The 103,970-nt window shown below is 43.4% G+C and carries 94 protein-coding genes and 5 riboswitches; of the genes, 31 read left to right on the top strand and 63 right to left on the bottom strand.

Annotation, left to right across the window (positions count from 1 at the left end):
* The first annotated feature begins 701 nt into the window (after window positions 1–701).
* Window positions 702–2,090, top strand: a complete 1,389-nt coding sequence (locus KCX82_RS08875; protein WP_227018097.1) for a GntP family permease — start codon at window positions 702–704, stop codon at window positions 2,088–2,090.
* 555 nt (window positions 2,091–2,645) lie between these two features.
* Window positions 2,646–3,218: a cyclase family protein gene (locus KCX82_RS08870; protein ID WP_227018096.1), complete on the top strand. Its 573-nt coding sequence runs from the start codon at window positions 2,646–2,648 to the stop codon at window positions 3,216–3,218.
* A gap of 123 nt (window positions 3,219–3,341) precedes the next feature.
* On the opposite strand, the gene KCX82_RS08865 is transcribed toward KCX82_RS08870, so the two are convergent.
* From KCX82_RS08865 to KCX82_RS08855, 3 genes are all read right to left on the bottom strand, one after another.
* Window positions 3,342–4,199, bottom strand: coding sequence for a VanW family protein (locus KCX82_RS08865; RefSeq protein WP_227018095.1), 858 nt, complete (start codon window positions 4,197–4,199; stop codon window positions 3,342–3,344).
* Between the two features lie 27 nt (window positions 4,200–4,226).
* Window positions 4,227–4,685 (bottom strand): GNAT family N-acetyltransferase, encoded by a 459-nt coding sequence (locus tag KCX82_RS08860; RefSeq protein ID WP_227018094.1) that lies wholly within the window; start codon window positions 4,683–4,685, stop codon window positions 4,227–4,229.
* Window positions 4,686–4,748: 63 nt separating this feature from the next.
* Complete coding sequence (locus KCX82_RS08855; protein WP_227018093.1) at window positions 4,749–5,270, bottom strand: shikimate kinase; 522 nt, start codon at window positions 5,268–5,270, stop codon at window positions 4,749–4,751.
* Between the two features lie 139 nt (window positions 5,271–5,409).
* Here KCX82_RS08855 and KCX82_RS08850 point away from each other — a divergent pair, with 139 nt between their 5' ends.
* Window positions 5,410–6,411 carry a nucleoid-associated protein gene (locus KCX82_RS08850; protein ID WP_227018092.1) on the top strand — a complete coding sequence of 334 codons (1,002 nt, stop codon included), beginning with the start codon at window positions 5,410–5,412 and terminating at the stop codon, window positions 6,409–6,411.
* A gap of 282 nt (window positions 6,412–6,693) precedes the next feature.
* Here KCX82_RS08850 and KCX82_RS08845 read toward each other — a convergent pair whose 3' ends face one another.
* From KCX82_RS08845 to KCX82_RS08825, 5 genes are all read right to left on the bottom strand, one after another.
* The gene (locus KCX82_RS08845; RefSeq protein ID WP_227018091.1) at window positions 6,694–6,957 is read right to left on the bottom strand and encodes a sodium ion-translocating decarboxylase subunit beta; all 264 of its coding nucleotides are present in this window, start codon (window positions 6,955–6,957) and stop codon (window positions 6,694–6,696) included.
* Window positions 6,958–7,016: 59 nt separating this feature from the next.
* Window positions 7,017–7,787, bottom strand: coding sequence for a DUF1801 domain-containing protein (locus tag KCX82_RS23355; protein ID WP_465250641.1), 771 nt, complete (start codon window positions 7,785–7,787; stop codon window positions 7,017–7,019).
* 63 nt (window positions 7,788–7,850) lie between these two features.
* Entirely contained in the window at window positions 7,851–8,729 is an 879-nt protein-coding gene (locus tag KCX82_RS08835; protein ID WP_227018090.1) for an AAA family ATPase, read from the bottom strand.
* Entirely contained in the window at window positions 8,726–10,657 is a 1,932-nt protein-coding gene (locus tag KCX82_RS08830; RefSeq protein ID WP_227018089.1) for a DNA topoisomerase 3, read from the bottom strand. Before KCX82_RS08830 ends, KCX82_RS08835 begins: the two co-directional genes overlap by 4 nt.
* Window positions 10,658–10,758: 101 nt before the next feature.
* Window positions 10,759–11,715: a LysO family transporter gene (locus tag KCX82_RS08825; protein ID WP_227018088.1), complete on the bottom strand. Its 957-nt coding sequence runs from the start codon at window positions 11,713–11,715 to the stop codon at window positions 10,759–10,761.
* A 231-nt stretch (window positions 11,716–11,946) separates the two neighbouring features.
* Here KCX82_RS08825 and KCX82_RS08820 point away from each other — a divergent pair, with 231 nt between their 5' ends.
* From KCX82_RS08820 to KCX82_RS08810, 3 genes are all read left to right on the top strand, one after another.
* Window positions 11,947–12,729, top strand: a complete 783-nt coding sequence (locus tag KCX82_RS08820) for a LytTR family DNA-binding domain-containing protein (RefSeq protein ID WP_227018087.1) — start codon at window positions 11,947–11,949, stop codon at window positions 12,727–12,729.
* Window positions 12,730–12,841: 112 nt separating this feature from the next.
* Window positions 12,842–14,443, top strand: coding sequence for an oligosaccharide flippase family protein (locus KCX82_RS08815; protein WP_227018086.1), 1,602 nt, complete (start codon window positions 12,842–12,844; stop codon window positions 14,441–14,443).
* A gap of 121 nt (window positions 14,444–14,564) precedes the next feature.
* Complete coding sequence (locus KCX82_RS08810) at window positions 14,565–15,476, top strand: DMT family transporter (protein ID WP_227018085.1); 912 nt, start codon at window positions 14,565–14,567, stop codon at window positions 15,474–15,476.
* A gap of 16 nt (window positions 15,477–15,492) precedes the next feature.
* Here the strand turns inward: KCX82_RS08810 and KCX82_RS08805 are convergent, their stop codons facing one another.
* From KCX82_RS08805 to surE, 5 genes are all read right to left on the bottom strand, one after another.
* A complete protein-coding gene (locus KCX82_RS08805) occupies window positions 15,493–16,182 on the bottom strand; it encodes an aspartate/glutamate racemase family protein (protein ID WP_227018084.1) in 690 nt (229 codons plus the stop codon).
* Window positions 16,183–16,411: 229 nt separating this feature from the next.
* Window positions 16,412–17,590: an acetyl-CoA C-acetyltransferase gene (locus tag KCX82_RS08800; protein WP_227018083.1), complete on the bottom strand. Its 1,179-nt coding sequence runs from the start codon at window positions 17,588–17,590 to the stop codon at window positions 16,412–16,414.
* Between the two features lie 325 nt (window positions 17,591–17,915).
* On the bottom strand, window positions 17,916–18,866 hold the full coding sequence (locus KCX82_RS08795; RefSeq protein WP_227018082.1) for a DUF2156 domain-containing protein: 951 nt from the start codon (window positions 18,864–18,866) through the stop codon (window positions 17,916–17,918).
* Window positions 18,867–18,887: 21 nt separating this feature from the next.
* Window positions 18,888–19,475 (bottom strand): hydrolase, encoded by a 588-nt coding sequence (locus KCX82_RS08790; RefSeq protein WP_227018081.1) that lies wholly within the window; start codon window positions 19,473–19,475, stop codon window positions 18,888–18,890.
* Window positions 19,460–20,221 carry a 5'/3'-nucleotidase SurE gene (gene surE, locus KCX82_RS08785; RefSeq protein WP_227018080.1) on the bottom strand — a complete coding sequence of 254 codons (762 nt, stop codon included), beginning with the start codon at window positions 20,219–20,221 and terminating at the stop codon, window positions 19,460–19,462. The genes KCX82_RS08790 and surE overlap by 16 nt, the downstream gene beginning before the upstream one ends.
* A gap of 189 nt (window positions 20,222–20,410) precedes the next feature.
* On the opposite strand from surE, the gene KCX82_RS08780 reads away from it, so the two are divergent.
* The 3 genes from KCX82_RS08780 to KCX82_RS08770 are packed head-to-tail and all read left to right on the top strand — an operon-like array spanning window position 20,411 to window position 22,901.
* On the top strand, window positions 20,411–22,174 hold the full coding sequence (locus tag KCX82_RS08780) for a DUF1538 domain-containing protein (RefSeq protein ID WP_227018079.1): 1,764 nt from the start codon (window positions 20,411–20,413) through the stop codon (window positions 22,172–22,174).
* Window positions 22,167–22,526, top strand: a complete 360-nt coding sequence (locus KCX82_RS08775) for a P-II family nitrogen regulator (RefSeq protein ID WP_227018078.1) — start codon at window positions 22,167–22,169, stop codon at window positions 22,524–22,526. The genes KCX82_RS08780 and KCX82_RS08775 overlap by 8 nt, the downstream gene beginning before the upstream one ends.
* Window positions 22,527–22,544: 18 nt before the next feature.
* On the top strand, window positions 22,545–22,901 hold the full coding sequence (locus KCX82_RS08770) for a P-II family nitrogen regulator (protein ID WP_227018077.1): 357 nt from the start codon (window positions 22,545–22,547) through the stop codon (window positions 22,899–22,901).
* Window positions 22,902–23,072: 171 nt separating this feature from the next.
* On the opposite strand, the gene KCX82_RS08765 is transcribed toward KCX82_RS08770, so the two are convergent.
* The 5 genes from KCX82_RS08765 to KCX82_RS08745 all read right to left on the bottom strand — a co-directional run bounded on the left by KCX82_RS08765 (window position 23,073) and on the right by KCX82_RS08745 (window position 28,043).
* Window positions 23,073–23,999 (bottom strand): fumarylacetoacetate hydrolase family protein, encoded by a 927-nt coding sequence (locus KCX82_RS08765; RefSeq protein ID WP_227018076.1) that lies wholly within the window; start codon window positions 23,997–23,999, stop codon window positions 23,073–23,075.
* A gap of 15 nt (window positions 24,000–24,014) precedes the next feature.
* Complete coding sequence (locus tag KCX82_RS08760) at window positions 24,015–24,758, bottom strand: NAD-dependent protein deacylase (protein ID WP_227018075.1); 744 nt, start codon at window positions 24,756–24,758, stop codon at window positions 24,015–24,017.
* 20 nt (window positions 24,759–24,778) lie between these two features.
* Window positions 24,779–25,735 carry a D-2-hydroxyacid dehydrogenase gene (locus KCX82_RS08755; protein WP_227018074.1) on the bottom strand — a complete coding sequence of 319 codons (957 nt, stop codon included), beginning with the start codon at window positions 25,733–25,735 and terminating at the stop codon, window positions 24,779–24,781.
* A 96-nt stretch (window positions 25,736–25,831) separates the two neighbouring features.
* Window positions 25,832–26,593 carry a TIGR03915 family putative DNA repair protein gene (locus KCX82_RS08750; protein WP_227018073.1) on the bottom strand — a complete coding sequence of 254 codons (762 nt, stop codon included), beginning with the start codon at window positions 26,591–26,593 and terminating at the stop codon, window positions 25,832–25,834.
* Window positions 26,586–28,043 (bottom strand): putative DNA modification/repair radical SAM protein, encoded by a 1,458-nt coding sequence (locus KCX82_RS08745; protein WP_227018072.1) that lies wholly within the window; start codon window positions 28,041–28,043, stop codon window positions 26,586–26,588. Before KCX82_RS08745 ends, KCX82_RS08750 begins: the two co-directional genes overlap by 8 nt.
* A 190-nt stretch (window positions 28,044–28,233) precedes the next feature.
* Between KCX82_RS08745 and KCX82_RS08740 the strand changes: the two genes are divergently transcribed.
* Window positions 28,234–29,313, top strand: a complete 1,080-nt coding sequence (locus KCX82_RS08740; protein ID WP_227018071.1) for a calcium/sodium antiporter — start codon at window positions 28,234–28,236, stop codon at window positions 29,311–29,313.
* A 35-nt stretch (window positions 29,314–29,348) separates the two neighbouring features.
* Window positions 29,349–30,476: a patatin-like phospholipase family protein gene (locus KCX82_RS08735; protein WP_227018070.1), complete on the top strand. Its 1,128-nt coding sequence runs from the start codon at window positions 29,349–29,351 to the stop codon at window positions 30,474–30,476.
* Between the two features lie 98 nt (window positions 30,477–30,574).
* On the opposite strand, the gene KCX82_RS08730 is transcribed toward KCX82_RS08735, so the two are convergent.
* Window positions 30,575–31,729 carry an MGDG synthase family glycosyltransferase gene (locus KCX82_RS08730; RefSeq protein ID WP_227018069.1) on the bottom strand — a complete coding sequence of 385 codons (1,155 nt, stop codon included), beginning with the start codon at window positions 31,727–31,729 and terminating at the stop codon, window positions 30,575–30,577.
* Window positions 31,730–31,893: 164 nt separating this feature from the next.
* Window positions 31,894–32,457 carry an ECF transporter S component gene (locus KCX82_RS08725; protein ID WP_227018068.1) on the bottom strand — a complete coding sequence of 188 codons (564 nt, stop codon included), beginning with the start codon at window positions 32,455–32,457 and terminating at the stop codon, window positions 31,894–31,896.
* A 258-nt stretch (window positions 32,458–32,715) separates the two neighbouring features.
* Here KCX82_RS08725 and pdxR point away from each other — a divergent pair, with 258 nt between their 5' ends.
* Complete coding sequence (gene pdxR / locus KCX82_RS08720) at window positions 32,716–34,158, top strand: MocR-like pyridoxine biosynthesis transcription factor PdxR (protein WP_227018067.1); 1,443 nt, start codon at window positions 32,716–32,718, stop codon at window positions 34,156–34,158.
* A gap of 28 nt (window positions 34,159–34,186) precedes the next feature.
* Here pdxR and KCX82_RS22955 read toward each other — a convergent pair whose 3' ends face one another.
* The 10 genes from KCX82_RS22955 to modA form a co-directional block, all read right to left on the bottom strand.
* A complete protein-coding gene (locus KCX82_RS22955) occupies window positions 34,187–34,315 on the bottom strand; it encodes a hypothetical protein (RefSeq protein WP_264373234.1) in 129 nt (42 codons plus the stop codon).
* A 177-nt stretch (window positions 34,316–34,492) separates the two neighbouring features.
* Window positions 34,493–35,683 carry a M20 family metallopeptidase gene (locus KCX82_RS08715; protein ID WP_227018066.1) on the bottom strand — a complete coding sequence of 397 codons (1,191 nt, stop codon included), beginning with the start codon at window positions 35,681–35,683 and terminating at the stop codon, window positions 34,493–34,495.
* 11 nt (window positions 35,684–35,694) lie between these two features.
* Entirely contained in the window at window positions 35,695–37,074 is a 1,380-nt protein-coding gene (locus tag KCX82_RS08710; RefSeq protein ID WP_227018065.1) for an N-acyl-D-amino-acid deacylase family protein, read from the bottom strand.
* 11 nt (window positions 37,075–37,085) lie between these two features.
* Window positions 37,086–38,507, bottom strand: coding sequence for a YfcC family protein (locus KCX82_RS08705; protein WP_227018064.1), 1,422 nt, complete (start codon window positions 38,505–38,507; stop codon window positions 37,086–37,088).
* A gap of 311 nt (window positions 38,508–38,818) precedes the next feature.
* The gene (locus KCX82_RS08700; protein ID WP_227018063.1) at window positions 38,819–39,574 is read right to left on the bottom strand and encodes an IclR family transcriptional regulator; all 756 of its coding nucleotides are present in this window, start codon (window positions 39,572–39,574) and stop codon (window positions 38,819–38,821) included.
* A gap of 39 nt (window positions 39,575–39,613) precedes the next feature.
* Window positions 39,614–40,636, bottom strand: coding sequence for a molybdopterin-binding protein (locus KCX82_RS08695; RefSeq protein ID WP_227018062.1), 1,023 nt, complete (start codon window positions 40,634–40,636; stop codon window positions 39,614–39,616).
* Window positions 40,637–40,695: 59 nt separating this feature from the next.
* On the bottom strand, window positions 40,696–41,922 hold the full coding sequence (locus tag KCX82_RS08690; protein ID WP_227018061.1) for a histidine phosphatase family protein: 1,227 nt from the start codon (window positions 41,920–41,922) through the stop codon (window positions 40,696–40,698).
* A 206-nt stretch (window positions 41,923–42,128) separates the two neighbouring features.
* The gene (locus KCX82_RS08685; protein ID WP_227018060.1) at window positions 42,129–42,800 is read right to left on the bottom strand and encodes an ATP-binding cassette domain-containing protein; all 672 of its coding nucleotides are present in this window, start codon (window positions 42,798–42,800) and stop codon (window positions 42,129–42,131) included.
* Window positions 42,801–42,805: 5 nt separating this feature from the next.
* A complete protein-coding gene (modB, locus tag KCX82_RS08680) occupies window positions 42,806–43,477 on the bottom strand; it encodes a molybdate ABC transporter permease subunit (RefSeq protein ID WP_227018059.1) in 672 nt (223 codons plus the stop codon).
* A gap of 109 nt (window positions 43,478–43,586) precedes the next feature.
* Entirely contained in the window at window positions 43,587–44,387 is an 801-nt protein-coding gene (modA, locus tag KCX82_RS08675) for a molybdate ABC transporter substrate-binding protein (RefSeq protein WP_319633338.1), read from the bottom strand.
* A gap of 169 nt (window positions 44,388–44,556) precedes the next feature.
* Between modA and KCX82_RS08670 the strand changes: the two genes are divergently transcribed.
* Window positions 44,557–45,078, top strand: a complete 522-nt coding sequence (locus KCX82_RS08670; RefSeq protein WP_227018058.1) for a helix-turn-helix domain-containing protein — start codon at window positions 44,557–44,559, stop codon at window positions 45,076–45,078.
* Between the two features lie 122 nt (window positions 45,079–45,200).
* On the opposite strand, the gene KCX82_RS08665 is transcribed toward KCX82_RS08670, so the two are convergent.
* The 11 genes from KCX82_RS08665 to KCX82_RS08615 form a co-directional block, all read right to left on the bottom strand.
* Window positions 45,201–45,575 carry a C-GCAxxG-C-C family protein gene (locus KCX82_RS08665; RefSeq protein ID WP_227018057.1) on the bottom strand — a complete coding sequence of 125 codons (375 nt, stop codon included), beginning with the start codon at window positions 45,573–45,575 and terminating at the stop codon, window positions 45,201–45,203.
* Between the two features lie 21 nt (window positions 45,576–45,596).
* A complete protein-coding gene (gene trsM, locus KCX82_RS08660; RefSeq protein WP_227018056.1) occupies window positions 45,597–46,328 on the bottom strand; it encodes a DVU_1556 family methyltransferase in 732 nt (243 codons plus the stop codon).
* 2 nt (window positions 46,329–46,330) lie between these two features.
* The gene (locus KCX82_RS08655; protein WP_227018055.1) at window positions 46,331–47,836 is read right to left on the bottom strand and encodes a radical SAM protein; all 1,506 of its coding nucleotides are present in this window, start codon (window positions 47,834–47,836) and stop codon (window positions 46,331–46,333) included.
* Window positions 47,837–47,867: 31 nt separating this feature from the next.
* Complete coding sequence (locus tag KCX82_RS08650) at window positions 47,868–48,062, bottom strand: DVU_1557 family redox protein (protein ID WP_227018054.1); 195 nt, start codon at window positions 48,060–48,062, stop codon at window positions 47,868–47,870.
* Window positions 48,034–50,367 carry a pyridine nucleotide-disulfide oxidoreductase/dicluster-binding protein gene (locus KCX82_RS08645; protein WP_227018053.1) on the bottom strand — a complete coding sequence of 778 codons (2,334 nt, stop codon included), beginning with the start codon at window positions 50,365–50,367 and terminating at the stop codon, window positions 48,034–48,036. Before KCX82_RS08645 ends, KCX82_RS08650 begins: the two co-directional genes overlap by 29 nt.
* Before the next feature lie 83 nt (window positions 50,368–50,450).
* On the bottom strand, window positions 50,451–53,294 hold the full coding sequence (locus KCX82_RS08640; protein ID WP_227018052.1) for a molybdopterin-dependent oxidoreductase: 2,844 nt from the start codon (window positions 53,292–53,294) through the stop codon (window positions 50,451–50,453).
* A gap of 317 nt (window positions 53,295–53,611) precedes the next feature.
* A riboswitch (molybdenum cofactor riboswitch) is annotated at window positions 53,612–53,730 on the bottom strand.
* 120 nt (window positions 53,731–53,850) lie between these two features.
* Window positions 53,851–54,531: a HesA/MoeB/ThiF family protein gene (locus tag KCX82_RS08635; RefSeq protein ID WP_465250640.1), complete on the bottom strand. Its 681-nt coding sequence runs from the start codon at window positions 54,529–54,531 to the stop codon at window positions 53,851–53,853.
* A 17-nt stretch (window positions 54,532–54,548) separates the two neighbouring features.
* On the bottom strand, window positions 54,549–56,429 hold the full coding sequence (locus tag KCX82_RS08630; protein ID WP_227018051.1) for a molybdopterin biosynthesis protein: 1,881 nt from the start codon (window positions 56,427–56,429) through the stop codon (window positions 54,549–54,551).
* A 30-nt stretch (window positions 56,430–56,459) separates the two neighbouring features.
* On the bottom strand, window positions 56,460–57,740 hold the full coding sequence (locus KCX82_RS08625; RefSeq protein WP_227018050.1) for a molybdopterin-binding protein: 1,281 nt from the start codon (window positions 57,738–57,740) through the stop codon (window positions 56,460–56,462).
* Window positions 57,737–58,447, bottom strand: coding sequence for an ABC transporter ATP-binding protein (locus KCX82_RS08620; protein WP_227018049.1), 711 nt, complete (start codon window positions 58,445–58,447; stop codon window positions 57,737–57,739). Before KCX82_RS08620 ends, KCX82_RS08625 begins: the two co-directional genes overlap by 4 nt.
* A gap of 1 nt (window position 58,448) precedes the next feature.
* Window positions 58,449–59,144 carry an ABC transporter permease gene (locus tag KCX82_RS08615; RefSeq protein WP_227018048.1) on the bottom strand — a complete coding sequence of 232 codons (696 nt, stop codon included), beginning with the start codon at window positions 59,142–59,144 and terminating at the stop codon, window positions 58,449–58,451.
* Between the two features lie 156 nt (window positions 59,145–59,300).
* On the opposite strand from KCX82_RS08615, the gene KCX82_RS08610 reads away from it, so the two are divergent.
* A complete protein-coding gene (locus KCX82_RS08610) occupies window positions 59,301–59,873 on the top strand; it encodes a 5-formyltetrahydrofolate cyclo-ligase (protein ID WP_227018047.1) in 573 nt (190 codons plus the stop codon).
* 79 nt (window positions 59,874–59,952) lie between these two features.
* Here the strand turns inward: KCX82_RS08610 and KCX82_RS08605 are convergent, their stop codons facing one another.
* Complete coding sequence (locus tag KCX82_RS08605; RefSeq protein WP_227018046.1) at window positions 59,953–60,828, bottom strand: ABC transporter substrate-binding protein; 876 nt, start codon at window positions 60,826–60,828, stop codon at window positions 59,953–59,955.
* A gap of 146 nt (window positions 60,829–60,974) precedes the next feature.
* Window positions 60,975–61,091: riboswitch (molybdenum cofactor riboswitch) on the bottom strand.
* Window positions 61,092–61,281: 190 nt separating this feature from the next.
* Between KCX82_RS08605 and KCX82_RS08600 the strand changes: the two genes are divergently transcribed.
* The 10 genes from KCX82_RS08600 (at window position 61,282) to KCX82_RS08555 (ending at window position 72,367) form a co-directional block, all read left to right on the top strand.
* Window positions 61,282–62,184 (top strand): LysR family transcriptional regulator, encoded by a 903-nt coding sequence (locus KCX82_RS08600; protein ID WP_227018045.1) that lies wholly within the window; start codon window positions 61,282–61,284, stop codon window positions 62,182–62,184.
* Between the two features lie 212 nt (window positions 62,185–62,396).
* On the top strand, window positions 62,397–63,677 hold the full coding sequence (locus KCX82_RS08595; RefSeq protein ID WP_227018044.1) for an NAD(P)/FAD-dependent oxidoreductase: 1,281 nt from the start codon (window positions 62,397–62,399) through the stop codon (window positions 63,675–63,677).
* A gap of 13 nt (window positions 63,678–63,690) precedes the next feature.
* Window positions 63,691–66,375, top strand: coding sequence for a molybdopterin-dependent oxidoreductase (locus tag KCX82_RS08590; RefSeq protein ID WP_227018043.1), 2,685 nt, complete (start codon window positions 63,691–63,693; stop codon window positions 66,373–66,375).
* Entirely contained in the window at window positions 66,372–66,977 is a 606-nt protein-coding gene (locus tag KCX82_RS08585; RefSeq protein ID WP_227018042.1) for a 4Fe-4S dicluster domain-containing protein, read from the top strand. Before KCX82_RS08590 ends, KCX82_RS08585 begins: the two co-directional genes overlap by 4 nt.
* A 10-nt stretch (window positions 66,978–66,987) precedes the next feature.
* The gene (locus tag KCX82_RS08580; RefSeq protein WP_227018041.1) at window positions 66,988–68,037 is read left to right on the top strand and encodes a hypothetical protein; all 1,050 of its coding nucleotides are present in this window, start codon (window positions 66,988–66,990) and stop codon (window positions 68,035–68,037) included.
* On the top strand, window positions 68,034–68,726 hold the full coding sequence (locus KCX82_RS08575; RefSeq protein ID WP_227018040.1) for a TorD/DmsD family molecular chaperone: 693 nt from the start codon (window positions 68,034–68,036) through the stop codon (window positions 68,724–68,726). The genes KCX82_RS08580 and KCX82_RS08575 overlap by 4 nt, the downstream gene beginning before the upstream one ends.
* 55 nt (window positions 68,727–68,781) lie before the next feature.
* Window positions 68,782–69,408, top strand: a complete 627-nt coding sequence (mobA, locus tag KCX82_RS08570) for a molybdenum cofactor guanylyltransferase (RefSeq protein ID WP_227018039.1) — start codon at window positions 68,782–68,784, stop codon at window positions 69,406–69,408.
* A 38-nt stretch (window positions 69,409–69,446) separates the two neighbouring features.
* Window positions 69,447–70,346: an SDR family oxidoreductase gene (locus KCX82_RS08565; protein ID WP_227018038.1), complete on the top strand. Its 900-nt coding sequence runs from the start codon at window positions 69,447–69,449 to the stop codon at window positions 70,344–70,346.
* 132 nt (window positions 70,347–70,478) lie between these two features.
* Window positions 70,479–70,652: a DUF1540 domain-containing protein gene (locus tag KCX82_RS08560; protein ID WP_227018037.1), complete on the top strand. Its 174-nt coding sequence runs from the start codon at window positions 70,479–70,481 to the stop codon at window positions 70,650–70,652.
* A gap of 185 nt (window positions 70,653–70,837) precedes the next feature.
* The gene (locus KCX82_RS08555) at window positions 70,838–72,367 is read left to right on the top strand and encodes a sensor domain-containing diguanylate cyclase (RefSeq protein ID WP_227018036.1); all 1,530 of its coding nucleotides are present in this window, start codon (window positions 70,838–70,840) and stop codon (window positions 72,365–72,367) included.
* 192 nt (window positions 72,368–72,559) lie between these two features.
* On the opposite strand, the gene KCX82_RS08550 is transcribed toward KCX82_RS08555, so the two are convergent.
* The 17 genes from KCX82_RS08550 to KCX82_RS08465 all read right to left on the bottom strand — a co-directional run bounded on the left by KCX82_RS08550 (window position 72,560) and on the right by KCX82_RS08465 (window position 91,764).
* Window positions 72,560–74,071, bottom strand: a complete 1,512-nt coding sequence (locus KCX82_RS08550) for a nitronate monooxygenase (RefSeq protein ID WP_319633337.1) — start codon at window positions 74,069–74,071, stop codon at window positions 72,560–72,562.
* Between the two features lie 17 nt (window positions 74,072–74,088).
* Entirely contained in the window at window positions 74,089–74,511 is a 423-nt protein-coding gene (fabZ, locus tag KCX82_RS08540) for a 3-hydroxyacyl-ACP dehydratase FabZ (RefSeq protein ID WP_227018105.1), read from the bottom strand.
* A complete protein-coding gene (gene fabF / locus KCX82_RS08535; RefSeq protein WP_227018035.1) occupies window positions 74,511–75,743 on the bottom strand; it encodes a beta-ketoacyl-ACP synthase II in 1,233 nt (410 codons plus the stop codon). Before fabF ends, fabZ begins: the two co-directional genes overlap by 1 nt.
* A 34-nt stretch (window positions 75,744–75,777) precedes the next feature.
* Window positions 75,778–76,521 (bottom strand): 3-oxoacyl-[acyl-carrier-protein] reductase, encoded by a 744-nt coding sequence (fabG, locus tag KCX82_RS08530; RefSeq protein ID WP_227018034.1) that lies wholly within the window; start codon window positions 76,519–76,521, stop codon window positions 75,778–75,780.
* On the bottom strand, window positions 76,518–77,561 hold the full coding sequence (locus tag KCX82_RS08525; protein WP_227018033.1) for an ACP S-malonyltransferase: 1,044 nt from the start codon (window positions 77,559–77,561) through the stop codon (window positions 76,518–76,520). The genes fabG and KCX82_RS08525 overlap by 4 nt, the downstream gene beginning before the upstream one ends.
* Complete coding sequence (fabK, locus tag KCX82_RS08520) at window positions 77,506–78,471, bottom strand: enoyl-[acyl-carrier-protein] reductase FabK (protein ID WP_227018032.1); 966 nt, start codon at window positions 78,469–78,471, stop codon at window positions 77,506–77,508. The genes KCX82_RS08525 and fabK overlap by 56 nt, the downstream gene beginning before the upstream one ends.
* 14 nt (window positions 78,472–78,485) lie before the next feature.
* Window positions 78,486–79,475 carry a 3-oxoacyl-ACP synthase III family protein gene (locus KCX82_RS08515; protein WP_227018031.1) on the bottom strand — a complete coding sequence of 330 codons (990 nt, stop codon included), beginning with the start codon at window positions 79,473–79,475 and terminating at the stop codon, window positions 78,486–78,488.
* A gap of 277 nt (window positions 79,476–79,752) precedes the next feature.
* Entirely contained in the window at window positions 79,753–79,980 is a 228-nt protein-coding gene (thiS, locus tag KCX82_RS08510; RefSeq protein WP_227018030.1) for a sulfur carrier protein ThiS, read from the bottom strand.
* Window positions 79,981–79,998: 18 nt separating this feature from the next.
* On the bottom strand, window positions 79,999–81,882 hold the full coding sequence (locus KCX82_RS08505; RefSeq protein WP_227018029.1) for an aldehyde ferredoxin oxidoreductase family protein: 1,884 nt from the start codon (window positions 81,880–81,882) through the stop codon (window positions 79,999–80,001).
* A 97-nt stretch (window positions 81,883–81,979) separates the two neighbouring features.
* A riboswitch (molybdenum cofactor riboswitch) is annotated at window positions 81,980–82,091 on the bottom strand.
* Window positions 82,092–82,174: 83 nt separating this feature from the next.
* Window positions 82,175–82,834 (bottom strand): DUF3156 family protein, encoded by a 660-nt coding sequence (locus tag KCX82_RS08500; protein WP_227018028.1) that lies wholly within the window; start codon window positions 82,832–82,834, stop codon window positions 82,175–82,177.
* A gap of 82 nt (window positions 82,835–82,916) precedes the next feature.
* The gene (locus tag KCX82_RS08495; RefSeq protein WP_227018027.1) at window positions 82,917–84,353 is read right to left on the bottom strand and encodes an APC family permease; all 1,437 of its coding nucleotides are present in this window, start codon (window positions 84,351–84,353) and stop codon (window positions 82,917–82,919) included.
* A gap of 48 nt (window positions 84,354–84,401) precedes the next feature.
* Window positions 84,402–85,562: an iron-containing alcohol dehydrogenase gene (locus KCX82_RS08490; RefSeq protein ID WP_227018026.1), complete on the bottom strand. Its 1,161-nt coding sequence runs from the start codon at window positions 85,560–85,562 to the stop codon at window positions 84,402–84,404.
* A gap of 267 nt (window positions 85,563–85,829) precedes the next feature.
* Window positions 85,830–87,212, bottom strand: coding sequence for an amidohydrolase family protein (locus tag KCX82_RS08485; RefSeq protein ID WP_227018025.1), 1,383 nt, complete (start codon window positions 87,210–87,212; stop codon window positions 85,830–85,832).
* An 11-nt stretch (window positions 87,213–87,223) separates the two neighbouring features.
* Window positions 87,224–89,209, bottom strand: a complete 1,986-nt coding sequence (locus tag KCX82_RS08480; protein WP_227018024.1) for a sigma-54-dependent Fis family transcriptional regulator — start codon at window positions 89,207–89,209, stop codon at window positions 87,224–87,226.
* Window positions 89,210–89,257: 48 nt separating this feature from the next.
* Window positions 89,258–89,497, bottom strand: a complete 240-nt coding sequence (locus tag KCX82_RS08475; RefSeq protein WP_227018023.1) for a MoaD/ThiS family protein — start codon at window positions 89,495–89,497, stop codon at window positions 89,258–89,260.
* Window positions 89,498–89,582: 85 nt separating this feature from the next.
* Window positions 89,583–91,349, bottom strand: coding sequence for an aldehyde ferredoxin oxidoreductase family protein (locus tag KCX82_RS08470; protein WP_227018022.1), 1,767 nt, complete (start codon window positions 91,347–91,349; stop codon window positions 89,583–89,585).
* Window positions 91,350–91,374: 25 nt separating this feature from the next.
* The gene (locus tag KCX82_RS08465) at window positions 91,375–91,764 is read right to left on the bottom strand and encodes a 4Fe-4S binding protein (RefSeq protein WP_227018021.1); all 390 of its coding nucleotides are present in this window, start codon (window positions 91,762–91,764) and stop codon (window positions 91,375–91,377) included.
* A gap of 63 nt (window positions 91,765–91,827) precedes the next feature.
* Window positions 91,828–91,940: riboswitch (molybdenum cofactor riboswitch) on the bottom strand.
* Between the two features lie 477 nt (window positions 91,941–92,417).
* Here KCX82_RS08465 and KCX82_RS08460 point away from each other — a divergent pair.
* Genes KCX82_RS08460 through KCX82_RS08435 form a run of 6 tightly spaced genes read left to right on the top strand, consistent with a single transcriptional unit; the run spans window position 92,418 to window position 97,983 of the window.
* Entirely contained in the window at window positions 92,418–92,876 is a 459-nt protein-coding gene (locus KCX82_RS08460) for a 4Fe-4S dicluster domain-containing protein (RefSeq protein WP_227018020.1), read from the top strand.
* A 3-nt stretch (window positions 92,877–92,879) separates the two neighbouring features.
* Window positions 92,880–94,682: an aldehyde ferredoxin oxidoreductase family protein gene (locus KCX82_RS08455; RefSeq protein ID WP_227018019.1), complete on the top strand. Its 1,803-nt coding sequence runs from the start codon at window positions 92,880–92,882 to the stop codon at window positions 94,680–94,682.
* Between the two features lie 2 nt (window positions 94,683–94,684).
* Window positions 94,685–94,963 carry a MoaD/ThiS family protein gene (locus tag KCX82_RS08450; RefSeq protein ID WP_227018018.1) on the top strand — a complete coding sequence of 93 codons (279 nt, stop codon included), beginning with the start codon at window positions 94,685–94,687 and terminating at the stop codon, window positions 94,961–94,963.
* Entirely contained in the window at window positions 94,960–95,478 is a 519-nt protein-coding gene (locus KCX82_RS08445) for an NADH-quinone oxidoreductase subunit NuoE family protein (protein WP_227018017.1), read from the top strand. Before KCX82_RS08450 ends, KCX82_RS08445 begins: the two co-directional genes overlap by 4 nt.
* A complete protein-coding gene (locus KCX82_RS08440) occupies window positions 95,471–97,243 on the top strand; it encodes an NADH-ubiquinone oxidoreductase-F iron-sulfur binding region domain-containing protein (protein ID WP_227018016.1) in 1,773 nt (590 codons plus the stop codon). Before KCX82_RS08445 ends, KCX82_RS08440 begins: the two co-directional genes overlap by 8 nt.
* A 14-nt stretch (window positions 97,244–97,257) precedes the next feature.
* The gene (locus tag KCX82_RS08435; RefSeq protein WP_227018015.1) at window positions 97,258–97,983 is read left to right on the top strand and encodes a 2Fe-2S iron-sulfur cluster-binding protein; all 726 of its coding nucleotides are present in this window, start codon (window positions 97,258–97,260) and stop codon (window positions 97,981–97,983) included.
* Window positions 97,984–98,066: 83 nt separating this feature from the next.
* Here KCX82_RS08435 and mgtE read toward each other — a convergent pair whose 3' ends face one another.
* The 3 genes from mgtE to KCX82_RS08420 all read right to left on the bottom strand — a co-directional run bounded on the left by mgtE (window position 98,067) and on the right by KCX82_RS08420 (window position 101,243).
* On the bottom strand, window positions 98,067–99,410 hold the full coding sequence (mgtE, locus tag KCX82_RS08430; RefSeq protein ID WP_227018014.1) for a magnesium transporter: 1,344 nt from the start codon (window positions 99,408–99,410) through the stop codon (window positions 98,067–98,069).
* A gap of 442 nt (window positions 99,411–99,852) precedes the next feature.
* Window positions 99,853–100,009, bottom strand: a riboswitch (M-box (ykoK) riboswitch).
* A 191-nt stretch (window positions 100,010–100,200) separates the two neighbouring features.
* Window positions 100,201–100,809: a hypothetical protein gene (locus KCX82_RS08425; protein ID WP_227018013.1), complete on the bottom strand. Its 609-nt coding sequence runs from the start codon at window positions 100,807–100,809 to the stop codon at window positions 100,201–100,203.
* A 233-nt stretch (window positions 100,810–101,042) separates the two neighbouring features.
* On the bottom strand, window positions 101,043–101,243 hold the full coding sequence (locus KCX82_RS08420) for a hypothetical protein (protein WP_227018012.1): 201 nt from the start codon (window positions 101,241–101,243) through the stop codon (window positions 101,043–101,045).
* Between the two features lie 786 nt (window positions 101,244–102,029).
* On the opposite strand from KCX82_RS08420, the gene KCX82_RS08415 reads away from it, so the two are divergent.
* Complete coding sequence (locus KCX82_RS08415) at window positions 102,030–103,499, top strand: aminotransferase class I/II-fold pyridoxal phosphate-dependent enzyme (RefSeq protein WP_227018011.1); 1,470 nt, start codon at window positions 102,030–102,032, stop codon at window positions 103,497–103,499.
* 150 nt (window positions 103,500–103,649) lie between these two features.
* On the opposite strand, the gene KCX82_RS08410 is transcribed toward KCX82_RS08415, so the two are convergent.
* Window positions 103,650–103,970 (bottom strand): isocitrate/isopropylmalate family dehydrogenase (locus KCX82_RS08410; protein ID WP_264373233.1); only part of this gene is annotated, 321 nt, incomplete at its 5' end.

The raw sequence follows: 103,970 nt of genomic DNA, 5'->3' as shown, positions 1-103,970 counted from the left end.
GTATCGTTGGTGACGTAAAAGTTATCATTCCCAAATTAACAGAAGCATTAAAGAAATACAAGGCATCAAACGAATAAAGAAACACGGCTTGGAAAACGCCGGCTAGGGCTTACTGAACAATTTAGAAAAAGCCGATTCCCTAACTTTTCAGCTTTTTCTGAATTCATAAAGTGCAAGGTTTTCAGGCATAAAGTCCAAGGTTTTCAGCATCGGGTGAAAACCTCTGCACTTTATGCAAAGGTGAAAATTTTTCCTATGCTCACCTTTGGTTCAGTACGCTGTTATAAACATCATAGGCCGGAAAGATGCTGCGAATCCCAAATGTGGGTGCAGATGCAGAGGTACGGTGATGTCTTTGCATTAAACTATATTTTTATACAAGCACCATAAACAGGGCAGGCGTATTATATTTTTTTTGACATTTTCTTTCATATAGCACGTCTGCCCTAAACAACTTAACTGAGTGGAGCAAGATCGGGCAATGATTTGTAAATACCGGATAATTTTAAAAGAGAGAGAAGGATTGGTTAATTATATAGGGCTGTAACAGGAGCAGCGAGCTCTGTCTGCTCAGCCTGAGTGGTAACGCTCTGGTAGACGGTCAAATTGAGGCCCGAACCAAAACCTTGGTATCACGAAAGAAGAAGTAATTTTTAGAAGTATGTTAAAAATCAAAAAATTATTTGAGGAGAATATTTTATATGTTTGGAGTAATTGGTATTGTACTTTCTTTAGGACTACTAATATTTTTAGCTTATAAAGGGTGGTCGGTAATTCTTATCGCACCTATACTAGCATTATTTGCCGCTTCCTTTACTCTCTTGGACGGTGGCAGCGTTCATCTGCTGGCAACCTACACAGAAGGCTTCATGGTGAATGCAGCCAACTATGTAAAGAACTACTACCCTGTATTTTTATTGGGCGCTCTGTTCGGTAAAGTGATGGATGACTCGGGAACCGCGAAGTCTATTGCTATGTTTGTATCCAACAAAATCGGGCATGGTAAAGAAATCTGGGCGATTGCTATTGCAGGCGGAATTATTACATACGGCGGTGTTTCCATGTTCGTAGCCGCATTTGCTCTTTACCCAATCGGAGCTGCATTATTTAAGGAAGCAGACATTCCCAAAAGATTACTACCGGCCTCTATTGCGATTGGAACCTTCACTTTTTCAATGACAGGCTTGCCTGGATCACCACAGATCCAAAATGCTATTCCAATGAAATTTTTAGGAACAGACTTATTTGCCGCACCGATTTTAGGTTTGGTTGCAGCAACAATCATGTTCTTCGGCGCATGTATCTGGGTTTCAAGAAGAGCTGCAAAAGCGAAGAAAGCCGGAGAAGGTTACGGAAAGCATGCTGATGAGCATATTCACGCAATAAACAGCGACGGCCTTCCCTCCTTTGTTTCCTCCATTACCCCTATTTTAATTGTACTGGTTGGTAATTTCGTATTATCAAAATTTGTATTACCAAATATGGACACCAGCTATCTCGAAACAGATTACAATACGACTGCAGCTGCTGTAATGGGAAGCTGGAGCTTGATTATATCTCTGATTATCGGCATACTGGTAGCTATCCTTATAAATTATAAACGTTTTGACAGTGTAATGAAGAGTTTGAAAGACGGCGTTCAAGGATCCTTCCTGGCCATTATGAATACAGCGTCTGAGGTTGGTTACGGAAATGTAATTAAAACATTAGCAGCCTTTGGAATTGTAGGCGGAGCTTTGATGGGAATATCCAACAATGTATTGATTAATGAAGCAATTGCTTCTTCCGTTCTCGCAGGTATTACCGGTTCCGCTTCCGGAGGCGTGAGTATCGCACTTGATGCCTTTGGACAAACATTCTTAGCACAGGCAGCAGCAGCCGGCATTGATCCTCAGGTACTGCACAGAGTTGCAGCGGTTGCCTGCGGCGGACTTGACAGTTTACCTCACAACGGTGCAATTATTACCCTTCTAGGTATTACAGGCATGACCCATAAGGAAAGTTATCTTGACATCGGTATGTGTACTGTAGTAATCCCAACTGTTGCAGCCGTTGTGGTTGTTACCTTGGGATCTTTTGGAGTGGTATAGGTCAGTCGGACGTATCCCTCTAATTGTTAATATAGAAACGGGCTGCCGAACCAAAGGTGAACAGGGAACAGCGTTCCACCTTTGCCTGAAGCGCAAAGTTTTTTATTAGCCTCTGAAACTTTGCACTTCATCGATTCAGAAAAAGCCATAACGGTTCGCACTGCTTTTTCTGAATTGTTCGGCAGCCATAAGTAACAGAAAACCGCTGATTTCTTCAAGAAGAATCAAGCGGTTTTTTTCATTGAAAACAGCATTCTGTTGTTCGGGAATCCCCTAAAAACAAAGTGTTTGCCTATATTGAAAATTTTTATTTATTTTTATCTGAATATAATGAATATTCTGCTTTACCTGGTGCTTGTTTGACTGTATAATTCACAGTATAAGCAGTCTTTTTGTATACGGTATACAGTTACCATATTTACATAAATATTCAAATTATGCACAAAAACCCCTTTATTCTAGCCATTTTCTATCTGTGTATAGGGAAATAAATTGTTCAATCAATTTGAAAATATATGGTTAAATCATTTACAAGTATAAAAGGGAGATAAGAATATGTTAAGAGATTTAAGTATCAAAATTACGACTGAACTAAATAAAACAGCTGCCGATAACGAGCCGAAGGTTACATATGGTCACCTTGGGACTCACTTTGATGTGATGGATAAGGAATTCCCGCTCGAATTGGTACGTCGAAACGGAATCGTTTTTAACGTCAGCGATATACGTGACCGTGATATTGATGTAAATGATATCAATTTAAGTTTTGTAAGCAAGGGAATGTTTGTTGCATTTTACACCGGCTTTATTGAGCAGGAGCCTTATGGAACAAAGGCCTATTTTACAGAGCATCCCCAGCTGGCCAATGAATTGGTAGATGCACTTCTCGACAAAGAGATTTCCATTATCGGAGTAGACTGCCCCGGGGTCAGACGAGGACGAGAGCATACGACCATCGATCAGTATTGTGCGGACAAAAATGTATTTATCATAGAAAATCTTTGCAACCTGTCCTCCGTATTGAATGGCCGCAAAGCGAACACCTTTATAGCCAACACGTATCCTCTGAATTATACCGGTGTTTCCGGACTGCCCTGCAGAGTGGTTGCAGAAATATCTGATTATTAAACGATACTGAAATTATCGCTTATCTTATCGTACCGGATGATACCGAATACGTTCCCTTTCAGTTGAGCTGCTGTATGAACAGCAGCTCCTTGTTTTTCCTTGTTTTCTTTAAATACGGAAATTTTATGATTCGCCTTCCTTTTTCTCTTCAGAAACTGACGATAAAAAAGGTACATACATCATCAGGGCATGATTCTCGGTGATATATTCCTCTTCAACCAACTCTCCGTCAAGTGTGAACTTCTTACGGTAGAGTTCATTATGTCTGCTGAAGCCTCCCCAGTATTCCCCTTTAAAAAGATGGTTCTTTTCTGCTACTTCATATCGAAATTCCGGCGGTTTTGCAGACAGCCATGCCCCCTCCAAATATTTTTCACCCACTTGAACACGAAGCTGAAACGCGGTATCGGTTTCGTTTTTTATCATCAAGTCCCTGTAAGGATAAACGCAGGTGGCTCCACTGCCGAAGGGCTGGGTTCGATTGGAATCAGGAAAAACATCATAAGAATGGCGGTACCGTTCCACCACCGTTAAAGGAGTATGTAGTGTCATCCAGTAAATCAGATTGGATAGCTGGCATAATCCGCCGCCCATGCCCATACGATAACTTCCACAGAATAAAACCATTCCGGGAACGTATCCCTTACGTTTTGCAGGCTTCCCGATCCATTTCCAATAACTGAAATGCTCTCCCGGTTTCAGGATGATACCATTCAGCTGTTTTACCGCCGTTTTCAGATTAATGATTTTATTATGATGATAAATCTCCTCCACATCCTTTAAGTCCCGAAGCAGAGGCGTTTTATGGGACACGTAAATATACTGCAAAGGGCATTCAGAGGTTCTCCTCTCTGCAAATTTTATTCTCCCGGAATACCATAGTGCATAACGGCAAAGGGTATAATACAGCTTACCTGCCAATAGCCTGGCTTTACTTCTTTGAATCGGCTCTAAAGTTTGTCTTTTCTTAAAGTATTTCATTCTAACCCCTTTTAAGCTAGATTTTCTTCATTCAAAATATTCCATGGGTGTAAACCGAATTCCATTCACAGTCTGTTCTTTATCGGTCGCGGAAAATCCTAGCCGTCTATAAATTTGAACCGCATAGGGTGAAGAGTTTACAGTAATCTTTGCGGCAGGACTCTCTATTTCACAGATTTCTTTCATTTTCTGAAAGAGCCCCTTTGCAATTCCTTGCTTATGCAACTCTTTCCTGACGAAAAGCAGACAGATATGGGTCTTATCCCTAATTCCCAAAACTCCTGCAAGCGTTCCTTCAAGAAAGCATCCCCATAAGATTACTTGATTTGCTTTTACCTTTTCAAGGATAGAATTAAAGTCAATAGTCTTTTTAAACTCATTGATCCCCTCCTCGGTATATTCGGGACCTTCAAATTCCAGGAAAACCGACCAGATCAAGTCAAGCGCTTCTTCTAATGTCTCTTCGGATATGATTTTGATCTCCATACCATTCCCTCCTGCTTTAAAAATTCCCCTTATTTTCTTTAGAGGAAAAAACATAACGCTTTTTTATAACAAATTTGGTTGTTCTACATACTGCTCATATTTCTCTTTGATCAACTTTACGGAATCTCTGATTTCCAGACCTTGCGTATTAATCATAATATGGGCCTGTTCTTCATATAAAGGACAACGCTCTTGATAAAGATCTCTCAGAGTTTGCCCCTCCTGAATTGTAATTCCCCTTTCCACCAGATCACCAAGTCGGGACTCGATTTCTTCATAAGGCAGGCTGATATAGACCACAACGCCGATATCCCGCAGATGTTTCGTGGCTTCTTTGCCGTAGATGACGCTGCCGCCGGTGGCTATCACGGCCTTCTTTGCCCGGATCGATGCATTGACTTTATTCTCGATTTCATTAAAACCTTCTATTCCTTCCTGCTGTATGATCTCACTCAGCAGCCTGTTTTCCTGCTCCTGAATCAGCAAATCAGAATCTATAAATTGATAGCCCATTACTTTTGCAAGAACCACCCCAATGGTGCTCTTGCCGCAGCCCGGCATTCCTATTAGTACAATATTTTTCATAATTCTCCTTCTGTATCATTGATATTAATAATCCGTATTAATATATTACTATATCAATACCCATTTTTTATTATATAAAGAGAAAAGGGTTTCGTGTTTTTTTATTTCATACTATAATAGTCCGTGAGGTGATGACAAATTGAATGAAATATCAATAAAAAAAGGAATTTTACATATTCTTGATACCAGCGTGGGTGCCCCTATCCTCTCCGATAAAGTGATGGAACTTGCAGAACCGATGGAATATCTGGAAAAGCATATAACCCGGCTCCTGGGTGACAGTGAGATCAAAGAATGTGTTTTTGAGCAAATAGATCATCCGATCAAAGATCTGATCTTGAATACCAACGAGGATAATTTTCTTTCCCATACGCGTCAAATGGCGGATTCTTTGTACCAGATCATGATTTCAAATCCTGATATTCCATCTGCCGATGTTTTCTTCTGCACTTTTATAAAGGACGGGCATCGATATTTAGGAATCATTAAATTTAATTACAAAGAAGCCTATACCCATAGAATACAAAATGCTGACAGCGGCACCGAGATCGGAATGTTAAAATACAGAACGCTCTTTCCCAGTGAATCACAAAAGGTGGATGAGTGTATTATGATCAATCTGCAGGACTTTACGATTCAGATCAAAGAGAAAAAATACGAAATCGACGGACAGCGTGATTTCTATCTCTCCTCTCTTTTTATGAAAACCCAGCCGGCACGTTCCTACAAGGAGCAGGTGAAGATCGTTGAAAAGTCTGCGGAGCAAATCGTCAAGAAATATTATAGCGGTGATTCCCTGAAGAGTGCGGAAATCAAGGCCGCCATCCTAAATAATACCGATGAAAATATGGAGGTTCACATCGACAGTCTTGCGAAGGAAGTCTTTTCAGACAGCCCGGATATGCAGGATCAGTATAAAAGTGAGTTGTCAAAAAAGGGCTTTTCCGAGGACAAGATCAAGATCAACCAGCAAATCTATACAAAATTGGAAAGAAGCCACAAGATTATTACCGATATCGGGATTAAGATGGATATCCCCACCGAACTGCTGAATGATACGAGAAAGGTAGAATTCATCGTCAATCAGGACGGCACTATGTCCATTTTAATTAAAAACATCAACGAAATGCGAAGCCGGTAAAGTGCCTTGAAAAACCGCCTTCTTATTTGTTTGATTCTCTATTGACTGAATTGGCAGAATTCCGCTGCCAATTCAGATGTTTCATTCACACTTGGGACTTCATTCTCTTTGTCTTTTCTTTCCTTTTTCTCTTGCAGAAAGGTTCATATCTCTTGGTTTTATGATGCTCAATGCATGCTTCGCATTTCCCGTGCCGTTCGCAATTTACTCTCTTGCAGGTGCAGGTATCCAACCCATTTTCAAGTATATGGTCCCTCCTGTCTAATTCCTTTTCATCCAAGATCATTTACGCTCCCTATTTTTCTTTTCGCTTCTTACCTTCAGGCAGAAAAAAACCGCGGCTGCAGCGAGAGCTGCTAACACTATGTAACTTCCCACAGACGGCCAGATCTTGCCGGAAACATAAATAGCCGTAGGTCCGTCAGCCCCTCCGATAATTCCGATAGATGCGGCTTCTTGTTGTCTTCCTTCCATAAACAGCACGATGCCTGTCAGTACAATGATCCCACCAAATACTGCCCATAATTTCTTTCCTGTATGTTTCATAAGTCTACCCCCAATACTATCTGAATTGTACCTGAAAAGAGAAAGTACTGCAAGAAAACTTATTTTTTAGATTTTTTCATATTCTCTTCCACTCTGAATTTTATGATTTTGACGATCAGCTCCAGGGGGAGCGGTTGATCCAGAGGGAATTGAACGGAACCCTTTGCACTTTTATAGGATTTCAGTTCATTCTTAAACGCTTCAATACCGCTTGGCGCCGGATAAAATCCGATATGGTTCATATGTGCGGCAAAATGAACTAAATTACCGTTTAAATAAAACGTCGGCATCTGATAACTGATTTTCTCCTTTGCATCCGGAGCATTGTTTTTAATGGTAATCCGCAGCTCCTCCAGCATTTTTTGAACTTCAATGGGAAAATCTTTTATATACTCATCTATGGAATGAATCATAGGTCCCGCTTCCTCCTTGCAATTTATACAATATCCTCTATGTACACAAATGATGCCGCTGCAGGTTTTGCATGTCCACTTTATTTTCTCTGTTTCCAAAAACTGATCCATTCCGTGGTTTTTTATCCCCAATAAATTCTCAATGATGCTCATTCCATAGCTTGTCCGGTATCTCTTATCCATCTGACGCATCCGCAGACAAGGAAACTTTGCACATTCGCAGCACAATTTTGTTTTGCTTTCTTTGATAACTTCACAGTTCTTTATTCTGCAAGTAGTACAATGTGGAGGCTTCTCCACATCAGTGCTGTTGCACCCGGAACACTTTCTCTTGTCCCGGAGATGGGCCATACAGATACGGCAGTTTATCCCGCAGGGTGCAATGAATGACAAATCCAAAGATGACAGGTTTTCCATAAAATCATCTCCTTACCATTAATACTATTTCCCTAAACTTTCTTCCGTCTTTATCATCCTTTATTATTCTTTGTCGTTCTGCTGAAAATCATGCTGAAAGGAATGAAACAGATCATAGTATATTTTCATGTTTTCCAATTGATGCCACTCTTTTACCCTTGCCGGTACCGAGTCAAGATCATAGACCTGTGCATCCTCCAAAGACAGGATGAAAGGAGAATGGGATGCTATTATAAACTGGCAGCCTAAATAATGTGCACACTGGGTGATTAATTGTGCAAGCTGCAGCTGAAACTTGGGAGACAGGCTGTTTTCAGGCTCGTCCAATAAATATAGCCTGCCTGATTCAAAAGTTCTGTCAAAATAAGCCAAAGCAGTTTCTCCATTAGAGAATTGATCGATATTTTTACCGGCCCGGTCGGTTACAAAGTACGTCATCGTCTGTCTTCTGGCTGCATTTTGTTTCTTCAGGTCTTCATAATCATCCAAAGATCCAAACCGAACATGTCCATACCTCGCTTCCAGGTATTCTTTTTCCTGTTGTATTTTTCGTTTGTCAATCTTCTGGTTTTCATCCCTGACCGTTAATATGCTGTCAAATATATCTTCACTGGTTATGATTTTACTGCCCAGAGGAATGTCCATATGCAGACCGTCCTCATCGGTTTCCGTTACAAAGCTGCAGAATTTATCCACGTATCCGTCAAATTTGGAATTGGTATTAAATAAGGTATTTCTAGGAAGCTTAAGCTTTTCTGCGATGAGATTAAGCAAAGTGGATTTACCTGATCCGTTGCCCCCGTAAAAAATGGTGACAGGCCGAAACCGAATTTGCTGCAGGTCTTTATAAGGAAAAATCCCGTAAGGATACGCATGGGGCGTCGGATTGTCCAGTTCTTCCTCATCCAGTGATGGCAGATAAAAGCTTTTTAGATAAATCATTGTTTGGTACCGTATCCTGTTCTTTTTACCCTTTCGATGGTTCTGGTAATATATTGGGTCAGTTTTTCCTCAAAAATTTCCGTTGTGATCTCCTGATTTTCAATCATGAACAGACCCTTTTCCCAGCTGGCAGTGAGGGTGGGATTCAGCAATTCCTTTGCGGTCTGCCGCACCAGTGATACAATCGCTTCTCCTTTTGGCTCGGGGGTCACGATCTGAGTCTTTCCATTTATTTTAATATGCCCAATATCAACCAGCTTTTTAATAATACCTGCCCGAGTAGCTGATGTGCCGATGCCACAGGTTTTGATCTGCTCTCTCAGTTCTTCATTCTCTATGTACTTTCCTGCTTTTTCCATGGTTATGATCAGAGAACCGTCAGTAAAACGAGACGGCGGTCTGGTTTCCTTCTCCTCCAGATCAAATCCAATTACTTCACAGGCTTCTTTTTTGACTAAATTTTGAATGGGAGATTCAGATAATTCTTCTTCTTTTTTTGAAGATAGATCATAAACCTCTTTCCAACCCGGGACATTCAGCGTTTTTGAATTCGTTACAAAGATTTCTTGCGCAATACCGGTTTCAACCTTCACCGTATTATACTCCGCGGGAGGATAGAAAATGGCAAGAAACCGTTTTACGATCAAACTATACACATTTCTGGCATCGGGTGTCATCTTTGATAAATCTGTCGTCACATAGGTTGGAATAATGGCGTAATGGTCTGTTACTTTGCTGTCATCAACATACCTTTTTGAGGTCTTGTCAATGGCCAGTTTGCCGAATTCCTTGATTCTGAGAACTGATTCCTTAAAATCCGCGTTGGTATACAGGCCATTCAGAATCTTGGGCAGTTCCGGAAGCACGTCCGTAGATAACACTCTGCTGTCGGTTCTTGGATAGGAAATCATCTTTTTCTCGTAGAGATCTTGCGCAATTTCCAACGTACGATTAACAGACAGCTTAAATTTCTTGTTGGCTTCCGACTGCAATTCAGCAAGGTTAAAAAGAAGTGGAGCCTGTTCTTTTTTCACCTTTACTTCAACTTTTTTAACGACAGCCTCATGACCTTCCAGTTTTTTTATTACTTCCTCAGCTTCTTCCTTGCTGATATATTTATCTTCATTTTCCGGATCGTCCGTCTGATTTTTATCACCTTTTTTCTTCTGCTGCCATCTGCCTTTATAAGAGATGCCGCTGTCTTTTGACAGAAAATTAGCGGTAACTCCATAATATGGCTTCGGTACAAAGTTCCGGATTTCCAATTCCCGGTCTACAATCAGTCCCAGAACACAGGTCATGACTCTTCCGACAGGAATCACAGCTGATTTTTCTTCGGAAAGAGCAGCCGCCAGCTTACGCCCGTATCGACAGGTGTACAGCCTGCTGAAATTCATGCCGAAGAGCCAATCCTCTTTCGCCCTGCAGTAAGCCGCTTTGCCCAGAGAATCATAATCGCTGAGACTCTTTGCCTCTTCGATTCCCTTTTTTATCGCATCCTCTGTCTGTGAAGAAATCCATACCCTCTTTGCCGGCTTATCCGAACCACTCTCCTGGTAAACCAGCCGGAAAATATACTCACCTTCCCGCCCACTATCGGTGCAGGCATAGATAAAGTCCACATCCTGTCTGCACAGTAAGGTCTTAATAACCTCAAATTGTTTTGCAGTACCCTTGTTATCGATTAAAACATATTTATATTCTTTTGGGATGATAGGAAGATGCTCTACCCTCCAGGACTTGTACTCCGGATTGTAGGCATCGGGATACGCCATCGTCACAAGGTGTCCAAAGCACCATGTTATGATGGAATGTTCAGATTCAGCATAACCCTTGCTTCGATCCGCCGAGGATATTTGTACGCCCAGCACGCCTGCAAAGCTGGCTGCCACGGACGGTTTTTCTGTTATGTATAATTGTTTTGCCAATGTTTCACCTTTATTAAATAGAAAAATCTTCTGTTATTATGATAACAGAAGGATGTTGTTTAATCAATATTGAGGAATTGCTGAAGCAATCCCCTTTTATTTTATATAAAGATTAAATGCAAAACGGGAAGAAGCAGCGGAACCGCAAGGGTAAGTATCGTCCCAGTTATCAGCGCCGCCAGCCCAAGCTCGGCTCCTGCGAATTTTGTGATCGGCATCAGCATCGTATCCATATTACCGGCAGCACCTCCTGCAATGGGGCTTCCTTTACTTATTTTGATCAAAACCGGCATGAATAAAATGGTAAAAAACTCCCGCATCACATTGACGAGAAAGCCATAGGTCCCTGTTTCAATCCCATAGGCGCTGGTCATATACGCGCCGGTTATACTGTAATAGCTCATTCCAGCGGCTGACAAAATTGATATTTGAGGCGTTATCTTTAGAATGATTCCGGACAGCGCCCCGCCTGTCAGACTGCCTATCAGGATGGCCAACGGCAGGAGAATTATTTTCATACCCAGCTGCCTGACATAATGAAATACTTTTTTATTATGGCCGATTCCGATACCAACTCCGGTATAGAGAATCATGAGGGATCCTATCAGGGCTATATTCAACATTCCTGACATTTCTTCCCCTATAACACAGGAGCCCAGAACAACACCGAAAAGAATACCGGCCGGCATAATAAAAATCAGGGAACTTCCATCTTTGCCGTCATTTGCGTTTACTTGATGTTCAGAATTAGTGCTTAATTCATGAAAGGCGAGTTCTTTCTGCAGTTTTTCCAGCGGCAAAACCGTTTTTTCCAGAATCAGAACACATAAAATACTGCAGAGAATTGCGTTTACAGCGATTACTACACAATGGATTCCGATCTTGCCCAGATTGGACATAACTAAGGGATTCATGCCAATATTGGCCCCTATCGTAATCATTAACACAACTAACGTAACGTTGATCACAGTATCGACTTTTTTTAGAAACCGTTCAGGAAGGTTACGGACTCCCGTATAAAAGCCAATGGCTAGAAATAGAAATGGTATAAATGTCATTCTCGTTTTTCCTCCGGAAGATAGGTATTTCTATCTCATATATTATAAAAATCAGGGAAAAAATCAATATTCTGTGCTCCAAATATACCTATAAGTCTTTAAATGTACTATTTTAATCATCAGAGATCCGTTTGCAGGAATTTCATGATTTTATATTGCTTGAAGTGAATCCGGCATATTATAATGAGTCTACCGAACCTAGCAGGAAATATCTGTAACAGGAGAGAACTCATGATCACGGTGTTAATCATATGCAATGACCGACGGAATATTGATAAAATCGCGCGCAGTGTAATACGAATCAACGATTTGACCACTTGTATCCTATCCACTACGGAACCCGAAGAAGCATTAAGTTTGATCTATAATAACAAACAGGTTATCGATCTGTTCATCATTGAAGTTCAATTAAAATCCATAAGCGGTTATAAGCTGGAAGAAGCCATCAGAACAAAGCGTGCCTATAAAGAAACGCCCGTCTTATTCATCACAAAACAGAGCTACGACCTGGTGGGATCCTCTTATTTAGCCACCTATCAGAACTATAAGAGACAGAATTATATCTCATTGCCGCTGAATACGATCGACGTTCAGGGGAAAATCGGTTTATACCTGGATAAGATACTTTTGAGACAAAAGAGTAACATACAAAAAAATAAGGTTCTCTATTTGCATCAATCGGCGGGGGCTGTAAAAATTATCCTAAGGAATGTCATTTATCTGGAAATACAAAATAAGATCTGTAAGATCCGCATGCAAACCGGAGATGTATATGAAATAAAAAGAAAAAGTCTATCGGAAATACTTCTAATGCTGAATCATCAGAATATCGTCAGATGTCACAAATGCTTTGCCTTAAATGTGGATCAATTGCAATCCATAGCGAGGATCGATAAAAGAAACTGGACTGCGTCTTTTCAAAAAACATATCTGGCTTGTCCCATCAGTAAAACCTATTTGAATCAGGTAATAGAGACTTTGAAACATGCTGATACAGAAAACTCGATATTATAAGTTGAAGTTCACTTGCATATATTTCAGTAATTCAAAGAAAAAATCCGGGACTGCGGAACAAGCCAGCAAGCCCTGATTTCATCTCACTGAAACGAATGCAAGGAGCAGTCTCTTGAAAAAAGCGTTACTGATTAATGCACTGATTATAACCGGCACTTCATTCCTTTTTAATACCGTCGGAATTTCTTTTCGAGTTTTTGTATCAAATAAAATCGGCGCAGAAGGGATGGGGTTATTTCAGCTAATCGTTTCCATCTACATGATGGCTACCATCTTCGTGGTGAGTGGTATTCATATTGCGGTCACTCGCCTTGTGGCGGAAGAAGGAGGCAGGAATTCCTTTTCCGTATCGGATGTTTTACTGAAAAAGGCTTTTATTATCAGCTTATTTTTCAGCATCACTGCATCTTTTATCCTGTTTTTAGGAGCAGATTTTATCGGCTCAGATTTACTCCAGGATGAAAGAACCATCTATTCCTTGAAGATTCTTTCGTTAAGCCTTCCTTTCATCGGAATCGCCTCTTGCATAAAAGGTTATTTTTATGCAGTAAGCAAAGTGCTTAGGCCAGCCATATCTCAGGCTATTGAACTTGTGGTGCAGGTTTTTATCATTATTAACATCATTGATAATTTTGCCGCCAGGGGTTTAGAGTATGCCTGTGCCTCCATTGTTTTAGGAACTACCGTATCCGAATTTGCTTCCTGCTTTTACATGGTCATGCTGTACCGGTTTGAGCAAAAAAGAAATGGGGCCTTATTGCAAAGGAAATATTTTCATAATGACTTTTTCTCAAAGCTTTTCAGGATATCTCTCCCGATTTCTATCAGCTCTCTTTTACGAAGCGGTTTAAAAGCTCTGGAAAATATCATGATTCCAATAGGCTTTGAAAAATACGGATATTCCGAAAAAATATCTCTGGAAAAGTACGGGATGGTGCATGGTATGGCAATTCCCATATTGCTGTTTCCCGCTTCTATCCTTTCCGCTTTTTCCACATTGCTGATTCCGGAAATCTCGGAGGCCAATGCGCTTCATCAGAAGAAAAGGATTCATTATACGGTGAACAGGGTGTTGCAGCTGACATCCATCATGTCCATTCTCGTAACCGGTATCTTTATCATTTTCTCCAACCAGTTAGGACTCGCTATTTACGATAATATGGAAATTGGATTTATGATGAAGATCCTGGCACCGCTGATTCCTATCATGTATTTGGATATGGTGGTGGATGCCTTGTTAAAGGGGTTAAACCAACAGGTAAGCACGTTAAAGTATAACCTGGTAGATTCTGTCATCCGGATCCTGCTGATCTATTATCTCATTCCGGCCAACGGTGTTTTGGGGTTGATTCTGGTAATGTATATAAGCAATTTACTGAACACTGCCTTGAGCATCAGCAGGCTTCTTACGGTATCAGAAATTAAGATGAAAGTGATGGATTGGATCTTAAAGCCAATTTTATCGGTTACAGCATCCGGCTTTATCGTACTATTCATATTACATAATATGGACCTTGGTTTTTTTTCAGTTGGTATTTATGTTACAATCGGCGTCATATTGGTAAGCATCCTATACGTGACTTTTTTAATGCAGCTGGATTGTCTCACGAAAGAGGATATTAAATGGTTTAAAGGTATTTTCAGATACTCCAAGGAAGTGCCCATCAGTTCAGGCTTACTGAATTCCAATCCGAATTCCGTTCAAAAGATTTAATTCCGTTGCTGTCTATTATACAGAATGACAGGTTTTCGCTGCCCTTTCATTTGCTGCATTGCTACAGAATGAAATTAGTGCTAGTATAGTATTATACTGGTATCAAAGAAACGGAAACAATATGAAAAAGAAAAGTACAGTTTTATATGGCTCGCTTCTATTATTGGAGTGCCTCTTATGGGGCGTCGGCAATCCCGTAACAAAGATCGGACTTGAGGTTGTCCCACCCCTTTATTGTCTTACGATACGATATGCACTCGCTTTCTTCCTCTTCATGCTGGTTTTGGGGAAGCGTGTTGTGAAAACAATGACCAGGGCTCATATTGTACCTTACCTGATCATATCTGCATTTACGGCTGGTTCCTTTATTACGTCCACCTTGGCTATGCTTTATACAACAGCTACCAATACAGGGTTTTTAATGTCAACAGGGGTAATCTTTACACCCTTTTTCTCCTATTTTATACTAAAAACGAAGATTGACAAAAAGCATATGCTTCCCATTGTCATCGTGACCATTGGCCTTTATCTTCTTTGCAGCGGCGGAGTTGGTTTCGGTCTGGGACTGGGTGAAGTATTGGCTTTGCTCTGTGCCGTCTCGGGAGCATGCATGCTGGTTTTCAGCTCCAAATATCTTGTCGATCTGGACCCTTTTGTTACCACGACCATGCAAACCGGATTTACAGGATTGTTCTGCCTATTCTTTGCATTAATATTCGAGGATTTTCCAGGTTTTTCAGGAATCCCTCCGCTGGGATGGGGTGTAATTATCTACCTGGCCATTGGCTGCACTTGCATCGCCTATATATTCCAGAATCTATCGTTAAAACATGTACCTGCCACCTACGTTGCACTGGCTTTTTGCTCTGAGCCGATCTTTACGGCGGCGGCCTCCTATTTTATGCTGGGAGAAGTTTTATCCACCAGAGGAGTTTTTGGTGGTGCTTTGATCCTAGCCAGCATTGTCATCGCGTCACTACTTCCGGAGGAGATGCCGAAACCTGAAGAAATCGGCGGAAATCCTGAAACCTGAAGAAATCGCAGATCTCTTACTCCAGAGCTCTCATGGCTGCCGTCTTTGCATGAATCTCCGTGGTATCAAAGAGCGAAATGTTCGTATCCTCTTTTTTTACTAACAGTCCAATCTCCGTACAGCCGAGAATGACCCCTTGGGCACCTTTTTCTGCTAGCTCCTCCATGATCCTGAGGAACTCAGCTCTGGATGCATCAGAAATAACGCCAAGGCAGAGTTCCTGATAGATGGTATCATTGACCAGTTTACGGTCTGCCTCCTCTGGGATCAGCACCTTTAGGTTCTTTTCGATCAGTTTATTTTTATAGAAATCCTGCTCCATGGTATATTTGGTTCCGAGCAAAGCAACGGTTGAAATTTGATTTTTTAGCAATGCTTCCGCTGTAACTTCTGCAATATGCAGAATGGGAATGTAAATTCTGCTTTGTATCTGATCTGCCACCTTATGCATGGTATTGGTGCAAATCAGCAGAAAATCAGCTCCAGCCCGTTCCAAGCCCTGCGCAGCTGCGGTGAGAATCTCCGCGCTTTTATCCCAGTCTCCTTGAGCCTGACATTCTTCAATTTCACTGAAATCAACACTGTACAGGATGCATTTGGCTGAGTGGAAGCCGCCAAGCTGCTCTTGTATGGTTTTATTTATGATTTGATAATAGCCCACCGAGCTTTCCCAACTCATTCCCCCAATTAGTCCGATAGTTTTCATGTCTTTCTCCCTTTTCTGTAATTTCTTATCTGGTTTACTCATTTAAGCAGGAATACCAAATTCTCTGAATCTAGATTCCGCTTGCAAGACTTGTTATGAAATATTTTACCACAAAAGAAGCATAAAGAAGCCTCCTAAGGTTATTTTTTCACCAAAGGAGGCTTTCTCTATTTTTATGGGGGTTTGCTTTCGTTTAAAACATTATTGCCGGTTTAACGGCACATATATTTTATCTTTCAACAATCAGTGAAGTTCCCATTCCACCGCCGATGCAAAGAGTAGCCAAACCATATTTGGAATCTCTTTTCTGCATTTCATGAATCAGTGTTATCAGGATTCTGGCTCCGGATGCTCCGATTGGATGGCCCAATGCAATAGCTCCACCGTTTACGTTTAGTTTTGCAGGGTCAATTCCCAGATCTTTTCCAACAGCAACAGACTGTGCGGCAAAAGCTTCGTTCGCTTCGATCAGATCAATGTCTTCCATTTTCAAGCCGGCTTTATCCAAAGCTTTTTGAGATGCGGGAACAGGTCCGATACCCATAATAGTAGGATCAACTCCTGCTGATGCATACGCCTTTACTTTGCAAAGATAGCTGAGTCCAAGTTCGTCAGCCTTTTCCTTAGACATTACGATTAAAGCAGCTCCGCTGTCGTTGATACCTGATGCATTGGCAGCTGTTACCGCGCCATCCTTTTTGAATGCCGGTTTCAGTTTAGCCAAACCTTCTGCTGCCACACCGAACTTAGGATATTCGTCAGTGTCAAATACAATAGGATCGCCCTTCTTCTGAGGAATTTCCACAGGAACGATCTCGTCCTTAAATCTGCCTGATTTCACTGCAGCTTCTGACTTATTCTGGGATGCTGCCGCGAACTGATCCAATTCTTCTCTTGTGAGTCCCCACTGTTCAACAATGTTCTCAGCAGTGATACCCATGTGATAGTTATTATAAGCATCGGTAAGACCATCATGTACCATGATATCAACCATCTTTGCGTCGCCCATTCTGGCGCCCCATCTGGCTGCAGGCATGATGTAACCGGACTGGCTCATGCTTTCTGTTCCGCCTGCAAGAATGCAATCTGCATCTCCTGCCTTGATAATCTGTGCTGCAAGACCAACGGTTCTCAGTCCTGATCCACAAACTTTATTTACTGTTAAAGCAGGTACTTCCTTTGGAACGCCTGCTGCCATTGCAACCTGTCTTGCAACGTTTTGTCCCAGACCGCCCTGCAGAACATTGCCCAGGATTACTTCATCGATAATAGCAGGATCAATTCCTGCTCTTTTAATTGCCTCCTTGGCTGCAATTGAACCAAGTGTAACTGCGGAAGTGTCTTTCAGTGTTCCGCCAAAGCTGCCGATAGGGGTTCTGACAGCACTTACGATTACGACCTCTCTCATTTCAATCCTCCTTATTCATTGAAAAGCCTCAGGGCTTTTCTAATTGCGTATCAAATATACAGTATACATTGGAATTTTGCATACTCTCCGCCTATTTTTTTACCTATTCTATTATATGATAACATGAATTTATCAAAAAACAATACCTTAACAAAAAGTCGAAAAATTCAAATTTAAGCAATTAATTTATGCCAAACTCCTTTTTGAGGCAAAATATTTCATAAAAATGAGGTTTTTTCACTGTTTTATAGTTATTTTTTTCACAAGGAATATGCAAAAAATAGAAATGCCCCAAGCGATTATGGGGCATATTTGACTCATCCTTTTAGTTTATCCCGCCATCCTTCAAGTCTGCCTTAAAAATTGCGATATGGCTTTCTACTAGTTTAACAGGTTTATAGGATAATTTTGCCTTTCTTAATCCTGGAATTCCCATGTCTTCTTCCCGGTTAATAAATTCTACCGTGGACGCCACGTGCTTGCAAAATTCATTATTGATTGCCTGATAGAGGCCTCTGTATTGCGTATTCGCTTTTTCCACGTGGACAGTTATCGTATTGTCGTTTAAACGGCCGCCGATGCTTAATGCTTCGATCTTTCCATCTATGATAATTGCCCCTGCATGATATCCCAATATTTCAATATTATGAAATACATCCGACATGGCCCGTTCTTCCATTTTCAGCAGCTTCATTTCATGCTCAGGAAGATTTTTCCGCAGGTTAAATTCCCGGATAAACTGCATCGCATCTTCTGCCATGGCAGAGGTAAGGGGGATATATTCATATTTATAATGATTTAAAAAATAATTAAGATGGTTCTTCTTGCTGTGATAGTCTCTCCCCTTAAGATCTATCAAGTCACGGGTCCGATAAAGATAATCATAATTCGGACGATCATCAAAATATTGAAGTTGGCCGGGGAAGGCAGATTCAATGATATCAATCAAATGAACGGGCATCAGTCTGATACTGAATATGTAGCCCTTGGCTTCAAATATTTTCTTTGCTTCTTCTATTGTACGGTGTAAGCTTTCCGGATCGTACTGACCCGTCTTCGTTAAAGGCGGGAAGAGGAACGGCTCCTCAGTTTCCAATTCAAGATGGCTTAGCCCTGCAATGCATAAATAATCACCAATGATCTGCCAACTGAAGTCATTAATGTTTCTCCACATATAGAGAGAAGAAAACGACAGTCCGGATGTCCCATACAGGAATCCTCCCAGATATTCCTCCAGAATCGGCCTTGATTCAATGGTGATTCTGTTTTCCAGCATAAACATATATTGTGCCTTTCTTTATTTTACCAGCGCTGAAATTTGTTTAAATCCAGGTTCTTTTGCACCCCCGCATAGTTCAAACAAAATGGACTCCATAGTCGTGCCGACGGCACCTGCATCTCCCATTCTGCGCTGTGAATATTTTTTATCAGTATTGTTTCTTGATGAAATACAATCATTTGCAACAAAAACATGATACCCTTTTTCCAGCAGATCAATCACAGTTTGTTGAACACAAACATGAGCCTCGATACCGGATATGATAACGGTTTTTTTTCTCAGTTTTTCCAAGGCTTCCACAAAAGCAGGTTCCCCCATGGCGCTGAAGCTGGTTTTTTCGATATGTTCGAAAACAGTTTCCGGTATATCATCTCCCAGAGAAGCCGTAATCGCCTCTGCAATAGCCGGAACCGTCGATCCCAGGCCTTTGGTATATTGCTGTGTCATGAGAATGGGAACCCCTAAAATCCTACATCCTTTTACCAATTTTACAGCTGTGGCTTCTAATTCTTCATTGCCTTTCATTGCCGGCATCAGCCTCTCCTGAAAGTCGATTCCAACTAATATCGCATCCTCTTTTTTTATTTTTATTATACGATTCCCCATGTTTTTACCTCCTCTATTAGTTTGTAGCTCGTTAAATCGTAATGCAGCGGCGTTATACTTGCATAACCGTCCTGCATGGCTATTACGTCGATGTCTTCCGGAAGATCCTTATAAATAACAGGTGTACCGGAATACCAATATGCCAGTTCTCCTTTTTCATCTTCTTTTGGTTCAAACCATTCTTCGTATTCTCTTGCCCCAAGTCTGGTTATTTTCACGCCTTTTACTTCCTCTGCGGATACGTTGGGTACATTGATGTTCAGTACTGTATTGGAATCGATTTTTTCGATGGAAGACTTTACTGTTTTTAAAGCCAGATCGCAGGCAACATCAAAATATTTAGGCTTATGACTGTTTACGGACACGGCAATAGCAGGCAATCCGCAAATGCAGCCCTCAATAGCTGCAGAAACCGTACCTGAATATAAGGTATCCGTTCCCAGATTTCCGCCGTGATTGATGCCCGAACATACCATATTGATTTTGATTCCCTGATCAGACAGCATACGTAACCCAAGCTTCACGCAATCTGCAGGTGTACCGGAAATTTCCCATGCTCTTTTCGCATTGGGGAATTCCACTTCGTTCATGGTAATGGGTTTTCCGATGGTAATTCCATGGCCGCAGGCACTTCTTTGCGTATGCGGTGCACAAACATATATATTCGCTATTTGTGAAAGAACTCTTGCAAGTTCCATAATTCCTTTCGCTCCGATTCCGTCGTCGTTTGCTACTAAAATATTCATACAAACCTCCATTTATTTTTTCAATGTTTATTATACCACCGGTTATTGTTTTTTAAAAGTAAATGTCATGATTATCCTGTTAAACCTCTAATTTATAGGGTATAATAAAATGGTATATATGTAGACAGCAATTGCCCCGCATATATATCTTAAACGTTGTTACAAACAATAAGGAAAGGGGGATTTTTATTGAACAAACTGAATAAAAAATTACTTCAAAAAACAAAAGAATCGTTATCTTCTGTCTTACCTATCACCTTGATTGTTCTGCTTCTGAATTTTACAATGACACCAATGCCTTTTATGATCCGGGGAGTGTTTCTCATCGGTGCCTTTTTGCTGATTATCGGAATGGGCTTGTTTACTCTGGGCGCAGACATCGCTATGATGCCCATGGGGGAGCAGATTGGCGCGCAGCTTACCAAATCACGTAAGCTTGGCTTACTGATTGGAATCTCCATGATTATGGGCGTTATGATCACAATCGCGGAGCCTGATTTGCAGGTGCTGGCGGAGCAGGTTCCTTCAGTGCCAAATATTGTCATCGTCCTGTGGGTTGCTGCGGGAGTGGGCATATTTCTAGTCATCTCACTACTGCGTATACTATTCCAGTGGAAACTGTCCTATATGCTACTCGGGCTCTATATGGCCGTTTTTGCTTTGGGTACCTTTACTTCGGAAGACTTTCTTGCCGTCGCCTTTGATTCCGGAGGCGTTACCACCGGCCCCATTACCGTTCCCTTTATTCTTGCGTTGGGTATCGGTATTTCATCCGTCCGAGGCGGGAAAAGTTCCCACGACGACAGCTTCGGACTCATTGCTTTCTGTTCCATAGGCCCCATTATGGCTGTTATGATTATGGGGATGTTTTTCAGCACATCCTTTGATAGTCAGGCTGGAGAGTCTGCTCTCCACGCATCAAATATCAGAGAACTGTTTCTTATTTTCGGAAAAAGCTTTCCGGAATACTTTAAAGAGGTTGCCTTAGCCTTGGCTCCGGTAGTTGTTTCTTTTATTTTATTTCAGATATTCGCATTAAAACTGCCGAAAAGTCAGTTAATTAAAATGTCTATAGGAATTATTTACACCTACATAGGTCTGGTTCTGTTTCTAACAGGCGTGAATGTCGGATTTCTACCCGTAGGTTCTTTTATCGGCGAGTACATCGGAAGTCTTTCATACAATTGGATATTAATCCCGCTGGGAATGATCATGGGGTTCTTTATTGTAGCGGCAGAACCTGCCGTACATGTTCTTAACGACGAAGTAGAAGTCCTTACCGGAGGCGCCATATCAAAAAGCGCCATGCTCTGGAGCCTGTCCATCGGCGTATCCATCTCCATCGCCCTTGCCATGATCCGGATCTTATTCGGGATCAGCATTTGGTATATCCTCGTTCCGGGTTACGCTCTGGCTCTTGGGTTAACATTTTTTGCTCCTAAAATATTTACGGCTATTGCCTTCGACTCCGGCGGCGTTGCATCCGGCCCGATGACCGCAACCTTTTTACTTCCTTTTGCGATGGGTGCTTGTGAGGCAGTAGGCGGAAATATGCTGCTGGATGCCTTCGGAATCGTTGCCATGGTAGCCATGACACCGCTCATCACAATACAGGTTATGGGTGTAATCTACAGTATCAAGGTAAAGAATATGGAAGAAGAAGAAGCAGATGTCATGGAAGAATTTGCAGAAGAGATGGAGGAAGAACAAATCTTCGAATGGGTCGGTCAAAGCTGCGATGTTTCCGAACGGTATGACTGGTTCGAAGATACTGAATTTATTGAGAATCTTGAATGGGCCAGCAATCTAAGAGAGCGGGAGATTCATAACAATATCACAGCGGACAATGAATATATTGACTTTGAAGAACTAGAAAGGCTTGTAATTCCGGAGGATTTCGATTATCCTCTAAGAGATGCAGCAAATCCGGAGGGAGGAACAAATGATGGATGAATGTAAACATTCTGGTATTAAGAAAATCAAATTATTGGTAGCGATACTGGAAAGAGGTTTGGGAGAGGATCTGGCGGAAATTCTTCGCGAAAGCGGTGTCACTTTTAATATGATTTCTCCAGCCTACCGTGCATCGGGTTCGGCACTCATGGACTGTTTCGGATTTTCCAATCCGGAAAGGGATCTCGTTTTAAGCGTTGTTACGGAGGATAAGGTGGATTCTATTATGAAAAAAATCATGTATAAATTTGATTTAGACGAACCTGGAAACGGAATTGCATTTACCATCCCGATCAGCGGTGTCAGCGGTCCTTTAGCGCTGCGATATATTTCCGGGATGTCGGAAGGTTAAAGGAGAGGAGGAAAGGACATGGATAACCAAAGAAAGTACGACTTAATATTAACCATCGTCAACAGGGGCTTTGCCGATCAAGTGGTAGATGCAGCCAGATCAGCAGGAGCACACGGCGGGACTGTCTTTTACGCCAGAGGTACAGGCATTCATGAAGTTGAAAAGTTCTTTGCGATTTCCATTCAGCCGGAAAAGGAGATCGTATTGAACATTGTCAAGCATGAAAATACCCAGGCAATCATGCATTCCATCGTAGAAAAAGCAGGCTTAAAAACCGAAGGCCGAGGTCTTTCCTTTGCACTGCCGGTAGCTGATGTTGCAGGAATTGTTCATTCTCTGGAAGAACTGGAAGGAATTAAAAAGTCAAAGGAATAAAATAAATAAATAAACATCTGTAGAAAATCTCTTCAGTCGCTGGTGGCAGCGCGTCATAGACGATACTTTCGCATAGGATGCGGCCAATGCTTCCTTCAGAGATTTTCTCACAGATGCCTTTTTTATCTAACGCCTTTCCTTTTGATTTTTTATAATACTTAAAAATCAGTATTATTTAACCTTATTCACGATTGACCCTACCCCTTCGATCATACAGCAGACTTCATCTCCTGACTTCAGAAAGCGGGGCGGATCAAAGCCCATTCCTACTCCTGCGGGAGTTCCGGTCAGTATGATATCTCCGGGGCGCAGCTCATATCCTCTGGACAGGTCGCTGATTATAGATGGCACATCAAAGATCAGCTCTCCGGTATTGGCACTTTGCCTCAGCTCTTCATTGACGTAGCACTTGATATCCAGTGTCAGAGGCAGCGGCAGTACGCTTTTGTGTACGATCCATGGGCCTATCGGACAGTGAGTAGTCAGGCTCTTTCCCTTAAACCATTGCACATGCCCGGTTTGAAGATCCCTTGCAGAGACATCATTTGCTACCGCATATCCGAATATATACTCTTCTGCTTTTTCTTTGGGGATATCAATCCCTTTTCTCCCAATCACCACTGCAAGTTCAGCCTCATAGTCCAGTTTTTTCGTGATATTTTCATGAGACAGGATTTCCTCTTTCGTTCCGATCACCGTATGAATCGCCTTTGTAAAATAGATGGGATGCGTCGGAATTTCACTTGGTCCGCCAGTCATTCCGTGGATTTCTTCAGCATGAGCCGCATAGTTCTTGCCCAAACAGGTGATATTCCGCTTTAGCTCCGGAATGGGCGCCAGCAGCCTTACCTCATCCAGGGAAATACCCATCTCGGGATGGCTTCCGAAAAACAAAGCCAAATCATCAATCCAGCCATCACAATAACCTTCAATAAATTCATTCATTGTCAAAGGGATTTTTTTCACCTGGTTGCTGTCGATTGCAAGCTCTGAGAGATCCTGCCTGAAAAATGGCTCTATAAGGAATGCTCTCTTCCCCACTTGATCTACACAGCAGATCTGCTGTCCGCCTTCATATTCTATGGTTGCAAATATCATACTGTCTTTCCTCTCTTAAAAACCTAAAACATTACCGATGGAATCATGAATAACCAAATCAGCACGAGAATCGTAGGCTGTCTCCGATTTGTTAATCAGCACCAGCTTCTTTCCCTGGAAATAGTTGAGCAATCCGGCTGCAGGGTACACCACCAGGGAAGTACCCCCTACAATTAACGTATCTGCGTCTGCAATGGCCTCCACAGCCTGATTCACGACATCGTCATTTAAAGCTTCCTCATATAGGACAACATCCGGCTTTACGATACCGCCGCATTGATCACAGATAGGAGTGCTGCCCTGTTTGCCCTCCTTTGTAATGCAGTGGGCAGGATCCAAAATATAATCCAGATCATAAAAGGCTCCGCAGCTCTTACAATAATTTCTTAGTACTGAGCCATGGAGTTCGTATACTTTTTTGCTGCCGGCCAGCTGATGAAGACCGTCGATATTCTGGGTAACCACAGCCTTTAGCTTTCCCTGTTCCTCCAGTTTGGCCAGAGATTTATGGGCCTCATTGGGAAGCACATCCCTGTAGATGAGATTGTTCTTATAATAATCATAAAACGTTTCGGTATGACTGATGAAAAAGCTGTGACTCAACATCTCCTCAGGAGACCTGCCATAATTCTTCCGGGCTTGATACAGTCCGTTCTCCGATCGAAAATCAGGAATTCCACTTTCCGTAGAAACCCCGGCGCCGCCGAAAAAAACAATGTTTTGACTCTCGTCAATGATTTTCTTCAAATCCTGATTCATCCTTACACCCCTTACTTCTATCAGACGATTCTGTTTCTGTTTTCCTGTTTAAAAAAGCCTTCAATATTATCGCATATGGTTTTCATGAGACGCTCTCGTGCTTCCACGCTTGCATAGGCAATATGAGGAGTCATGTAAAGCCTGTCCTTGTCAGGAATCTTCAGTAAAGGACTCTCAGGATCGATGGGCTCCTGTTCAAACACATCCAGACCGGCTCCGGCAATGATGCCGCTCGATAACGCATCCGAAAGGTCCGCTTCACGGATAATCCCGCCTCTGCCAAGATTTAATAGGTATGCCGTACTTTTCATCTGCTGCAGTTCTTTCATCCCAATAAGATTGCGGGTTTGATCGTTCAGCGGAGCATGAACGGATAAAATATCCGAGAGCCGAAGCATATCTTCTAAAGAAACCCTTTGAAAATCACTTTGCAGGTTCTTCCCCGAGGTGGAATAATAAACAATATTGCATCCAAAGCCCCGTGCATATTGTGCTACTTTCTTTCCGATCTCCCCCATGCCGATAATGCCCCAGGTCTTTCCTTCCAGTTCAAAGAATTCCCTTCCCTGGTGCTGAGTTTGCAGACTCCCGGAGTAACTCCCGAATTTCGTAAATTGATCATAATAACTTGAGTGGGAAATCAGATAGAAAAGCATGGCAAAGGTATGCTGAGCTACGCTGTTTGCTGCATAGCCCGGAACATTGGTGACAGCAATTCCCCGGCTTTTACAGTATGCGATGTCGATATTATTGTATCCGGTACCTGCTTCGCAAATCAGCTTTAATTGCTCAGCCTTCTTCAGATTGTCTTCATTGAGGTTATTTTGATTGGTAATGACAATGTCAGCATCACCGATTGCTTCACCGGCATCCGCATCGGCTGCATGATCATACAGGATAACTTCTCCGAATTGGTATAAACCGGATACATTCATCGGATACCCCAAAGTTTTCAGGTCAAGGAAAACAACTTTCATAGATCCCACCTCATTATTCATATTCATATGTCACTTTCTGCTATGCATCTTTACAAAATCTCTATGATAGATATTGTACCATATTCAGGAGAACATTCAATGAAACTCAGTCAAGTTCTTCCAATATCTTACCGGCATGCAGCGTTTCTGACATCTCGGATTGATCCGCTCCTTGATGGCCATGGTTTCAAAATACTCCTTCCAGAGATTTCGAAAATCCTTTTCATCATCCGATAATTCCGGTAGATCAGACTCTTGAAAATCAGAGAGATACCAGCTTCCGCCCTGAGCAAAAACAGCTTTCTTTCTCGTCTTGTCATAAATAATAAACGGGTCATTTTTCAATCGGTCTGAAAAGTGATCTGCAATCAGTTCCAACACATCGTGATCCGGTTCCAAAATACAGTACAGGATCTCTCTTTTGAAGTCGAACAGCTCGTCCGGATACTTCAAAACGGAAAAACGAACGAGTCCCAAGAGTCTGTGTACTTCAAAGGAGACCTTCTGTTCGCACTGCTGGGCCTGAAAGACAATTGGGTTGCTGTGAAGCGAGCTGATGCAGGAGCCTTCTTTAAATCCAAGCCTTACATAATTTAAAATTTTGTTTTCCTTTTCCCCGTCATTGGAAAGAAAGACACGATAAATCCTTCTCAGATCAAAATTGGAAATTTTCCTTTCAATGGCTTCATAAACACGGGCAGCCTTTTTAGCATCTGTTTCTATGGTTTTGAATCCTGCAAGAAGCGATGCCTGATAATGCTCTTTCGGATAGATTCCCGAAGCCTTTTCTTCATAGTAATGATAATAAATACAGGTCAGAAGTCCTTCAAAGGATCCATCATACAAATAATCAATCATGAAGTAGTCCTCCCTGGTGCATGGTGTTTGCCAGCCGAAAGCCTTCGGGCTGAAACATAGAAAGCTGGACCTGAGGCTCCGGAGGAAGCAGCTTATTCCGGATGGCACTATCAGAAAGCGAAATCTCCTTTTTGATCCATTCAGGTGCGATATCGTTCCCCCCGTAATAGCGGCCGCAGCAGGTTATAAAATATCTTGCTCTTTTGGTGACAACACCGATTTTTTTAAGATCATCAAATTTTACTGCGGCCATCTTTCGCTGTCTTACGATACGCATGGCTGAGGTGGCGCCGATTCCCGGTATACGCAGCAAATCATCTGCAGAGACTTTATTGATCTCCATGGGAAATTTTTCGATATTTCGCAGGGCCCATGCAATTTTAGGATCCATCTCAAGATCCAGAAAAGGGGTCTTCTCATCCAGGATCTCATCTGCAGTAAACCCATAAAAACGCAAGAGCCAATCTGCCTGATATAACCGGTGCTCTCTGACCAGAGGCGGTGCGGTAAAAGGGGTCGGGAGCAAAGGAGAATTGGAAACCGGAATGTAAGCCGAAAAGTACACCCTTTTCATCTTAAAGGTGCGATATAAGCTCTCAGAGATTTTTACGATCTGCCGGTCGCTCTCCGGGCTGGCACCAATGATCATCTGAGTAGTCTGGCCCGCTGGTACAAATCTTTCCTTCCCTTTTTTACGTACCTCTTTTTTTATGGGTAAGTTACCGTTCAAATCCATAAGACCGCCGTCACCCGCCGTGACATTTTCACCTTCCGGGCTTAGGTAATTTAAATCTGTCATCTGATAAATATCCTGATTTTTAAACATGGTGCCGGCACCCTTCAGCTGTCTGCGCTCGGTGAGTGTCTGGGTGATCTGCTTCATCGGGGTAAAGATCCCTTTCGGCTTTTTTTGAGGCGCCAGAAGGTTCAGGCTTTCCTTGGTCGGCAGTTCGATATTGACACTGACACGATCAGCCAGTAAGCCGATCTGGTGGAGGATTTCAGGTGAAACTCCGGGGATGATCTTTGCGTGAACATAACCTGAAAAACCATATTCGTCTCTAAGCAATTTCAGGCACTTCATAATTCGTTCCGCCGTATGGTCCGGAGAAACTTCTACGGCAGAGCTTAAGAACAGCCCTTCGATATAATTTCTTCTATAAAATTCTATGGTGAGCTTTGCCAGTTCATCCGGCTCAAAGGAAGCTCTTGCAACGTCGGCAGAGCGTCTGTTTACACAATACTCACAATCATAAACACAATTATTGGTGAAAAGGATCTTTAGTAAGGATATGCAGCGTCCGTCTGCGGACCAGGAATGACAGATGCCGGCAGCGGCAGAGCTGCCGATTTTGCCGTTATTGCTTCTCTCCACTCCGCTGGATGAGCAAGACACATCATACTTTGCACCATCGGCTAATATTTTCAGCTTATCAAAAGTGTTATTCATGGAACTGCTCTTCCTTTCCATACTGATGAATTGTTAAGTAATAAAATCCGTTTCGGCATTACACAGTGGCCCGAAAAGAACTCTTGTTCTTATTATTATGCCCCAAGCGAAACAAATGTTCAAGCATATTTCTTTACGAAATGGATTTTTTTATGGTATAATCACATACTACAAGAGTGAGGTATTTTTTATGGTTTTATTTTTTCACGGAATGTTATTTGCAGTAGGTTTAGTTATGATTATCAAGGGGAGCGACTGGTTCATTGACTCTGCTGTCTGGACGGCAGAGGTTTTTCGCATTCCTCCCATCATAATCGGAGTGACGATTATCAGCATCTGTACCACCCTGCCGGAAACCTTTGTATCGATCACTGCGGCGTGGAGAGGCGAAACCGATATGGCCATCGGTAACTCTTTGGGATCTATCGGCGTCAATACCGGGTTTATTATGGCTCTTCTGCTGATTTTTGCGACGCCGGTTATTGATAATCGCAGGGAATTTAAAGAAAACGGTTTTTTTCTGATCGGGGTGCTGCTGCTGGTTTGGTTAACAGGATCCTATTTCGGCAATATCGGAAGGGTGCCGGGGGTCCTGCTTGTTATTATTATGTTGCTTTTTATCGTGAAAAATGTGATGTCAGCCAGAAAGCTCATGGATTTGGATATCCGTTATGACATAGAAGATGAAGATAAGGTAAAGAGCCATTATGACCCTTCAAAAGATTTACCGGAAGGACTTGCCTATGATGAAGTGGAAAATGATTTTGATGTTTCCAGGCAGGAAATCATCAGGAAAGTAATTTTGTTTGTAATCGGCATCAGCCTTGTGATTGTCGGATCAAACTTCTTAGTAGTAAACGGGATTAAAATAGCTGAAATATTGAGAGTGCCTACGATCCTGGTGGCTGTTATTTTCACCTCCGTGGGTACCTCTTTACCTGAATTGATCACAACCATTTCGTCAATCCGGAAAGGGGTCACGAACCTGGGCGTCGGCAACATTATCGGTGCAAATATTTTAAATATTGTTCAAGTTGTAGGAATCACTGCCCTGATCTCTCCCATCTCATTATCCCACGACAGAAGTATCTTGCTCGTTCAGCTTCCGTTGGTGTTTCTGCTGATTACCCTTGCTGTGTGCTTTGGTATTTTCTCGAAAAAGGGTTTTCTTAGATGGCAGGGAATTCTGCTGCTATTTCTGTACTTTCTGTTTCTGATCATAAATATACTGAGAGAAGGAACTCCCATTATAGGGCCTTACTTATTTTAATCTTACGAAATCGATGATTTACAATGAGGTGAAACATGGAATATCGAAAAACCGCACTGGTTCTTGGAGGAGGCGGTGCTAGAGGTGCATATGAAATAGGTGTCTGGCAGGCATTAAGGGAACTTGGAATACGTATCGATATCGTTGCAGGCAGCTCCGTAGGTGCCATCAATGGTGCCATGATTGCTCAGGAAGCTTTTGATCTTGCAGTTTCCCTATGGGTAGAGCTTGAAACATCCATGGTTTTTGAAACTGATTTGAAAAATATTATCACCAATTCCGGTTTGGGTAACAATGGGCTGAAAGAAATGCTTGAGAAGTACATTCATGAAGATAAAATCAGACAATCTGAAATAGAATATGGTTTGGTCACCGTGGAATTACCTAAAATGACCCCTAAATACCTGATGAAATCCGATATTCCCAAGGGACGACTTACCGATTATATTTTAGCAAGTGCCTCGGTTTTTCCAATCAATAGAAGTTACGAAATCGACAAGGTGAAATATGTTGACGGTGGGTTTACGGATAATCTGCCTGTTGGCCTGGCATTGGATCGCGGCGCGACCCATATCATAGCAGTGGATTTGGATGTCATCGCTATTGTCCGGAAAGAAAATTTAAAAGATGCGGAGCATCTTAAAATCATTCGATGTCCCTGGGATCTGGGCAACATTCTGATTTTTGATAAGGCAAATTCTAAAAAAATTATGCGGCTTGGATATCTGGATACCATGAAGGCCTTTCAGGTCTTTGAGGGAAGCTTATATTGTTTTGTAAAGGGTGATTTTGATAAACGCAGCATCAAAAGTGCCGATTTGGCCGGTCAGATTTTCGAACTGGATCCGGGTATTATTTATAAAAAGCACATTTTTCAGCTCCGGCTGAAAGAAGCTGTCGATGCCCATCTTTTAAAGACGGAACAAGAATATCCAACTGTTTCCAATGCTTTTATCAACAAGCTTCTGGAAGGAATCTCCAAAGCAAAATCCACATTTAATTCTAAAACGTTGACGCTGATCATTGCCAGAAGCCTGCTGGAGACACCCGAGACCAAAAATATCTTTTTGACAAAGCCGGCCATAAAGCTGTTAAAAAATGAAATCTATGCCGCCAATTACATGCTAAAAGAAGGCCTCATCGATTTTCACATGAAAAAATAAAGGCCTTCTCAAAAATGGCCTTCATTGAAAAACGCCATGGTGCACAGGGTATTGCAGCAAAAACCCTTGCAAATCATGGCGTTTTGTTTATCTTTTCTTTATGATTCTGTTTCAGCTTCTTCCACCAGGGCGATTCCTCTTTCCTGGACCTCTTTTACTAAGAATTTACAAAGGTTCTGACTTGAATGCTGCCTTCCGTAAAGCTCAATCGTTCCCCTCAAATAGGATATCCGATCGGGATGCTTAAAGAGTGAAAAGACCGCTTCATTTAAGGGAAAGCTCTTTGTTGCATACAGAGCGAGGCCATTATTGAGCATAAACTCCGCATTTCTCATTTCGTGTCCAGGTATCGGATTGATCATAATCATGGGCAGCCCTTTGGCCATGGCCTCCGAAGAAGTAATTCCGCCGGGTTTTGTGATGATGCAGTCTGCCGCATCCATCATGATATCGACATTGTCTACATAGCCATAGATGTCAAATCTCTTACGTGTTTGCAGCTCGGATACCTTTTGATACATACGCTTGTTATTGCCGCAAACTACTATGACTTGAAAATCGATATCCAGGCTGTCCAGCTTTTCAATGGATTCGTCAATCTTGCCGTAACCCATGCTTCCGCTCATCAGCAATATGGTTCGTTTATAAAGATCCAGTCCCAATAACTTTCTTGCTTCCATCCGGTCCATACGATCGGAGAATTTTGGTTTGATGGGAATTCCAAGCGGCAGCATTTTGCCGGGTTCCAAGCCTTTTCGGGCAATCTGGAATTCCAGCAGCTCACTCGGCGTTACATAGTAATCGATCAGCCGGCATTCCTCCCAGAGAGGATGAACGGTAAAATCCGTAACGATCCCTACCGTCAAAGCTTTGATCCAGTTCTTCTCCTTCATGATATTGACCAGTGTTGCAGAAAGTACATGGGTGCAGATGATCACATCAGGTTCGTACTCGTCTATATAGTGTCTAAGATCTCTGGCCCAAACGGTATTGGTGATCTTGGGTACAGAATATTTATTCACAGGTTTATTCTTTTTTACTACAATATCATAAACCTTTGACGACAGTCTTTTCGCATAGGCGGTAGATAGCAAATACCCCTTTGAGACAAGCTCAGACAGGATGGGTTCTATATATTCATAAGCGTCCAGGGTTTTGCAGGTTACCCCCATATTTTGAAATTCAGCCTCTATAGCTTGTCCGGTTGCATGGTGCCCTTGTCCCGTTGAAATACTTAATATAAGTACTTTCATATTAATCTCCCCTTTTCCTTTTTCTATGCTATTAAGATAGCATACTATTTCGATGCTTGGAAGATATTTCTATGAAATCCTGTTTATTTTTCTCATATTTCCGGTTCCTGCCGGTTTATGATTGCCTGATCGGGAATCATCCCGGCATCGAAGCGGCCTTCATGTTATCTTGCAGGCCTGTAAGCGAAGAGCTTATCCGCCGGTGATTTGTATAAAGCACCGGATATGAGAGTAGCGATAACCAGCCCGACGACAAACTGAGCAATGTTCCAAGGAATACCCAGGGCTGCAGCGATAAAATTACCGTACATAATCCCCTGTGCGATATAGTAACCTGCTGCCATGAAAATTCCTCCAAGCAGCATTCCGATCATCTGATAAACCGGAACTCCAAATATGCTTTTTCCCTGCTTTTCCATTGATTTCGCTATAAACAACCCCATAATAATTGCCATTCCGGCTTTGATAAACAACGTCCATGGTGCCCAAAAAGCGTAGCCCGTAAAAATGTCTGCCAGTGCGGATCCTACGCCTGCTGCCACTGCGCCGTATCTCCATCCTAAAAGAAGCACCGATAAAAAGATTACCGCATCTCCCAAATGTACATAACCGCTGGTAAAGGGGGCCGGAATCGGAATTGCCGCCGTAACGACGGCGACCATGGCGATCATTAAGCCTGTCAGGACTAATTGATTTACCTTATTATTTGTATTGATTTTCGTTTCCATTTTCATACTCCTTACTATCAAGCCATAGGAAAGTCGCTGATGCTCTTGATTTGTTTTCTTTACTATATTATAATACTTTTAAATTGTAGTTTTATAAATATGCAATTATAAATATTTTTATATATACAGTACAAGTCATTATTAGAAATTCGTTTAAATTAACCCAAACTGTTTTAATAAAAATTATATTTTTTTCAACTACAATTTAGCAACAAAAAGAGAGACATGTCGTTTTACATAAAATGAGGAGGTTAAGAAATGAAAGCGATCATACCTGATTTCGATTATCAATCTGCCGTGCCCCTATATCTGCAGTTGTATACTCATATCAAAAAATCTATACTTGAAGGCGGGATTGAGTCGGCAGAAAAATTGCCCTCACTGCGCTCTTTATCCAAAAGTCTGAACCTTAGTTTAACCACAATAGAGCTGGCTTATAATCAGCTTCTTGTAGAAGGTTATATCCACAGTAAACCTCAGTCCGGTTATTATGTAAATGAAATTTCGGCAGGAATGGGAAGTGTTCAGAAACCTCTGATAGAAAACATCCGCGAGGAGTCTTTATGGACGATCAACGATCTTTCAGGCAACAGTGATCTTAAGGGATACTATGATCCTACCTGTTTCGATTTTAATAAATGGAAAAAATGTTTGAATAAAGTGCTGACGGAGTATTCCTATTTGCTTTTAAAAGAAGGGGATCCAAAAGGCGAAGCGCCTCTAAGATATGAAATTTCAAAATACGTTTACCAATCGCGAGGCGTGGTCAGCACGCCCTCCCAGATCGTGATCGGTGCCGGTACCCAGCAGATTATGGGCCAACTCTGTACACTATTAAGTAAAATGGGGATTAAGCATGTGGCGGTGGAGGAGCCGGGTTACCTCCCGGTAAGAAATATTTTCCGTGACCGGGATTTTGCCATGACTCCTGTTGCCGTGGGCCGGGAAGGGATCTCTATACCCAAGCTTCCGGCCAATATCCGTTCCGGAGTCTACGTCAATCCTTCAAACCAGTTTCCTACAGGTTATGTGATGCCCATCGGAAAACGCTACGAATTGCTGGAATGGGCTTCCGCCAACGACAGTATAATCATCGAGGATGATTATGACAGTGAGCTCCGTTATTTTGGAAAACCCATACCTTCGCTTCAGGGACTCGATACCAGTCACAGAGTCGTCTATTTGGGATCCTTTTCCTCAACTTTGTTTCCCTCTATTAAAATCAGTTATATGATTTTACCCCCTCAGATGGCCGATATCTTTGATGCGTCTAGCAGGGATTATACCCAGACCTGCTCCAAGACGGAACAGCTGACCCTTGCTATTTACATGAATCAGGGGCTCTACCAAATCAATATAAAAAAACTCAGAACCCTGTATGCTCAAAAACTTCAGGCAGCCCTTACTGCATTGAACAAGTATGGTTCTGATTTTATACGACCGATCAACAGTTCTTCCGGAGTCAATATGCTCATCAATGTCCGCAGCAGCAAATCCAATATTCACCTGTGCCGGGAGGCCTCCGAACTTGGAATCAGCACCCTGCCCATCAGCACCTTTACCGAGGAGCCTTGCGGGCCGTCTGCCACCTTGATTTTTTATTATAATCAAATTCCTTTGAAGGATATCGACGAGGCGGTGAAACAGCTCACAGTAAAATGGAAATCAGAGACAAGAAATGTAAATGGAGAAGAATTTTAAAAGGCAATATTATTTTAAAAAAAAATTTTTACCTCCAGCAGCTTGTTAAAGCATTGCCAATGCTCGTAAGCATGAACCAGCCAACCATCACAAAAAAACCAAGCAGATAGATTCTTATCTCCTGCAATCCTTTGCCTTTGCCTCTAAATTTGAACATCTGATTCCTTACTCCTTTGCATAAGAACGGCCATTGGTAAATATCCTTGTCTATTTCAAAAGCATCATAATATAAAAGAGAGATCACGCTTTTCTCATGGTCTCTCTTTATATATTCGAATTATTTATTTAAATTTCGGGGTAATACCTGTGGTAAATAAATCCAAATTTTATTGCATCAGGAACAAAACCGGATCGCCGCTTCTGCGTAGATCAGGGCAGCGGGAACCAAGTGACTAAGCTCTATAGATTCTTCAGCCGAATGGGCGCTCTCCAGATTCCCCGGGCCCAAAACAACGGTAGGGATTTTGCCGTAACTGCTGAGAAGTCCTCCGTCTGTCCATGCAGGGAATGAAGTCAAAACCGAGGCCTTTTCCGTGACCTCCGAGATAACTTCTTCCAAGATGGCAACCAGGGGGTGACCGGGATCTATTTCCATAGCCTCATGAATAAATCCGTCTTCCATTAAGCTGACATCCATCACCTTCATCTTCCCTTGGAAGTCAGGGTCTTCATGATGTAATGCATCAAGCAAGCTTTGATACTCCTCAACAAGATTCCCATAGTCTTCGCCTGGAATCCATCTGCGATCAATCTGAAGAATGCAGTCCCCTGCAACCGTGCTTGGTTGTGTTCCGCCCCGTATCAACCCATAGTTCATGGATGAACTTCCCACGATTGGGTGTACCCTTTTTTCAATTTGCGGTATGAGTTCTGTCTCCAGCCGGTGCATATACTTCATCGCTTTTTCAATGGCATTGATCCCTTCCTTTTGCTTTCCGCCATGCACTGCTTTGCCCGTAAATTCAAATTCAAACCACTCCAGGCCTCTGTGTCCGACACAGATTTCAAGACTGCTGGGTTCCCCTACAATGGCTCCATCGGCATGAAATCCTGATTTTAGCAGTGCCCTTGTACCTTCACTCTTATCTTCTTCATCGATGACTCCTGCAAAGAACAGATCACCCTTCAGCTGGATACCGGAGTTTTTAATGGCTATCATAGCCATCATCATACAGGCAAGCGCCCCTTTCATATCGACAACGCCTCTCCCGTACAGTTTTCCGTTCTTTTCCTTCATTTCGAACGGATCTTCTTTCATATCATAGGGCGGCACTGTGTCCATATGGCCGGTCAATAAAAGAGAGCGGCCACCGCCGGTACCCTTCAAACTTGCCAGAACGTTGGCCCTGCCGTCGATAACCGGAATCACCTCTGAGCAAATACCAGATTCAGAAAAAACTTCATGAATGTACCGGGCAACTTCCGTTTCCTGGGTCTCCACCCCGGGATAACTTGGCATGCTTACTAATTTCTCCAACAGGCGAATCAGCTTTTCCTCTGTGATATCCTGTTTGATTTTTGACAAATAATCTTCTTTCACTTTTTCACCCCAAACCGTATGGCTTTTCCCGGCCTTGAATCAGTTAAGCGGCCTCGATCTGCAACGATTTCTCCATTTACGATCACATAGGAAATCCCTTCCGGTACCAGAGAGGGCTGGCTGAAATCAGCGTTATCCCGAATGTTTTCCGGACTGAAAATCACAAGATCCGCATCATTTCCAATATGGATCGAACCTTTCTTCATCAGCCCCAGCCTTTTGGCCGGCATAACCGTCATTTTCGACAATGCCGTGAGCAGCGGAAGAACCTTTTTTTCTCTCACATAGTGGGAAAGTACCCGCGGAAATGCTCCCGCTCCTCTGGGATGCCCTTGCCCATTATGCATCAGCCCGTCACTGGCGATCATGACCAAAGGATAAATCAGCGCTTTTTCCACTTCCTGTTCATCCATCACAAAGGCAACCACCAACGTATTCGGCTCCTTTTCCCGAAGGTATTGGAAAATCTCCTTTGTGCAATACTCGCCGGCATATTTGCCTTCCGCCACCAGAATTGCACTGTAGTCTTTATCCCAGCGCCCGAAACAATCGCCGTCAAAAACTGCTGTTCCGATATAGGTGCTGAATGCATGATAGGGATAGCAGTCAGCCATCACATCGATTCCAATAGACCTGGCCTTCTCCAGCAGATCGAGACTGGTATCCATCATGCCGAATGCCGTACAGCTTCCGATATGTGAAATTTGCAGCGGCACCCCCGTTACCCAACTGATATGCAACAGCTCTTTTATGGCCTCGATCCCTTCCTCCCCATCATTACGATAATGAGCGGCAATGAGTTTACCCGGATACTCCCTGAGAACTTTTGCTGCCTCAAGGAGTTCATTGGTAGTACTTCCGGGGGTATATTCAAGACCAAAGGAAATTCCAAGGGCACCGGCATCCAATCCGGCTCTGATCAATATTTTGACTTCCTCGCTTTCTTCCCGGGTTAAAGGGCGATAGTTGTCCTGCACGCCAATTTTCTCCCTCAGCGAGGAATATCCCAGATAGGCACCAAAATTAACCGTTAATCCTTGCCGGTCTACCGCTGAAAGGTACCCACCCATATCGGTCATGCCGATACCGCAGTTGCCTCCTATACAGGTGGTGACACCCATCAAAGTCATACTTTTAAAGATATCTTCCTCAATATAGGTTTTCCCTTCTTCTTTTCTCAGTTCATCCTCATGCATGTGAAGATCAACAAATCCGGGAGACACCAGCATTCCCGAAGCCTCAATGGTCTTATCTCCCGACAGCTCCGCCTCACTGACGGCTGCGATTTTTCCGTCTTTGATACCGATATGACATTTTTTTATAAGGAGATTTTCAACGTCTGCCACATCTCCATTTTGAATTACAAGGTCAAACATGATCTGCTCCTTTAAAACGGTCCAAGCTGCATGGCATGAGCCACCGTAACCAGAATAGCACCCAGTGCATATTGCATCAGGATTAACGGAAGAATCCATTTTGCCCATTTATCCCAAGGAATTTTTGCAAGGGCGAGACCAGCCATAAAATACCCGGAAGTAGGTGTAAATATGTTGGATATACCATCCCCAAACTGATACGCCAACACTGCTGTCTGCCTCGTAACGTGGACCAGATCTGCCAGAGGAGCCATAATTGGCATCGAAACTGCAGCCTGACCGCTTCCGGAAGGTACAATAAAGTTCAGCAGGCATTGGAAAATATACATACCGAGAGCCGCTAGAATAGAAGGCAAGTGGGAAACGGCACTTGAGATGCTGAAAAGAAGGGTATCCATAATATGCCCCTCGTTTAATACCACCAGAATTGCACGGGCAAATCCAACTACGAGTGCTCCGCCTGCCAGACTCGACATTCCGATCAATAGATTTTCAGCGGTACCGTTCATACCAAGTCTGCCAACAAGACCTGATATAATGGCCATACCAAGAAACAAAGCAGAGATTTCCTGAATATACCATCCGTAATGAATAACGCCGAATACCAACAGACCGATTGTAGCCACTACCACCAGCAGTACAATTTTATGAGCTGTGGTCAACTCCTTCAATACGCTGAGATCCAGTACGTCGTCCCTGGTTTTGTCAAAATCATACATCAGGCTTTTTGCCGGATCTTTTTTCACTTTGCCTGCATAGATAAAAATGAAGGTTGTAGACAAGGTGATCATTAAAGCATAAACCGCCAGGCGGAAGCCCATTCCCGAGAACATCGGAAGTTCAGCAATACCCTGTGCAACTCCTACGGTGAAAGGATTCATAAAAGCACCGGTAAAACCCGCGCCTGCACCTGCAAGTACGATGGCTGCTCCGGTAATGGAGTCAAATCCCAACGCAATTGCCAGCGTTACCATAATAGGAATGAAAGGTAAAGTTTCCTCTGCCATTCCAAAGACAGCACCTCCGAGGGAGAATAGAATCATAACGATAGGGATGATCAGGCGCTCTTTACCGGCCATGACCCTGGTTACTTTTCCAAGGCCGGCTTCAATTGCCCCTGTTGCCTGTACCACTGCGAAAGAACCGCCGACAATAAAGATAAAGAAAATAATTTCTGCAACTTCCGCCATTCCCTTTGGAACTGACAGTAAATAGCCAAATAAATTTACCGGGGCTCTGTCGACATATGTAAAGGATGTAGGGTCTACAATCATTCTGCCTCCGGGTCCTTCTACACGGGCATACTCACCGGCAGGTGCAATATAAGTAAAGATCGCACAGATTGCTACAATAATCATTAAAATAACGTATACATGGGGTACTTTAAATTTTTTCTTTGCTTTGGAACTCATTTCCATTGTTGAATCACTCATACTAGTTTCCTCCTTATAAAATTATTTGAGTGGAAATAAAAAAACTGAACTTCTCCATCACCCTTTCCTTATAAGAATTTGTTTCGCCCCACAATGTGTTCATTGTATGAACACATTGTTTAGCGTATGAACATTATATTTATCTTATCGCAATATTCAGAAATTTACAATCCTTTTTTTGAAAATCATTCCAAAGAAAGATTTGCAGATTTTTATAAACATAACATCATAAAAACATAGAAATCATAAAAAAAGAGGATTCAAATCCTGATTGAACTCCTCTTTTTTCGACTCAATTTCATATTATTATTTTAAGGCATGTATTTCGATATTTCTTCCGCCCCTTGACTTAATATTTTCCGATATCTTTCTATGCGCTCTGCAAAATCCGGCCCTTTAATAAACGCCAATGCAATGCAGGATTTCACCTCTCCTTTGGCGTTAAACACCGGAACGCCTACTCCGGCGATGTTGGGCCCCTTTTCTTCATTACTGATGACATAGCCCTCTTCTCTAATACGTTTATATTCTTCAAGGATTTCTTCCGTTTTTGTCAGGGTGTTCGGGCAGATCTTTTTAAATTCCTGGGAATTGAGCAAACTTTTAACCCGGTCTTGATCATGGTAGGCCATCAGGCATTTCCCGTAGCACCCCATATTCATCGGATAGAACATTCCGGGCTTATAATTCATCTTCATCGGCTGATACAGCTCTACCTCGTAAAGGGAAATGACCATATCCCCTTCTCTTACCGCATAACCCACCGACTCCTGAGTTAGCTTTGAAGTCCTGTCTATGACTTCAAGAATCTTGCTTTCGTAGTTATAATTGCCGGCATAGACAGAGCCTACATGGTAGGTCATAGGCCCTACCTTAAATTTTTTCGATTCTTCATTCTGCATGACCCAGCCATCTTTCTCCAGCAGATTCAAAATTCTGTGCACCGTCGTACGATTGATACCCGAAGCGGCGCTCACCTGTGCAACTTTATATTCAAAGGGTGCCTGGCTTAAAATATGAAGTATGGTTAAAACCTTATCTATCGTTGATTGTTTGCTGTCGTCCATGTCTTCCAACCTTCCCCAAAAGTAAGAATGATCCCTTAATTAAGAGGATTTCCCAAAGCCGCATCTTGGATAGGTACAATCCTCACAATTCTGGCAAAGGCCTCCGTGAGCCAGTTTTTTGATATCTCTTCTGTTGGGAATCTCCCCCGCTAATATTCGCGGTACGACCAGATCAAAAATACTTACCCTGCTATACATGACACAGCCCGGCAGACCTACCACCGGTACATTTCCTATGTAAGCGAGCATGAACATAGCTCCGGGCAGAACAGGTGCGCCGTAGGTGACAATATGCCCTCCTGCGACACGAATTCCGGTGGGCGTTTTGTCATCGGGGTCTACAGACATGCCGCCGGTAACGCCGATCATATCCACACCCTCATCAATAAGCTGGTTGATGCAGTCGGCAATCATTTGCTCATCGTCATCTGCGAATAATTGCTTTACTACCGTACTGCCAAGAGCGGTGAACTTTTTCTGGAGAACCGGGCCGAAAGCGTCTTTAATCTTTCCGGAATACACTTCGCTCCCGGTGGTGACCAGACCAATCTTTAAAGACTTTAACGGCAGCACCTCAATCAGAGATCCATTCTGACAGACTCTTTCGGCACCCTTCACGACACTCTCATTTACAAAGAGCGGAATTACCCGGGTACCTGCAACCTTTTGACCTGCTTGCACCAATTGATTTTCGTGTATGGAAGCAAACATAATCTCATCCTGATCAATCAGCTGATCCAGCATGGCAGTGTTTATCTTCAGCAACCCGTCATATTCCGCCACCAGCTCTATTTTCCCTTCCCCGGGAGCCACCAGACGGATTCCTCTACCCGCTGCTGCTTCCGCTATCCGGGCTGCAGCCTCATCTTCATGGACGTCGGTTTCTTCCTTATCCACTACGTAAAGGTGCTGTTTTCCCATACTTAAAAGGATCTCAATATCTTCGCTTTGGATGATATGCCCCTTTTTAAATTTGCTTCCCTTAAATTCGCCCGGAATAATCTGGGTTAAATCGTGTGCGAGCACCATGCCCACCGCATCCTGCACCGAAACCTCTTTCATTGTTGTAACCTCCTGCTCCATTGCATTATTGATTGTTTTTTGGCTTGTTCCCATTTGGTTTACACCATTGTAATACCACCATTGGGGATTTTTTCACGTATCTCCTTCTCTAATTCCGTATGATAAAGATTGCTTACAATCACTTTGATTACACCTGCATGCGCAACGATGATGATATCTTCTTGTTCATCGGACTCTAAGATCGTTTGAAATCCTTTCAAGACCCGATACTGAAGATCATAAAAATTTTCGCTGTTGTTACCATATTTATAAGTTAAAAGGTTTTCTCCTCTTTTTCTAAATTCCTCCGGGTACTTTTCCTTAATTTCGCTGATGTAGCAGCCATCCCATTCACCCAGAGACATCTCTCTGAGGCTCGGCACCTTGATGATCCTGCTGTCGAGGATGTCGGCGATGATTTCCGCAGTTTGTACCGTCCTTGTCAAATCGCTGGCATAAATGTGTTCTGTATGAATCTGCTGCTTTTGAAGTTCCTGTCCCGCAAGCCTTGCCTGTTCCATTCCCTTTTCAGAAAGAGGAATGTCCTTTTGCCCCAGCAGTATCTTTTCACGGTGCTGCTGTGTTTCTCCATGGCGGACAAGAAACAGTCTCCTATCGCCTAAAAGGTTCCTCCACCGGTTCGGATCTTCTTCATCGAAGGACTGAGGTCTCTGCATCTGCTTTTCATAGAAGTCCAGGACTTCCCGGTATCCCTCTTCCGTATCCATATCCAAGACCACTGCTTCCTGCTTAACCTCAAGCTTTATAAGCTTGTCCTCATATTTTGAGGTAATTGCTTTCAGCCCGCCTTCCCCATGGTAGGAGAGGATCTCTTCCCTGTAGCAGGCCGGTATATAAAGGGGGTGCCCCTTTTTCCCCTGATAGCAGGGTACAAGAAAACAATCCGGCCGGCTGTAATGCTCCCTCAAAAGTTCTGTAACCACCGCTGACGGTATAAGTGGACAGTCCACAAGAAAAAGAAAGAAACCTTCCGCATCCTCCCCGGCTGCTTCGATACCCTTCTGTATGGAGGTGAACATTCCTTCCCGAAACCGGTCATTATAGACAGCGGTTATTTGTTTCAACAACAATAGCGGTTCTAACTGCTCTTTTTGATATCCTGTCACTGCTATGATGCGGGAAATTCCGGCTTCCCTTACCGTATCCGCCACATGCTCCAAGGCAGATTTCCTTCCGATGGGCAGCAGAGGTTTGAAGCTTCCCATCCTTGAGGAAAGTCCTGCGGTTAGAATGATTCCACATAGCTTTGAATTATTTTGTTCCATGTCCCGCCCTTACTTTAATCGTTTCTCCGTGGATGCTGACAGTAATCCCGTTCTTATTATTTGAACCAGTGGGATTTTTAACAAATTTACTAAAGCTATTATACCATAATCAGCAGCTGCTTTCCAAACCCAAATAGAAAAAAAGAGAAGCTGTAACAGCTTCTGGCTAGAACAGCTTCTTACTACAACAGCGTTTTTGGTATACGCTATAACAGCTTCTCAATAATTTTACCATCTTTGATGACGATTCTACGGTCAGCAAACATCTCACTTTCCATAGCATCATGGGTAATCAACACGGTAGGTATCTGAAAGTTTTCTTTGAATGCAGCAAACTCCTTGTAAACGATCTCCTTCGTCTGCTGGTCCAGGGCTGAAAAAGGTTCATCCAGAAGCAGCAGCCGGGGTTTTGTCACAATCGCTCTGGAGAGAGCCACTCTTTGTTTTTCACCGCCTGAGATATGGTTTGGATATTTTCTTTTGAGATGAGCGATACCGAAGGTCTCCATAATGTATTCCGAATACATTACAAGTTCTGATTTTTTATCTTTATCCTTATACTCCGGCCTGTTTTTGATACCGTATACAATGTTTTGCTGTACGGTCATATTAGGAAATAAGGCGTAATTCTGAAAGACATACCCGATATTCCTCAGTCTCGTCGGAACATTGATCCCAGCCTCTTTATCAAAGACCATTGTATCCTCAAAAGCAATCCTTCCCTCATCAGGCGTCTGCAGTCCTGAGATGCAGTTCAGTATGGTTGTCTTTCCGGCACCTGATTCTCCCTGGATCACGAGAACACCCTTTTCAAATTCATATTCAATATCAATTGAGAAATGTTCCAACTTCTTTTTTATATTAAAATACGTATTCATCAGCCTCAGCCCTGCTTTCCAATATAATTGATCCTCTTCAGCCAGGTATTCAACCCCAGGATTAAAACAAAGCTGAAAATGGTCATAATCAGAACCAGACGGTTTGCCAGTTGGGTGTTTCCGGATTCCACCGCAAAATAGATGGCAGTGGGTATCGTTTGGGTCTTCCCCGGGATATTTCCAGCGATCATCAATGTTGCGCCGAATTCACCAATGGCTCTGGCAAAAGCAAGCACAATTCCGCTGATAATCCCTGGCCAGGCAAGAGGGAACGTAACGGTCCGAAAGATTTTCCACTCACTGCTTCCCAGCGTCTGAGCGGCCTTCTCATAGATGGGGTCCATACTCACCAAAGCTGCCTTCACGTTTTGATACATCAGGGGCAGGGAAACGATGCAGGCGGCAATTACCGCTCCCATCCAGGTGAACACGATTTGAATCCCAAAGTGCTCCAATAAAAAGCCACCTATCAATCCCCTCTTTCCAAAGGCAATCAACAGCAGGTACCCCATAACCGACGGAGGCAAAATCATCGGTAAAATGAGTATGGTTTCCCATATATTTTTTCCCGGCATCTTTTTTTTGTTGATGATATATGCAAAAAATACCCCAAGTGCAAAGGAAAAAACAGTTGCTATGGTTGCGATTTTCAAGGATAGAATAATAGGTGACCACATGAGAAGCTCCTTATTTTGGTTTGCTTTCACAGGACCGGTAAAGAGGGCCTGTCCTCAAACCATTCGAGTCAATAAAGTTTATTCGGATTCCTATATTATACCTTTTCTCTTAAAGAACTGTAAACCCATAGTTCTCAAATACACCTTTCGCATAATCGGTCTGCAGGAATTCATAGAATTTTGCAGCGGCTTCTGCCTGTGCGGAATTCACAATTAAAGCAGACGGATAGATAATCGGGCTGTGGCTGTCCTCAGGCAAATCCCCGATGACGACACCGGTTTTGAGCAGCAAAGCATCGGATTTGTAGACAAGACCACAATCAACATTACCCGTATCTACATACTCCAAAACTTGTCTTACATCTTTCGCCAGAATCAGTTTATCCTGTATCTGATCCCAGATTCCCATGTTCTCCAGCGCTTCCTGGGCGTATTTGCCTGCCGGAACGGACTCCGGTGTTCCAATGGAAATGCTGGTCACATCACCGCCTGTCAGTGCTTCTGGTGTAACTGCATCGGCCTTTTCAGCAGCAGCAATCAAGGTAAGAGCGTTGCCCAGCAAATCCCTGCGGGAATCCGCCACAATAAGACCTGCATCCTGCAAGGCATCCATATGTGCCTTGGAAGCCGAGATAAAAAGATCACAAGGTGCGCCTTCCTGAATTTGCTTCTGCAGCGTTCCTGAGGCCGCAAAATTGAACTGTAAAACGGCATTGCTTTCTTTTGCATACTCTGCCTGGATTTCCGTCAGTGCATCGGTCAGACTTGCAGCAGCCGAAATATTGATTTCAACAGATTCATCGGTTGGGCCTTCCGCTGCAGGTGGCTTTTCCGGTTTCCCCGCACATCCCGTAAAAGCAAGCGCAAAAATCATTAAAATTACTAAAACAAGACTAATTTTTTTCATCATTACAAAACGCCTTCTTTCTATATTGGTTTATATCTAATTAAACCAAACTAAAACCAACTGCTTCAATTATATGGTAATCATTGAAAGTTGTCAATTGCTTTCATAATTATTTATAGTATAATAGAGTTATATATTGTTGGGTTCAGTAGGAATTAGGAGGATTAAACGGATGCATGAAGAAATCTTATATACCCCGGAGGAACTTGCAAACAAGCTGAAGCTCTCTAAATATACCATTTACGAAATGATAAAAAGAGGAGATATACAAGCGCATCGTATCGGCAGAAGCATCCGTGTATCCCAGTCGCAGTTGGAACTATATATTATGAGTACCAGAAAAACAGATAATGTTTACGATGCGGAAATCATCAGAGAGGGAAACGAAAAGTATGCGTTAATCAAAGATGTAAAAATCAATGTTTCTACCGAATTTGACGGCAGGGTTAAAATTTCCGTTCGCCCTGAGGACATCATTTTAAGCAAAAACCCTTTGGTTAGCAGTGCGAGAAACGTCATGAAAGGTACGGTTACAGATTTGATTTTCGATGAAAAGAGTGCAAAGGTGTTTCTGAACGTCGGAATCCCCATGCTAATATTTATCACCAGGCAGTCTATGCTGGAAATGAATATTAATAAAGGAGACGAACTCTATGCAATCTTTAAAACCATGGCGGTAAAAGTAATTAAATAATCCAATTAATCTTTACGGTAGCTTGCCGATAAGTCACATAAAAAAAAAAGCACTTGTAGACTAACGCCTACAAGTGCACTTGATCTGCCTGCTTGATGATATGCTGAATTCGTGCCGAAACATCAGGTGTCCCATTCTAGAAGCTCCTCGATCTTTTGAAAGGTTGCTTCCAGCATGACAGGACATTTTTCGATCTTATTCAGGGGATTTCCTTCCATGAGTTCATCACAGTCTGTGCTTCCAAAAGAATCATAGAACCACTCACTTAATGCATCTGCATTTGTCCGTCCGGCTTCTTCGGCGTCTGCCAAATACAAAAGGCAGACCCCGGCAGACAGGATCCCGCAGATTTTTCCCTGCCAAACACCATTGCAAAGACCTGCCATAGCTGCAATCAAGTCAGGATTTTCTTTATCCAGTTTTTTGAGCCCCAATTCCATTATCATCTGACTGCAGCAATAGCCCTTCATCTTCATCTCAAAAATATCTTGGTTCATTTACGAGACCTCCATTTATTTCTACAACGGCTTTTCTGCAGTCAGCATAAAGTAACCGGTCTTGTACGGATCCTTCGGATGAATTGCCTCGTCGCAGAGACATCCCTCCAGGGTACCGTCCCTCATGAGCTTTTCCGCTGCAAATTGATCCAGCTCCAAGGAACAATCCTCCCATGTTATGTTGATGTAGCCGATTTCCTTCAGCTGTTCCAGCAGCGGTTCCTTTGCAAATCTCCCGCTGGATCTGAAATTGGTCGGCCTGTTTTTGTGTTCATCTGCGCAGTCGGTATTGCATTCTCCTTCTTTATGAGGAAGGCTTTTATGCTGGTCTGCTTCCTTTTGGAGGGCTTTCAGGAATCCCGGATCGGGATCCTTTATGTACAAATCACTGAGAAAAAGCTTCCCCCCCTTTTTCAAAACACAGTACGCTTCATGAAGCGCTTCATCCGGCAGATTGATCACCGACAGCACACACTCCATTGATACACCGTCAAAGGATAAGGAGGTAAATTCATCCAGAAACTCTCCATCCCCATATCTGATATCAAGTCCAGGATTTCTGGTCTTTCCTTCTTTTATTCTGGCCATGGAAAGGTCAATACCGCAGGTTTGAAAACCGTATTCCTTTTCAAGGTACTCTACGGTTTCTCCCTGTCCGCACCCAATGTCCAGAACCTTTGATCCCTTTGGCAGGTTCCATAAGTCCATAGCCTTTTTTGTAATTCTAAATTCACCTGGTTTAAAATTGCTCATTCCTATACACCTCTATAAATGCTGTTATACGCGCAGAAGGGAATCAGCCGGTCATCAGGAGACAGCACCTGCACCCTGCATCGCTTCAATCTTTCCGCATCCAGATTGCTGATATCCTGAAATGCCATGGACGATACGGAAAACATACTTCCTTTGAGTTCTCTCAGAAACTGGTCAAAATCCATAACGCTGCTTTCCGAAACAAATCCAGAGTCTTTACAGCCGCCGGTTTTATCCTTATTCCCGGATCCTGCAACCATGTTCCCGGATTCTGTACCCGCATCCCCGATTCCTGTACAGCAGCAGGACCCATCAGAGTCCGGCAAATTCCATTTATTTAGTACAAAATTTCGATCCTTTTTTATAATATCAAGGGGGTTCGTCCTATCACAGCAACCTATACCCGATAATTTTGTTTTGTAGCTGATCAAGCTTTTCACCTTTCCGTCCCTTTGTTTTTGGTAAGTGCTTGAAAAACAGCATAAGGTATGACCAGATGTGATAGGATAAAAATCATCATATTTGCATTTTCCGTCCGTTTGCCGTTCCAATTCATGCATGATATCGAACATGGTGACACGGTTCTCAAAGTCCCTATGTTTTTCCCCGTCAAAGGGCAGCGTATCCGGATGTCTTCCAAAAAAGCTTACCGGCTGAAAATGGATTCCCTTTATAACATCAACGTTTTGGAGCAGAAACTCTATCATAGCACCAATGTTGTCAACGTTCACATGTTTCACCACAGTGGGCACAATGGTAACAGGAAGCCCGGCCCTTCTGCAATGATCAATTGCCTTTTTCTTGATTTCAAACAGCGCTTCTCCCCTAAGAACTTCGTAGATGGAATCCTCCGTTCCGTCAAACTGCAAAAAGACAGCGCTGGCACCGGCATCCTTCAAAATCTTTGCATATCCCTGCTCTGATGCCAGCCTTTTTCCGTTTGTATTAATCTGAATGTAGATAAAGCCTTTTTTCCTAGCTATGCGGATGATGTCCGGCAAATCCTCCCTTATGGTGGGTTCGCCCCCGGACAATTGAATATTGAAGGGTCTTTCTTCACCTAGCTCCATCAGCAAATCAAATTTTCTTTCCATTTCGGAAAGATCGGGTTCAAGTTCCGTTCCCTCATGTCCCTCCTTTTCTGCCTCGGCAAAACAATAGGGACAATGCTGATTACACCTGTCCGTGATATCAATTAACACGCAGCAGGCTGTCTGCAGATGATTTTCGCAAGTCCCGCAGTGCAGCGGACATTGACTTTCCGTTAAATTCGGTTCCAGGTTCCCCTTTGTTCCAGATGTTAATGCTTTTTTCGGCGGTACATTGATCACAGGATTCCCGATCCAGCCGAGAAAGTCTTCTTCGGATTCTGAGATGCAGGACTCAAACACTCCGTGTTCCTTACATGTTTTCCTCAGAAAGACCTTTCCTCCGTCTGATTCGTAAGCCGCAGCAAGCGGGATCCGGCAAACGGGGCAAATGCTTTGCGTCCTCTGTAATAGTTTCATTTTAATGCTCCCTTTTTACTCCCTTTGCTCCCTATTTTTCCTCAAGAGCAGCTTCCACCTTACTCATATGACCTTTCGCCAGGTCCTCCGGAATATGAACCTGCCCGCACTGAGGGCACCGCGGCACTTTATGGCGGAAGGTTCGCTCCAAATAGCTGAACTGGGCCTCGATAAGATCCATTTCAACCTTGCACCTGTCACAGATCAAGGTCTGTTTTTCTTCCATTCCAAACTGCCTCCAATTCTATTTTCATCCTATGGGCATAGGCATTTACAAGGCCAAAGGTATTTTCTTCCGACGTTTCCCGGTACTCTACCCAGTAAGTCATAAAACCGATCTCACGATATCCGCTGAAAACGCCACGTTCCGGCTGATACACCCTTCTTCCCGTTCTCTGACAGAAATCAACAACCTCAATCACATCTTCCTCCAGGATACGCTCCTTATTGAGCTTTTCAGCAAGCTCAGCAGGAACATTCACTTTGATAGGCCGTTTCTCTTCTTCTCTCATTTCTTCCTTCCAAAACTCCTTCAGCAGATTCTTTTTTAGTTCTATTCTGTTTTCTCTTCGCTCGCTTATGGTTGCCTGTTTTTCGAAAGTTACTCCTTTGTCGAAAAGGAGTTCCAGGATATGAATCGCTTCCTTCCCTGCCTGTCTGAAAATATCACGGCAATTGATACAATAGGTAATATACGGATGATCACTTTCATGGATTCTTTTTTTCACAACGAAATCCACATACTCCGGATTGGCGATTCCAGGCTGCCCGCCGTAGCCGCAGCAACGGGGAAAAGCTTCATTTTCCGGCAAGGGTTTTAAGGGGTATCCGGTATCTGCTGCCAGCCGTCTTACTGCCTCCTTCATGCTGTCTTCATCTCTTGAAGCACAGGGATCAAAGATAGAATACGTTTTGATCCGCTGATGCTCCTGATGCGCTTGATTCTCTGCAGAAAATTCCGCCGGTATTTCACCCCCCCATTCTGCCATGATCTCATAGAGTGAAATGACCGGGATATCGGCTAGATGAGACTGAAATTTCTTTTTGCAGGTTGGACAAGCCAAAATTAGAACAGGTTTTCCAAGTTCTTCCCAATTCTTTCGTATGATAGCGAGTTCTTCCTGGTGTTTATCCGTGTCACCGGACCATTCGGCAGGCGCCCCGCAGCATCGCAGCAAAAGTCCGGTATCCGGTTGCCTGTCCAGCAAATAAGAGTAGGTGCTCCTTACAAGGTCAGGATCACTTGCTCCAAGCTGGCAGCCTGGGAAAAAGGCATAGGAACCGATAGAATAGCCTGGTGGCAATTTTACCACAGCAGCCGATTCTCCATTGGCGAAATCCATATCCCGCAGCCAGAAATCATGGAATACCCAAGGCGCTTTCTTTTGCCTATGCATGCTTTGCCGTCCGGCTAGAATCAGTCCTCCGAGATCAATGTCCTCAGGGCAGGTTTCCTTGCAAAGTCCGCATTGATTACAGGTACTTAAAAGGCGCTTGGCCGGAGTCGCTTTTACATCTGCCGATCCGGGGAGCGTGGTGGCCATGATTTCATCTCTGATTCTCAGCGGCCATTTGTTATAGAAGTCAGTCAAATCACAGTAGGTTCTGCAGAAATCGCATTGGCATTCGATGCAGCGTGCGGCCTCCCTTTGAGCCTCTTCTTCACGGTAGGCTTTTCCGTCAGCTGCCTTTACAGGAGCCGCATATTTTATATTGGCCGGATTTAAGCACATTGCCGTTTGCTGAATATTTTTCGGGTAAAGCAAATTCCCTGTTTTCAGGAAATTATCGATTACCGTTCCAATATGTAATCCCCCTGCCAGGGCATAAATCCCTGTATCGCCGATCAATCCTCCGCCGGCGAACCATCCTGCAGCCCCATATTGGGTGCAGTACGGATCCCCTGCCCCTCTCACAGCAGACAGCAGTCCAAAGTCTGTTCCGCCCTGTCCTGTTGCAACATAAACCGCATCATAGTTGCCGCTTCCAAGATCCTCGACTTTTTGAATAGGTGTATGAAAATGCAGAGCATACTGCTCATGCTTGAATTGTTCTTCTATATCGGCAAGAAAAACTGCAGAGTCCATATGCTTCCAAAGGGACCCTCCAATCCGATCCGCAGACTCAAAAATTTCTACCTCATACTTTTTCATGCATAGCCGCAGTGCACAGGCAAGGCCGGAAATCCCTGCCCCGATTACTGCAACCTTCTTCTTTTTCATGGGAAGGTTATAATCCGTCGGGGTTCTGTCCCCAGCATAGGCCACACAGGCTTTCTCCAGCATGCCAAGTTCAACGGCGCTGTCCATATCCTTTCTGGGGCATACCCCTTTACAAGGTTCATGACATAGCGTAGAAGCAATCATCGGAAAGCCCACTGCATTCCGGTAGGTCTTAAAAGCCGCTTTAAATCCGCCCCGCTTCATTTTTTCAATAAAATCCAGCATGTCTATATGAAAAGGACATGCCGCGGCACAGTAGGGGATTTCCTTCTGTAAACAATTTTTAAAGTTTTTCAAATATTTTTCCATAAAGGGTTTCCTATACAACAATGTCGGTCTGCGACAAAGCATCACAGACCGACCTGATTATAAATTCAATTTATGCTTTTCCTTTATACCGGATTATTCTTGATATACTCCATTTCTTCATAGAAATCAGAGCCTAAGAAATACTTCTTCGGTGGTTCGATCTTTTCACCTTTTGAAATCGCATCCAGTCCTGCTTTTACCTTGTCAGGAGATGCAGGCAGCTCATAGATTCTGACGCCGCAGGCATTGTTGATGGCATTAATAACTGCCATATGTCCTGCAGACTGGAAGGCTTCCGACGCACCGGAGGAGCCAAACGGATTCTTGGCACGCGGAGTCACTACATGAACGATATTAAAGTCGTCCGGAATGTCCTTAATCGCTGGTATTCCTGCACCCAGAATATTGTTATGCTTCTTCACGTCATCATAATTTTCACTTAAAGCGAATCCGATGCAATGGGACAGTCCGCCATAGGCCTGCCCGTTTACGGAGTCTATATTTCCAATGACACCTACGTCGTCAACACAGGTGTATCCGATGACGGTGGTTTTGCCGGTGGTGGTATTTACTTCCACCTCAGCCAGGAACATGGCATACGTATAATCCGGAGTCGGATTTCCAACACCCGTATTTGGATCCAAGTCACACAGATCCGGATCACTTGGATTCAGATACTGGGCTTCATATTTTGTCGGAATTCCTTCAGCGACCATTTCCGAATAGGTTCTGAAGGTTCCATCCGGCTTGGTCATGGCATTAATCAGCATGTCGGCAGCCATCTTTGATGTCTTACCGTTCATATAATGTTGACGGGAGGAAGCCGTGGATCCGGAGTCAGGACAATGCTTGCTGTCATTCTGAATCAGCACGATATCATCGATGGATACTCCTAATGGTTTTAACGCCTCCAAGGTATTCTGCAGGGAACCCACATCTCCGCCCTGCCCCTGGTCCTGCCAGGTATCATACTTCACAAACTTTCCGTCTTCCCGAAGCTCTATGGCAACGGTACATTGGTCAGCCGTACCTTCTGTTACGTTGTATCCGCCCCAGGCAATACCAACGCCCCTTCTCTTCTGCGGTGTGTCTTCCGCTTTTGCTTTAGCCACCGCCTTTTCATAATATGGTTTCATGGTTTCCATGATTTTTTCCATGGGGTAATCTACAAAGGGGAAGCTGTTGATGTTCAAGTCTCCCGGACGTGCAATATTTCTCCACCTGAGTTCAAAAGGATCGATACCCAGCTTTTCCGCCATCATATCCATTAAAGATTCTGATGCTGTATATGCCTGGGGAGAACCATAGCCTCTATAGGCCGTGCCATAAGCATGGTTGGAGCATGCAACTCTTGTGAGTCCCAATGCATTCGGAACATGATATGGGAAGAACATAAATCTTGCCGGTCTCCAGGTCAGGTCATCCCCCAATTCATTGTAAGCGCCGTGGTCAAGACCGCAATCCCATTCTGTGGCAATAATCTTACCGTCGTTATCGCAAGCGAGGCGTGCATTGGTATAAGAAGGTGCTCGCTTTCCGGAAAATGCCATAAATTCGGAATAGGTCATGGAGAAAGCAACCGGCATGTCATCGCAGGCAAGGCAGGCAATCGCAGCCAGGGAATAGGTAGCACCTGCAATACCCCATCCAAAGGTGGCGCCGGTAGGATTCTGAACCACTCTGACCTTTTCAGCGGGAACACCGGTAGCTTCTGCGATATCTCCGATGTTGGCGTAGATGCACATTGCTTTGCAATGAACGGTCAGGAAACCGTCATCTCCCCAATAAGCCTGAACCGTATCCCCCTCGATGGGCATATGGGGCTCTCTGGTGGAGTAGAAGCTGCCTTCCACAACGTGCGGCGCCTTATCAAAGAGTTCAGGTGTATCATGCCCTGCACCCTTAACAGTAGGCTGTTCCGACCAAACATTCGGATGATCGTCATGAATTCGCATGGCATCCGGCATAGCCGCTTCCAGATAGTTCAGATATTCCGGCAGCGGTTCAAAATCAATGGTGACCTTTGCTGCGGCTTCTCTCGCATGATCTTTTGTATCGGCCGCAACCAATGCCACAATATCTCCGTAATTAAAAATCTTCTCTTCTGCAAGCAGAATATGTGTCTGCTCGGTAGCGAGGCATCTTGGTGAAAACTGGAAGAAATTCAGCCTATTGGAGCCTTTTACGTCTTTATGAGTAATCACCTTGTAAACGCCGGGCATTTTTTCAGCTTCTTCGGTATGTATTTTTAAGATTTTTGCATGGTGGGCAACCTTAGGCTGCACCATAACGACATGCAATACACCGTCAGGCATCTTCAGCTCAATATCATCACCATAGTCGCAAACACCGCAGACCTTAGCCAGCGCCGCAGGACGTACCAACGGAAGGCCATAGTATTCCTTATTCTCCGGAAGCTTCACCTTGATGTCCTCGATATCGCATTCGCCTCGCATAACCTTCGCTGCAGCCATTACCGCATCTACGATTTGCTTGTAGCCTGTACAACGGCAGATATTTCTGTTCTTCTGGAACCAATCACGTACTTCTTCTCTTGTTGGATCAGGATTTTCCTGTAAAAGTGCATAGGCTGATACAATGAATCCCGGAGAACAGAATCCGCATTGTACCGCTCCCCGATTCATAAACGCCACCTGCAGCGGATGCAAGTGGTTTGGTGTTCCGATGCCTTCAATGGTCAATATGGTGCTATACTCCTCCACCGTTTTCATTTTCTTTGTACAGGAACGAATTACCTTTCCGTTCAAAATCATGGAGCAGGAGCCGCAAACACCGGTACCGCATCCAACCTTTGTTCCTGTCAATCCCAAGCGTCTGATAACGGCAGCCAGGGAATCCTTCTCCGGATCACAGATAAACATGCGATCGGCACCGTTGATATTTAGCGTCATTTTTCTTAATTTCATCACTGAACCTCCTCTAAAGTTCGCCTCTTATAAAATCGAAACGTTAATTTGCAGTGCGCTCATAAGTAGTTAGTTAGCCAGTTTTGAAGTTTTCGATAGAATTAATTAATTTCGTTAGGGATGTTGTTTAGTTGGGTTTTGTTAAGTTAGTTGAGTTAGTCGGTTAGTTAGTTGGTTTTGTTAAATTAGTTGGGTAGTTGGTTAGTTAGTTGGTTTTGTTAAGTTAGTTGAGTTAGCTGATTTCGGTTAAGTTAGCTTGTTTGTGTTTCAGCAAAACAAAAAAACCTATCCCACGCAGAAGGGATAGGCCAAAAACTGCTCCATCTTTGCCTTCTCCTTTCCAAACGTGGGAGGCCTATGCGTTTCCACATAAACCCATGGTCCCTATTCCCATAGCAACAGCCACAGGGGATAGGGCTCGGAGAAAAATATAAAATTTTCTATATGTACCTGTAGTTTATCAGTTCCCAGTATACTCTGTCAACAAAAATGCTTAGCCAAAACACGATTAAGATGCTGATTATTTTTCATTAATCTGCTGTTTTTTCGGTATTTTTCACAGGTTGAACACTTCGTAATCCTGAGTTAATAGATCAATGGCTAAAAGCTTTTTTGACAGGATCTCTTTTTTATTCAAAAGAACCTTAACCGCTTCTGCCACCTGAATCGCTGCAACTAACGCGGGGGTAAAGGAGGGGTTGCCCAATTCTACCTCAGCTCCTTTTGTAGCGTCATCCGGATAGATCTTTTCCAAGGTTTTATCACCCGGCAGAATGGTGGACACCTGGCCGTACCATCCTGCTATGGCGCCGTGGATCATGGGAATCCCCTGGTTCTCACAGCACTGGGACAGCAGCTTTCTTGCAGGCATATTATCCAAAGCATCGATGACCAGATCGTGCCCCTTAATAATGGAATCACAATTTTCTTCCGTAACAAATTCATCGATTGGATAGACCTGGATCTCCGAGTTCACCGCTGCCATTCGTTCCCTGGCGGTAAAGGCTTTGCTCTTGCCCATCACCGTTTCAGTAGACAGCAGCTGTCTGTTTAAGTTGGAGATTTCAAAGGCATCTCCATCCACTGCGGTGATCCTGCCAATTCCCAGTCTACCTAGAAATTCAATGACATACCCGCCCAGGCCGCCGCATCCGATGACACAAACCTTAAATTCTTTTAATTTTTCATTTTCTTCAGGACTTAACATATTCATGTTTCTTTCGTAACGATTTCCCACAAGAATTCCCCCTTTTGCTATAATCCATAGCCCCCAAGGTCTTTCAAAATACTCTTGAACTCTTCACTGTTCAAGACTTCAATGAATGCTCGAAGCATTTCCGTATTTAAATATTTTTCCGGCACTGCAAAGTCGTAGTCCTCATATCCGATGGATATAAAATCAAGTCCCATGACCTTGGCGGCCGAATAAACGCCGACTCCCACATCCGCAGTGCCGCTTTCAACGGCCGCAGCCACTGCCATATGAGTGGTCATGTCCCTGTCGTAGCCGGAGATGTTTTTTCCTTCGATTTGATGCCGATTTAGCAGATAATCGGTTAGGATCCTGGTGCCTGATCCTTTTTGCCTGTTGACAAAGGAAATATCTTCTCTGGCTAAGTCTTCGATGGTCCTAATATTTTTAGGGTTTCCTTTTGCCACCATAAAGCCCTGCTCACGTCTGACCCCTTTGACAAGGACCGCCCTTTCCTGTCCTAGATACTTTTCAATGTATGTCTTATTATATTCTCCCGTATTTTCATCCAGAAGATGGATCGGTGCAATATGTGCCTCTCCTCTTTTGATCGCCATGATTCCACCCATACTGCCCACATGAGCGGAGGAAAGGCTTCGGCCATTTCGCCCCAGTATGCTGCCGATGAGATCCATGATTAAATCATGACTCCCAATGGATACGATAGTATTTTCAATGACACTCATATCATTGGTCAGTGTCACTCTTACCTCATCTCCCGTTTCATAGCCTTCGCTGTTCCTGGGGATGACCATAAGTCCATCCGCCTTTACCAGCGCCATGGTAACGCCCGCTCCGCGGTTTAACGGAGTTGCAATGAGCTTGTCTCCAACCTTTCCCAGCTTGACACGAATATATTCGCGGTATTTTAAGGTCGAGACCATCCTTCTGGAAACCGTTGCTTTTACCTCCTGGGCTAGCTGCATTCTCATGTGCTGAAGTTTTTTAATGACAGGGCCTACGACCTCTTCAAAAACAAGAAAAGCAGATCCTGGATAACCGGGAACACCGATGACCGGCTTGCCCTTTACAATGCCCAAAATCGTCGGTTTCCCGGGTTTTATGGCTATGCCATGCAGGACGAGTTCTCCCAGCTCTTCGATCAGTTTAGCGGTAAAATCCTTGCTTCCCGCTGAGGATCCCGCGTTGACTACCACCACATGATTTCTTTGAGCCAAGTCCAAAAGGGCAGTTTTCAGCTTATCATATTCATCTTCCACCGGAGAAATTCTTTCGGCGATTCCACCCCAGTCTTCCACGATGGCTCGAAAAGTCCAGGAGTTAGTATCAAATAATTTTCCTTTCGGTAAATCATCATAGCGGTCTGTTATTTCATTGCCCGTAGGCATGATCCCGACTTTAATTTTTTCATAAACCTCAATTTCTGTTCTGCCGCCGCTCAAAACGGCACCGATATCCATTGGCCTGATCTGATGATTTTCCGGCAGAATCATTTCTCCTGCAACAATATCTTCACCGATAGGCCGAATATGCTGCCAGGGAGAGGCTTGTACCATGATCTTGACCTGGTCGCTGCCCAGATCCACAATATCTTCAATCATAATGACGCTGTCGTAGGGTTCTGTGATGACATGGCCGGTATTGACATATTCAAAGTCCGAACCCTTATTCAGAATCACGGGATTTGCCTCACTGGCAGAGTAGGTTTTACTCGCGATTACCATGATGCCGTCCATGGCTGCCGCATTATGATTCGGTGAGGAAGTTCGAGCAAAAATCGGTTTGGCTGTCACTCTCCCCTTAGCTTCTCTGATGTCGATTTTTTCTATGGCTGTATTTCGGATACAAGGTTCCAGTCTCTCCAGATAAAGGCTCACTGCTTCCTCTATATCCGTGTTGGATAAATAGATTTTCCGTTCCATTCGATCACTCCTCCTATATCCGATCATTCCTCAGAAAAGTACAACTTCAACCCGGGATTTTGCATCAATTCCCTCTGAAAGCGACGGAATTCTTACAAATCCATCCGCCAGCATCAGCTGGGAAATTGATCCGGACTTTGCATGTATCGGTTCTGCAATCCATTGAAGAGCATCGTCCCGTTTCAATGAAACCAGTTGGTAGGTTTCCCTGCCTTCTCCGGCATGGATATTCTCTGTTATGGCAGCCGTAACGGTTATCGGCTCTTCCTTATGGTGAAAGTAGTATTGTTTTATAAAAGAACTCACCACCACTTCATAAACGATGATGGCAGCCATCGGATGGCCCGGAAGCCCTACTACCAGCTTGCAGCAATGGTTTTGACAGTTTATCCCTTCAGCGGAATCCTGCGCTTTCTGAGCCAAAACGCCGATGATGGTGGGTTTTCCCGGTTTCATTGCGATTCCGTGAGTGATGACACCCGGTTCTCCTAAGGAATCGATAATTTCAGCAGTCATGTCCTTCGCGCCTGCGGAACTTCCCCCGGACAGCACCACAAGATCACTTTCTTTTAAAGCTTCCTCTACTGCTATCCTCAGTTTCTCATAGGAATCCTCTACAATGGCCACAGACCGTACATCCACTCCTGTTTTTTCCGCAAAGGCGGCAACGGCGCTGGAGTTGATATCCCTGATTTCACCAGGTTTCGGTATCTCTGAGATCTCTATAATTTCGTCTCCTGTTGAAAGAATAGACATCTTCGGTTTTCTCAACACGGGTACCTCTGCTTTTCCTACTGCTGCCAGCAGGCCGATATCCTTAGCGGCAATTCTATGCCCCTTGGAAAAAAGAATTTCATTTTTCCTGAAATCATCTCCCGGATTCATGATCTTGGAGTTTGGTGCAGCAGGTTTATACACGGCAATGGTTTTCTCATCCAGTTTTTCTATATATTCGATCATTACCATGGAATCGGAGCCCTGAGGAAGCATTCCCCCGGTGGGCACATAAACAGCCTGTCCCGGTTCCAGAACGATATCACAGGCTTTTCCCATATCAACAGTTCCAGCAACCTCTAAAAAAACCGGCATACTGTCGCTGACACCGAAAGTATCCTTTGCTAAGACCGCATAACCATCCACTACCGACCTGCGAAACTGCGGCATATCAACATCGGAGAAAATATCCTCTCCCAGATATCGGCCCACAGACTGTCTTAAGGGCACCATTTCGATTTGGGCGCTTGCTGTCTGAAAATAGGATTTTAATTTTTTTTGAACTTCTTCAATGGTATCTACATTTAATAATTTCATAGCAGTAACTCTCCGGCAATAAATTTTTGGGTTAGAGGATGTTCCGGGCTTTTCAGCATCTTTTCACCCGTTGTAAATTCTATTATTTCCCCTTGATTCATAAAAATAACCTCTTTGCAGAGCCGCCTGGCCTGTACCAGATTATGGGTGACAATGATGACCGTTGTACCTTCCTCTTCATTGATTTTCTTCAGCATTTTTTCAATTTCAGCTGTGGTGCCTGGATCAACGTTGGCAGTAGGCTCGTCCAATAGCAGCAGCCCCGGAGAAAAGGATAACGCTCTTGCCAGTGCCACCTTTTGAATTTCCCCTCCGGAAAGCGTCCAGCTCTTTTTCTTTAAGAATTCTGTAAGGCCAAGTTCGTCCGCCAATACGGCGACTCTTTTTTTTATATCCTCTTGGTTCCATCCCCGCAGCTTCAAAGGGTAAGCAATATTTTTTTCTACTGTTGTCCGAAGCAGATAAGGCTTCTGGAACACCATGGTCATTTTCTGATAGGGAGGCTCTGCATTCCCCGGTTGCTGATAAAAAAGATTCCCCCGGCTGGGCTTTAACAATCCGGCAATCAGATTCAGCAGGGTACTCTTGCCCGCACCATTGGGGCCGATAATTCCGCATAGTGCCCCTCTTTTGATATGCAGTTCACGGATATTTAGAACCATACGGTCCTCGTATTCTTTTGTAAGATCTGCTGCAAATATATCCATGTTATCTCGCATCCCTCTGCTGAAAGTTATATAAAAAAGCATTAATCATAAATGCCAGTATTAACAAAACGATCCCCACCGCGATGGCGGTACTGTAATCTCCCATGCTTTTCAGCTGAGCGATATAAGTCGTCATCACCCGGGTTTTTCCTTTGATATTTCCGCCTACGATCATAACGGCACCCACTTCAGAGATGGCCCTTCCAAGACCCGTTACGATAGCAGCCATAATTCCTATTTTCAACTCCAGAATGAGCAATTTTAAGCGTTCTATTTTTCCTGCCCCCAAAGTTACAGCAATATTTTTAACCAGAGGGGCTTTTTCTCTTACAATATTATAGGTGAGTCCTGTAATGATGGGGGTTACCAGGCATACCTGAGCAATGATCATGGCGGCAGGCGTATATGTCAATCCCCAGGATCCCAGAGGCCCTTTCCTCATAATCAGCAGAAAGACCACAAGGCCCGCTATGACTGGCGGCAGGCTCATCAATGTATAGATTATACGGAGCAAAGCATTCTTAAATGGGAAATCATGAAGGCCGATGACGGCACCCAGCGGAACGCCGAGAAAAGCGGAAATAATCACTGCAGAAAAAGATACTGCCAGTGATAGTCCTACGATCTCATATAATTGTTGATCACCTGTAAGGAGCAGCCCTATCGCCGCTTGAAAACCCTTTGTGATTTCTTCCATCAGTCATTGCCTTTCTAAAATGAAGATATCCCTTCCTGTTCCTAAGTTTAACATATTTTAGCTGCCTTATCCATTGAAAATATGCTATGATATCTTCGTACACAATCCGATCTTCGGAATCAATATAATCTTTAGAACAAATGAGGTGTTAAGGATATGAACAGCAAAAAAAACAATATCAGGAAACAAATCCTGGAAGCAAGATCAAAACTGACTCCATCTCAGATGAACGCCGCTGAAGAGCAGGCCCTGCAGAAGCTTCTTATGATGGATGTTTATCGGAATTCCCGCGTTATTATGCTATATCATGATTTTCGGAAGGAAGTTCCCACCGAAAAGCTGATTGCAGCAGTGCGTGATTCCGGGAGAAGACTGATCCTGCCGTTAACCGATCCGGATTTTCAAATTATACCTTATGAAATTCCCAAGGAACTTCCACTGTCCTCCGCATTGGAGACCTCACCAATGGGTATTTCCGAACCAGATCCCCAAATATGTTCTGTGGTGAAACCGGAAATCATCGATCTGGTTATCGTACCCGGCTCTGCTTTTGATCAGTCTGGCAATCGCATGGGATACGGAAAAGGCTGTTATGACCGATTCCTTCCATTGCTTCAGGAAAAGGCCTTTAAACTGGGGCTTGCCTATGAATTTCAAGTATTGGACGTCATTCCGGCAGAACCCGTTGACGTGAAAATGGATGAGATTCTTGCTGTGTCTGTTGAGTAGAATAAAAGGGTAACTGTAGATAGTTGCCTTTAAGGATCTACTGTAGTTACCCTTATTTATTTCGGAACTCTAAAGCGCCTTATTTGGATGCGTTTGGCGTAAATAACGGCTGTCCGTATTTTTCCGTACCGTATTGTCCGATTAGTGCCTGGGTTTCATCAGATAAAATCCAATTCTGGAATGCAAGCGCACCTTCTGCATTGATCATTTCATTTTTTTCAGGGTTTACGACGATAACGCCATATTGATTATATAAATCCTTGTCTCCCTCTGTAATGATCTGGAGATCAGTGCCTTCTGACATATTGAGCCAGGTTGCTCTGTCAGACAAAGTATATCCCAGCATTTCATTGGTCATGGTGATGACGTCTCCCATGCCTTTGCCGGATTCAACATACCAATCTCCCGATGGAGTCAGTCCCAGCTTCTCCCAGATGGAGAGTTCCTTTTTATGGGTTCCTGATTCATCTGCTCTGGATACAAAGGTAACCTGGTCATCATAGATCTTCTGGAATGCAGCCTGTGCATTGTCCGGAGCTGCAGCTTTTATGCCGGCCGGATCATCTTTTGGTCCTAGAATGATAAAGTCGTTGTACATAACATCGAACCGTTCCGGCCCATGTCCTGCCTCTACAAACGCCTTTTCTGCAGCAGGTGAGTGGACCAGAAGCACGTCGGCCTCTCCGTTTTCTCCCATTTTCATAGCTTCTCCGGAACCAACGGCTACCACATCGACTTCGTAGCCTGTCTTATAGGTGAAATCCGGCAGGATTTCATCCAGAAGTCCGCTGTCCTGGGTACTGGTGGTGGTTGCAAGGATAATCTTTCCGATGATCTCCGCAGGGCCTTCCTGTTCCGGCTCATCTGCAGGTTTCTGGCTGCTGCAGCCGGCGAACATGGTGAGTACCATGATCAATGCCAATGCCAATACCAATAGTTTTTTTTGATTTTTCATACGTTTTACCTCTTTTCTCTTTGCAATATAAGTTTTAAATGATTATTCAAATTTCATCTAAATCAATTATTTAAGGAAACGACGGAAAAGAAAAAACCTGCTCAGAAAGCAGGTTATAAATGATTTTACTCATTATGAATTATGTAAAAATTCAAATTCGCTTTCCTTTCCAAACGGGAGGCATTTAAATTTCTCTAAATACCCAGCGGTTGAGGATCATAGCCTTCGCCTTAGATCTCTTCAACTCGGAAAATTGTCATATTCAGTTTCCATCATCATACCTTTTTTTCTGTATAAAATCAATAGACTCTCCGCAGGATCAAAAAATAAAATAGCCATTAAATATTCTTATTCAAGCAGAAAATTCTTTGATCTGGATTTCTTCCGACTTGTTCAGAGCACCGGAAATGTGGTATTCTTTTTAAAGGGAAATCACTGTTAGGAGGATTCAAGATGGACATTAAATTGCTGGAGTATTTCGTTAAAATATCAGAGGAAAAAAGCATCTCCAAGGTGGCGGAGTTTTACTACATTTCTCAGCCTGCACTGAGCCTTCAGATTAAGAAGCTGGAGGAGCTCTATGGTCATAAGCTTTTTACCAGAAATATCAAAGGCGTAGATCTTACCGAAGCAGGAAAGATCCTTCTTACCTACTCGAAAAATATACTGCAGCTTTACAGCCAGTCTCTGGAAGAGTTGAACCGTCTCCATAACAGTCATCAAAGCGTGAGAATTGATGCTAACATTACGCTGGCTACTTATGCCTTACCCTGCATGATCTTTCATGTGAAGTCCCTGCCAAAATTTAAGGACTATTATTTGGACCTGACTTTCAGCACGGTAAATTCTGTGGAAAACAATATTCTGGATGGGATCAGCGACTTAGGATATGTCCATAATGCCAAGCCCAATCCCGGTCTTGTCCATTATGAAATCGGCCATGACCGTCTGGTGCTGGCAGCCTCTTCAACCTTTGATATTCCAAAAAAAATTTCGCTGGAGGAACTGAAGAGTTATCATCTGATTGAAGCCTATGATAAATTCCAGGAGAGACTTCCGCTGGAAACCAGCATGAGTAAATATGGCTACCATCTGCAGGATTTTCATATTGCCATGACCCTGCACTCCACGGAATCGGTAAAAACGGCTTTATTCAAAGGATTTGGTACGTCTTTCCTCCCCTATTCCTCTGTGAAAAAAGAGATCCAGGAGGGGCAGCTGAAAGAAGTGCTGGTTACTGATTTTCAGGAAGATTATCCGGTATATCTGGTTTATTTAAAAGAAAATGAGAATAATCCCAGATTGGCTCTGTTAATTAAACATTTGAAAAAAATCAAAAACTCTCAATTCTGTTAGCAGCAGTTGATTTTTATTAGTTTTTTCCGGCATTCGCCGGCAATTTTTGATTATTTCGAATCATCCGTTGCTCCCTTTCTATTCCTATCATTTATTATTCTTATACCCATTGAGATTCTGTATTTGTTTCCTTTCCTTTTTCATCTTACACTGAGGATGATAGTTAAATTTTTATTTATATGAGGATTTGGATTCCTCGATAGGAAAAGGGTATGGAAACAAAAAAAATTATCGTTCTCGGAGGTGGCTACAGCGGAATCGCAGCCGCCAAGGCCTTTCAAAAGAAGCTGGGCACCTCTTCTTATGTGGAAATCACACTAATCGAAAAAAATTCATATCATACGCTGCTTACTGAGCTTCATGAAGCTGCAGCAGGTAGAGTACGTCCTTCAGCGCTGAGAATATCCTATGACGATATCTTCAAGAGCCATTCACCAAATTTCTTATTGATACAAGATGAAATTCTAAATATTGATTTCGACGAAAAAGAACTGAGATCAGCCTCCCATTGCTATTCCTATGACTATTTGGTTATTGCTACAGGCAGCCGTCCTGAATTCTTTGGGATTCAAGGAGTAGAACATTACGGCTTCAAGCTTTGGAGCTATAAGGAGGCGGTAGTGCTGCGGGATCATATCCATGATTGTTTCTATCAGGCCTCCGCAACGGACAGCAGAGAGCTTCGCCAGACGCTTCTCACCTTTGCCGTGGCCGGCGGCGGATTTACCGGCGTAGAAATGGCGGGCGAACTGTCCGGCTACTGCAAAGCTTTATGCAGGAAATTCGCGGTGCCTCAGGAGGATGTATCCATCTATCTCATCGAGGCCATGCCTTCTATTTTAGGAAACCTGAAAAGCAGCATCATACAGCAGGCAATGAAGTATCTTAAGAAATTAGGGGTTGAGGTGCTAACCAATTGCAGCATTCAGCAAACCTCCGGCAAAAAAATCTTCCTGAGCAACGATAAGGTGATTGAAGGAACCTTAATTTGGACCGCAGGGATCAAAGGGAACCCCTATATTCAAAAAGCGGATATTGATTTGGATCATCGCAATCGTATCAAATCAAACCAGTTTTTGCAATCCATACAGCATGAAACTGTTTTTTGCGCAGGGGATACCATATCCTATCTTTACAAAGACAAACCCTTACCGCAAATTGTTGAGAATGCTATGCAGTCCGGCGAAACGGCTGCATTGAATATCTGCCATATTCTGGAGGGAAAAGCACTGCAGTCATACGAACCTAAATTTCATGGTTCCATGATCTCCATCGGCCCTCTCTATGCTGTTGCTATGATTGGCAAGACAAAGGTGACTGGAATACTTGCCACGCTGTTAAAGCATTTTGTTCACGGCCATTACCATTTCCATATCGGGGGCCCCATGCTGGCATCGGAATACCTGAAAGAACAGTTTATTGTAAAGTATGTGGATCCTGTGATTTCAAAGAGCAGTGAAGCTCTAGACAAACAGGTTACCCAATTTTTATAAAGGAGGCTTTTCAATGAATACGGTCATTGAACGATATACGGATATGCTGCTCAATAAGGATTTCAGCGACAGCATGCTGTTATCTCCCTATGAATGGAAGGAGACGGATCCTTCACAAATCGGCGAGAAAAAGACCTTATACGGGTTGTGCAGACACTGTATGCAGGGAGACTGCGCCACCCTGGTACATATGGAGGACGGTGTGGTTGTAAAGGTAGAGGGCCGGGATGATGTCCCTCCCAACTACGGTTCCCTCTGTCCCAGGGGAAATTCGGCCATCATGAGCTTATACAACCCTTACCGAGTTAAGGTTCCCATGGTAAGAACCAACCCGCAAAAGGGCCTTGATGTTGATCCCAGATGGAAGGAAGTATCCTGGGATGAAGCGCTGAACATCGTAGCAAAAGAGTTGAAAAAGGTCAGGGATGAAGATCCAAGAGGCCTTGTCATCTGCGAAGGCTGGGGAGAAAGAGATACCATCCTGAGGATTCCCTTCCGGGTTGCCTATGGAACTCCCAATGAGATCGGCTCCCATGGGCCTCTCTGCACGGTGCATTACGCCACAGGACTGATTCATGGAAATTTTCCCGTTTCTATCGTGGATCTGGAATATTGTGAATATCACATTACCTTAGGCCGTTCTCTCGGTCCGAATTTTGCTACCACCGGAGGGACCAGAAAGCTGACGAAAGCCCTGGAACGAGGCATGAAGCTTATTTGCATCGACCCCAGATGCTCCTATGAAGCCTCCAAAGGTGAGTGGATACCCGTCCGGCCGGGCACCGATTATGCCTTTTTGCTGGCCATGGCCCACACGATGTTTTATGAAATCCAAACCTATGACAGGGAGTTTCTGATCAACCGGACCAATTCCTGCTATTTAATCGGTTCAGACGGTAATTATAAACGGGATGAAAAGTTAAACAAACCGTTAATCTGGGATTTCAATACCGGGTCAGCGGTTCCATTTGATACGGAAGGTGCTTCTCCTGCCCTGGAAGGGTCTTATCCTTACCATAATGAGATCCTTCATACCGCCTTTACATTAGTACGCGATGGCTTCATCACTTACACGCCGGAGTGGGCGGAAAGCATCTGCACCATACCGGCGGAAACCATTCGGCGCATTGCCCATGACTTTGTTTCCCACGCAAGAATTGGAAGCACCATCGAAGTGGACGGCTTTGTATTCCCTTTCCGTCCGGTATCCTTAAATACCGAACGAAATGTCACCAATCATAAAGGGGGAACCTATGGAGATCTCACCGGAAAAATCATCAACATGCTGGTTGGGAATATAGAGGTTCCCGGAGGTTGTCTGGGCTCCGGCTACCGAGGCGCTCTAGCCATAGAACCCGGAGATGACGGAACCATGAAGCCCGGCTATGAAGCAGTTCCGAAGGAATTCCATTACCCGCCGGATCATATCGGTCTGGAGGAGTTTTTCCCAAACTGCCACACCACGCCCCACCTGGCTGTGAATGCCATATTAGAGCCTGAAAAATACTATATCGATTACGAGGTAAAAGCCTGGTTCTCCGTAGGAGGAAATCCCATCCGTATGAATGCGGAGCCGGAAAAGTACGTAAAGGCTTTTCAGAAAATACCATTTTCAGTTTCCATTGCCTATCATATGGATGAACCGGCCATTATGGCTGATGTTCTACTGCCTGAGCACAGTTTTTTGGAGCGGCTCCGTGTGGCACCTTTTTATCCTCAGCACCAGTCCATCTCCAATGAAGTCTCGGGGCTGCAGATGATACAGATGAGGCAGCCGGTGCCTACCCTGTTCAATACGATGCACGTAGATGATATCTTTATGGAACTGGCTGAACGAATCGGTATTTTATACGGCGAAGACGGCCTTAATGACTGCATCAACCATGGAGAAGACTGGATTATTAAAGATCACGGCCTCAATTTAAAGGACCCATACAAGCTGGATCTGAACACCAGATATACTCTGACTGAATTATTTGACAGGCAGATTCGCAGTTGGAAATTCGGAGACGGAACAGGCTTCGAGGAGTTAAACAAAGCAGGATATAAAGCCTATTGGCAGCCTAAAAAGAATTTCTATCTCTATTATTATTATCCCGGGAATCAGACGAAGCACGAGTTCTATTTTCAGCATTTAAAAAATACCGGAGATACGTTGAAAAAGAACCTGCGTGCCAACGGTATTACCTTCCCCGGCGTGCAGGATGAGAACGAAATCTTTGATCTATATAAGCCGATCCCTTATTGGGTAAAAAATTCGGAAAGCAATGCTCCTTCCGAATACGATCTTTGGGCAATCAACTGGAAAACCCCCTACTTCTCCAGTGACGTAGGAAATGTAGTGGGGAACCCATGGCTGGCTGAGCTTTATAAAGCGGATCCTTTCGAAGCGGTGATCTGCATCAACACGGAAACGGCAAAGAAAAAAGCGCTGAAAGATGGCGACCCTGTTACCGTTTCTTCCAGATATGGTTCCATCGATGGAATTGTAAGAACTTCTGAGCTCTTCCATCCGGATACCCTGGGAATTTCCGGAGGTTACGGCGGAGGTAACAAGCACGGCAACCCGCTGAATCGAAAAGGGCCCAATTTCAATGCTTTGATATCTACGGAGATTCATACTCTGGATCCGGTAAGTGCCGGTCAGGAAATGGCACCCAAGGTGAAAATCGTTAAGAGAAAGGGAAAAAAGCAATGAGATACGGTATGCTGATAGACTTAAGGAAATGTGTAGGCTGCAATGCCTGTACCATTGCCTGCCGCGGGCAGAACGGGACACCTGCCGGAATCAATTTTAATAAAACGAAAAAGTACGAAACGGGCAAATATCCGTCTTCGAAGATGAAGTATCTTCCTATGCCCTGCATGCACTGTAAAAATCCGCCTTGCATGAAGGTTTGTCCGGCAGGGGCAACAGAAAAGCATGAAAACGGCATTGTAACGGCAGACTCCGATAAATGCATCGGGTGCAGAGCCTGTATCATCGCCTGCCCCTATGAGGCCCGTCAATTCATCTGGCAGGTAAATCAATATTATGAAAATCAAAACCCTACCCCTTTTGAAAATAAAAAATACAGGAAATTTGAAAAGGGTACGGTAGTAAAATGCATTTTCTGCATTGACCGGGTCGCAGAAGGTCTTCCTCCTGCCTGTGTACATACTTGCCTTTCCGGGGCAAGGGTATTCGGTGATTTGGAAGATCCGAACAGCGAGATTTCAAAGCTTATTTCCATGCATGGGGCCCTTCCATTTCGTGCGGAGCTGGGTACGGAGCCCTCTGTTTACTACATCAACGGATAGGAGGATGAATATGGAGATTTTTGACTGGATCCTATTTGGTGTTTCCCTGATCATTTTTTGTTTCAGTGGACTTACTGTTCTTTATCAGGTATTTTTCGGTCTCAATAAAACCGGACTGAACGATAAATATATATGGGGCTTGAATATCCAGGGCTTTTTTGCCCTCTCCTCTTTCGGTACGGGAATTCTGATCCTGCTTTCCGCAATGATTTTATTCCTGGGTGAGGATTATCCAAAAACCTTATTTCAATTTGCATCATCCATTGCCTTTGCCTGTCTCATCAGTTCACAGCTGCTAATGGGCGCCGATTTGGGAAAACCGCTGCGTGCTCTGCGAATCCTTATCGGCAAGAATTTTACATCCCCATTGACACTGGACTTTCTGACCCTTGGAGCACTGACAATTTTAAGTTTCCTTTTTACTTTCGGTTTATGGATGAATATCCCCCTGATTTTAAGGATATGGGCCTATGCGGTTTTATTGACAGGGCTTCTTTGCACAGTTTCCCACAGCCTGCTGTTTATTTCAAGAGTATCAGCCGGATATCACTCCCAGCCCTTCCTTTCAACGGTGATTATCGGCTGCGCCCTTTGGAGCGGCACTGCGATCCTGTTGCTTTGCTCCATTGGAAATCCGTACTACAGTCGGATTCTCAACCTGCTAATCCTTGCCACGGCGTTCATCTTTATCCTTTCCCTGGGGGGATTGCTCAGTGCGGTGCTTGGAGGAAAAAAGCCCCATAATTTGATTTCCGTAATGTTATCCGGTGTTATCCTCTTTGTGCTTTTATGCCGGGGTATCGTGCTGAAGGAACTGATAGCGGTGGATGCTGCCGTTGCCATTCTCGTACTGGTTTCGGTCTTTGTGGAGAAATACGAGTCGGTCATCCACTTCCAAAAAGATCCGGTGCTTCCGGCTCCCTACTGCAGATTCGAAAAACAGCCGCCGTACCACCCTTCTATACTGGAAATCGGCAATTTCATATGCGGGCTCAGCTTCATTATTGTTATCACCTATGGAATTGTGATTCTTAAAAATATAAAGGAGGTTTTATTTTGAAACTTGCAGTCCATGATATCGTCACCATAGCTCAGCGAAGGTCTCAAACCTATGATATGCTGATCGGAATCTTCATGACTTTGCCTGATGAAAGTTTTCTGAAGGTGCTCTTTTCCGATGAAACCTTTCACTTTTTCAGCCAGTACAGGCAAGTGAACCATCCTTCTCTTACCAAAGGAATCGACTTGATCTTTTCTTTTCTTGAAAAGAACAAAAACGCCGTATCCTTCGAAGGAAAGGACCGGCCGCATCAACTCATTGAGGCTTTGGCTGTTGACCGAACAAAACTGATTCGGGCCCCATACCAGGGCAGTCTCCGGGCTCCCTATGAAAATCAATACAGAAAGGGCCTGAAGTCCTCTAATTTACAGCTGAATCTAAAAAGAATTTACCAGGATTCGGGTTATATTCCGGTACATTCAGGGGATACAATGGACTTTTTCAGTATCCAGCTTGATTTTATCCGGGTATTGATTTTAAAGATGCTTGCTCAACCGGATTCTTTAAAGGAGTTGATCCATCTGCAGAACCAGTTCATGTCAGACCATATCATCAGTTGGATCAAGGAATACACGGAAGCCGCAGTCAGCCACGCAGAAACGGATTTTTACAAGGGCTGCCTTTATTTCCTGGAAGGCTTTCTGGATCTGGAATCCGGATATCTAAAGGAATTGGATCAGGATCGATGAAATAAGAACGAATTATGGTCGAGAAATCAGTATCTGAGGAAGAAATCAGGTGTAGATGATGAAAAGAATGGATACCGCCGTGGTTCTTGCCGGCGGAAACAGTAAAAGAATGAAATTTAATAAGCAGAGCATCACCATCGGCGGCCGCCTGATTGCTGTTTATATTGCAGATCAGCTCTCTCAGGAATTTGACCGTGTTTTGATAAACTCCAATACTCCGAGCCTTTATCAAGATTCACCTTATGAAGTGATTTCTGACAAAATCACCGGATGCGGGCCGCTGTCCGGCATTTTAGCCGGGCTTGCAGCCTCGGAAAGCGACTATACTTATTTTACAGGCTGCGATATGCCCTTTGTGAATCTTACCTATATCCGTTATCTGAAAAAACAACTGAATGCCGTATCCCATATGACGGGAGGTATTCTGACTACAACCCGAGGCCTGTTCGAACCCTTGAATGCATTCTACAGCAGGGAATTAACCGCTCCTATCATGGACCAGCTTAACCTGGGATACCGTCAGTTTTACAAGCTTTACGGCAGGGCAGAAATGCTTTATGTCCCTGAGGATGCAGTTCAGGAATTTGATCCAGATGGATTGATGTTCGTCAATCTCAATACGATGGCCGATTTCGAAAAATATCTGTTTTATGGGGATTATTACAGTATATCCGCGATCTAATTACATAACATAAAAGCGTATTACGAAAGGAGAAATTTATGGCTAAAAATAATCCTTACACACATCAATACGCTGAACCCAACCAGTATCCCCATTCATTTCCGCCTCAGCATCAGTCTGCTCAACCAGGCTTGGAATACCTTATGCAGCCAAGGCCTATTTTTGATGATCCGAATTATCGCGGTAGTGGAAAGCTAAGTAAAAAGGTGGCACTGATCACCGGCGGTGACAGCGGTATCGGCAGAGCAGTAGCTTTCGCTTTTGCAAAGGAAGGTGCAGACATTGCCATTTCGTACCTGAATGAACAGCAGGACGCGGAAGAAACGAAGGCTTTCATCGAATCCCATGGACGAAAATGCCTTTTGATAGCCGGAGATTTACGGGATCAAACTATTTGTAAAAAAGTAGTTGAGGATACAATTACTACCTTTGGTCAGCTGGATGTACTTGTCAATAATGCTGCCGTCCAATATCCACAGTATTCTCTTGAGGATATCTCATCAGAGCAGTTAGAAGATACCTTTCGAGTGAATATTTTCTCTTTTTTTCATGTTACAAAAGCAGCATTAACCTATCTGAAATCCGGAAGTACCATCATCAATACTGCTTCTGTGACAGCCTTTAAGGGAAATGAACAGTTACTAGACTATTCTGCAACAAAGGGAGCCATCGTCAGCTTCACACGCTCTTTGGCACTTTCTCTTTCTGGTAAGGGAATACGGGTCAACGGCGTAGCTCCGGGTCCTGTATGGACACCTCTCATTCCAGCTTCTTTTACCGCGGATAAAGTTGCCTCCTTTGGCTCGGATACCCCTCTGAAACGAGCCGGCCAACCTGTGGAGCTGGGCCCTGCCTATGTATTTCTGGCCTCTGATGATTCAGCATATGCCACCGGACAAATCATACACATCAACGGCGGAGATTTCATAACAGCTTAATGATCCAATCAATTATGAGAATCATTTTTTTATTTCACAATATTTTAATAAACAAATTATGAAATTCTACAGAGCGGGCAAACTAGCAACGAGGTTAATTCATAGTGAAATTTCATAAGGAGGTAGTGAAAAATGGATAAAAAAATGCCGGTAAAATGCAGTGTAACCAACTGTCAATATAATGACAACAAAATGTGCGTAGCCGACAGCATAGAAGTGAACGCAATGGGTGACGGAAGGGCCAGAACCAGTGACGGAACCTGTTGCACCACATTTGTCAGCAGCAAAAGTAATTCTGCATTTTAAATCGATGAACTGATAACAAATAAAGCGTAGCTCTGCTTGAGGTACGCTTTATTATTACAGTAATGCAACCCGTTAAATTTTTACCTGATTTTTCCCAAAACTGATTTTGAAATATTTACAAGAGGGTATTTAAAGCATAAATGATTCTGCTGTTTCTGATTCTCGATCTAAGATAAGGAGTCGTTATGTATTTAGATATTGCAACACTTTGTTTTTTGCTTTCTTTCACCAGCACCCTTGTGGCGATAGGGTTGTTTCTGCAGTCGACCATCAGTAAAAACCTGCCCTCTGTTATATTTTGGGCCTTTGGCTATACCGGTATCGCCGCAGGTTCCTTATTCCTTCTGATCAGACACTTCTTCTTCAGTAATTGGATCGTGATTTTTATCAGTGATGCGCTGATTCTGCTGGGCATCCTGCTGATCAGCCAGGGCGTCTCCATCTTCTTTGAGAAGAAAGATAAACAAAGAATGCTGATCCTAATTTTTACCGTCAGCAATCTGGCGCTGCTGTATTTTTCCGTTGTGAACGACAGCACCAGCAGCAGATCTGCTGTCTTTTCTCTGGCGGCAGCAGCCATCTCCTTCATTACGGTATTTGATCTTTGGAATCATAATATCAAAACCATAAAAATTTCATCACGAATTTTGAGCATATTATTTTTTCTTTATGCTGTTTTCTTGGTTATCAGGTCGGTAGCTTCCCTGTCTTATCCTAACGAAGGATTTTTTTTACCGTCGATTTTTCAGACAAGCCTGTTCCTGCTTTCCATAACCTGCAGCATATTATGGGCTTTTGCCCTGGTAATCATGATCAATCAAAAAATCCACAGAGAAAAAGAGCAGGTTCAGGAGCATTTCTTTGTCATCTTTGACACAGGCCCTGATATTGCTATGATTTCGCACTTTGAGAGCGGCAAAATTATAGATGTAAATAAAAATTTTTCCTTAGTGACAGGATACCAAAAGAAGGAGGTTCTCGGCAAAACTACTACGGAAATCAGGTTTTGGCAAAGCAAAGAGGAACGGGACAAATTCCTCAACGAAATTGACCTGGCGGGTTATTGCGATAACTTTGAAATGATCGTTTGCAAGAAGAATGGTGACACCTTTACCGGTTTAATTTCCTCCAAAAGAATTGAACTTCAGGGCGAACCGCACCTGATCAGTTTAATCAGAGATATTTCGGACCGAAAAAAGCTGGAAGATGAATTAAAGCAGCAAGCACATTACGATATGCTTACCGAAATTTACAACCGGGGTTATTTTATTAAAATGGCAGAGCAGGAGTTACGGTGCATGAACAATCATTCAAAGGGAATGGCCTATTTCATGCTGGATATGGATCACTTTAAGGTGATTAACGATACCTTCGGACATTCCTTGGGAGATGTGGCTTTAAAGGTGGTTGCAAAGACATGTAAAGACACCCTCCGTGATACGGATCTGCTGGGAAGAATCGGCGGCGAGGAATTTGCCGCATTCATTCCGGTGTCAGGGGAAGAAGAAGCATTAGAGGTCGCGGAACGGCTTCGTCATAATGTTGAAAAAATACGGTTGTTTCACCACGACGGCACTCCGGTACACCTGAATATCAGCATAGGGGTTACCCTGCACCGACCTGGAAAAGATTCTCTTGAAGAGCTCATGACTCGGTCTGACCGGGCTCTATACCGAGCCAAAGAAAAGGGAAGAAACTGCGTAGTACTCTTTTAATTCAGCCATCTCTTCCAAAAAGAGCTGTTCATCGGTTCTTCATATTTTACATAAAAGAAATAATATTGCTGTCAAATAGAAACAGAATCCATATACCGACGGTCTCATCCGTTCGGAACAGGATTCTGTTCGTTATTTTGTATATTATTTAGGGATTCCTTTTATTTTTGTGGGTTGTTCAGTAATCCCCATTTATGATGTGAGCTCCCGGAAAATATCTTCAACCTTTTCGATCTTTTCCGCTCTGTAGGCATTGCTGCCGGAAAATACCAGGCCGTTTTCAACATCGCCTTTGGCTGCCCGTATCAAAGCATCGGTAATGCAGTAAGGCGCTACGTCAGCCTTGCACGGAATCAGGCATCCGTTGCAGCGTTCCGGGGGAATTCTACCTTGTTCCACCTTTTTCGTGAAAGGTGTTGCAATGGCTCTTCCCGGCATACCCACCGGACTCTTGATCACTACCATATCTTCTTTCTTTGCCTTCAGATAAGCTTCCTTAAATTTTGGGTGAACATCGCACTCTTCTGTCGTAACGAATCTGGTTCCCAGCTGGACCCCATCAGCACCATAGGAAAGCGCTTTCTGAACGTCCTCTTTTGTATAGATTCCGCCTCCGACGATGAGCGGACAATTGGGGAGATCCTGAAGTTCCGCCTTAATCTCCATGATGGACTGATAAAATTTTTCCTGAGCATCCTCCAGCTGCTCTTCTTTAAACCCTAAGTGACCGCCGGCCATAGGTCCTTCGAAGATAACAGCATCGGGAACACGGTTATATTTCTTCGCCCAGCTTTTGAGAATCAGTGCCGTTGCTCTTGCAGAGGATACGATAGGCACCAGTTTTACCTTGCTGCCTTTGCAGATACCCGGCAGAGAGGTAGGAAGACCGGCACCGGATATGATCATCTGAGCGCCTGCCTCAATAGCAGTTTCAACAGTCTCCTCGTAATGTCTTGCAGCGCACATAACATTGACGGCGATGATACCCTTTCTGGGAACATCTTTTATTTCATTTATTGCTTCTTTTATATATTTTTTTAAAGCTCTTAAGTTTGCTTCTTTCGTATTTGTGGCAAAATCCGGCTCCAGGTACCCTGACTGGGCTGTGGAGATCACGCCGACACCGCCGCATTTGGCAACTGCTGCCGCAAGCCTGGACAAGGAAACCCCAATTCCCATTCCGCCCTGGAAAATAGGTACAGGAATTTCTAACTGCCCCAGCATAAGAGGTACAAGTTTCAAGGGTTCATCACTCCTTATCGGTTTTAATCTTTGGGTTTTAAAAAATTCATTAATATTATCCAGCGATTGTACTAATAGCTTTAATTCTTCTTCATTCAAAGCTGCTATGGCATCGCCCACCATCGCATTATGGAAGTCTTCATGTTCCTGTACCGCTTCGATTCCTTCCTGCGTCAATTCTATTTTCACAATTCGGCGATCCTCCGGTACACGAAATCGATTTACATATTTCTTATCGACAAGCTTATTGATTGCTACTGTCAACGTACTTACACTGATTTTCAAGCTTGCCGCCACTTGGGTCATGGTTTTGGCCTTTCCTGCTCCGATTGCAGCCAAGGTATGCACCTCTGTAATAGAAAGATTATGTCGGGAAGATTCTTTGATTGCATCTTCTTCCATCTTCAACACACTGTTAAACAGGCTCACCAGTATTTCATTCAATTTTTTAGTTAATTCCATGCCCGTTCACCTTTCCTTTACCCAATTGCAAACATAATTTCACATTGGCAGGCTACTTTATCACCCAGATAAGCAACGGCCTTTCCGTATCCAGCCTTGCTTCTCAATCGGTCCAGGGTTACTTCCAGGCGCAGGCAATCTCCGGGGTGTACCTTCTGACGGAATTTTGCATCTTTGATTCCGCCAAAATAAGCGATCTTGCCGCGATGCTCTTCCATGGATAAAATGGCAACGGCTCCAGCCTGAGCCAAGGCTTCCACGATCAGGACCCCCGGCATAACCTTTTCCTGAGGAAAATGCCCTTGAAAATAGTATTCATCAGCGCTTACGTATTTTATCGCAACAACCCGCTTCCCTTCCTCCATTTCGGCAATTTCATCAATGAGAAGAAAAGGATCCCGATGGGGTATGATCTCTTTAATCTGTTCTTTATTTAATATCACTTTTCATACCTCTTAAACAGCAGACAACCATTGTGTCCTCCAAAGCCCAATGAATTGGACATGGTATACCGTAACTCTTTCTTTCTGGCCACACCGGGTACATAGTCCAGATCCAGCTCTTCATCCGGTACTTCCAGATTTATGGTAGGAGGAATCACTCCATCCAGCATGGCATTGATGCAGACGATTGCTTCCACGCTCCCCGCTGCTCCCAGCAAATGGCCTGTCATGCTCTTGGTTGAGCTCACCGGAATATCGTAGGCAGCTTCTCCAAAAACTTTTTTAATTGCTTTTGTTTCAAAAAGGTCATTGTATGGAGTACCTGTTCCATGTGCATTAATATAGGATACTTCTTTTGGTTCTATTCCGCCGTCCTCAATGGCTTGCTCCATGGCTTCGGAAGCGCCTCTCCCTTCCGGATGCGGCATGGTGATATGATGAGAATCACACGTAGTTCCATAGCCAACAACTTCTGCATAGATATGCGCGCCTCTCGCAACTGCATGCTCGTATTCTTCTACAATAACAATTCCTGCACCCTCTCCCATAACAAAGCCATCTCGTTCTTTATCAAAAGGAGTGGAGCATCTGTTAGGATCTTGTCTGGTGGACAACGCAGTCATATTGGCAAAGCCTGAAAAACATACCGGAGCAAAAGGGGCCTCGGAAGCACCGGCAATAACCGCATCGGTATAACCATGCTTCACGGATCGATAGGCTTCTCCAATGGCGTTGGTTCCTGTCGCACATGCCGTTACAATTCCAAGACAGCTTCCATATGCCTTGCAAACAATGGCGATATTACCTGCCAGAATGTTTCCGATAACCGAGGTCACCAGGAAAGGGGAAACCCTTGTAATTCCTTTATCGATAGCTTTCTGTACTTCGTTTTCCAGGGTCATAATGCCCCCGATTCCGGATCCCACCAAAACGCTGAGCCTGCCCGGATCAATATTTTCACCGCTTACAAGACCACTGTCAGCCATTGCTTCTAATGCTGCAGTGACCCCGTACTGATTGTACAAGTCTGTTCTTCGAGCGTCTTTCTTATCATAAAACTCAAAATTTCTGACTTCCGCTCCATTTTTCGCTTTCTGTAAGGTAGGATCAAAATGAGTAATGGTATCAATGCCATTCTTTCCTGCTTTAATTCCTTCCCAGAATTCCTTTACATTATTACCAAGAGGGGTGACAGCACCCATGCCGGTAATGACAACTCTTCTTTCCATATTCTTCTGCTCTCCTTATATCATTCAACCGAGTCTATATTGTCATGCCGCCGTCAACACCGATCACCTGACCTGTGATGTAGCTGGCATTTTCAGAAGCTAAAAAGGTCACTGTTTTGGCTACGTCCTCAGCCTTACCCATTCTGCCAAGACTGATCATCTCCATCATTTTTCCCTTTTGCTCTTCTGTTAAAACGTCTGTCATTTCTGTTTCTATATAACCCGGAGCTACTGCATTCACCGTAATTCCTCTTCTGCCTAGCTCTTTGGCCGCCGAAAGAGTCATGCCGATAATCCCTGCCTTGGAAGCACTGTAATTCACCTGGCCAGGATTGCCCCGCAATCCTACGATGGAAGAAATATTAATGATTCTTCCGCTCTTTTGCTTGATCATCAGCGGAGCAAAAGCTCTCAGAAAATAAAAGCTGCCGTTGAGATTGGCCTGAACAACCTGATCGAAATCTGACGGGGTCATTCTCATCATCAGCTTATCCTTTGTAATCCCCGCATTGTTAACTAAAATATCTACCTTACCAAAGAGCTCTGCCGCCTTCTTTGCTGCTTCTTCGCCATGCTGAGCATCGGCAACATCACCTTTCAGCAATTCTACCCGGGTACCATATTTTTTTAATTCTTCAACGGTTTTGTTTGCTGCATCATCATTGCTTCTATAGCACAAAAGAACATTGGCGCCTTCTTTGCAGAATTCTTCCGCTATGGCTTTCCCGATTCCTCTTACGCCTCCCGTGATGACCGCACTCTTCCCTTGCAATATCATATTCCTTCACCTTCTTTTCTTTCCTGGCTGCTGATTTCCGCTCCAGTCTTTGCCGAGATTAAGCCTCTTAGCTCATTTATAGTTTTCATTAAAGAATCATAATCATCCACATTCATAGTGATAAGTTCGGAATCTATTTTCTTAACCAATCCGGACAGCGTATTTCCCGGCCCGATTTCTATGAACAGGTTCACACCATCGGCCTTCATATTTTCGATAATTTCCTGCCAATATACCGGGCTCATAGCCTGTTTGGCCATGATATCGGCCAGCCATTCTCCAGCATCTCCGTGGGATCCTTCCATGATGTCCTTACCCGAAATATTGGAGTAAATTTTAGATGCAGGAGCCGCAAGTGATACAGATTGCAGCAATCCCTTCAGCTTTTCCGCCATTGGCATCATCATCGGGCTGTGAAAAGCAGTGCTTACACTTAACGACACCGCTTTGATATGTCCCATTTCTTTCGCCTTACTTTTAAATCTTTCCAGTGCATCCTTGTCCCCTGCAACAACGGTCTGTGCAGGGGAGTTAAAGTTTACGCCTTCCAATATTCCGTCTTCTCTGGATTGTTCCACACAGTCAAGAATTCTATGTCTATCGCCGAAGGCTGCAATCATTCCGCCTTTGCTCTCTCCGCTTTCATCTTTACCCGCTTCACTCATCCATTGGCCTCTTTGCCTAACAATTTGCAGACCTGTTTGAAAATCTTGAATGACGCCTCCTGCTGTAAGCGCCGCATATTCTCCCAGGCTGAACCCTGCCATTCCCTGCATGGTTATGGAATTGAGCATATCTTCGTCAAGATTGGTCATTTCTCCTAGAAACGCCTCGTATGCGGCCATGGTAACAGTATAAATACATGGCTGGGTAACGTTTGTCTGCCTGAGTATTTCTTTAGAACCCTCAAAGCACCATTCTTTAATCTCTTCACCAGCCTGATCAAATATCGTTCTGGCTTCCGTTGTATTTTCATACAAGCTTTTACCCATTCCTGAGTATTGTGCCCCTTGCCCTGCAAATAGTAGTCCTATCTTCATATATCTCTAATGCCTCCTGAAACATTTCTTCTATGATTTCTTTTGCACTCTGTTCTTTATGAACCAAACCTGCAATTTGTCCTGACATTACGGAACCATTGACGACATCTCCGTCCTTTACTGCAGCCCGCAATCTGCCGGTTCCAAGCTTTTCGATCTCTGCAGGATCCGTATTGACCTTTTCCAGGGAAAGGATCTCTCTTGCCAGTTTATTTTTCAGTACTCTTACAGGATGTCCGGTGCTTCTTCCTGTAGCTACCGTATCTGTATCCTTTGCTTTCAGAACCATGTCTTTGTATGGCTGCGATACGGTACATTCCTCTGCAACAAGGAATCGGGTTCCTACCTGTATGCCTTTTGCTCCTAACATATAGGCTGCTGCAATTCCCCTGCCGTCTGCGATTCCTCCTGCTGCAATTACCGGTATGGATACCGCATCTGCAATTTGAGGAACCAGCGCCATGGTGGTTATTTCACCGATATGACCTCCGGCCTCCTGTCCTTCTGCAATGACGGCGTCGGCTCCGGCACGTTGCACCCGAATAGCCAGAGCAACAGATGCAACCACGGGAATCACTTTAATCCCGCAGCTTTTCAGTCTGTTCATGTACTTTCCAGGATTCCCTGCCCCTGTGGTAACCACAGGGACACCCTCTTCGCAGACCACATCCATAATATCATCCACAAAAGGGCTAAGGAGCATTATGTTTACACCAAAGGGCTTCGTCGTAAGCTCTTTGGTTTTTCTGATTTCATTTCTAACCCACTCCCCTTCAGCTCCTCCGCAGGCTATAATTCCAAGTCCGCCTGCGTTGCTTACTGCTGCTGCCAGAGAGCTGTCTGCAATCCATGCCATACCACCTTGTATAATGGGATACTTTATTCCAAGAAGTTCACTGATATCTACCATTTTTATAATCTCCTCTAAGCTTCAAAAAGTATAGCTCCGGCACTAAGTCCGCCGCCGAATCCCACCATCATGATTTTATCTCCCGGCTTGACCTTTCCAGTGGCCATCAAGTCAGATAATGCCATGGGGATACTTGCAGCAGATACGTTGCCTGTACTGTAAATATTGACTTGAAATTTTTCAATAGGCTGCTTAAATCTCTGTACGATAGAATTAATAATTCTCATATTTGCCTGATGAGGAACATAATATTTTACCTCATCGGGGCTGACTCCGGTTATCTCCAGCACTTTATCCATCACTTCGCCCACTGCGTTAACCGCAAAGCGGTAGACCTGGGTTCCATTCATTTTCAGGAAATTATCCTGAGGCCCTTCTTCCGTGAACGGTGTTTTGATATATTCAATTCCGCAAGTTAACGAGTTCGTAACATCGTCATAATTTTTTACGTAGCTGCCCAGGATTCCTGGTTTGCTCTCGGATAATTCCAGTACCGCGCTTCCGGCGCCGTCTCCGAATAAAATGCAGGTACCTCTGTCATTCCAGTTTACGATTCGGCTCAACCTTTCAACGCCAATTACCAATGCGCGATTAATCTGATTTCCGCTGTTTCCGCCGGGAACTGCTCCATTTTTCATCAGGGATTCTGCAACCCATAGTCCATATATAAAACCGCTGCATGCAGTATTGATATCGAAAGCAACAGCGTTTTCCAGCCCCAGTTCCTTTTTCACCAGAGCACCCATAGATGGTACCAGCATATCCGGTGTAACCGTGGCAACAACCACCAGCCCGATAGATGACCGGTCCAAATCACCCAATGCCTGTTCTGATGCGGCAACGGCTAAATCCACACCGGTTTCCTTTGTGGCAATATGCCTTGCTTCGATTCCGGTTCTGTCTATAATCCATTGATTATCTGTATCTACCAGCTCTGTGAGCTTTTGATTTTCTACTTTTAAATTCGGTAATGCTTTACCGGTTCCAATGATTCCAACCCCCAAAGTATTCCTCCTTATTATCTTTATATTATTACTTTGATTATCAAACTATTTGATAGTATTATATTTTTTATTTTTTGCTGTGTCAAGGTTTATTGTCAGCAACATGTGCCGCTTCATCGGCGGATTCGACAGGATCAGCAGCAGCTGAATATCATGCCTCCTCTGAAAGTTTTACCTTGTTAGAGCCCGTTTATGTATTCAAAAACCAAGTTCATGCCAAAGAAAAAACACCTCTACGTGCAGATCTGCGCATCACGATAGAGGTGTTCTTACTAATTTATCCTCCGGCTACAACTCGTAAAATTTTGATATTGTCGCCGTCCTGTATTTGATAGGTATCATATTCAGCCAGCAAAAGCTGTCTTCCGTTTACCCATACGGCCGATCGTGATTTTGCTCCACGTTCGGCAAGCAGACTTTTTATGACAGTTCCTTCCTCAACAATAACTTCTTCTTTATTGATGAGAACCTTTATTTTCCCAGGGTTTCCCAATATTTCACTCATGCCGGGAGCTCCTTTCGACTATTGCAGCCATTCAAGGCCGAGCCTCTGCAGGGTTTCGGCTTTGGGTATCCCGGTTTCCTTATCCCATCCGGCAAACTCATAGTAAGCATCAAGAGCTTTTTCAAAATCCCCCTTCGTAATGCCTACGCCTTTGTTAGGCCCGGACGGGATGCGGAGAAAGGCTTTTTTCGGCAATGTATCGTCTTTTCGGCCATAGCCCAGCTTCACGTTAAACATTCTCATCATATTAATACGCCGTTCTCCGATCTCCTGAAGCTCCGCTATGGAAGTGTTCCATCCCATTCCATATTTACAGAAATCCAGCAGATCCCCTGGTCCGTAAAGCTGCCAGGAAGGCCCCCATGCGAACTGGCATAGACAGAGAGTATCCAGCATGGAATAGAATTTCTGAGTTGCCAGGGCGAACTTGGATTTGTTTGCATCAAGAATCCCATAGGCATCACTCTTTTCGAAAGACTCAAGCATATTGGCCCATTGCCAGTCATTGGAATCGTCTGCCGCCATAAGGGTAGGATCGTGTTCGGAGGATTGATGATCTGCACCGAAATTATTAACTGCATAATTGATAGCCAGGTTGGGTTTCATTTGAACCATATGGGCAGGCCATTCCTGTCCTTTACAGGTCACCACGAGATCCTCAGCGCCATTTCCGATCAGAGCGGCGGCTCTGGCACTGCCTTGTGCGAGAAGATCACCGATCCCCGGTTCTTTGTAAGCGATTTTTCGAATCAGAGGAGCAAAAACATCTCCTCTGCCGAATTTCAATTCCAATCCATCTGCCTGTTCTTTTGTCAGCAAACCTTTTTCATAGCAATCCATTGCGAAAGCAATGACGGCTCCACAGGAGATGGTGTCCAGTCCGTACATGTTGCACAGCTGATTGGCTTGGCAGATATCTCCCAGATCCGTATTTCCGCAGTATGAGCCAAAGGTTGCACAGGTTTCGTATTCCGGCCCGCCATATTCAGGATCGGCTTTGCCCGGGACTTCAACCACTCCTTTGCACCTTATGGCACAACCAAAGCAGGTATCTCTTTCCTTTAATATGTTTTTTGTAATCGTCGTTCCAGCCGTCTTTATGTAATCATCCAGAACGCCGCTTTCCCAATTGTTCGTGGGCAGAAAACCTTCGGCGCCGTGGAAATCCACCACTCCCGCCGACCCGTTCAAAGCGGTATCCAGAATCACTTCATTCGCAGCCATTCTCTCTTTCACATTCGAAGTAAGCGTCTTCATTCCAACGGGATCTTCCGCCTTGGAAGAAGGCTGTTTTTTTACCACAAGAGCTTTTAAGTTTTTGGAACCCATGACGGCCCCTACGCCATTCCTACCGTTTGCCCTGCTGCGCATATGCATGATGTTTGCATAAAGTACTTGATTTTCACCGGCAGGTCCAATGATGGAGGATTCGATTTTTGATTCGCCCAGATCCTGTTCGATCAGCTTCTCTGCTTCTCCGGTAACCTTTCCCCACATTTTTTGTGCATCCCTGATCTGGATGTTATCCTTATCAATATACACATACACGGGTGTGTCTGCTTTTCCGGTAAACACGATGGCGTCATATCCATTCCCTTTTACATGTGCCGGTATAAAGCCCCCAACCTGGGAGTCTCCCGCAGTACCTGTCAGCGGGCTCTTCGTGGTCACACACATTCGGCTTTGTCCGCTGATCGGAATCCCTGTCAGCGGGGATACGGAAAAGATCAGCATATTGTCCGGTGACAACGGATCTACCGCTGGGTCCATGTGTTTCAGCATCAAGTACATACCCAGCGAAGAACCTCCGGGATACTTCCGGTAGATTTCAGCCGGCAGTCTTTCTGCCTTATAGCTTTTGTCGGTTAAATTAACGAATAAAATTTGTGCATCTTTTATCATTGGATATCTCCACCCTTCTTTATTTAAGCATGCACATTATTGAAATATATAGATAACTTAAAGAAAACAATAAAAAAGCAAAACAAAAACAACTTAAGTAAGCCAGTTGTCTCTCCTTTGCGCAAATGGCAGGCAAAAAAATTGCTTTTTTTACCCTATCGTTTCATCCGGCAACGATTGTCGGTCTGAAATCGGAGTCACCTATTATATTGTGTTTAGTATACATTTTCTATCTGTTTATGTCAATGAAGGTTAAGTATAGGCAACGAGTTCCACTGCTTTTTCATTCCTATTATTGTTTATGTGTAACTGCATCCAACACCAGCTCATAAAACTCAATCAACTGGATACACTCCTCTTTTCTCGGAGTTATCAGATGCAGTACCGGAGGTATAAAATTCCAGGTGGTTGAACCGATCAGACTTCTGCATTTCACCGTCCAGGTTGATGTACTTGCTTTGTATGACACACTAATATCTGTTAGATCTAGTGCTTTAATTCTATTAAGTATCAAGGCATTGTTTAATCTATTCAAATACCCTTCTATATCTTCCGGTGTGCATTCCGAACCTTGATCCATGAATTGTGCTCCCGAAACAGACACTGCACCTTTAAGCTTAACAGCAAAGGCGCATGAGTGTGTTTCCAAAAGCTTATCTTCTGCTTGATAGGTTGCTTCATAGATCAAATCATAAGACATAGCAAAAAACCGATTCTCAATCTTATAGGTTAAATTCAGTTCTTTTACATATCTCAGCTTTTCTAGAATAAGATTTTTACTAAGAAACCTGTCTTTTATTTCAAGGATGTGCCCCCCTAGAGCACATCTGAATATTGAGGCTACATAATTCAGCTTTAAGTTAGCCTTTTTATTGATAATATGCTGCGGGTTCTCCCTCTCTCGATAACATGGCAAGTTATAGTTTTTATCTCTTTTTAAGTATATGTCCATCCTGACCTCCTGTACTTGATATTAATGGGAGCAGACCTTCGAGGAAGAAATCTGCCCCCAGGAAATTATGGCCGCAGCCAGATCATTTTGCTTTGCGTGACAGCCATTCTTCAACCTCTTCATCCCAAACAGCAAGATACTCGGAACGTTCTCTGATATCTCTTGTAATATCCTCAAGAGGCATTTTTTCCGTAAGGCTAATTCCATGGGCCTTCATCCAGATCAGTGCATACAAGGCAACAACTCCCATGCAAATCAAAGCATAGACCCAATAATCCTGCAGCGTCCAAATCGCATAAATAACGCCTATGATTCCGATCGGAAGGGACACGAAAGCAATAGGGGCCTTCCATAGCCTTGGGAAATCAGGATACTTTTTTCTGAGAACCATGACGTCAATCATAGCGATGGCATAGGATACCATCCAGGTAATGCAAGCTGTCATAATAAAGGTAAGTACAAGATTTACATCCGCTCCATTCATAGTAATATAGACTACGGTTATTAAAATAAGCAGGGTCGTAAATATTAGACCGTAAATGGGCGTTCGATATTTAGGGTGAATTTTAGCAAAGCACTGAGGTACCAGATTTTCTCTAGCCATACCGTAAAGCATTCTTGGAAGTGCAGCGCAGTACGCATTGGCAGTAGTGAAGGATGCTGCGATTGTCAGGCAGCTCATGACAATACCTCCTGCAAAACCCAGCATAGCCTCGGAGGCAGCCACATGGGGAATTGCCGAAGTCTGTAATACCTCAAGAGGCGTATATTTTACAGACGCAGCTGAAAAAATGATGTCAATCGCATAGATAGTAATCAACCCTAAAATTAGGCCATAGGGGATATTTTTATATGGTTTTTTGTTTTCCTCTGCCATTGGGCAGGCAAATTCAAAACCAATAAAAAACCAGATTGCCACACCGACTGTTCCGAAGACAGTAACCCAGCCCCCTTCAGGGAGGAAGGAAAGATTCTCGTTAATGGGAGTTGCACCATAGGACTCTCCGACACCGGCATAGCCCAAGATAGCCAGGATAGCAAAGGTAATCATCATCGCCACAGTTACGACAGCTTCTGTCTTACCATAGAATTCAACACCAAAAATATTAATTAACAAAATGATGATCAGCAATCCAATGGTTACCACCGGTTGTGGGATTCCAAGCAGAGATTCCATGGAAAGCCCTCCCATGACCAGTTGAGTTCCACCATCACAGGCAATAAGCAATACATATCCGCTTAACAACGCAAAAGTTCCCCAGAATCTTCCCAGTGCCGGCATGGTATAGTCTGAAATCATGCCGCCACCGGGGAGCATAGCTGTCAGCTCCCCATAGGCAAAGGCTGCCGCCATCATTGGAATCAATGCAATTGCAGCGGCAATCCAGGCAGCATATCCCGCTGTTCCTCCAACATTTCCAACAGAAAACATGGCGGTACCAGATACAACTAGTCCTACGGCTGCTCCATAAGCAGGGGCAAACCCTAAAATCCGCTTCAGTTTCTTGGATTCTATCATTTCATTCATATTTTTTCCCTTTCTTAAATCATTATCACAATAACGATACTATACCTCATAGGCCTTATGGAATAGCTCCAGATATTCTTTTGCTGTTATTTTTCTGGGATTGCTCGGTGTGGAGACATTTTTTTCGGCAGCCTCTGCCAGGGCAGGAAAATCCTTCGGATCGATGCCGTCGATTTCACGCATTTTCTTTATACCAACATCCCTACAAAGCTCTCTTAAAGTTTCAACGCCCCTCAAAGCAGCTTCTTCAAGGGTGATATCTGTCATATCCACACCTAATGCTTTTGCAACGTTTGCATGCTTTTGAACATTTGCCGGAATATTATATTCCGTTACCGTTGGAAGCAATACAGCGTTTGCCACACCGTGAGGGGTGTCATACCTGCCGCCTAAAGCCTCAGCCATACAATGTACTGCAGCTACATCTGAATAACCGAAAGCAATTCCCGCGATGGTACTTCCCAGCATCATTCCTGTACAGGATTCAATGGTAGGCATTTTTACTGCCTGCCTTAGATTTCTTACAATTAAATCAATTGCGTATAATGCATAAGCGTCTGTGTGCGGGGTTGCTAAATTGCATGTATATGCCTCAACAGCATGGGTCATAGCATCAATACCGGTAGATGCCATAATTCCTGAGGGCAGTTTCATTAAAACTCCAGGATCCACTAATGCAACTTTTGCTGCTGCTTTTGGATCGAAAATATTAAGCTTAACATGCGTATTGGTATCCGTAATCACAGCAAAAGGAGTCACTTCACTTCCAGTCCCCGCAGTTGTAGGAATTGCAATAAGCGGTGTGATCTCTCTTTCCAGAAGTTGAAAGCCACACCAGTCCCGAATGGTTTTACCATGAGTCAATAATGTCCCTATGGCTTTAGCTGTATCCATCGAGCTTCCACCGCCAACAGCCACCAAAAAATCAATCCCTTCTTTTTTGGCTAGTTCATAGCCTTCGATACAATGAATATCTCTTGGATTTGGGACGATTTTATCGTAAGTAATATAGGATAGATTTTCTTCTCGCAAGCTTTCCTCTACAGCTTGTGTCAATCCTGCGGATATGACACCTTTGTCTGCTATCAGCATTATTTTCGTAGCTCCAAGCGACTTTGCTTCTTTTCCAGCTTGTTTTATAACTCCTTCACCGAATTCTACTCTAGTAGGCAGAGAAAATGAGTATTTTAATAATGTCATGAGATTTCACGCTCCTCAATAAAATCAAACTATTACATGTAATATCATTGGGGATTACGTTAACGTAATTTGTACAATTTCATTAACATGCAACTTATGTGCCAACGTTGGAAGGTCTGATTTTTAAGGGTTAGTTATTTTATTGACAATCTTCGTCGCTTATTAATGTATAAAAATAAAACACTTCATTCAAAAGTGTTTTATTTTTATACATTACATTATTTTTCAAATAGTATTTATCCGTTCAGAAGAAATGGTGTATAAAATTTATACACCATTTCTTCTGATCAACTTTCCACTATAGCAATTTTCTGTCAATTCATTTTTGTTGACGACAATTTTTCCATTCACTATAACGTATTCAATCCCTTCCGGACTTGCATCAGGTCTTCCCCTACCGATAAAATCAGCACGGTCTATAATCCTGTTTATATCAAATATAACCAGATCCGCATTTTTATTGAGTTCAATAGAACCTTTATCCTCCAAGCCAAACCTTTTTGCAGGCAAAATCGTGATCTTTCTAATCGCATCCATCAAGGAGATTTCCCGGTCCTCTCTCACATATCTCCCCAGCAATCGGGGGAAGGTTCCAGAGACCTCGGGAGCACCTATCCCTGGATAATGAGGACCTTCCGCTGCATTTGTAGATACATAGACATAGTCTTTTTTTAAAGCCATTCCAATGGCCTCTACATCACACACAAAGGCCGTCACTAAAGTCTCCGGATACTGCTCACGCAACAGCTTAAACAAGTCAGCATCGCAATACTTCCCCATATGTATCCCCGAAGCAATCAACAAATCATTTACAGAAGTATTGCTATATTCCTTCTCCCAGCCATCTTCAAAAATACCGGTTCCAATACATGCGGAAAAGGCATCATACACACCACTGTCGGCAGTTATATCAAGGCCCCTGCTTCTTGCTTCTTCAATGATTTCCAGCGCAGCAGGCATCGCTCCCCCTATCCCCACCATATACATTAATTGCAGGATCTGAACACTTACGCCGGTTTCTTCAGTAACTTTAATTATTTCATCAAAATACTTAAGACCTTCTCTTCCATCTTTTCGTAAATGAATCAACAACGGCCTGTCATAATTTTTTGCCACTTCAGCAAGAGAAAGAATTTCTTTCAGAGAAGTTCCCGGAACCAGCTCCAGCCCAAAGCAGATACCAAAAGCACCATATTCCATAAACCTTGTAGCCAAATCTGCCATGGCCTTAATTTCCTGATCAGTGGCCGGCCTGTCAGCATCGGAAATACCTACCGCATTCCGAAGTACAAAAGATTGAGAAATGGAGAATCCCTGATTTACAATAAAGCCTTCCTCTTCTATGCGGCGAATGGCCTTGCTGTTTAGGTTTCTCTCGCCCCCTAGGGTAGTGGTGCCTCCCTGTTTCACAAGGCAGGTGGCGGAATATTTATTTCCATCCACATGAGAATGAAAATCTATAAATCCGGGCGAAACCACCATACCAGCAGCATCAATAGTAATCTTACCTCTGATTTCAGCCGTAGTAATGGCGGTTATTTTATCCTTTGTCACTCCGATATTTTTTTTTATAAAATTTCCCCTTACCACATCAGCGACCTTGCCGTTTATAATGGCTACATCATATCTTTCAAGTGTACCTCGTTCCATATCATCACCTATTACAAGCGTCCACCGGCATGCTTCAGCAGCCGATACACGGTAGCCCTGCTTATCCCGAGCTTTTCCGAAGCTCTCTTAATATTTCCCTTGCATTCCGTAACTACCTTCTTTGTATAGATCGCACTGGCCATTTCGAGAGTGTAAATTTCATCCGTTACTTCAAAGCCTAAAATAGTCGTGTTTTGAACCTTTAATGCAATATCATTGGGAATCAGATTTTTGGTTAACAATTCTCCCTCTGCCAAAATCATCATACGTTCAATCACATTGTTCAACTGCCGAACGTTTCCCGGCCAGCTATAGTTTAGAAGAAGATTCATTGCATCTTCTTCAATCCCTTTGATCTTACTGTTGATCTGATGCTTATTGGCTCTAATAAAGCTGTCGATCAGCATAGGTAGATCCTCTTTTCTCTCCCTTAAAGACGGCAGTTTGATCCGCACAATATTTAAGCGATAATATAAATCCTCTCTGAAAGTACCGCTGTCTACCTCTTTTTTCAAATCCTGATTTGTAGCTGCAATCACCTGGACATTTACGGGAATCGGCATATATCCTCCGATTCTGACCACACGGCTCTCCTGAAGTACCCTTAATAGCTTTGCCTGCATGTCCAGTGGCAAATTGCCAATCTCGTCCAGAAACAGAGTTCCGCCGTGGGACAGCTCAAACTTTCCTCGATGTCCGCCTTTTCTCGCACCAGTATAGGCACCTTCTTCATAACCGAATATTTCACTTTCTAGCAATTCTCTGGGAATCGCTCCGCAATCTACGGCAACAAAAGGCCCATTTTTCCTAGGACTTAAATTGTGAATGGACTGGGCAAACATTTCTTTTCCAGTTCCGCTTTCACCTTCTATGATGACTCTTGTTTCATGCTCAGCAACTTTTTGAGCCAGCTCAATACAATTCTTAAGCACTTTGGATTTCCCTACTATATTGTCAAAGGTAAAAAAAGCACGGTTTTCCAAATTAATTTTATCTGCCAACTCTTGAATTTCGTCCGTTGCAGTAAAAATCCAGATTACGCTCCCTTCATTGTCTTTAACAGCTTTATGGCTTAAAAAACAATTATAGCTTTTTTCTTTCCCCTTTAGCTTTACTTGAATGTTGCTGATATCTCCTGAAGAATCCAGACTTCCGATATGCGGAAAGGTATGTATGATATTAATATTCTTACCAATTAGGTCATCCTTTTTCAAACCGGTAAATTTGGCTATTTGCAGATTGGCGTGAGTAATAATATGAGCTTTATCTACGTAAATAATCCCATCGGTTACGGAATCCAAAATATCTTGTTTTTCATTATTCTGTCTATAGATTATAGAATTGCTTCTCAAAAGCTGAAGTTCATTTTCAATCACTTTTGCCGCCGTAGTGACCATTGCCAGCATATAATGGCTGATTTGCTCTAATTTGATAGTGATACCGATAGCCCCTCGAATCTTACTATCACCGTCAATAATTGGTGCTGAATATCCTGCAAACCTATGATTCTGCTGATAATAGTGCTGAGCTCCTACAACACTGATAGGCTTTTGGTGTAAAATGGTTAATGCCAGGCTATTAGTTCCTATGACTGACTCGCCGCAGCAGTCTCCGACGCTGCTCTTACCTCTGTTGTCGCGGGCAAACCCATCCCCCCTTACATCCATAAGAACAATATTATCGCTGTCCACGATCCGAATGCCGACTTCTTTTTCATCCAGTACATTTATTATGTCACGCATAATAGGACTGGAAATTCCAAGCAAATCGGAATTCCTTTTGATTCTTGCATTCAGTTCATCATGACCGCAGAAATTTTCCGGTATGTCCAATACCCTTGCGTCCTGTTTCCGATCCTTACAGCGCTTCCAAGATTTAAAAATTTCCTCAGAAATAATATTTTCAGGAATCTCGTCATTTTTTATAAAGTTTACCCAAGCATATTCATAGCCCATAAGTTCGGGATTTTCAATATTATAAAAGGGATTAAAAGACATACCGGCCCTCCAATTTACAAACCATACCAATCATACGGCAAATCATATTCAGCCTCCGGAAATTTTAGGATAAGCTTTTAGCTCGTCTCCTTCTTTTAGTTTATCATATATCATAACACGCTGGCCATTGATTGCTACAAATCCAAAATTTTTTATCTTTGTCCAGTCAATTCCAACCGTCTTGAGGGCTTCTTCAGCGGTACAGCCATCGGGAACTTCTACTTGCCGTTCCCGTTCTCCGTTAAAAAATTTCAATAGGCTGCCCCGTAAGGTAATGGTTATTTTCATAGGACTTACCTTCCTTACTAAAAGGACAGGAATTTTCAAAACAGTTTTGAAAACCCCTGCCCAGTAAATCGTTCAGTTTACTACGTTATAATTGGCATAGCATATTATCGGGAATCATACCGTTACTATCCCAACCCATAACTTCATAATATTGATTCAGCATATCTTCAAAGGCTTCCTGCGGGATCTTCTGTCCTGCTGCAGGACCTGATGACAATGCCTCCATAGCCAAACGCTTCGGCATGGTATCATCTTTTCTGTTAAAGCCTTCTCTCTGGTTAAAGGCTCTGGCTATATTGAGAACTCTGGTGCCGACATCCTTCATATCCTGCTCAGTCCATTCTTTTCCTGTCACAAGGGTCATGAGTTCAGCCATTCTCTCAAAGGAAAGGGTGGCCCAGAAATCGCAGATGCATAAGCTAAATTTCACGGCATTGAAGACGCCCAAATTGTAAACCATCTCCCCCTTGCCCTCCGACGTATAAGGAGGCACAGAAGCGGCAAAGACTTCTTCATTTGGCGCATAGGCTCTCATATGGCAAGCGCCGCGGTCGGATACCGCATAGGCAAGAGACATACCCCAGGATCCGCGAGGTTCATACTGCGGATATTCCAGACCTTTTACATGCATTGCAAAATCTTCTCCGCCGTATTTCTCTGACAGGAGTTTTACCCCTAAGGCCAAATCGGCTCCTACGCCTTCTCTTCTAGCCATAAGCTTCAGATATTCAATATATTTTTCTTTATCTCCGAATTTGATGCCAAAGTCATGGATTCCTTTTTCCGTCATTTCCATCGCGTAGATGATAGTATCCCCTGCGCTGATGGTATCAAGGCCCATATCATCCGCCACCTGATTGAACTTCACGATGGCTTCCGGATCGGTAACACCGGCATTCGGTCCGGCTACTGCGATGCTTTCATACTCAGGGCCCTCGCAGACTGCATCCCCGATCTTGAGGAAGTTTCCGCAGCCAAGGCCGCAGCTGCCGCAGCCTCTCTTTCCAACTCGTTTTTCGAGAAGCACTTCACCGTTGTACTGGGTCCATGCTTCGTCTGTTGAATCGCTGAAGTTTCTCTTCGGCAAAATACCGCCGTCATTACATGCCTCTAAAAAAGCAGTGGTTCCGCAGTCATAAATAAAGGTATTATCCTCCTGCAAAACATCCTCTCTTAGAATTTCCGTAATTTTCTTTGTGGTATTCACAATATCCGGCACCTTTACACCGCCGGTACCGTTAATTACAATGGCTTTGATTTTTTTGCTTCCCATTACCGCACCAATGCCGCCTCTGCCGGCCTGTCTGTAGTAATCGGAATTGATACATGCCATGGTAACGAGATTTTCTCCGGCCGGTCCGATTGACAGAATGCTGTAATCATGGCCATATTTCTCCGCCAGGATGGCTTCAGTTTCATGGGAGCCCTTGCCCCATAGATCTGACGCATCCTTGAACTGGATATTTCCGTCTTCAATTAGTATGTAACCCGGTTCTTTTAATGCACCTTCAAATATGATGGCATCGTATCCGGCATATTTAATTTTTAATGCTGCGTGCCCTCCTATGGAGCAATCGTTGATTGTTCCCGTTGCGGGAGATTTTGCCGATATGGATAATTTCCCGGAGCATGGCACCGGAGTACCTGTCATCGGTCCATTCATCAGGAGCAGCTTATTGTCGGGAGAAAGAGGATCAATACCTGGTTTTAGCTCTTCATACAGATATTTGATTGCCAATCCCTTGGAGCCAATATACTTCTCTGCCCAGTCCATTCGCAGGGGTTCTGTTTTTGCGCCCTTTTTCGTCAAGTCTATTCTCAGAACTTTATTCTGATATCCTAACATTGTCATGATCGAGATCTCCTTTCTTCCCTATTTATTCAAAAGTTAATGCATTTTGCGGGCAAATCTTCACGCAAGCAGGGTCGCCGTCACAGGTATCACAGATATAGGACTTTTCATCTCTGATCCGAATCACCTTTTTGGGACATGCTCTTTGGCAGACGCCGCAGCCGATGCATTTGTCATGGTCTACTATAATATGTTCTTCAAGGGAAATGGCATCTACAGGACATTGTTTCTTGCAAATACCGCAAAGGATGCAGAATGAATCCTTATACTTTAATTCACCACCTTTGTCATAATAGGTCTCAATACCGATACGAGCTTTTGAAGGAGCATATTCTCCCTCATGCATGGCCGAGCAGGCTTGTGCACAAAGCTGGCAGCCAATGCATTTACTTTTCGCAAACTTCAGTCTCTTCATAAGTTCCCGCCTTTCTGGAATTCTCTTTTTTTAACACATAAAAAAAGCAAAGCAAGACAGTACCGGAAGGTACTTATCTCTCCTTTGCACAAGTGGCAGGCAAAGAAATTGCTCTCTCTACCCTATCGTTTCCATCTGGCAAAACTGTCAAATGGAAATCGGAGACATCATATCTCTTTGTGATTCCTTTTTGAACATATATATGCTTATAGTATACTTTGAAATTCCGTATTTTGTCAATTATTTACTCTTATTTTCAAGCAAGTTATCTTATAAATAATATTTTTTCATAAATTTAAGACAGGGCATAAAATTGGACTGAAAAAAATACATTCTACCAACATTGACAGGTCCAAAAGTGAGGTATATATTTTAAATATAGTTAAAATTTTCCGACTCTTTCGGTCTCCGATTTTCGTCCTGACGACCCGCCGGCGAAAACGATAGGGTGCCTAAAGCAATTTATCCGCCTGCCATGTGCAAAGGAGATATCACAAAGTGTGATATTATCCCTTTGCTTTTTTTATGCTCTAAAGCATTAAAAATAGTGATTACATCTCAGTTTAGCAATTACCGTTTTTATTTCAATCTTGTAAAGAAAAAGGAGGTGAAAGTTGGTTCTCCGGGGCCAACGAGAAAAAGTGAGTAAGACTATGGTATTAAAACCCGAAAAATGCTTAAGCTGTCGAACTTGTGAGCTGATTTGTTCCTTTCATAGAGCAGAGGAATTCAACCCGCAAAAATCTGCCGTTTCTGTCATTTCCTACGACAAGGCAATGCTTAGCGTCCCCATTATGTGCACCCAGTGCGAAGAGGCTTCCTGTATGAAAGTCTGTCCTGTTAATGCCATCTATAAGGATGAAACAGGAGCAAAAATCGTGGATCAGAAAAAGTGCATCGTCTGTAAGATGTGTATCTCTGCCTGTCCTCTCGGCAACATGGCCTTTGACGGCAAAGCAGTGTTTAAATGTGATCTCTGCGGCGGTGACCCCCAATGTGCAAAATATTGCCCTTCCGGAGCCATCGAATACAAAGAAGCAAATCCTTCATCACTGATTAAAAGAAAAGATCTTGCCGAAAGATTTAAAGATGTTTTTGGAGAGGAGGCATAAACCATGTACGGATTTATAGGAAAGCTGCTTCGTGTCAACCTTTCAGCAGGCACGATTAAAGAAGAAGCGATCAGCCAGTCTTTAGCTGAGAAATACATAGGAGGAAGAGGTCTGGGCACAAAGATCTATATCGATGAAGTCGCCAAGGATGTGGATGCCTTTTCTGAAGATAATAAATTAATCCTTCTAACCGGTCCTTTGACGGGTACCTTCGGAACCAGTGCCGGAAGACTCATGTGGATCACAAAGGCTCCCCTTACCGGTACCATTGGCTGTGCCAACTCCGGAGGGCAATTTGGTCCGGAACTGAAATTTGCCGGTTATGACGGCATCATCTTTGAAGGCAAATCCGAGAAACCGGTCTACTTATATGTAAACGACGGAAAAGCAGAGCTCCGTTCCGCTGAGGAATTATGGGGCAAGACGGTTTATGAAACCACAGATCAGTTGGTGGAGGCAACGGACCCGGATGCCAAGGTAAGCTGCATTGGGCCCGCCGGCGAAAATGGTGTTCTTTATGCCACCATCATGAACGATAAACACCGTGCGGCCGGAAGAGGCGGATTAGGTGCCGTTATGGGCTCCAAGAATTTAAAAGCAGTGGTTGCCCGGGGAACCGGCGGTATCAAGGTTGCAGATAAAGCAGGCTTCCTTGCAGCTTGTCACGATGCTCGAACAAAACTGAAGGAGAATCCTGTCACCGGTGCCGGTTTGGGAGCCTATGGAACAGAAATTCTGGTAAACATCATCAATGCATCAGGAGGACTTCCAAAGAACAACTGGAGGGACGGTGCCTTATATGAGGACGCAGACGATATTTCCGGAGAAACCCTGGCAGAAAAATATCTGGTCCGCAATAAAGGCTGCTTTGCCTGTTCTATTGCCTGCGGACGCGTTACAAAGATCAAAGACGGGCCTTACAAATCAGCTGGTGAAGGTCCCGAATACGAAGCAGCCTGGGCTCTGGGAGCATCCTGCGGAATCAATAACCTGGAGGCAGTCTGCAAAGTAAACTTCCTTTGCAATGAATACGGAATGGACCCCATTACGCTGGGATCGACCTTTGCCTGTGCCATGGAGCTTTTTGACGCAGGGCTTCTTCCGAAAGAAGATATCGGCGGAAATCTCGCCTTTGGAAATACCGACAGTATCGTAGAATTTGCTCTGAAAACAGCAAATCGTGAAGGTTTTGGAGATAAACTGGCAGAAGGGTCCTATCGCCTGGCCGACAGTTACGGTGCTCCGGAGCTTTCCATGTCTGTGAAAAAGCAGGAGATGCCCGCTTACGACGGCAGAAGTCTGCAGGGAATGGGTCTGGAATATGCGACTTCCAACCGCGGCGGCTGCCATGTTCGCGGTTACCTTACATCACCCGAAATTCTAGGAATTCCTGTCAAGCTGGATCCGCTGGTAACAGAAGGCAAAGCGAATATCCTGAAGATCTTCCAGGATCTGACCGCCGTTGTAGATTCCTCAGGGATCTGCCTTTTTACCACCTTTGGCATCGGTCTCCCCGAAATCTGCAATATGCTCCGCACCTGTACCGGCTGGAATTTAACTGATGAAGAGATTCTTGCTGCCGGAGATAGAATCTGGAATATGGAGAAACTCTACAATCTTGACCAGGGCTTTACGAAGAAAGACGATACCTTGCCCCCTAGATTGCTGTACGATCCTCTTCCTGAAGGTCCTGCCAAAGGCAAGGTATGCGAACTTGATGTAATGCTGAAAGAGTATTATGAACTGAGAGGCTGGGACACAGAAGGTATTCCGACAGGAGAAAAGCTTGCTGAATTAGGTCTTTAACCATGATTGTAAAATATTTTGCTTATTATAGAAAGGATGTGGGCCGCAAGGAGGAGACACTCCTCCTTGGGCCTGTTACTGCCATTGAATTGATTATCAAGCTGTGCGAAATCCATGGAGATGTCTTAAAAAAACGCCTTCTAACGGAAGACGGAGCCAGGATTCATCCGGATGTTATCTTTCTTATTGACGGAAGAAATATAGATTTCTTATCCGGAGAAGCATCCGTCATTCAGGAAAATGCTGTGGTTTCCTTATTTCCACGCATCGCAGGCGGATGAATCGCAGCTGCATGCAGAAAGAAGTGATGGATTTGAAATCTGAAAATATGAAAACGATTAACGATATTTTATATCAACATGCTCCTGAGCAACGGCATTCTCTTGCCATACTTCAAGAAGTCCAAAAAGAATTCGGTTATATTTCTCCCAACAATCTGCTGGCGATTTCCACCTATCTAAAGGTCCCTGTCTCAGAAATATTTTCTATTGCAACATTTTACAAGGCTTTAAGTCTTGAGAAAAAAGGCAGATTTATCATTAAAGTATGTGACGGAACCGCCTGCCACATCAGAGGCAGCGTAAACGTACTGGAGGAAATAAAAAGAGCACTTCAAATTAAAGAAAACGAAACTACTCCTGATGGCCTTTTTTCCATCGAGGTAGTCAATTGCGTGGGCTCCTGTGCCATGGCACCGGTTTTGATCTGCAATGATGAATACTATGGGAATGTAAAAACCGGCCAGGCAGAAAAGATGATCCAATCCGTCAGAAAGGAGGCCGATGCAAATGCATAAAAAAATACTGATATGCTGCGGAACCGGCTGTCTGGCAAACGGTTCGCAGGCAGTTGTGGACGAATTCATTTCTGCTTCCCTGGGTATGGAAGTAGACATCCTGCCTGACGTAAAAAAAGTGGGCTGTAACGGCTTCTGCGAAAACGGGCCTATCGTGACCATACTTCCCGACCATATTACCTATTATAAAGTGCACCCGAAAGATGTGGAGGATATACTTGGCAGTCTGAATGGAGAGCCTGTTGAAAGATTGTTGTATAAGGACGACGCCGGAAAGCCAGTTTTGTCCCGGGAAGAAAATCCCTTTTACGCAAGCCAGTTAAAGATTGCACTTCGCAATACAGGAATGATAGATCCGGGAAACATTGACGATTACATCGGAACCGGAGGCTATGAAGCCCTCAGAAAAGCCTTGTCATACCACCGGAAAGAGGTAATCAAAGAAATAGAAATCAGCGGTCTCAGAGGACGGGGTGGCGCAGGTTTTCCCACAGGGAAAAAATGGCGGTCCTGTTTTGAGGTGCCGGGAGAAACGAAATATATGCTTTGCAATGGGGATGAAGGGGATCCTGGAGCTTTTATGGACCGCAGTATTTTAGAAGGGGATCCGCATAGTGTCCTGGAAGGACTCATTATCGGAGCTTATGCCATAGGCGCTTCTCAAGGCTATTTTTACATCAGAGATGAGTATGGCCTTGCCCTTGCCCATGTGCAGAAAGCCTTGGAAGAAGCTAGAGCCAGGGGATACTTAGGGCATAATATTTTGAACAGCGGATTTTCCTTTGACTGTGAAATTGTAAGAGGCGGCGGTGCTTTTGTCTGCGGCGAGTCCTCTGCCCTTATGGCTTCCATTGAAGGCAAGGTGGGAGAGCCCCGGGTAAAATATATCCGTTCCGTAGAAAAAGGCCTGTTTGAAAAGCCTACGGTTTTAAATAACGTTGAAACCTTGGCTAACGTTCCCTATATCATATTCCATGGCGGTACGGAATACGCGAAGTTAGGCACCGATGGCAGTAAGGGAACGAAAGTATTTTCACTGGTCGGGAAAGTAAATCGGACAGGTCTCGTGGAAGTGCCTATGGGAATTACTCTTAGAGATTTGGTATTTCAAATCGGAGGAGGAATTTCGGAGAATAGAAAATTTAAGGCAGTGCAGACTGGAGGCCCTTCCGGCGGATGCATTCCGGAAAAGCTGATGGATTTGGAAATCGATTTTGATTCCCTGAAGGACAACGGTTCTATGATGGGAAGCGGCGGTATCATTGTAATGGACGAATCTACCTGCATGGTAGAGTTAGCACGATATTATGTAAATTTCCTGGCTGGAGAGTCCTGCGGAAAATGTACCCCCTGCCGGGAAGGTCTGAGATGTATGCTGGAAATTCTGACCCGCATCTGCGAAGGAAATGGGGAACCTTCCGATCTGGATTTATTGGAAGAGCTCTCCTATACAGCCTCTCTCGCTTCCTTATGTGAACTGGGAAGAACCGCAGCCAATCCCGTCATGTCAACCATAAAATATTTCAAGGACGAATACATAGAGCATATTGACAATAAACGATGTCCTGCAGGTGCATGCAAGAGCCTTATCCTTTATGAAATTGCGAAAGAAAAATGCAGGGGCTGCAGCCTATGTGCAAAGAACTGCCCGGTAAATGCCATTAAAGGTGAATTGAAAAAAACCTATGAAATTGATCAGGACGTATGTATCAAATGCGGCACTTGTCTCTCAAAATGTCCGTTTGATGCCATTACTGTCCTATAGGAAGGAGGTACCCTATGCAGATTATCATAGATGGCCGGCAAATAACAGTCTTGCCGGACGAGACAGTCCTGCAGGCAGCAAGGCGAGAAGGTATTTTTATCCCGAGTCTTTGTTATCAGGATGCATTAGAGGCTATAAGCTCCTGCAGACTTTGCCTTGTAGAGATTGTGGAAGCAGGCAGAAGCAAACTGGTTGCCTCCTGTGCTTTTAAGGTTTTCGATGGCCTTACCGTAAAAACCGATTCAGAAAGAGTTCTTAAGATTCGAAAAACACTTCTTAAGCTCATGTACGCTCAAGCCCCAGAGAATCCTATTATCCTGGAACTGATGGAGCGTTATGAAGTAAAACCGGAAAAGAGTTTTTCATCAAAAGAAGGCCAATGTATATTATGCGGTTTATGTGTTCAGGCCTGCAAAAAGCTGGGAAGCTCCGCCATATCAACCATATACCGGGGAACCGTCAAAAGGGTCAGTACCCCTTATGACAGACAGGCATCCAGCTGTATCGGCTGCGCCAGCTGTGCAGGTTTCTGCCCGACAAAGTGCATAGAAGTCCAGGATACAATAGAAGGCCGTTCGATTTGGAATAAAAAGTTTGAATGGGCAAAATGTGAACGCTGCGGTGCCATCGTAGGAACCGCAAAGCATTATAGAGCATCTACCGATTCCGAGACGATCCTATGCAAGGATTGCAGAAAAAAAACAATGGCGGATGTATTTGCGGAAACGCTGGGCGAGTAAAAACCTGAAAGTATTACAAGACCTGCAACGAGATAAACCTTTCTTCAGGCTTATCTCGTTGTTTATTTAGTCGGTTCATAGAATTACAATAAATAGGGCAAGAACATTTTTGCCAATCCCAAAAAGAGGAAAAATCCAAAAACATCTGTCGCTGTTGTCAAAAATATGGCAGATGCCAAAGCCGGATCTATGCCAATTCTCTTTAATAATAAGGGAATTAAAAATCCAAAAAATCCTGCTATTAATAAATTTCCAATCATAGCTGCAAAGATAATGAATCCGAGATATGGATTGCCATACTTCATATAGAGTATGATACCCGTTATTATACCTGTAGCGCCGCCATTTATTATTCCGAGAGCGATTTCTTTAAACACCAGTTTCCAGTTCTTTTTTAATTCCACTTCGCCAAGTGCAATACTTCTAACCACTACTGACAGCGTCTGGGTTCCGGCATTCCCTCCCATTCCCGCAACAATAGGCATAGCCGCGGCCAAAGCTACCACTTGCACGATAACATCTTCAAACAATCCTACCGTAAATGCTGCCAAAAAGGCGGTTCCTAAATTGATAAACAGCCAAGGCAATCTCTTTTTTACAGAGGTTAACAAGGAGCTATCTACCCTTTCTTCTTTGCTTACACCACCTAAGCGCAGCATATCTTCAGTTTGTTCCTCAACAATGACATCTATGATGTCATCCACTGTAATGATTCCCAAAAGTGAATTTTTGCGATTTACAACCGGTATGGCCTTCAAATCGTATTTTGAAACAAGTAAGGATACCTCCTCCTGGTCAACCTCCGGCTGAACAGAAATTATATTATCATCCATTATGTTGAATAATTTTTCTCCATCAGCAGCTGAAAGTATATCTCTTAAATCAGCGGTTCCTATTAATTGTTTCCGTTTGTTCAATACAAATATTGTTTCAATGACTTCTGTCCTGGGTCCGATTTCCTTGATCTTCTTTAGAACTTCAAGCATTGTTAGTTGTCCGCTAAGAGCAATGTATTCCGTCGTCATAATACCGCCGGCGCTGTCCTCCTCATAACCTAAGAGCTCTTGCAATTGTTTGAAATCTCCCACTTTCATCAGATTCAGTAAATCTTTTCTCATTTTTATGGGAAGATTTCCTAAAATATCTGCAATGTCATCATTTGACATATACGAAAACAAATGCACTATGGCTTGAAAATCCAATAGTTTAATAATTCTAATCTGTAAATCTTCATTGGCCTGCTCCACTATCTGCGACATCAGTTCATCATCTGTTAATCTATAAAATTTTAACAAAGTTTCATTGTCAAACTCCTCCAGTATAATCGCAATGTCTATGGGATACATATTATTTATAATCTCATATATTCTGTCCTTATTATTTTCTAATAGGCTATTTAGTAGTGCTTCTCGTCTTCCTTTAAACATAATGATCTACCTCTCTCATATTTTAAATCTTGTGTTACATTTCACATTGGATCTTATTTTCTTCCTATACCTTATATATTGCTTATCGATGCTGTATCGTATTCTTTTCTGATGCCATTGTATGTAAGCGATTTATAAGATCCACAGTGAAGAGAGGTTGCCGCAATACTACATTAAGTCAGAAGAATCAGAATAGAAGATAAGTTCTTAATTCTGAACCTTTTATAATTACCTGAGCGATAACCCTCCCTTCGCATACTACCAGGACCATCTTCCATTCTTTTCACCTCCAAATCCAAATATCTAAGCTGTAAAATTCTGTACCGAAACATTAAAAATCCCTTGTCAAAGCTCAAAGCAGTGACAAGGGATTTGTTCATCAGCACAAAAGTACCCAAGGTCCAATAACCTTAGTACTTATCCATGGAACAGCAAAAACACTCTTCCATCACCGTTCAAGCTTCAGCATCACAGGGCGATGAAATTGCATTAGTTTATGCCTTGGTTTCGACATAAACTGCTGACCTTCTCATAGTGTCTCCACTACTCCGCGGTAGCAATCCGTATCCCTGTGGTAGCCTCACCTACCGAGATATTCAATTCTTCCTTATAATAAACCCTTTATTTCGGCCTGTCAACCCCATTATTCTTTGCAATTATATGATTATATATTTACCCAATTATTTGAGGAAATTGCATAATTCCGCACTCATTGAAACTTTGCGGTCTGTTTGTGATACATTAAATCAGCTGAAAAAAGGCAATCTAGATTATATTTAGCAATCTTTTACTAAAAACTGCCCCATGTATATCTATCGTATAATTGAGTGGATAAAGTTGTTACATTTTTATTGTAAGAACCCCCAGCCTTTAGCTTAAAATCTGCAATCATGTATGCATGATACTTGCGATTAGTATAATCAAATATAGTAGCTACTCCGTAGCCTTTTTGAACAATACCATAACCGGAAGATATACCTTTAACATTTTTTACAGAACCGACGCGATAATATATAGTATCATATCCATAATCTGTAGTTTCGCCTACATATGTAACGATATTGAGTGAAGTATCATACTTCCATGTAACAAGACAAGCTATATAATACATAACTTGTCCGTATGCATTATAATTGTATGAAGCATCTGATGCGGAAGTGGTTTCAATAGTACCTGCAACAAGAAAATCCGAGTTATTGTCATTTATTTTTTCTCGAAGATTACTCGAATAACTTTTATTTTTGTTAGCTTTATTTATTAAATCATCAATATACGAAGACGAATATTTTTTTGCTTGTTGAATGAATTCATTAGTTGGAACAGCATCAGAATTCAAAATTTCTTGAGTTCTTTCATCTATAATCGATTTAATTTCATTATCTACTTCAGAACTAGTCATTTTTGATAATTCTGTTATTGTTTTTATTGTCGAATCTTTTAACTGTTTTCTCAGTGCTTTTGGAGAATCTGCATCTATTGAGTTTGTCGTGTATGCAGGTGTGTACCAGAACTCTCGCTTGCAAATGCAAAGCAAGTTGTGGATAAAACTAAAAGTAAAACTAACATTATACTTATTTTTCTTCTCATATGTTCCTCCTTATGCTAATCATAAAAGTTATAACAAATAAATCACTAAATAGAATTTGTCATAGCCAACATAATTATAATAAATAAACTAATTGCTAAACTAATGCCAGCAATAGTTGTGATTTTGGTGAGATTATATTTCTTTTTATTCTTTTTGATATTAAATATTGTCCCAAAAACAACAATAACATAGGCTAGTATCCAAATAGCTAACAGTATTTGCATAGTAGTATTTTCCCAAATCATAAATCACCTCCGGTTATATGTACTTAAATTATACTCTTCCTTTCCGTTTCATTATGAGTGTTGTTAATAAAATCACAGGCATCCCCCCCAATACAAGATTTAATTACTTACTATATATAAGGGGAGAGAAAAATTAAAAAAGTTGCAAAAATTTATAAAATAATTTTAATAACTTAACTTTCCCACCTATGGGGAAGGCTGTGCACCTTGAAAAATCAATATGAATCTGCTATTTAGAATAGAAAAAATCCCTGTTTTTTGGAATAATATAAGTGACCAAACCCACAAATACCAACGAAACGAGGGACTTTTATGGATTTAATTATAGCAGATAATTTACGCACCGAACAGACCATTTCTTCAAGAATAGACTTATTAAGCAGCACCCCATTTCAAAGCTGCTTAAGAAGTCCAACTTCTATAAAGATTCCGGAGTACCTTGTGTTGAGATCATGAAAACCCTGTTTTCACTAGTTTTTACGGAAAAGAATCTCTATCGGCCTTTGGAAACTTCACCGGACAAAATCGCTTTCAAGAAAAATACTGCTTGCCGCTTTCTGAATTCTGTCAGCTACAACTGGTCTAAATTTTTTTCCTTGCTTTCAACATATGTTTCCAATGAGTAAGTAATTATGCTACAATTTTACACTATGGAAAAGTTTCCCGACATTATTACAGCCATTGACTTCACTGCGAACCAAATGTATGATGTATACTATGTTGTAAACAATAAAAATACATACCGTACGAAATTTTTTCATTTTATTAAGGAGGAAACTACTAAAAATGTCATTTACCACACCGATCCATGATTTTATCACGGATTACTTGAAAACCGACACCGTCTCATTCCATATGCCGGGCCATAAAGGCTCTCAATTTTACAAGAGATTTGGCTATCATGATTTTTTAAATCAAATGATGGATTACGATATTACTGAAATTGACGGCGCAGATAATTTATTTCAAACTGAGGGAATTATCAAAGCGACCCAAGATAAATATGCAAAGTTATATAACGTAAAAAAATCTTACTTAATGATTAACGGCACCAGCGGCGGAAATCTGGCAGCTATCCTGGCTTCCGTAAACAAAGGTAAGAAGCTGATTATGGCAAGAAACTGTCATAAGTCGGTCTACAATGCCTTAACCCTTGGAGATATCCAGCCGGTTTACGCATATCCCGAGACCAATCATGAATTTAAAATCTCCGGAGTCATCACACCAGAGGAAATAGAGCGATTGGTAATAGAAAATCCCGATGCCGAAGCGGTTATCCTGTCGAGCCCGAATTATTATGGGATCTGCAGTGATCTTGAGGCGATTGCCGATATTGTTCATCAGCATGGAAGAATCCTGATCGTAGACGAAGCGCACGGAGCACATTTGCATTTCTCCGATGCCCTGCCCTTTTCTGCCATGCAGGCAGGGGCCGATCTTGTGATAAACAGCACTCACAAGACCCTGGGCTCTTTTACGCAAAGTGCAGCGCTCCATCTGAATTCCGACCGTGTGGATCAGTATACGCTTGAAGATAAGCTGCAGTGTATTGAAAGCACCAGCCCTTCTTATTTGCTGATGACTTCTTTGGATATTACGGCAACGATACTGGAGAATCACGGTGATCAGCTGATGGAGGATTGGATCTCAAATTTGGAATATTTTTATGAACGGATTAAAGGAATCCCGGGCTTAAAAACAATGGGAAGGCTGAAGGGATTGGACTGGACAAAAATCAATCTAAGCATGAGAGAACTTGGTCTATCCGGTGCTGAGCTGGAAAAAATTCTAATGAAGGAATATTCCATCTATATGGAGCTTGCTACCGGAGATATCGTCATGGGCATGTCCGGAATCGGGAATGTGAAAGAGGATTATGAGAAATTAGCCCTGGCTTTGGAGGACTTAAGTGAAAGAAGACGAAACGAAATCTCTCTTGGCACTTTGGATATTACCATAAACTCCAGCTCTGAAACTCAAACAGAATCAACAAGCTCCGAAACCGGATTAGAAGCGAAAGCCCTGCCAAAACAGGCAGTTATGGTGGGAATTCCTAAAACCAAACGAAGAGTTAAACTAAGTGAAAGTGCAGGCTTGGTCTGTGCCAGTTCCATTATTCCGTATCCGCCTGGTATTCCTCTCGTTTGCCCCGGCGAAAGAATCGAAGCAGATGCCATTGCCTACGTTCAAGCCTTGCGGGCCGCAGGGGAGAAGGTAATCGGGATTACAGAAGATGATGAAGTCATAGTAGGGTAAACCCCTCATCAAATATCTGAATATCTATAAGTGTTTAATAAATATGCACCTGCCACGTATATTTCTCAGGAAACCGCTCGCCGCTATAAGAAAGGGCTCGGACGGTTTCTTTCAGAAACATACAGGCATGGTGCATTTATAATGTAAAAGCTAATTCGTCGCGATGGACTTTACAATCAAGTCCCCGGCTTCCTTTGTTCCGATGGGCTTCCTATCGGTACTCATAATATCCGGTGTTCTGTACCCTTGGGTTAAAACAGATTTTACTGCTGCCTCAATATCGTCAGCCTCTTTGGAGAGTCCAAAGGTGTAGCGCAGCATCATGGCTGCAGACAGAATGGTAGCCATGGGGTTCGCCTTGTTTTGTCCTGCAATATCCGGCGCAGAACCGTGAACAGGCTCATACATGCCGAAATTCCCCTTAGCAAGGCTTGCAGACGGCAGCATACCGATAGAGCCGGTAATCATACT

This window comes from Sinanaerobacter chloroacetimidivorans, from assembly GCF_018128545.1.
Classification (GTDB): domain Bacteria; phylum Bacillota; class Clostridia; order Peptostreptococcales; family Anaerovoracaceae; genus Sinanaerobacter; species Sinanaerobacter chloroacetimidivorans.
The sequence above is the reverse complement of the archived record's forward strand: the minus strand, read 5'-3'. Positions and strand labels throughout refer to the sequence as shown.

Excerpts from the sequence above, each read along its gene's own strand:
- fabG (WP_227018034.1), bottom strand. The coding sequence starts at position 76,521 with ATGATATTGCAAGGGAAGAGTGCGGTCATCACGGGAGGCGTAAGAGGA.
- KCX82_RS08585 (WP_227018042.1), top strand. The coding sequence starts at position 66,372 with ATGAGATACGGTATGCTGATAGACTTAAGGAAATGTGTAGGCTGCAAT.
- KCX82_RS08620 (WP_227018049.1), bottom strand. The coding sequence starts at position 58,447 with ATGGATATATTTGCAGCAGATCTTACAAAAGAATACGAGGACCGTATG.
- KCX82_RS08705 (WP_227018064.1), bottom strand. The coding sequence starts at position 38,507 with ATGAGTGATTCAACAATGGAAATGAGTTCCAAAGCAAAGAAAAAATTT.
- KCX82_RS08630 (WP_227018051.1), bottom strand. The coding sequence starts at position 56,429 with ATGGAACGGAAAATCTATTTATCCAACACGGATATAGAGGAAGCAGTG.
- KCX82_RS08460 (WP_227018020.1), top strand. The coding sequence starts at position 92,418 with ATGGTATTAAAACCCGAAAAATGCTTAAGCTGTCGAACTTGTGAGCTG.
- KCX82_RS08470 (WP_227018022.1), bottom strand. The coding sequence starts at position 91,349 with ATGACAATGTTAGGATATCAGAATAAAGTTCTGAGAATAGACTTGACG.
- pdxR (WP_227018067.1), top strand. The coding sequence starts at position 32,716 with ATGAAAGCGATCATACCTGATTTCGATTATCAATCTGCCGTGCCCCTA.
- KCX82_RS08725 (WP_227018068.1), bottom strand. The coding sequence starts at position 32,457 with ATGGAAACGAAAATCAATACAAATAATAAGGTAAATCAATTAGTCCTG.
- KCX82_RS08870 (WP_227018096.1), top strand. The coding sequence starts at position 2,646 with ATGTTAAGAGATTTAAGTATCAAAATTACGACTGAACTAAATAAAACA.
- KCX82_RS08755 (WP_227018074.1), bottom strand. The coding sequence starts at position 25,735 with ATGAAAGTTGTTTTCCTTGACCTGAAAACTTTGGGGTATCCGATGAAT.
- KCX82_RS08770 (WP_227018077.1), top strand. The coding sequence starts at position 22,545 with ATGGATAACCAAAGAAAGTACGACTTAATATTAACCATCGTCAACAGG.
- KCX82_RS08690 (WP_227018061.1), bottom strand. The coding sequence starts at position 41,922 with ATGGAACAAAATAATTCAAAGCTATGTGGAATCATTCTAACCGCAGGA.
- KCX82_RS08480 (WP_227018024.1), bottom strand. The coding sequence starts at position 89,209 with ATGTCTTTTAATCCCTTTTATAATATTGAAAATCCCGAACTTATGGGC.
- KCX82_RS08425 (WP_227018013.1), bottom strand. The coding sequence starts at position 100,809 with ATGACTAGTTCTGAAGTAGATAATGAAATTAAATCGATTATAGATGAA.
- KCX82_RS08500 (WP_227018028.1), bottom strand. The coding sequence starts at position 82,834 with ATGGACATATACTTAAAAAGAGATAAAAACTATAACTTGCCATGTTAT.
- KCX82_RS08745 (WP_227018072.1), bottom strand. The coding sequence starts at position 28,043 with ATGAATAACACTTTTGATAAGCTGAAAATATTAGCCGATGGTGCAAAG.
- KCX82_RS08435 (WP_227018015.1), top strand. The coding sequence starts at position 97,258 with ATGCAGATTATCATAGATGGCCGGCAAATAACAGTCTTGCCGGACGAG.
- KCX82_RS08440 (WP_227018016.1), top strand. The coding sequence starts at position 95,471 with ATGCATAAAAAAATACTGATATGCTGCGGAACCGGCTGTCTGGCAAAC.
- KCX82_RS08590 (WP_227018043.1), top strand. The coding sequence starts at position 63,691 with ATGAATACGGTCATTGAACGATATACGGATATGCTGCTCAATAAGGAT.
- KCX82_RS08730 (WP_227018069.1), bottom strand. The coding sequence starts at position 31,729 with ATGAAAGTACTTATATTAAGTATTTCAACGGGACAAGGGCACCATGCA.
- KCX82_RS08825 (WP_227018088.1), bottom strand. The coding sequence starts at position 11,715 with ATGACATTTATACCATTTCTATTTCTAGCCATTGGCTTTTATACGGGA.
- KCX82_RS08800 (WP_227018083.1), bottom strand. The coding sequence starts at position 17,590 with ATGAGAGAGGTCGTAATCGTAAGTGCTGTCAGAACCCCTATCGGCAGC.
- KCX82_RS08490 (WP_227018026.1), bottom strand. The coding sequence starts at position 85,562 with ATGACATTATTAAAATACTCATTTTCTCTGCCTACTAGAGTAGAATTC.
- KCX82_RS08475 (WP_227018023.1), bottom strand. The coding sequence starts at position 89,497 with ATGAAAATAACCATTACCTTACGGGGCAGCCTATTGAAATTTTTTAAC.
- KCX82_RS08835 (WP_227018090.1), bottom strand. The coding sequence starts at position 8,729 with ATGATTTATCTAAAAAGCTTTTATCTGCCATCACTGGATGAGGAAGAA.
- KCX82_RS08650 (WP_227018054.1), bottom strand. The coding sequence starts at position 48,062 with ATGGAAGAAAAACAGACCTTGATCTGTGACAGGTGCAAGGTTGAAATG.
- KCX82_RS08525 (WP_227018033.1), bottom strand. The coding sequence starts at position 77,561 with ATGAAGATAGGACTACTATTTGCAGGGCAAGGGGCACAATACTCAGGA.
- KCX82_RS08505 (WP_227018029.1), bottom strand. The coding sequence starts at position 81,882 with ATGATAAAAGATGCACAAATTTTATTCGTTAATTTAACCGACAAAAGC.
- KCX82_RS08820 (WP_227018087.1), top strand. The coding sequence starts at position 11,947 with ATGATCACGGTGTTAATCATATGCAATGACCGACGGAATATTGATAAA.
- KCX82_RS08415 (WP_227018011.1), top strand. The coding sequence starts at position 102,030 with ATGTCATTTACCACACCGATCCATGATTTTATCACGGATTACTTGAAA.
- KCX82_RS08775 (WP_227018078.1), top strand. The coding sequence starts at position 22,167 with ATGGATGAATGTAAACATTCTGGTATTAAGAAAATCAAATTATTGGTA.
- KCX82_RS08865 (WP_227018095.1), bottom strand. The coding sequence starts at position 4,199 with ATGAAATACTTTAAGAAAAGACAAACTTTAGAGCCGATTCAAAGAAGT.
- KCX82_RS08765 (WP_227018076.1), bottom strand. The coding sequence starts at position 23,999 with ATGATATTTGCAACCATAGAATATGAAGGCGGACAGCAGATCTGCTGT.
- surE (WP_227018080.1), bottom strand. The coding sequence starts at position 20,221 with ATGAATATTTTAGTAGCAAACGACGACGGAATCGGAGCGAAAGGAATT.
- mgtE (WP_227018014.1), bottom strand. The coding sequence starts at position 99,410 with ATGTTTAAAGGAAGACGAGAAGCACTACTAAATAGCCTATTAGAAAAT.
- KCX82_RS08550 (WP_319633337.1), bottom strand. The coding sequence starts at position 74,071 with ATGGAATTAACTAAAAAATTGAATGAAATACTGGTGAGCCTGTTTAAC.
- KCX82_RS08420 (WP_227018012.1), bottom strand. The coding sequence starts at position 101,243 with ATGATTTGGGAAAATACTACTATGCAAATACTGTTAGCTATTTGGATA.
- thiS (WP_227018030.1), bottom strand. The coding sequence starts at position 79,980 with ATGAGTGAAATATTGGGAAACCCTGGGAAAATAAAGGTTCTCATCAAT.
- KCX82_RS08875 (WP_227018097.1), top strand. The coding sequence starts at position 702 with ATGTTTGGAGTAATTGGTATTGTACTTTCTTTAGGACTACTAATATTT.
- KCX82_RS08760 (WP_227018075.1), bottom strand. The coding sequence starts at position 24,758 with ATGAATCAGGATTTGAAGAAAATCATTGACGAGAGTCAAAACATTGTT.
- KCX82_RS08670 (WP_227018058.1), top strand. The coding sequence starts at position 44,557 with ATGCATGAAGAAATCTTATATACCCCGGAGGAACTTGCAAACAAGCTG.
- KCX82_RS08640 (WP_227018052.1), bottom strand. The coding sequence starts at position 53,294 with ATGAAATTAAGAAAAATGACGCTAAATATCAACGGTGCCGATCGCATG.
- KCX82_RS08740 (WP_227018071.1), top strand. The coding sequence starts at position 28,234 with ATGGTTTTATTTTTTCACGGAATGTTATTTGCAGTAGGTTTAGTTATG.
- KCX82_RS08735 (WP_227018070.1), top strand. The coding sequence starts at position 29,349 with ATGGAATATCGAAAAACCGCACTGGTTCTTGGAGGAGGCGGTGCTAGA.
- modA (WP_319633338.1), bottom strand. The coding sequence starts at position 44,387 with ATGATGAAAAAAATTAGTCTTGTTTTAGTAATTTTAATGATTTTTGCG.
- fabF (WP_227018035.1), bottom strand. The coding sequence starts at position 75,743 with ATGGAAAGAAGAGTTGTCATTACCGGCATGGGTGCTGTCACCCCTCTT.
- KCX82_RS08615 (WP_227018048.1), bottom strand. The coding sequence starts at position 59,144 with ATGGAAGAAATCACAAAGGGTTTTCAAGCGGCGATAGGGCTGCTCCTT.
- KCX82_RS08565 (WP_227018038.1), top strand. The coding sequence starts at position 69,447 with ATGGCTAAAAATAATCCTTACACACATCAATACGCTGAACCCAACCAG.
- KCX82_RS08450 (WP_227018018.1), top strand. The coding sequence starts at position 94,685 with ATGATTGTAAAATATTTTGCTTATTATAGAAAGGATGTGGGCCGCAAG.
- KCX82_RS08455 (WP_227018019.1), top strand. The coding sequence starts at position 92,880 with ATGTACGGATTTATAGGAAAGCTGCTTCGTGTCAACCTTTCAGCAGGC.
- KCX82_RS08445 (WP_227018017.1), top strand. The coding sequence starts at position 94,960 with ATGAATCGCAGCTGCATGCAGAAAGAAGTGATGGATTTGAAATCTGAA.
- KCX82_RS08790 (WP_227018081.1), bottom strand. The coding sequence starts at position 19,475 with ATGGGGAATCGTATAATAAAAATAAAAAAAGAGGATGCGATATTAGTT.
- KCX82_RS08485 (WP_227018025.1), bottom strand. The coding sequence starts at position 87,212 with ATGGAACGAGGTACACTTGAAAGATATGATGTAGCCATTATAAACGGC.
- KCX82_RS08810 (WP_227018085.1), top strand. The coding sequence starts at position 14,565 with ATGAAAAAGAAAAGTACAGTTTTATATGGCTCGCTTCTATTATTGGAG.
- KCX82_RS23355 (WP_465250641.1), bottom strand. The coding sequence starts at position 7,787 with ATGGAAAACCTGTCATCTTTGGATTTGTCATTCATTGCACCCTGCGGG.
- KCX82_RS08495 (WP_227018027.1), bottom strand. The coding sequence starts at position 84,353 with ATGATAGAATCCAAGAAACTGAAGCGGATTTTAGGGTTTGCCCCTGCT.
- KCX82_RS08685 (WP_227018060.1), bottom strand. The coding sequence starts at position 42,800 with ATGAATACGTATTTTAATATAAAAAAGAAGTTGGAACATTTCTCAATT.
- mobA (WP_227018039.1), top strand. The coding sequence starts at position 68,782 with ATGATGAAAAGAATGGATACCGCCGTGGTTCTTGCCGGCGGAAACAGT.
- KCX82_RS22955 (WP_264373234.1), bottom strand. The coding sequence starts at position 34,315 with ATGTTCAAATTTAGAGGCAAAGGCAAAGGATTGCAGGAGATAAGAATC.
- KCX82_RS08795 (WP_227018082.1), bottom strand. The coding sequence starts at position 18,866 with ATGCTGGAAAACAGAATCACCATTGAATCAAGGCCGATTCTGGAGGAA.
- KCX82_RS08610 (WP_227018047.1), top strand. The coding sequence starts at position 59,301 with ATGAACAGCAAAAAAAACAATATCAGGAAACAAATCCTGGAAGCAAGA.
- trsM (WP_227018056.1), bottom strand. The coding sequence starts at position 46,328 with ATGAGCAATTTTAAACCAGGTGAATTTAGAATTACAAAAAAGGCTATG.
- KCX82_RS08595 (WP_227018044.1), top strand. The coding sequence starts at position 62,397 with ATGGAAACAAAAAAAATTATCGTTCTCGGAGGTGGCTACAGCGGAATC.
- modB (WP_227018059.1), bottom strand. The coding sequence starts at position 43,477 with ATGTGGTCACCTATTATTCTATCCTTGAAAATCGCAACCATAGCAACT.
- KCX82_RS08700 (WP_227018063.1), bottom strand. The coding sequence starts at position 39,574 with ATGGACGACAGCAAACAATCAACGATAGATAAGGTTTTAACCATACTT.
- KCX82_RS08560 (WP_227018037.1), top strand. The coding sequence starts at position 70,479 with ATGGATAAAAAAATGCCGGTAAAATGCAGTGTAACCAACTGTCAATAT.
- fabK (WP_227018032.1), bottom strand. The coding sequence starts at position 78,471 with ATGGTAGATATCAGTGAACTTCTTGGAATAAAGTATCCCATTATACAA.
- KCX82_RS08845 (WP_227018091.1), bottom strand. The coding sequence starts at position 6,957 with ATGAAACATACAGGAAAGAAATTATGGGCAGTATTTGGTGGGATCATT.
- KCX82_RS08555 (WP_227018036.1), top strand. The coding sequence starts at position 70,838 with ATGTATTTAGATATTGCAACACTTTGTTTTTTGCTTTCTTTCACCAGC.
- KCX82_RS08710 (WP_227018065.1), bottom strand. The coding sequence starts at position 37,074 with ATGTTTGACCTTGTAATTCAAAATGGAGATGTGGCAGACGTTGAAAAT.
- KCX82_RS08580 (WP_227018041.1), top strand. The coding sequence starts at position 66,988 with ATGGAGATTTTTGACTGGATCCTATTTGGTGTTTCCCTGATCATTTTT.
- KCX82_RS08625 (WP_227018050.1), bottom strand. The coding sequence starts at position 57,740 with ATGAAATTATTAAATGTAGATACCATTGAAGAAGTTCAAAAAAAATTA.
- KCX82_RS08600 (WP_227018045.1), top strand. The coding sequence starts at position 61,282 with ATGGACATTAAATTGCTGGAGTATTTCGTTAAAATATCAGAGGAAAAA.
- KCX82_RS08465 (WP_227018021.1), bottom strand. The coding sequence starts at position 91,764 with ATGAAGAGACTGAAGTTTGCGAAAAGTAAATGCATTGGCTGCCAGCTT.
- KCX82_RS08655 (WP_227018055.1), bottom strand. The coding sequence starts at position 47,836 with ATGAAACTATTACAGAGGACGCAAAGCATTTGCCCCGTTTGCCGGATC.
- KCX82_RS08855 (WP_227018093.1), bottom strand. The coding sequence starts at position 5,270 with ATGAAAAATATTGTACTAATAGGAATGCCGGGCTGCGGCAAGAGCACC.
- KCX82_RS08645 (WP_227018053.1), bottom strand. The coding sequence starts at position 50,367 with ATGGAAAAATATTTGAAAAACTTTAAAAATTGTTTACAGAAGGAAATC.
- KCX82_RS08695 (WP_227018062.1), bottom strand. The coding sequence starts at position 40,636 with ATGAAAGAGGTTTCGGTGCAGGATGCGGTGGGCATGGTGCTCGCACAC.
- KCX82_RS08805 (WP_227018084.1), bottom strand. The coding sequence starts at position 16,182 with ATGAAAACTATCGGACTAATTGGGGGAATGAGTTGGGAAAGCTCGGTG.
- KCX82_RS08860 (WP_227018094.1), bottom strand. The coding sequence starts at position 4,685 with ATGGAGATCAAAATCATATCCGAAGAGACATTAGAAGAAGCGCTTGAC.
- KCX82_RS08665 (WP_227018057.1), bottom strand. The coding sequence starts at position 45,575 with ATGAACCAAGATATTTTTGAGATGAAGATGAAGGGCTATTGCTGCAGT.
- KCX82_RS08605 (WP_227018046.1), bottom strand. The coding sequence starts at position 60,828 with ATGAAAAATCAAAAAAAACTATTGGTATTGGCATTGGCATTGATCATG.
- KCX82_RS08750 (WP_227018073.1), bottom strand. The coding sequence starts at position 26,593 with ATGATTGATTATTTGTATGATGGATCCTTTGAAGGACTTCTGACCTGT.